Here is a 115,343-nt window from a genome sequence, read left to right on the forward strand (position 1 = left end):
CATAAAATCCGGGATAGGTTCGAATGACCTCCGCCCTGGTTTTTGCGGCCGGATCACCGCGATAGATGGCATCGATATCATCAACCAGCATTCTGCGTATTTCCGGTAATTTCTCAAAAAAATGTTCTTCAACACCACCGGTATCATTCTGAATGCATTCCTGGTTATGATCAAGAATTTTGCGGAATGCTTCTTTCTGTTGATCAAATTTCTCAACAATTTTTTCTTTATCCAGCAGCCGGTCGTAAGAAAACTCCGGGAACAGAAGCTGGAGAATATCCTCAAAAAAACGAATCACCATTTCCGGCGGCGGGCATTCCGATGCCTCAATATTCGCCATCAGCAGTTCATCATAAAAGGTATCTAAATCTTTCAAATCAAAAAGTGGATGAGTTTATATAATCTTCATAGCGAAGTTAATCATCTCCATAACACAAAACACTTTTTTGAAAGTTCAGCAAACCGGTATTCTTCTATTTTTTTACAGTTTATAAATTTCTCTAAAATTCAACTTTCAAAAAAACTTGTGAGTCCTTACCTTATCTAAACTTCAAACATGGCTGATGAATACGCTTCAACTGACCAAATTCACAACCTTTTTTCCGAATACCAAATCCGACGCGGTTTCCGAGGTCGGATTTTTTTTGGACATCAGCTTTCGCTTTTTTGTAACTGCTAATCCCAAGCCTATATGACCCCCGCAGCACCCGAAAAAAAACCGGCCATTCTTGCGCTCTCCGACGGCACCGTTGTTCACGGCCGCGCCATTGGAATTAAAGGAACCACAGGTGGAGAGCTCTGTTTTAACACAAGCATGTCCGGCTACCAGGAAATTTTTACCGACCCGAGCTACTATGGCCAGCTCATGATGATGACCTACCCGCACATCGGTAATTACGGCACCATGAGCCGCGACGATGAAGCCCGAAAAGTAATGATTGCCGGACTTATCGTCCGTGCTTTCTCGGACGATTACAGCAACCTAATGGCCGACGGAAGCCTCCAGGAATACCTCGAACGAAATAAAGTAGTAGGTATTTCTGATGTAGATACCCGGATGCTTGTAAAGCATATCCGAACCAAAGGCGTGATGAATGCCGTTATCAGTTCGGAAATTCTGGATGAGGACGAACTCGTAAAACGAGCCAAAGATTGGGACCCGATGGACGGGCTCGAACTGGCGACGAAAGTCACACGAAATGAAGCTCAGACCATTCCGTCAGACGGACCTTTCAAAATTGCCGCGTTTGATTATGGAATCAAACAAAATATCATCAACAATTTTAACCAGCGTGGATGTACACTCCGGATTTTTCCGGCCGAAACTGAGGTGGATGAACTTAAAGAATGGAATGCCGACGGCTACTTTTTCAGTAATGGCCCCGGCGATCCGAACGCCTCATCATCGTACGCTCTGCCTATTGTAAAGTACGCGAAAGAAAGCGGAAAACCCGTATTTGGTATTTGTCTCGGCCACCAGTTAATGGCACTCGCAGAGGGAATTCCCGTGAAAAAAATGTTTGTGGGCCATCGTGGTGCCAATCATCCGGTAAAAAATCTTGAGACCGGCTTGGTTGAGATCACAACTCAAAACCACGGGTTTGCCGTTGATGAAAAATCACTGGACGATTCCAAGGTTGAAGTAACCCACATCAACCTGAATGACAAAACCATTGAAGGATTGAAATTCAAAACCTACCCGGGAATGTCGGTACAATATCACCCCGAAGCTTCGCCCGGCCCACACGATTCATCCTATCTATTTGACCAGTTTTTAGAGATGGTAAAAGAAACCAAAGGGGAACCGGCTTAACGATGTTTATAACACGAGCCAATAAAAATCTCACCTTCTCAGACATCTCAATTTTATTTCTGTTTTCAAAGAATTGCTCTTTGGAGAAGAAACGTTTAACACTAAATAAAACCAACACATTCTCTGATGCCACGCCGTAACGACATCCACAAAATTCTAATTATTGGTTCCGGTCCTATTATTATCGGACAAGCTTGCGAATTTGATTATTCCGGAACCCAGGCATGCCGATCTTTGAAAGACGATGGGTACGAAGTTGTACTCATCAACTCGAACCCGGCCACCATTATGACAGATCCCATGATGGCCGACTCCATTTACCTGCAGCCGTTAACTACCGAATCCATCAAAGAAGTTGTAGCAAAGGAAAAGCCTGATGCCGTTCTGCCAACAATGGGTGGGCAAACCGGGCTGAACCTGGCGCGAGATCTTCAACACGAAAATTTCTGGACAGACAACGGCATCAAAGTGATTGGCGTAAATATGGACGCCGTAGACATCACTGAAGATCGTCAGTTGTTCCGTGATTTAATGGAAAAAATCGGCATTGACCAGTGCCGCAGCCGAACTGCAAACTCCCTTCTGGATGCGAAAGAAATTGTGGAAGAACTGGGCGGTTTGCCAATTGTTATTCGGCCTTCTTTTACGCTGGGCGGAACCGGCGGCGGAATTGTTTGGAATGAAGAAGAATTTGAACGAAAAGTACTCCGCGGGCTTGAAATGAGCCCGATTCACCAGGTGCTGATTGAAGAAAGCATCTTCGGCTGGAAAGAGTTTGAGCTGGAACTTCTCCGGGACGACAATGAAAATGTGGTCATTGTCTGTCCGGTTGAAAACCTGGATCCGTGCGGCGTTCACACGGGAGATTCTTTAACTGTGGCTCCACATCAAACATTGACGGATAAACAGTATCAAATTCTGCGGGACAACGCTATTAAAATGATGCGATCCATCGGTGACTTCGCCGGCGGATGTAACGTTCAGTTTGCTGTTGAACCGGGAAGTGACCGGGTTGTTGCGATTGAAATCAATCCGAGAGTAAGCCGGTCTTCTGCGCTGGCTTCGAAAGCTACGGGTTATCCCATTGCAAAAATTGCTACCAAACTTGCCGTGGGTTACACGCTGGATGAACTTCCAAATCCCATCACGCAAGTTTCATCCGCATGTTTTGAGCCTTCTATTGATTATGTTGTCGTGAAAATTCCACGATTCAACTTTGAAAAATTTCATAATGTAGATGAAGAGCTCACCACCCAGATGAAAGCTGTTGGCGAGGTAATGGCCATCGGCAGAACATTTCCTGAAGCCCTTAACAAAGCCTGGCAGTCTCTCGAAGTTGGGCGTGCCGGTTTGGGTGCAGACGGTTATGCCGAACCGGACCGAAAAGAGGTTCGCGAACGGCTGTTAAAACCTTATTGGGACCGCACTCTGAACATCCGGAATGCCTTTAAATTCGGAACTTCGGTTGAAGAGATTTCGGATATCACAAAAGTGGATCCCTGGTTTTTACAACAGATCCGGTATATGGTTAGCCTGGAGAATAAAACAGAAGGTCACACGCTGGAATCGTTCACAAAAGAAGATCTTCTTGAAGTAAAACGAGCCGGATTTTCCGATGTGCAGATCGCATGGCTTCTTAGCAAAACCGGAGATAAAATCACGGAAGAACAGGTTCGCCAAAAACGGCTTGAAATGGGCATCAAACCAAGTTTTAAACTGGTAGATACCTGTGCCGCCGAGTTCCCCGCTGAAACACCGTATTACTATTCTACTTACGACAGCGATAACGAAAGTGAAGTCTCCGACAAGAAAAAAGTGATGATTTTGGGCAGCGGCCCGAACCGTATCGGCCAGGGAATTGAGTTCGATTATTCTTGCGTTCACGCCGTACTTGCCGCCCAGGAAATGGGTTACGAAGCCATCATGGTGAATTGTAACCCTGAAACCGTCTCTACGGATTTCGACATTGCCGACAAGCTTTATTTTGAACCGGTTTTCTGGGAACGGGTTCTTGATATCTATGAGCACGAAAAACCCGAAGGCGTTATTCTTCAGGTGGGCGGACAAACGGCCCTCAAGCTTGGAAAGAAATTTGTAGAAGCCGGAATACACATCTTTGGAACTGAATTTGAAATGATCGATTTTGCCGAAGACCGGGGAGCATTTTCCAAGTTCCTTAAAAAGCTGGATATCCCTTTTCCTGAGTACGGAACCGCCCGAAATGTGGAGGATGCCATCGATATTGCAAGAGGCATCGGGTATCCTGTTTTGATTCGGCCGAGCTATGTTCTTGGCGGACAGGGAATGAGAATTGCCGTGAAAGAAGAAGAGATGAAAGGCTATGTAGAACGGATTCTACAAACCCATCCCGAAAACGATTTTCTAATCGACAAATATCTCGATAAAGCCATTGAGGTTGATGTGGATGCTGTTTTTGATGGCACGCAACTTCATATCGCCGGAATTATGCAGCACATTGAACCGGCCGGTGTTCACTCAGGTGATTCTACCGCTGTGCTCCCACCTTACTCGCTTAGCGAAGAAGTGATTAAGAAGATTGAGGAGTATCAGTACAAGATTGCCAAGAACATGAATATCGTTGGATTTCTGAATGTGCAGTATGCGGTGAAAGACGAGAAAGTCTATGTTCTGGAAGCCAATCCGCGATCTACCCGAACCATTCCTTTTTTGGCAAAAGCCACGCAGCGACCGGAGGCAAATATCGCCGTAAAAGTGATGCTGGGAGCTAAACTCACTGAGTTCGACCTGACATCAAAACTCAAAAACTGGGCGGTTAAAGAACCGGTGTTCCCATTCGACAAATTCCCTGAAGTAAAAAAAGAGCTTGGACCTGAAATGAAATCCACCGGCGAAAGTATCTACTTCATGGAGAATTTCAACGACGAACACTTCAAGAAGCCGTATGAGTTTAAGAATCTTTATTTGAGCAAATAAAATAACCCTGATTATTTGGAATTTACATTCAACAGGAATTTTATAAATCATAAAATCTCGTGAAACGACTTCAAGACTTACTGGATTACAATTTAGCCTGGGCTCAGGAGAAAAAATCTACAGAGCCCGATTTTTTCAAGAATCTGTCCAAACAGCAAACTCCAAATTTCTTATGGATTGGTTGTTCTGACAGCAGGGTGCCCGAAACACAGATTTCGCAGCAAAACCCCGGTGATATTTTTGTACACAGAAATATTGCAAACCTGGTTTTGCACTCAGACATGAATCTGCAATCTGTTCTGCAATATGCTGTAGAGGTACTGAAAGTTGGCCACGTAATTGTGTGCGGACATTATGGATGCGGTGGAATTAAAGCCGCACTTGAAGATCAAAAACTGGGGTTGATTGATAACTGGCTTCGAAATATAAAAGACCTGTACCAGCTTCATAAAGAAGAAATAGATTCGTTTGAAAAAGAAAGCGAAAGGGTTAACCGGCTGTCTGAACTCAACGTTGAGCAACAGGTGCGTTATGTTTGCGATAATCCTTTTGTACGGTCGGAATGGGCTTCTGGCAGAGATTTATGGGTACATGGATGGGTTTATGACCTGGAAACCGGCTTAATCAAAGACCTGGAAGTTACGGTTGGGAAGAAAGATTGTGTCTAACCTTTAACCTTTCTTCAATCAGAAATTCTTGTACTTAACGGCTGGCAAACACTTTGCAAGGCACGGATATCTTCATCAGTAAGTTCAATTCCCGGCCGTGCCTGACTGCCCATTAATTCGTACATCACCGATTCGGGATTTTGGACATGATCCATCCCGAGAGCGTGCCCGATTTCATGGGCTAAAACCAGCCGCAATTCATCCCTGTCGAGGAAATGAAAAATGTTAATATTCTTGCTGTCAGCCGTCCATTCATAGGCACCCTGTGTAAACTTTCTTACACCTGTGAACATTCGGTTGTATTCATCAACAAGCTTGTTTTTCCGCTCCACTTTATCATTTAGAAAATCGATTTTTTCATTTAACTCATTCGCCTGCCGTTTCAACGTGATTTCCCGCTGATCCAGATCTTGTTTCATCCGGTCAATTTCCTGCTTTCGGTTTTCATATTGATTGAGATCCTCTTCGTTAAATCCTCCCTCATTATTTTTTCGAACCACCCATTCATTCATCCCATCAATCCGTTGCTGTAAATTTTTGGAGTCTTCTTCGTAACGAGTCACACCCGCTTCATATTCGCGGTTCATCCTCTGATACTCATTTTCCAAAACAGTGATACTGAACTCCTCGTCTTCCAGGCGATCACGATGTTGTTTCTCCCTGTCTGAGAGTTGCTGCACCTCGGCGTAGACAAGATTTACGGCAATGTCTCCATTCTCGTCATAAACAACCACGGTCGTATCCGCAGCTTGCGACCATACTTCTGCCACATCCTGTATCAAACCGACCAATTCTTCGCGGGTTATATAAAAACGTTCATCTATATCCCCAACCCGGAATGTAAGTGCCTGAGAGCACGGAGCGGCAACACGGCTGGTATCTTCTCCAAACCGATTCGTTCCAACCATAAAAAGAATGACGGCTGCAATGAGGGCTAACATCCATTGAAGAGGTTTAGATTGTAGAATTTTTATCATCTGAATACAACATTTTCAGAAATATTGAGCCTAAATTAAATAACTGAGAAACCATTTGGCAGTAAATTTCAGGTTTAATTTCAGCCATTCTGAAGTAAAAGTTTTATTTATGATGATAAACTCAAATCCTGAAAAAAAATTTGCGTTCCCTGCGTTCATAGAATGATAGCATCGTTTCAAAAAACCTTTCATGAAAATATGTGAACGATTATCTCTCGCAGTAACTTTTAACCGCATCCATATCCTTAGCCAAAGCTTTCTTCATTACTCCTTTTATAAAAAAGTTCGAGAACCTGGCTGAAAGTTTATACGGTTTTGCATGCATTTCCAGGGTTAACTCAGTGTCTCCGTCAAGGTCCGTCAACGTAAAAACGGAATCCCAAACGGTTCCCTCAGTATTAGTGACTAAGCGAATGCGTTCATCTTCTTCGAACTCCGTCACTTCAAGTACGGTGGCCATTTTTCTGCCGTTAAATTCCCGTGTCTCTTTAAACCTCGTTCCAACCCCGGTTTTTTGATCTGATAAGAATTCAACATCCACAATATCCGGAACGGCTTTTGAAAAATTACGGATGTCGGAAATCGCCTTGAATACTGCTTCCACCGGAGCTTGTATTCTTCTGGTAACTGTTATTGTGCTCATTATTATTATTTATCTGCTGACCCAGCAGATAGACACCTCCATCTGAACAATAGCAAATCTGCCAAAAACAATCTCTACCATTTATTTAAATATTCAATTGTCCGGAGAAATGAGATCCATAGACAAATCTTAATAGTCCCGATTTTATTGTAGGCGAATTCACTGGCTTCGTGAGTTGAAAAGATGGTTTGTCAATAACTAACATGGAGCTCATAAAGCTACATTTCATGTCTTAACTTGTCATGAAGCTAATCTAACCATAGACTAATAGAGGCTGATTATTGGCAAAACAACACATCCAAAGAGTCTTAAAATGGATCTGAATTATGTATAAACCCTGTCCCTTCGGTTGTCCAGAACTACGCTGATTTTTCTTGCCGCCAGAAATAAAACTATTACAATAGCAACAACAGAGAAAAGAACATCATAAAAAACAACCGCAGAATCCTGTAACAGGATATCCATATCTGAAATTATACGAATCACCAGGAATAGAATAAAAAGTAATACCCCGAATATGACTCCACTGTAGTAATCTGGATAAGAAGGCTTTTTTATAAAATCACTTATCCATGCTGTAAATTTTACAAAAATCTTAGTCCAGTCAAAAAAAGCAGCATAAGCAATGAAATTAAATATAAAAATGATGTTTAAAATGAGAAGATTTAATAAATGGAAAATTAAAGCAAAACATATAAATAATTTAACCCACCTTGATTTCAGCACTGCAAAAAGAAATCCGATTTCAAAAATGATCGTAGCCCAATCCAGCAGTTCCCATATTAAATCCATTTTTAAGTAAAGAACATATGGCGCCAACATTGCTTGCCTTTCATTAGCGAAGAATTGGTTTAGAAAATGTCCCTCAGTTGCCTGGGTGGCGTGATCCAGCCATCCGCCTAAAATTTTAGGAACCCCTGCTGTAAACATCATAAATCCAATCATAAGAGCTAATAATGCCAGTGGCCAGCTTTCTACTTTTTTGGGTACTCTACCCATTACTGTATCTACAGAGAAAGCGGCGCCCCAATTACTGAAAGCCATCACAATAGGTGTTATTCCCAATAAAATATTGTGGTTTATTTTGCCAATACTAAAAGTAAAGCCACATATAATTAAAATGAAAATACCTGTCGCTATCGAGCTGATCTTCGTTTGATATCCCACCAATACCAGGCATAGTGAAATAAACAGGAGGCAGTGTATGAACCAGAACATGTCTTCCGGGGGGAATTTATCAAATAACATCATGGGACCCGGAGGAGGAGCAAATAGATCTGCTGGTAAAGATGATAAAAATGAATAGCTTTCAGTATCCGGCATCAGGAAGAAAAGGAAAAAAAGTGAAGATGCAATTCTGAAAAACCCCAGGCCTTGTGGCGATACTGAATAAGATTCAAAAATCCAGGACTCAAAACTGTTCTTACTCACCTTCAATGTATCCGCTTACTAATGAAAACCGTTTATATTCAATTGTTGAATCGACCTTGGTATCTCTATCGGATTTTGAATAGAAATTTTGTTGCCATACGACTTGAACATCCGTAACAGGTCCATCTGTAAATTTTGCAGCTTGAGCCATCAACCAATCCTTTGTTTCATTGCTAAATGAAATTTCTTTCTCTTCTGAATAGAAACTGGTTCTTAAAAAACCCGAAAGTTGAGAGATGGGTACTTCGGGTAGAAAAACATGGGGTTTTAATGATATAGCTTCATCTTTGTCTTCTTCATATAGCTCAAAAATGGTACTAGAAAATTCATAACCATCCTCATACACATAAATACTTTTAAACCCAGGAAACACAAATGCTGGCCATGGTTCGCTTTTATAAACACCAATAACACCGACCAATGCATACTGGAAAAGCAAAAAAATTATAAAAAATGTGAATAGTTTTCTTACATCGCTTTTCGTCATTTACAATGAAATAATTAAATAAAGTAAAACTTTAAATGAAAATGCTCGGGGAGGAACTCTTCTTAGTTGAAACGCTTATGCCTCATTGTTCAACAAGCTCAGAGATTTTGCTATTTTCCAAATTCTATTTTGAATACGTATTTGATGAATAGTATAAGAACATTGGATTCTTCAGCCGAAAAAACTAGACAAGCAAAAAGATATAAAAATCCTAAAAGATTATCCCAAAAAATGAGCCGAGTCAGACAGACTGAAGGCACATCTGCCAATTAAACTGCTTTTGCAGATAAAGGTCTATGTATGAGAAAAATGATAGTTGTAACAGATAATCTATTCATGCATATTAATTAATAAGAAGTATAAAATTCATCAAAGATTTCAAGACCGTTGTAGACGCCTTACGTAGAAGAAAGGCCAACTCTTTTGATTTTACATAACCCGGGTTGTCAAATGTCATTTAAAATGATGTTTCTAACGCTGGGGAATAATGTTTATCAGTTTTATTCAATCTATTCACAAGATATGATTCGATTTAAAAAAAATCTCAAGGGAAATTCGGCCTGTTTATTGTGCTTCTTGTAATTGTACCTTTAAGCGGCATTGCCCAACATCATTCTCCTATTGGAGTTAGTATTTACAGCGATTTTTTCCCGGGTTTTAAACTCCATAAAAATCGTTTTACCGGCAGTTCTGTGTACTCTCTCCAACTCTCCTTTTATGATCGGGATTATACACGAATGGAATATACTCTGCACTACTCCCGGGGCTACGATTCTTCTATTTCTCATTCCGTCGGCCTGTCAGCCGCTTATGTAATCGGATTGTCGAACCGGTTTTTATTGAAACCCGGTTTAGGACTGGACGGATACAAACTTACCGATCGTTCCTGTCACACCACATTTCGTTCAATTTTGAACAAAATTTTTGATATTTATGAACCGTGTGATGACGATATACATACATCATTCAATCCGTTTTTGGCGTTTGAAGCAAGGCTCTCCGAACACTTGTCGCTATTCATTCGCACCAGTTATAGATTGATGTTAAGCAGTACAGACTACGTGAAGGAAACCATCACTGAAACAGCTCCAAACGGAGAAGAAATTACACGCGACATTCATGGCACCGAACACTCTGTATATGGAGCCGGTTATGGTATCGGAATGGGACTCAGGATAAATTTTTAGTTATTGACCAATCTGAATCATTTTTATCATTATTTCAATAATCCCGCTTCCACTGCAGGTCAATTCCCTGGCGGGTGTCGTCTCCCTGGGTGATGATCAGTTCAAGATTGTCCTTCAACATAATTTCGAGCATAAACAACGTTTTTGGATTTGATCCGTCAATCTCGTTCAGAATTGCAAAAAACGTGGAGCGGTTCAGGTACCAACCGGTTTTAATAACAGTGTTGTTGGAGCCGGATCGGGAGTTATCAATCTGAACCACATCAATTCCCAGCCGTTGTGAGGCAAGCATTTCAACTCGGTCCAGAACTACCTGAAGGGCATAGTCAGCGGCGGACGGGCTGTTACTGCTGCCGGCAACCACCTGTTCCCATGATTCAAGTTCGTAAAAAGGCCTGCCAAAGAGAGTATAACTAAGAATATCCTGCAATTCCATCTGAGGCTGGCTTTCGAACCGAAATTCCGGCTCTTCAAGAGTTCCTTCTATCACATAAAAAATTTGTACTTCGGCAGCCTGTGGCGGCGAATAACTACTCCTGATTTGTAGCTCAGGATTATTCGCAGGTCCATAAAACGATACAAGTGCCTCTTCAAGCTCAAACTGTTTTCCCAAAGGACTGGCATAACCGTCCACACCTTCAAGCGTACCGAATATCTGCATGTCTTCATTCGGCTCTTTAACCAGATCTACCTGTCCTCCCAATTCTACTTCCATTTCCAGGTACTGCTGATTTCGAATAAAGAACTGCCGATCGAAACCAACGGTCATTTCCATATCCAAGGCCTCGTAAAAGCTGACAGATTCCTCTGTTTCACTCTCACCTTCAAGTTCTACTTCTTCGACGGAACTCTCGCCAAAATCCTGCAGGTAGTAAAATCCATTGAGGAAAGTAAGATTTCCATTTATGCGCGGCTCTTCTGCCGTGCCACTCAGTGATGCACTCAGATTTATAATTGCATTATAATCCGATGTATTGAGCAACCGGAATTGATTGGCAGAAATACTGATGTCCATTTCACCGGGCTCGAGGTTTTGGAGATTAACGGTTCCGTTTGCTCTTAATCTGCCGGGGCCGCTGGTAGCAGAAAAGCTTTGCAGCTCAACCCCTCCGGCCGTAAACAACATCGTTGATGAAACATCATTCAAAGTAATCCCCGCCGGTATAACCCGTAACGAACCTCGGGTAAGCTGCATTTGTCCGTCGGTCTGCAAATCATTCATCACCCCAGACAGAGTTACGGCGCCTTCCAATCTCCCGGAGATGTTTCTTACTCTGTCCCGGTTCACATAACTGTTTAAAAGTGCAAGATCAAAATTGTTTGTTGTTACGTCTATAAATAGTTCGTCTTCGCTGGTTGGCAAATCTACCTGGGCTTGTCTTAAATCTACCTGGAAAGGAAGATTAGCTTCAAAATCAAGAATTCTGAGCTGGTCTCTTACGATTGAACCGCTCAGATCCAGCCACTCATTTTCATGCCGGTAAGCAATATCAACGCCAACGGTATCAACCCTTATCCCGGAAAACAAACCGTTCGAAACCGTCAGCTCCCCATCTAAATCGGGGTTACCGGCAATACCGCCTAGTTCTGCGTCCATCTGCACAGTACCATTTGTGGATTCCGGCGCCCCTTCAGGAAGGAAGGATAACCAATAACTTAATTGCGATTCGTATACACGGAACCGGCCATTTACATCACGTTCAAAAAACTGGTCGTCAAATGTCAGTGGATCGCCCGGCAGGAAGGGAACTTTGAATGAACCCTCTGCAAGTTTTTTACTCTCATGCCAGCTCTCCAGCGAAGCCGTCAGCCACTCTTGCCTGACATCCATAGTAACTTTCAGCGAATCCATTTGTCCGGATGAAAGTTCGAGTTCGGTTAAATGCACTTCCGCAGAAACATCCAGGCTGTCCGGACTGTTATACAGATTCGCGGAACCATTTAAATATCCATCCAGGTAACTTTCCTTCAAAATCGTTTGTTGCAATACACCCACGTTCAGATTTTGAGCGTCCAACCCGCCTTCTTGTACCAGCGAATCCACCCTGGGAACCCATAATTTTAAAAATGCCTCTCCCTGATCGGTAGATATCGTGAGTGTATCAACACTGACCCTGCTGTTCTCAACGGTTGTCAGGAAGGGTTCTTCAAGTGACAATTCTCTTAGTTGAGTGCGAAATTCAAGCGTTTGAGTGAGTAGGGTTGACCTCGTAGAGTCGATTGTGAACTCCCCGCTATGAGCAAGTGAGCTTTCATTTCCATTGCTTAAGTTAATTTTGATATTGCCTGTTGTTCCAGTCTCACGTTTTTTTGCGTAGAGATACAGCTCCACATCCTGCACCGTTTTTTGGTAGACAGACGGCTCAGTAAGCGTCACGTTCAGGTCTAATTCAGGCTCATCAATAACATAAGATGTAAGCCGCCCCGATATTTCTTCGGCGTTGAACAGCGTATCCACAACCACATCTTCAAGTTCCAGCTCGCCGTTAAATTCGAGCATGCCATCGGCACTGCGTCCTAAATTTCCACTGATGGATCCCTGGGATTCCAGTCTTTCCATTTCGAACAGGGGAGCCAGCGGCATCAGGTCTTTTAATGAAGCGTTGAAGTTCAGACGATTGGCCCGGTTGGTGATATCAAACAGGTGCTGGTTAAATGAAAAGGATGCATCCGCAATGGGACTTTGCAGGGCTCCATCATCTACAATGATAAACTCATTTTCAATTCGAAAATCCGTATTCAACTCCCGGACTTCTTCCCCGTTTACAATACTTGAATCAAAATTAGCCTCTGCAAACATTCGCATTTGTTGGGGATCAAATGATGTGCCACGACCTTCAATACTCCCATTAATATAGGTTGGAAACTCTTCAAGGCCATTCAGTTCGGCGAGGTTCAGGCGGTTCATCACCAGATTAAATTCATACTCCGGAACCGATCTCCAATCGTATAATTCAATCTCCATATTTGCATTGCTTTCCTGGAGCTGGCCTGTAAGCTCACCAATAATTCTGTCTTGATTGAGGCTGCCGCTAAACGCCAACCTGGAAAATTCCTGTCCCTGGATTTCCCTGCCCGCAATAATGATATCTGCCGAGCTTGAAAAATTAGACGGATCAAAACCCTGTCCGGTAGCATCTATCCTGATATTCAGATTCCCTGCATACTCCTCATTTTGCAACCATACACCGGGATTAATTTGATCGGTGTTGACATGGAATTCCCAATCCGGAGTTGTACCAAATAGAGAATCTGCACTGGCAATAAGAGCAACCTGTTCATTTTGATATTGGATATTCCCGTCAACTTCAAGAGAACCCTCTTCCAAAGAAAAATGAGTTGTAAAATGGTCAAATTCATATGGTTGATAACCTGCCTGCCGGATATCAACCGAACCCTCCCAGTTCGAGTCAGAAAGTGAGCCGAATAAAACGATTCCGTTCCCCTGGAGATCTACCGACTCAATAACAGGAGAATTTTCGAGACCGGTAAGTACCGGGGCATTCAAGCCTTGAACCGTAATGCTTAACTCATTGAGCGCCATAGGTTCTTGCAAACTTAAAATGGCCTGAACCTGAAATTGGTTCAATCCATCTGCTGAAGCATCCAGGGTAAGACGCAGGTTGTCCAGTGTTCCGTCTGCACTCAGCTCAAGCTGTATATTTTGTTCGATGGGAACATTTGCAGCAAATTCCGAAATATCCTGCCAGGAGAGGGGAGAGAGTTCAATATTCTGCTGCAACTCGCCACCCTCTTCGTATTGACCCGAGCCGCGAAGCACAGACCGGCCGGTACTAATCACAATGGAATCAAGCGTGTATTGGTCTCCCTGCGCGGCACCGGCAAGATAAACGTCAACGGCTTCAGGAAAGCGGCTTTCACGAATGGCAAATCCCAAATCCCTGAGAGTTGCCGAAATACCAGACTCCAACATTCCGGCCGACAAATTTGCAAATGCCCGGTCAACATAAAGTACATCATCCGGCAAATATTGCTCGGACCGCACTTCGATGTTGGTTCCGGCGAGGGAAAAGTTCTCAACATACCAATAGAGAGGTTCCGTTTCTTGGGCAGGCTGATCGGCGGGTGGAATCAATCCTAAAACATTCCATGTTGAATCGGCATACTGTTCAACAAGTATCTCGGCGCCAAAAACCTCCACCGATTCAATGGTGTGAGGCGAGAACAGTACCGAGAAAAAATCATAATTTATATTTACCGAATCGATCTGGGCTACCTGGGTTGATGAGGTATCCTGCACACTCACGTCACGAATCATAAAGCCATTCAGCACATCACCCCGGATGGAGCCGATGGAGAGTGAACCCTGAAGCTGCTGATTTGCCTGCTCCACAGCTATCCCGCGAAGTTTATTAAACAGCCAGTCACTTTTAAGAATCAAGCGCCCACTGATTCCAAGAATCAGGATCGCCACGGCGGCGATGATCCAACCTTTATAGCTTCGCTTTGATTGTTCGTTTTCAGTGTTCATTAAAACGCTTGTCCGATACTAAAATGAATTCCGATGCGGTCCCATGCGGATCCGTAATCTGTCCCGTTGTAAATTCTTAAATCTTCATCCGTTGGGTTTAATTTGTAAGCAATATCCACCCTTACGGGACCAATAGGCGATTGATAGCGGATGCCACCTCCAGCACCAAACTGTATAGGCCTTTCGTGGATCGATTCGATATCCTGCCAAATCTGTCCGCCGTCCAGGAAAGCGGCTATTCCAAAATTCGGGATCAATCTCTGTAACGATTGTCTCAACTCAATATTAAAAAGGAATGAAGTTCTTCCTCCCACAGGAATGTACGAATCAAAATTTCCTTCCTGATCAAAAGCCGGGATGCTTGGCCCAAGTCTTTGCCGATCCCACCCGCGCACGGAGTTTGTACCCCCGGAGTAATACCGGATATTGGACGGGAGACTATCGGGCTGAGTATAAAAAATTACACCGCCGTTAATGCGATTCGCCAGGGTGAGAGAATTTGTGAGAGGAGTATACCTTCGTACATCCAGATTTACTTTCTGAAATTTAAAACTTGACTCTCCAAAGGTTCCTGAAAGCTCGATGGATGGCTGTACTACCCATCCTCTTTGATCACGGGTAAATCCTTCACTGTAATATGCGGAAAGTACAAAGGATGAAATATCATATGAACGAACCGTATCGGGCAGTTCCACCTGTTGATCCCTGGAAAGCTCTTCGTTCAGAGAATATTCATAGGTCAGTGAAGCTGTTTTATTCTGGTCAATCTGGTAAATCAGGCTGTTGTTCAAACCCATTTGAAACAGTTCATAAGCTTCTTCGAGGCGGTGAAGTCCAAAAAGGGAAGAAACATTTCGGCTTTTGGCATTGAAGATATAAGGAACCAGATAATCCGTAGCCAAACGCTGTTCGATGAAAGAAGCGCGTGCATTTGCACTGTACCGATGTCCTTTGCCATTAATATTTCGATGTTCCCACCGAACCTGTCCCCGAATAATCTCTTCCATTCCAACCCCGATGGAAGCCTGGATGGTTCTCGGCTCGTATTCACGTATCCTGATAAGTGCTGTGAGTGTGGAATCGTGAGGCTGCTCGGGCAGGGTAATGGTTGCAAAACGGAAAAGATGATGATTAAAAATATTTCGCTGGGCATCCCGGATTGTTTCACGGCCATACTGTTCGCCTTCATCCAAACCGGATTGCCGCAACAATATGCTTTTGGGAACTGATAAATCTCCCTCTACCTGGAATTCACTAAAAAATGCTTTCGAATTCGGAATGAGTTGAATATCCATAGAAACCTGGCTTGCAAGCGAATCAACTGATGTCTGAATATTTACATCGGGCCAGGCATAGCCCAGATTCTCCACAGTTTCCAAAAAGAGTCCCTCAACATCGGGCTGCCGGATCATTTCAAAGCGTCGTCCCTCCCGAAAATCATGCCTTGATACCGCACGCTCAAAATCTCTGGAATCCCTGATTTCCCGAACGGTTGTGCTGTCAGCATCAATACTTATTTCTGATGACACAATCCGAAGCGGTACTCCTTCACTAATCGTAAACCGAATTCTCTTTTGCCAGGGTTTATCATCGTCCGTAACCTCGTAATTCACTTCCACATTATGGAATCCACGACGTTCATAATAGCGCCGCAATCGAATACGATCTCGCCGAACTTCCAGTTCATCAAAATAATAGCCATCAAATCTTTTGAAAATCTTCTTGATAAATGAGGGACTTTCCGAAGCAATAATCTCCTTCAACACCATATCGCGATAGGTTTCGTTGCCATCAACCTCTACGCTCCATATTACCGGTTCTCTCTCATCTTCTTCCTGAAATGCATACACTCCTTCTACGGCAAATGCGAAACAGATCAGAAATAAAAGCGCGATATTTTTTAGTGCTATTGTATTGGTCTTGTTACGTGACAATCGTAGTTTCAGAGGTATATTTTTAAGGAAAAATAATGATAATGAGCGTGCTTGGTTCAACAAATCATCAATATTCAAATTTTTTAATGAACACCCGTGTTTGGCAAAGTACACCATTCACAACGCATTCATAATTGGCCTGTAGGTTTTACACAAATGATTGATCAATTTCTTCGATATATGCCAGAACGATATTCTCCAATTCCTGTTTTAATCTTGTTGATTTTATTTTTATTTGCCGGGTGCAGAAACAATGCCATCGACGATTTCAGCGACACCTCCTTCGAACTGATCAACCAAAATGGGGAAACGGTTCATTTTCCTGATGATTTTGAAGGAGCGCCCATGGTTATGGGATTTATTTATACCAATTGCCCCGACATTTGTTCATTCATAACAGCAAATGTTCGAAATGTTTACAGGCAAATGGAAAATCCCGATAATGTGCAGTTCATTCTCGTCACTTTTGACCCCCAAAGGGACACTCCCGAAGTGTTGAAAAAATATGCACAATCTTTTGAAATGGACCAGGAACCGTTCCAGTTCTTAACGGCCGATTCCAGCACCATCGCTTCTTTTATGGAACGAATGAGCGTGAGAACACAGGAATCGTATTCCGAAGAGCTTGACAACGGCGACCGAATCTATTTCCTTAATCACTCCGACAAAATACTGCTAATTGATGAAGACTCCCGACTAATTTTTGATTACGGTGGCAGCATGACTTCTCCCAACCTTATCATAGAAGACTTACAAAAATTATGAACAAAAAAAGTATCCTGATTCTATTAATACCTTTTCTGCTGGTATCGTTTCTATCCTGCGGGAATGAGGAAGAAAATCAACAATCCGAAAGTATTCAAACCGTTGAGTTGCCTGATGAAGGGATTGAAATTGAAAATATCTGGGCACGGCCTGGAAGCGAGAATGGTGTTTCTGCTGTCTATTTAACGATTCTGAACGGATCTTCTGAAATGGACTCAATCGTTTCAGTATCTTCGCCGGTTGCCAGAATGGTGGAAATCCACGAATCTTTTGAAGGAGATGATGGGATGATGGGAATGCGGCCGGCTGAAAATTTAAATATACCTGCCAGGGATGTTCTCCACCTGGAACCCGGCGGCCTTCATATTATGCTCATGAACCTGAATAACCAACTTGCAGAAGGAGATGAAGTGGAAATCTCTCTCGAGTTTTCAAATGCCGGCCAAATGACGATAACGGCACCCGTTCAATCCATACAGTAGAAATCGATTCTTTTGAGTCGAAGATCAGCTGAAATAAATAATGAGCGCTTCTCTAAAACCTCAATTCATTTCCAGATCGGCTTTTTCTGCGCTGAAACCTACTTCTTCTTCTTTCACTTCGCCCAAAGAAGATTCCATTTCCGAGCGGAGTTTTTGAATAGAAAGTCCGCTGGTAAGCGCGCCATTCTTGGCAACGGAAACACGGCCCGTCTCTTCGGATACGATTACAACAAAAACATTATTCGTCTCACTGATACCAACAGCCGCGCGATGGCGTGTTCCAAAAACAGATGAGATATTCGGGTTCTGTGAAATCGGCAGATAACAGCTTGCTGCAACAATTCGGTTATTCCGGATGATTACAGCACCGTCATGAAGAGGAGTATCTTTTTGGAAAATAGTTTGAAGAAGAGATGCATTCACGCGCGCATCCAGCTTTACCCCAACATCCACCAAATCCTGCAGAGACGAGGTTCTGGCAAAAACGATTAACGCGCCGGTTTTTGTCTGGGCCATATTCCGAACGGCTTCAATCACTTCCGAAATCATGTCTTCCGAACCGGTCCGCCCGAGAAATCGGTCGAACGATGTATTCTGGCCAAGATTGTACAACAGCTTTCTGATTTCGGGTTGAAAAATGATAAAAACCGCCAAAACCCCTACATCCAAAACACTGCGGAGTAAAAAGTTCAAGGTGGTAAAACCCAACAATCCAACAGCTGCATTCAACAGAATAATAAACAGCAACCCAAGCGCCGCCTGAATCGCAAATGTCCCGCGAATCCACCGGTACAGGTAGTACAAAACAAGGGCAATGACCAACGTTTCAAGCAGGTCTTTAATGCCAAACTCTATGAATCCAATCGGGATCAATCTTTCCTTTTTTATTTAATATATCGAGCAGTAAAACGAATTATTTTCTACTCACCACTCTTGTTTATCGCAAAGGGCTTCAAATATTTTAACGGAATCAACCGCTTCTTTTACATCATGAACCCTCAAAATATTTGCACCCTGCATCAGGCAATGGTAATGAACGGCCAATGTTCCGGCCAGTCGTTCCTCTGCTGGGCGATTTCCAAGCAACTTCCCAAGCATCGATTTGCGTGACGCGCCTACCAAAACCGGGCAATCTAATGTAATAAATTTTTTGAGTCCTTTTATGATATCCAAATTGTGCTGAAGTGTTTTTCCAAAGCCAATGCCGGGATCAACCACTATGGATGATACTCCGGCTTTCTTTAATTGTTCAATACCTTTTTTCAAGAAAGCAAAAATATCATCAAGAACATTCTCGTACTCTGGATTTTTTTGCATCGTCTGAGGATTTCCCTGCGAATGCATCAGCACATAACCGGCATTGTATACTGAACACAAGCTTGCCAGACGAGGCTCTTTTTGAAGTCCGCTAATATCGTTAATGATATGTGCGCCAAGCTTGAGAGACTCCTCAGCAACCCGATATTTGGTGGTATCAATCGAGAAAAACAAGTCAGGAAAATGATCCAGTGCCGGTTCCAGAACAGGCAAAACTCTGTCCATTTCTTCCGATTCGGATACCGGATTTGCTCCCGGCCGTGTGGATTCGCCACCAATGTCGATAATAGCCGCGCCCTCTTCCATCATCCGCCCGATTTCATCTACGGCATGCTGTGCTGAACTGTACTTGCCGCCGTCTGAGAAAGAGTCGGGAGTTACATTCACGATTCCCATTACGGCCGGAATATCCAGCGAGAGTGTAGAATTTCTAAGAAGTAAACTTAAATGTCTGCTGATGACCTACTCCGTTCTTTTTTGATACAGAAAACATGTTAAGAAATGGGACTGAAGAACAAGAAGGATAGCCTGCAAACGTAACTTCTGGAAGAAACCTTTCTGCGAAGAATAAATGGGAGGAGACTGAGATTCTCTTTAATCCCAGTCTTCTTGCAATAAGTCCAGTTTATCCTCTTTTTCGGCCCACTCATCGGCACCCGGAAATTCATCCTTGGTTTCGTTAATCACGTACTCATCCCATTTTTCAGCCAGACGCTCATTCAATTCTATATAGTGCTCCCATTGCTCGGGAACTTCATCATCGGGATAAATAGCTTCAACAGGACATTCCGGAACGCAGGCATCACAATCGATGCACTCAAGCGGATCGATAGTTAAAAAGTTTGGACCTTCACGAAAAGCATCCACGGGGCAAACAGCCGCACAATTCGTGTACTTACAGTTAATACAAGGCTCGGTTACTACGTATGCCATTTAATAAAGTGGTTAATATTTGTATTGAAAATAAATAAGTATTTAGTGTATTCGAAAATGAATTAAGATGCAATCCAAACAACACTCATCCGCATTATTTGTATAAATATATCCTTCCAGAGCGAAAAGATAAATATGGATTCAAGACTCCTTTTTTAATTCCTCAACAAGGCGTTTACTTCTTCCAAATTTCCATCGTTTTCGGCCGGATTGATTCCAAGAATTTTACACAGCAATTCGTATATATGAATGCTTTGGAAAGGTTGAGCAGTCTCTCCGGTTTTAAAGTCCGGCCCGCTGGCGATAAAAATTGTCCTCATTTCAGGAGCTTCATAATCAAACCCGTGAGTACCTCCCATGACTCCATTTTTTTCAAAAAAATCTCTCCTGGTGATGGTATAACCTACATCGGCAATCATGATGATTTCAGGAATCCGGTAATGATCAGAAAAGTGATAATGATCGGGCAGCTCATCCCTTAAATAAACCCGGTAGTTATTCTCGTGTTCTTTGAGTGTTGAATAGATTTTCGATGTTTCTCCTTCATTCGGCTGAATCAACGCAACGGGAGTCCAGTCAACCATTTTAACGTTTTCAAGATTGATGATTTCATCCAAAAAAATGACCTTTTCGGGAGAGAGTTCTGCCATTCCGTGATCGGACGTGATGATGACATTCAGCTTATCGGACAAGTTATGCTCATCTATCTTTTTTAACAGGTATCCCAGCAAGTCATCTGCGTGAAGAGACGCCTCATCCATTTGAGATGAATTCGGTCCGAAATCGTGGCCCACATGATCAATAAAACTAAAGTAGAGCGTGCCAAGATCGGCCTGTACAGAACCGTTCGGATCCAGCCAGGCTGTTATGCTGTCGATGCGGGATGAGTCTGGCACGGAGCCATCATATGCAACCCATTTTGTAGACCACGTACTGTCGATTGAGGCTTCCGAGCCCGGCCAGAAAAAGGTTGCTGAAGTTAAGCCCTGCTTTTCGGCGGTTATCCAGATGGGTTCGCCACCCCACCAACGCTCGTCATTTGGCGAATTGATAGGGCCATAACTGAACCTGGCGTCCAGCCTGGAGTCGGGAAAACTGTTGGCAATAATTCCATGATTTTCCACATACAAGCCTGTGACAATTGTGTAATGATTGGGAAATGTTTTGGTGGGAAAAACAGGAATCAGATAGTCTGCTTTTACTCCGTTTTTAATAAACCTGTCAAAATTCGGAGTGTTATTTCTATCGATGTATTCATTCATAAATCCATCAAAAGAGATGAGTAAAACAGGATTGATCTCTTTTGATGATGAACGGACTTGATTTTCGGATGGACCGCAACTGATCAGGACGGAAATTGCCGAAAGGCAGACAAATAGTGTTTGAATTCTTTTGTGAGCCAACTTCATTTCGATGTTTTGGAATAATAATTACAACTTGATGTCTCTGAATGTTACAACTCCTCCTGAAAGAAAAAAAGGACGATTGGCAAACCAAGCGTCCTTTTATCAAAATTTAATATAATCTGCATCTGAAATGAGGAATGATTTAAAATTATTGAATGCGTCATATGGAGCGCAATCCTGAGGGTGGGGGTCCCTCAAAATAAAGTCAAAGTATGTCTCGACTCCGTTTCAACCAAAAAGTGGTTAAAGCTGCGCTCAAAATGACGTGTGTTCTTACATTCCTATCCAATCATGTTTAGTTAAACATATACCGAATCCCCAATTGGGCACTCCATGTATTGCTAATATTAATATTTTGCCGGAAGCTCTCTGTGGGAGGAGCATCGGACCCGGAAGCATTGTTTACAGTAAATGTGGCATTTCCGCTGCCATCCGCCCCGCGATACTGCATAAGGTTGCTCTGAACCGGAGACTGCGTTACCCCCCATTCGTTGTTGATCAGGTTGCCAACATTCAGGATATCGAACGTAACCTGAATTTTATGAACCCCGCGAAAGATGTTTACATCCTGTGCAACACGGAAATCGAACCGGTGCAGCCAGGGAAGTGTGGCTCCGTTTCGCTCAGTTACTTCGCCGCGATGATCGCTGAGGTACGGGTCTTGCTCAATAAACGCATTCAGATCATTCCATTGTTCCTGGGCTGTTCTAACAACATTCCCCTCACCATCCGTGATATCTACCAGTTGGGCGTCTTCAAAACTTTCGGGAACATACATCAGGCGAACCCCATTACCGTCACCAAAGTTGCCGGAATAGGTGTAGCTGTACCGTCCCTGATCGCCACCAATATATAACAGTGAAAACCGTGTCAGGTTATTTCGGCTGATGGTTCTCGTGTCGTACGAAATTTGTGCGATGATTCGGTTTGGCTGATCAAATCGTGAGAAACCTGTTTCGGGGTCGTTACGGTCTTTCTGAGCTACATTCGGCCAGAGCGACTGAGCCTGTGAACCGCCAATCAAACCATAGTCCCGAGATCGGCTGAGCGTATAGTTAATGCTTGTGAACAATCCGAACTCAAAGGTTTTCTCAAGCCCAACATTTACAGACGCATACGAACCCGAGTTGATGTTGGTGAGGTAGTACACCTCTCTCAACGGAGTTCCTTCAGCGCCGGGAAGCTGTTGTGTGTACAGCGGGTAGCTGTTTCCACCAACGTCCACAGTTTGACCTGTGGGCTGGTGAGCCAGGTTTACGGCCAGAGGACTATTGAAATCTTTGGAATACATCAACTCAAGAGTCCCGATAAATCCGTATGGCAATCTTTGGTCTACAGCCAGGTTCGACCTCCAGACTTGGGGAAGTTTGAAATCGTCAGCCGTAATGTTGATCTGGTTTGGAATTTCGGCATCCAATGTTGCAGGATCGGGCCGATAATAATCAACATCTGCCTGGAAACCATTCCACACCGGAGCGCCATTTGTACCCCAGGAATCAGAATAATATCCACGCTGACCGCGGGTTACACCATTGGCATTCACCTGGTTGGAGATCCATACGAATGGAAGACGTCCGGAGAAAATACCGGTACCGCCACGAAGCTGTGTACTTCTTTCTCCGCCACTTACGTCCCAGTTAAAACCAACTCTTGGCGACCACAACGGATTAATTGTTGGAAATTCACTCACATCCGGGTTGATGTTATCTCCGCCGGTTGGATTTGGAATCGACAGGTTCATTCCTTCAACGGCCGGGTTTCGGGGAGCATCCACCGGATAGAACGGAAGATCCACACGCAACCCTGCAGTCAGTTTCAAATCGGGATTTACCTGGTACTCATCCTGAATGTAGAAACCGATCTGTGCAAAATTCACCTCATCCAAAGGAAGGGTTGTAGGGTTGTCTACATCGTAAGTATAACCAATGGCAAAGTGAGACGGACGTACATTCGGATCCTGGTTAATGACGGATGCTACAAAATCATCGTACGACTCATACCTGTACCACGAATTCCACACCGGGTTGAAGGCATTGGCAAACGTCATATGCTCAAAATTCACACCGCCGGTAATGGTATTCTTGCCTGCAAAATAGGTTAGCGTATTGGATACGCTAAACGTGTTGTTGTCTAAAAGATTACCCACTGTAAAAAGCTCATTACCCATCGACATGTAGTACTGTAGTGAACCTGACTCGTCCGGTTCCATCACTTCAATCATCGGGAAGGTTTGGCCGCCCGGAATGCTTCGCTGCGGATCGGTAACCCATGTATAGCCAACATTAAAGCTGTTTGCCAGGTTGTCTGTAAGCGTAGAGTTTACTTCGCCGACAATTGAGGTAATAATGTTGTCAACAGCGTAGTTTCCATTTCTGAAGGTGATGGCTTCCGGGCCGTACCGGTTGGTGTTGAAATATCGGTCGGATGACGGAAATCCACGAATACTGTTCCCGTTAATGCTAACATCCTGAAAACTGTCGTACCGGTTAAACCGTACCATAGCCCGGTGGCTGCTGTTGATATTAAAATCAAGGCGGGCATTTAAACGGAGAGCCTCATTGGCAAACGGAATACTCTCAAACCCGCCGGTGCTATAACCGTATAATTGGTCCATTTGTTGTTGAACGAATTCAGCCTGCTCAAGAGGAACACGCGTAATTTGACGACCATCAGGCGATTCCCCCGGTCGCAACGCACGCCGGCTGTCACCGGGATTGTCAGCTTCCTGCTGTTCAACAGAAACAAAAAAGAAGAGCTTGTCTTTGATGATAGGCCCACCGGCAGATGCCCCGATAATTCGGGTATAGGAATCTTCAATGGTAATTTCGTTACTGCCAATTTTGGTGCCTACTAAATCCTGGTTTCTGTAATAACTGTAAATACTTCCTTTATAAGTATTACTTCCACTTTTTGTGATGGCGTTTACGTTTGCACCTGTAAATCCGCCCTGTCTCACATCATAAGGAGCAAGGTTGATCTGAACTTCCTCAATGGCATCCAGGCTGACCGGGTTGCCACCGGCAAACTGGTCGGATCCCAAACCGAAATTATTGTTATACACATTACCGTCAATCGTGTAATTGTTGAAACGATTATCACGGCCGGCAAAACTCGTTCCGCTGCTTTGCGGCGTAAGCTGGGTCAGGTCGTTAATGCTTCGGTTAATGGTCGGAACATTTATGATCCGGTCGGAAGTAACGTTTGTAGCCGCACCCGTTCTCTCCCGGTTAAAAACACGGTCACCAACTCCAACTATGACCAATTCTTCAAGTTCTACAGATTCAGAGCTCAGTGTGCCACGCTGATTGTACGTTTCACCCAAACTGAGGTAAACATTTTCAACCACGTAAGAGCGGAATCCCACATAGGTAAAGGTGATAGTATATGGACCACCTACACGCATATTTGAGATTCTGTATGATCCATCGGGACGGCTTGATGTTCCGTACGATGTACCCGAAGGAGTATGAACCGCAATGACGGATGCGCCGGGAAGAGTTTCTCCCGTATCATCTACAACAACACCCGTTAAAGAAGCAGTTGTCACCCCTTGTGCTTGTAGCTGCCCATGCCCGACAACTAATAGAATTATTCCTGCATACAGCAGGTGCATGTATCTATTTAACATTGTGTGATTATTAAAGATTAGCAGTTAGTAAAACAAGATGAGATGTGTTCCCTCTCAGGCGAAAACTATCTACAGAATGTTAAATAAATATTACTTGATAAAGAATATGCCGAATCTTTTTTTCGACTTTTTTTGATTAAGATTTTCAACCAAAAAGACGAATGTAAATTAAATATTTGTAATCACTTGTGGGCTTTGTGCTTACAAAAATAAGCCCTTAAAAAATTAGCGTATTCCTCGCGTGAATTGCCTTATTTCGTACCTGAATTCAGCCTTTTTAAAACTCTCGAAAATAAAAAAGGGAGACCAAAATGGCCTCCCTTTTGTAAATCGTTGGCTACAATAAGTTTAGAAATTATAGCGTACGGAGAATTGCATTTGCCATCTGGAAGTAAAGTCGCTGACTTCGAATTTGTTATCATCCAGTTGCTCCTCCGGATCGAATGAAATTACCGGTTTGCCAATGTCTGAGCTTGAAAGACCGTATTCCGGATTTTCATTAATAAAATCCTGGTCAACATATTGTTGGAAGTAGATTGCCTGGTGATTGTTGTAGCTCACACCTTTTCTTACTCCCCACTCTGAGTTCAGCAGGTTGAGGGCATTAATGACACTTGCGCTCAATTCGATTGACTGACCACCGAAGGTTTCAATTTCCTGAGTTACTTTGAAGTCCAGGTAATTTGTCCAATCTTCACGGGCAGTATTACGTTCTACATGGCCTCCACGAGCATCTGAAAGTGAGCTTTCACTTTCAATCCATGCATCGAACTCATTCCAGTTATCACTGGCTAAAACAACTTCACCAGCAGATGCAGGAACATAAATCAGGTCGTTATCATACTGACCATCGCCGTTTGCATCTCCGCTGTAGATCCAGCTGTATGGAGTTCCTGATCGGCCATCATAAATAACCGATATAGTTGTCGCGAATCGATTTGCGTACGCAGCACGGTAAGAAAGAACACCAAGAATGCGGTGTCTTCTTTCGAAATCCGCAGTTCCTAATTCAGGAGCATTCACATCAACATTTTCGTTGTATACCCAGTTAGACCGGGCCTGGCTTGAGGTACCGTTATTTACATTTTTAGCTCGGTTCCAGGTATAGGCTGCTTTCGCATAAAGGCCCGAATCGAATCGTTTTTCAAGTTCACCAGTAATACTGTACTGATATCCTTTGTCGGTATTGCTTAGCAGAATGGCATCTGTGAAGTTAGCATCACGACGTGATGGATAACCAGACGCATTTCCATAGCGCTCGGTAAAAACAATATCCCCATAAATCGGACGGCCATACATTGAAGTGCCTTCTTGATTCAGATTAATATTAGAAAAAGCAACATCATTGATAGCGCTTGAATAAACACCTTCAAGAGTTGCAACAACACCCCACGGAAGTTCCTGATCTACAGCCAGGTTGACTTTCAAAGATTGAGGGTATTTAAAATCTTCATCAATAAGGTTTACCTCAGTAGTGTTGATCGGCTCTAATGCCGGGTGATCACCTGGGCGAGGCTGGTTGTCTGGGTCAGGAGAAAACAAGCCATCAAATCCACCCGAAACGTCCACTCGACCGTAATCTACACCTGTATTGCTGTATTGGTTGGAAATCCAAACGAACGGAGGAGTACCTGAAAAGATACCAACACCACCACGAATCTGTGTGGTTTTTGCACCGCCGCTTGCATCCCAGTTAAACCCTAACCGTGGAGACCAGAGTAGATTTCCTGACGCCACATTTGTTGTAGAATATCCCGGGAATGCAGATGGAACAAGTGGGTTATTGTTGGGAGTATCAGGCAAAATGGGAACATCTACTCTCAACCCGTATGTCACTTTCAGATCATTTGTTACAGACCATTTATCCTGCACATAGAGACCAAACTGCATGCCGGTAAAGTTGGCGGTTGGATTTCCATCTTCAAGCAGATAACTAAGTTCATAATCATAAGGAGAGCCACTTGCCAAATCTTCAATACTGCGGAATGTATAGGCACCAAATGCATTTCTCGCAAAAAGATTATCAAATGCAAAGATCTGATTACTTGTACCCAGCGTAAACTCATGTTCACCTGAGATGTAGGTAAAGTTATTGGTAATCTCAATGAGATCCTGGTCCAGACTGTTTGCCTGAGAATACTGCTCAACACCAGCGTTAATAGTACCAAAGCCACTTCTGTCGCTATCGTAAGGAATACTTACCGTTACACTTGGAAAACGCTGGGAAGGAACATCCCTTGAATCACGAATCCGAGTGTAAACCACACGAGCTTCGTTATATGCATTATTGCTGAGTGTACTTGTAAGTTCCGCAACAATGGAGTTTTGAGAACTGTTGAAGTCGTATTGGCGGTTACTGAATGTAAATGAACTTGTTCCACGGCTAATCCCTCGATTCGCAATAGCATCCACATAGTTGTAACGAAGGCTCAGCTTGTTACTTTGATTGATGTTCCAATCAAGTTTTGCAAGAAGCTTGTTGTTGTTGGTGTCGGTATCCAACGGAGAGCTATATCCCCCAGGATCATAACCATATTGATTCTGTAAAATACTGGAAATCTCATCAAAGGTAGAGCTCTCAAAATCAACTTCGTTTGGAGCACCACTATTTAAAATACCGCCTGTAATCGGGCTGGTTTCTCTTTTAAACTCTCCGTTTACAAAGAAGAACAGTTTGTCTTTAACAATGGGGCCGCCAATATTTAAACCGATATATCTTTCAGTAAAATCAGGATAATCATCTGAAGACTCTCCATCTATCTCAAAATTACCAATCAGGTTCTGATTTCGGGTTTGAAAATAAACGGAGCCTGTATAATCATTTGTTCCGCTTTTGGTAATTGCATTAATCTGGCCTCCTGTAAACCCACTATTTGTTACATCAAAAGGAGCGATATCCACATTAAATTCAGCAATGGCATCAATACTTAATGGAGAACCCACCCCTGCCTGAGATCCGGGAGTTGCATCACCAAGACCGAAGACATCATTTAAGGTAGCGCCGTCTACCAGAATATTGTTATAACGGTCATTTGCTCCACCAAAGCTGTTCCCGCCGGTTACCTGAGGTGTCAATCGCGTAAAATCGCCTAAAGAGCGTGCAACGCTCGGTGTACGTGCAATATCTTCACTTGAAATATTTGTGCTGGCACCTGTTCGGTCGGAGTTAAAAATCTGATCCGGTACAGCAACTACAGAAATTTGTCCCAATTCAAGAGAACCCTCTTCCAGTTGAAAGTTAAGGGAAATCCTCTCTCCAAGTTCGATATTGCTAACCTCTTTAATTTGTGGATTGAATCCAATGAAAGTAACTCTTACTTCGTATGGACCTCCAACACGAACGTTTCTGATGGTATAACCACCGTCAACACGGCTTGATGTACCATACTCACTGCCGGTTGGAAGATGGACGGCAATAATATTTGCCCCCGGCAAACCTTCACCGGTCTCGTCCGTAATCGTACCCTCAATAGATCCTGAAGTCGTTCCCTGTGCAAGTAGCGTCAAAGGGAGTAACAACATCAGGGATATAATCAATAGTATTTGACGTGTCATAGAGTATTTTTTTAGCTTAGATTTTATATGTTTTCATACTAAAATCAGTATAGGAAACATATGTTAACGAGCTGTTAACAGCGTTTAAAAAATAGTGATTTTTTTGATGGATTTGAATTTTTGGAGACAGGAATCTCAAAAGAAAATATGAAAGCGGTTTTAATTTTTAGCACACAATTGACAAGTCCTTTTAAGAACAAAAAAATGATCGATTTTAAGCATGATTTCCTGTACGGATAAACGTATTATAAACACGTACTAACGTTGATTGATCGGCGCCTATGTAGTACAGAAAAACAATAAGAGTAAACACCAGCTGTAACCGAATTTCGCCGTTTCGTTTGTATCGTCTGGCTGAGGTTTCCACCGACTCATTCAACACTCTGAATTTCCCTCTCTTCTTTAGCTCTCTTACGATCTTTTGATCCTCCATTACAATCAACGTTTCGTCAAATCCTCCAACCTTCTGAAAGAGCTCTTTTTTAACGAATAAACTTTGGTCGCCAAACCGGAAAAGCGTGATTGAAAAACGGGTAAACCAACCGTACAATCTCAGGGCCGGATGAGAATCATCGAACGAGAGCCGAAAACAGCCGCTCGTATATCCTCTCTTAATTGCCTTATTAATATAAACTGTAAATTCCGGTGGGGGAGTGGTATCCGCATGAAGAAAATAGAGCAGTGATCCTGTCGCCGCACCGGCACCTTCGTTCATCTGTGCGGCACGCCCCCTTCGATTGCAACGGACAATTTTTACGTCGTTCTTTTTAGCAACCTCAATCGTTTGGTCCGTACTGCCACCATCGGCAATAATGATCTCAAGAACAAAATTCCCGGAATTTTTTTCCAGATAACTGAGAAGATCATCCAGGCGTTCTTCTTCATTAAATGTAGGAATGATGATACTGAAATCAGGCTCATTCATCAAAATTGCTGTTTCGTAAATCTTCTTCTGTATCGATATCGTTCAGAGTGGGAAGTGCACTGTAGCTCAGGCTTTTATCCCGTAAAATCCTGATCGTTTCAGGATATACGCTTTCCGTACTCCATGGAATATTATCAAAAATTTGGGGAATGAATTTCTTTGAACCAATCAGATAATAACCGCCGTCTTCAGACGGACCGATCACCACCTCTTGTTGATCCAACCGGGCATATGCACTTTCAATAATTTCTGTAGTAATTCCGGGGCAATCACTCCCAATAATCAAGATCTTCTCAAATCCATCCTTAAATCCTTGTCTGAAAGCGGTGGCCATTCGCTCCCCCAGATTTCTACCTTTCTGTACTTTTTTCTCGAATGCCGGGCCTCCCAAACCATCTTCTTCATCCACAAAAGAAGAGTACCAAATCTGCTTTCTCGCTTCAACCTGCCTGGCTACTTCAAGAGTGTAATCTATCAGTTTTAAATAGGTTTGATAGGCTTTTTCATTTCCCACAGTTTTGGCAAGACGGGTTTTTACAGTGCCCTTCTCAGGATTTTTTATAAAGATGAGTAGAAGTTTTTTATCCTTCACAATACAATGATTTTCATTGATTAATTTCCTTAACGGCATTTTCAACAATTATAAAATGATAGCCCAATTATTAAACAAAAGTGAAACTTTTAAATGCTTAATCTGTTAAAATAAAGCTGGCAAACTTATAATAGAGCATCAACAATTATCCATGCGAAACACAAATTTTCTAAAAACGGTTTTTCTTTCAGGCTTACTCTTTGTGGCGGCGTCTTTTATCCACACGGTACAGGCCCAACACGCGCCGGGTAAAACCGAATTGGGGGTTGTTTTGGGAGAACCGACGGGAGTCAGCTTGCAGCTTTGGCAATCGGGTACTACAGCAATTGACGGAGCATTGGCATGGTCTTTCGGAAAACATGATAAGATTCATATACATGCCGATTATCTGATTCATAATCCCCTGGAGGTAGATCGAGGCTCCTTAACATTTTACTATGGAATTGGCGCGCGGGCCATTTTAACCGACGAAGCACGGTTTGGCGCCAGAATACCGGTAGGACTGCAATATATAATTCCCGACAGCCGTATTTCACTGTTCTTTGAAGTAGCCCCGATTTTTGATCTTATTCCCGCCACAGACTTTGATGTGAATGGAGGAATTGGCGTGCGGTACTTTTTATAGCTTATTGATGGCTGGTTGCCAGTTGTTCGTTGTAAACTGTTAAATCAACTAACAATTAGCCACAAAGCAACCTATTCTGCCCCTCGCTTAATCTTGTCGATCTCGATTTCCAAATCCTGCAGTTTGTCTTCTTTATCAGCAATATCGCTTTCTGCCTTGTCGATTCTCTCTTTCACATCATCAAGAAGAGAACTTCCACTGCTGCTGGGTTTGAAATAACTGAGTGATTCTTTCATCTGAATGAGCTCATTGCTCAACTTGTTGATCTGCTTTCTAAGCTTATCCGCTTCTTTTTGTTTGTTGCGGATGTCGGCAATATCATCCGTAGAAAAATTGTCGATATTTTCTTTGCCAACAACTTGCGCAGCAGATTTTGCAGCACGGAATCGGTCGTAAATTACATCGCAGGTTTCGCGATACTCTTTCCACATCCTGTTTTTATGTTTGATGGGAACGTAGCCTGCTTTCTTAAACTCTTCCTGAAGCGGCTTCGCCTGGTTGACAGCCTCAATCGGATTGTCGTGGGTCGTTAAAGCCTTCAGTTGATCCAGAATATCTTCTTTCTCTTTGAGATTATCTTTTCGCTCTTCTTTCACCTCTTTAAAGAAATCTCGGCGCCGGTCGTAAAAATGATCCATGGCTCCTTTGAATTTCTTCCAGATTTTACTGGATTTCTTTCTTGGAACGGGACCAATCTTTTTCCACTGATCCATCAGTTTCTGGTACTCGTTATGGATATTTTCCCAATCTTCCGAGTCCTGAATTTCTTCGGCTTTTTCAATCAGTTTCAGCTTCTGCTGGTAATTTTGATCTTCCTGCTTTCGAAGAACTTCAATATTATCGCTCTTCTTATCGTTAAATGCATCGGTGGCTGCCTTAAAACGATCCCACAACTCATTCTCATCTTTTTGTGGGAGGTTCCCAACTTTTTTCCACTGACGGTGAAGTTTGTTTACCTGGCGTGCCGCTTTGGCAATGTTATCTGTATCAACCAGCGCTTCGGCTTCGTCAATGAGCTTTTTCTTCTTGGAGAGAAATTTTTCAATGTCTTTGCGGTACTTTTTATCGTACTTAAACCGCATGGAATGAAACGTGTCCTGCGCCTCGTGAAAACGATCCCAGATATCCTGATTCTTTTCAGCCGGAACACGACCGATCCGGCGGAACTGCTTGGTAAAGTCGGCGAACTTTTTGTCAAGCTCTTTCCAGTCAGACTTTTCGTCTACTGTTTTCAGAAATTTCTCCATCTTTTCGAGAATCACCAGCTTGCCGGTCAGGTTGTCTTCTTCCTGTTGCTTTTTCTTCACCAACCGGTCAACCTTATGCTCATCAAACGTAGAAATATAGCCATTATACGCCTTTTCGAGCTTCTCCTGTTCATCCGCAGGAATGGGTTTTATGGAATCCCACTTACCTTTGATTTTTCCTACTTCGCGTGTGTGAGTCCACTTTTCTTCATCAACAATCTCTTTTAATTGCTGAAGCAGCTCTTTTTTCTTTTCAAGGTTTTGCTGACGAATTCTGCGCTGTTCTTCGTAATGAGTTTTTTTCTTCTCTTCAAACTGTTCTCTGAGCTCGTCAATTTTCTTGCGATACGGTTTGATATCAACCTCTTCGGGATCCGGCCCCTCTCCCCACTGCGTATCAATATTATCAAACTCCATGGAAGCGTAGGCCCAATCGCTCATTTCAGAGAGAGTCTTTGCTTTCTCAGCTAACTCTTTATAATAATTTTCTGTGGTTTGTTCCTCTTCTGACTCTTCCTCCTCAACAGCTTCTTCAGATTTCACATCTTCTTCCTGGGATTCAGAAACAGGTTCTTCTTTCGCTTCCTCTGTCTTGTTTTCTTCCTCTTCGGTTTCGTCTTCTGCGGCCGCATCTTCTTCGGGTTCTTCCTCAGCCGATTCTTCTGTTTCCGTTTCGGCTTCAACCGTGGCTTCTTCCGGCGACTCTTCGTTTAATTCGTCCTCCGCAGCTTCGGAAACCTCTTCTTTCTCTACGGATTCAGTTTCCTCTTCTTCTACCGCCTTCTGAACGGATTCTTTTAAATCCGAAAACTTCTGTTCTGCTTCGCTAATCATTTTTTCAAAATCTCCTATGGCCTCTGCTTCGGCCGCATCTTTTTTGAGGGCCTCGAGTTTTTCTTTTAACTCGTTGAGCTGTTCTTCAGTTTGAGCATCTGTTTCTTCGAAAAGTGATTCAAATTTCTCCCGAACGGAAGAAAAAGACTCTTGCAATTTTTCGATTTGCTGTTCTACGGTATCGGGGTCAACTTTGGCAAGGACTCTCTTGTCAAAAAATTTATTCTTTTTGAGATAAACTTCACCCTCATCAGTTACATAAGCGAAATTGTTTTCAAAAAGATAATCACTTTCAGTGTTATTTGATTTCGTTTCAGTCAAAACAGGATACTACGTTTGGTTGCGAAATTACGGCCCGAAGCCTTCTTGTAAGCTTTGAAGTTTAACGAAGATTCAAACTCGAAGCAAGATTTACCCCATATTCTTTAAAATTATAAACCTGTACATCGGTTGGCATTCCATCTCAACCAAAATTTCACTTTTATTTTTTTACCATTCCATAAAAAAAGCCCTGTGGCTGCAGGGCTTTTTGTTGATAAAAAATACTTTTTATTCGTCTCCATCTTTAATAATGTGCACATCCGATTGTGGATATGGAATATTAAGGCCTTCCTTGTCAAAGGTTTTATAAACCTCCTCATTCAGGCGAAAGAAAACTCCCCAATAATCTGAAGCATTTACCCATGCGCGGACAGCAAAATTTACCGAACTGTCTGCTAATTCTTTAACAGCTATGAATGGTTCAGGATCGTTTAATATTCGATCATCTCCATCCAATAATCTTCTGATCACTTCATAGGCTTTATCTACATCATCTCCATAGCCAATGCCAATCGTCCAGTCCACCCGCCGTCTTGGTTCGGTAGAATAATTTGTTAAAGAATTTGTAGATAGTGGCCCGTTAGGAATTAAAATTGTTTTGTTATCGGGTGTTTTGAGAATCGTCATAAAAATCTGAATCTCGTTAACAGTTCCTGAATGTCCCTGGGCTTCGATAAAATCTCCTTTTTTAAATGGTTTGAAGAGAAGTATCATCACCCCGCCGGCAAAGTTCTGAAGAGTTCCGGATAATGCCATACCAATCGCTAAACCGGCGGCTGCAAGAATTGCAACAAAAGAGGTCATCTCTACACCCAGCATGCCAAGCGCAGTGATATACACCATAATCTTCAACAATACCGATATAATACTCGCCAGAAATCCTTTAAGGGTTTCGTCTGTATTGCTTTTGTCCAGGCCTTTCTTAACAGCATTAACAAGTATTTTTACAATCCATAAACCAATTACAAGTGTTAGAATTGCAAATACTAATTTTGGGCCATATACATACACAATCCCGGTAAAATCTATATCGGCGGCTGATTCCATAGTCGTTTCTTCTTTTTTGATTAGTTAGTAGTTAGTGGTAGAAAAAAAAATAATCCGAAGCCGTAAAAACTAATAACAGCTTCGGATTAAAAAAGTGTTTTTTAATATTTACTCCAAATGGCTGCGTAACATCCAAGCGGTTTTGGAATGTACATTAAGCCGTTGGGTCAGCAAGTCTAACGTGGCTTCATCACCGGCATCGTCGCAAACAGGTACAACCTGGCGGGCTGTTCTTAAAACAGCTTCGTTATCGAGAGCCAGCTGCCGAACCATTTCCATTCCTTTGATGGAGTGATCCGTATCCTCCTCAATGCTCGTCAGTTCTTTAAATTCAAGAAATGACCCCGGAGAGCGATATCCCAGTGAACGAATTCGTTCTGCAATTTCATCTACGGCTTCGGCCAGCTCAGTATATTGTTCTTCGAACTGTTCATGAAGAGAATGAAAATGTGCACCGGTTACATTCCAGTGGTAATTGTGTGTCTTCAAATACAACATGTAGGTATCTGCCAATACTTTAGACAAACCATCGGCTATTTTCTTTCTCTGCTCTTTTGGGATTCCAATATTTACGTCCATTTTATCAATCTTGTTTTCGTCTAAAACTGTAGTACTCATTTTTTCTCCTTTATCATTTGTAAATAACTATAAAAAATACAAATCGAAGGAATATTTCATTCCCCAGACATGCTTTCTAAGAGTACTAGGAAATATAAGAAAAGATGGGCAAAGAAAGAGTTTCTCTACCCTGATCCGGGTAGAGAAGAAAGAAAAATTACTCGTAAGATTTTATTGCTTCATCCAGGGTTTTGTAGTGCTTGAACACGGTAATAAGCTTGGTTACCACAAGAAGACTTTCGATTTTGTTGTCGGCTCTGCAAATGCGAAGATCTCCATCGGCTTTTTTCATTGTGGTTAAGCCGCCAATCAACATTCCCAAACCTGAAGAATTCATAAATTTCACTTTCCCCAGATCAACAATCACGTTTATTTTGCCTTCATCCACAAGCGAATGCAAGAGGTCGCTGAATTCTTCTGTACTTGGCCCGCCCATTACGTTGCCTTTCAATTCTATAATCGCGCAACCGTACTTTTCGCTTACATTTGTCTTCATTTTTAAACCTCTGTTAAATTACGTTTTAAGATGCTTGGTCGGTCAAAGATAATTTATATAAATAATATTTAAAATAATTTTGAATTAATTGGCTTTCTTTTAGCTTTGAAAACAACTTGATTGGATTTTTAGTTTTTTAAATAGTTAATGATTTCAAAAGTATTTTCGGTTCAACAAAAAAATTGGATCCTAAATAGTCTTATTTGAGCTTTTGTTGCTGCTTTTCGGGCATATAAATATGTGAGTAAACGTTTTTTCAATAACTGAAAAAAATCTGTGCAAGCTTTTCCTGTCAGATTTAACAGAGAAGGGGTAAAACGACAGGTAAATTTTCGGGATGTGGGGATGGGGCAGTATTCTTTTCTCGGCGTTCTAAATTCTCTTTCAACAATAAATTTCGTTATTCCTGAACACACTATGGATTGCAAAATGGCCCGCCCGATTGTTACTACCATTCTATTCTTACTTCTTCAACCCGGGGGGTTATTGGGTCAAAGTGCCTCCTTCCAGTTTAAACATTTAACCCCGGCAGACGGCCTCGCTTCCACCACGGTTGTAGATATTACCCAGGATGCGTACGGTTTTATGTGGATAGGATCTCAAGATGGAATCAGCCGGTTTGATGGTGAATCTTTTAAACATTTCCGCCCCAACCCCGGCGATTCACTTTCTATTTCCAGCCTCGATGCACAATACCTCGTAGCTGATCGCAATGGGGGCATTTGGATTACGATTACCGATTTAGGACTGGATTATTACGATCCTGAAATCAACGGATTTCGGAAATATCGTACCAAAGACGGCCTGCCGGCAGGTCAGCGCTTCACAGAAGTAAGTGTAGATGGAGAAGGTGTGGTTTGGGCTGCTACAGATAGTTCCGTGTATCGCCTGGATGCCGAAACCGACCGTTTTCAACGCGAAGAGGCTCAATCCAGAATCGGCAGCATTTATCGCCTGAAGGCTCACGATAACGGCGAGCTGATCTATTTCCACCAGGCACCCACCGGCGAGCTTTATATTGGTCGCAGAAGTGAAACCGGCGAATATACCTACGAGCCGATGGGACGTCGCCTGAACCCGGGGGGCAACCATCCTTACAGAATGCATCTTTTTTCGGATACGGAGGGAACCGAATGGCTGGTCAACCAAAATCATGTGGCTAAGAAAACTGGTGAGGCAGAAGATTGGGAAATCATTAGCGTGCGGAATCGGGCATGTCTTGATAATCTAAGGGAAGCTCTTTTTGATAAAGATGGACTTCTTTGGGTAAAAAATACGGATGTTCTCTGTCGCATCGATCTTGACTCCGGGGAAGCAGATAGTTTCCGACACAACCCGGAGGACCCGACATCCATCCTGCCGGTTCGATCCGGTGAAGACAGCCGAATGTACATCGACCGACAGGGCATTCTTTGGGTCGCACGCTATGCTTCCGGTATCAGCCGAATCGATCTCTACGGAGGTGGTTTCAGGCTCTATAACATTTTCAACCAGCTTCCATCAAATGATGTGATTTCTGTAATGGAAGCAAGAGATGGTACATTTTGGGTGGGAACCCGGATGCTTGGCAACAGCCTACTTCGCCTCAATCAAAATGGAAACGTCATTGCCCGGTATGGAACCAACTATTTTGATGCGCCCCGTAACCGGTCTGTGGCTACCCAGCTAAGCCATCCCCATGTGCTTGCACTCGCCGAATCGCGGGACGGATCTATCTGGGCCGGCACTGGAAGTAGCACCACTATTTTTGGAGGATTGAACCGAATCCGTCCGGGTAGTTCTTCCATCACGCGCTTTAAACATGATGACGAAGATCCCTCATCTATCCCAAACAATAATATTCAGTCATTAGCTGTAGACGGCAGCGACCGTGTATGGTTTTTATCCTCAAGCAGGCAAATCCACTGGATGAATCCAAGAAACGAACGAATCCAGGAAGTGGAGTTACCTCAAACACAAACTGTTAATAAAAACAGAACCCAGTTTCTTTACACAGACTCTGTAGGGAACCTCTGGATCTTTAAGTCCGGAAGAAAAAATCCATTCTACCTTGATCATGAAACGATGGAAATCACTCCGGTAGAACTGGTTTTGGAAGACGGAACACCCGTTATTGATCTGATTGGTGAATACAGGTCCATTCATGAAGCAGATTCCACAACATACTGGATTGGAACCAACTCGGGTTTTGGCAAATTTGATCCCTCTACGGGAATTGTTTCTTCTTGGTATAATGAAACGAATTTAGAGTTACCTGCCAGTGAAATATCTGCCATTCAATCAGACACAGAAGGAAACATCTGGCTTTCCACGATTAACGGTATCGTGAAATTTAACCCGATAACCGAAGTGACCACAGACTTTGGTTATGATCACGGGCTCCAGGGGAATATTTTCAACTCTACAGTGAGTGATTTGGGATCAAACGGATTGATATACTTTGGCGGTGCCGGCGGTTTAAATGTTTTCGACCCAGAGAGCATCCGGCCCAATCCATTCCCACCTGATCTTGTCTTCAGCGATCTTTACCTAGATGGAAGCATTGTTGAACCAGCTATGGGGATGGCCATCGACAAACCTCTTTTAACGGCACAACAAATTACCATTCCACCTTCTGTAACAACGATAACCATTGAATTTTCCGCGCTCCATTTTGCCAGTCCGAACAGAAATCAGTACCGATACAGACTGGAAGGATTCGATACGGACTGGAGAAATGGAGGAACCATCAGCAGCGCCACATACACAAATCTCCCTCCGGGCGAATACAACTTCAGGCTAATGGCCAGTAACCGCGATGGAGTTTGGAGCAATGGGGATGACCAGATCAAAATTCTTCGGGTACTGCCTCCCTGGTACCGAACATGGTTTGCCTATGGCGTTTATTTTATTCTCTTTGCCGGAATGATGTTTATTGCAGACCGGGCACAACGGCGCCGGCTCACTCAAAAAGAACGGGAACGAACCCGTGAGCGGGAACTCCAGCATGCCAAAGAGATCGAAAAAGCGTACCGCGATCTTGAAAAAACCCACGCCAAACTTGAAACAGCCCACGAAAATCTCAAGGTTGCACAAGACCAACTTGTGCAACAGGAAAAACTGGCATCACTGGGACAATTGACCGCAGGGATTGCTCACGAAATTAAAAATCCGTTGAATTTTGTCAATAACTTTTCTGAAATAAGCCTCGAAATGGTAGAGGAGGCCAAAGAAGAAGTGTCGAAACTCCAGGAAAAAAGTGAAGCCAGGGAAGAACTTGAGTTTATTTTAAATGATATAGAAGGCAGCCTTGGAAAAATAAACGAACATGGAAAACGGGCTGACAGTATTGTTCAATCCATGTTGATGCACAGCCGTAGCGGCAGCAGCAAAATGGAACCGACCGACCTGAATAAACTTGTGAAAGAAGCCGCAAACCTTTCTTTCCATGGAATGAAGGCCACCGACAACTCCATTAATGTTGATCTCAATTTTGAGCTCAGCGATAATGTTGGGGAAATTCCGATAATTGCAGAAGATTTCAGCCGGGTGATCCTGAACATCTGCAACAATGCCTTCGATGCCATGCAAGACAAAGTAACCAGCCTTGATGGTAAAGAGAAGGAGGAATACCTGCCAAAACTTACCATTCGAACGGTTAAAAAAGGCGGAAAAGTAACCATCGACATCGAAGATAACGGACCGGGGATTCCAAAAGACATTAAAGCAAAAATTCTGCAACCATTCTTTACGACTAAGAAAGGCACTCAAGGCACCGGACTGGGTTTATCCATCACAAATGATATTGTGAAGGCTCATGGCGGCCAGATTAATATCGAATCCGAACCCGGTTCCACTTGTTTTATAATCACACTTTCAAAGTAATTTTGAATTGAAAGTCATCCGGCCGGGCCAGTCTTTTCAGCAAATATTATTTGAATCTTTCTAACTATTTTAAGAAACGCTTCTCTCTGCACTGCTGTTAGTCATCAATAAAAGGAAAACTATGAATTGGAAAAAAGTTATTGAGTTTGCCGAAGCAGGAAATCCGGAGCCCCCGCGCAGAGTGGAAAAAACGGAGGAAGAATGGCGAGAAAAACTGACGGAGCATCAATTCCGGATTACTCGAAAGCATGGCACAGAGCAACCTTTTTCTGGGGAATACTGCGAAGCTCATGAACCGGGATTGTATGCCTGTGTTTGCTGTGGCACCCATCTTTTTGATTCCACTGGAAAATTTGAGTCCAGATCTGGTTGGCCCAGTTTTACTGAGCCCGTGAATGAAAATGCAGTACAATACAAGGCGGATCGTTCACACGGAATGCATCGTATTGAAATTCTATGTAATGTGTGTGATGCTCACCTCGGCCACGTTTTTCCCGATGGCCCTGAGCCGACCGGATTACGATATTGTGTAAATTCCGCATCTTTGGAGTTAGTGAAATCTGCTGAAGAAGCATAGTGTTCTAAAGGAACATTTGAAGATTTAGCATTCGCTATTCCTCTGCAGATATAATCCTTCACATTTTAAACGGAGTGGGTATATTTCTTCACATTCTACGAAATAACTCACTCTGTTTATGATTCTCCCTGTTTCTTCATCTTCCGAAAAACACCCTTCCATTAAAGATACCGTTGTTATCGGCGGCGGACTGATGGGCAGTTCTGCGGCTTGGCATCTTTCAAATCAAGGTGAGAATGTAATCTTAATTGAACAGCAGGATTCCAATTATACTTTTGGATCCAGTTTTGGCGAGGCACGAATTGCAAGAAGCCTCGGCGTTAAAAACGATATCTTTTCTTACCTGCACAATCGGAGTGTTACGGAGACAAAAAAACTTGTTCAGTTCTTAAATGACAAAGAGGGAAATGATCGTCACAAGATGGAAGATATCTATACTACTTCGCCGGTCACATATATTTATTACAAATCCCGGGAGGAAACTGTACACAGCCTGATTGAAAACCAGGACGATCCAATTGAATATGCGACGTCCGTTGAAGAAGCTTCCAAAAAATTTGGAATGTCTTTACCCGATTCGGCTTTAGTCCTGCGTGAGTTCAAACAATACTCGGGGACAATGAATCCAAAGGAATTGATCGGAAAATTGCATGTTGGGATTCAGCATCATGGAAACGCAGTCTGGTATAATCAAAAAATAACTGCTTTACGCAGAAATAAAGATCTTTTTGAGATTGAAATGAAACACACCAAAACCGGCGAATCAAAAACAATTCTGTGCAAAAAAATGGTTTCTGCCGCCGGGCCCTATACCGGAAAATTGCTAAATGAAATTGCGCCCCGGTTTGATCAAATAATTACGCCAAAACGCGTATTTCTTGTTTTCCTGAAGATTGATCCGGCTAAATATGAAAGGCTTTCACCCGATCAAAAACAGAAAATAAAAGAGTTTTATCCTGTTTTGGATTTTACTTCAGATCTCGTGTTCTCAATGATCGAAAAAATAGATGGTGACGGCGTGCCAATCATTAAGATCGGCGGTCATTTAATCCGTAAAGATTTCACAAACCTGGATACCGTTTGGCAAAAAGATCTAACAAAAGAGGAGAAGAACTGGGGGTTACAAAGCACATTCAACTATTTACAACAATTGAATATCCCTGTCGGCAAAGCAGACCTGAACTGTCTGGATGGTTACTCTTGCGTCTATTCATTGACGGCATCCGAAATCCCTATTGTAACAAATATAGTCGCCGATGACAGTCAGCCAGATCCAAATCTTGTTGTGCTTGGCGGAATGTCCGGCGTGGGAGCAAAAGGGGCTATGACATACGGACTTATCGCCGCAAATCTTCTACTTCAAAAAGAGGAGGATTCATTGATGTATCAGCTCACTAAAAAAATGTTAAGAGAGTCTGGAGAGACTTCTGACACACCTGCTTCGTGGTTTATTAACTCATAAAACAATTGAAGGCAGAAAAAATAAAGGTGTAAAATAAAGAGGGGCAACAACATAGACTGCCGGTTTATGATTGAAAAATTCAGAATGAATTTTTGTTTTCAAAAAGCAAAAAAAAACATGTATATATGTGTGGGGACTTTCTGGTAGAATTCTTCAAAAAAAAGCTTTATTAAATTTTAATCTGGGGTGATAAGTGTGTCAGGGTCAAACTCCTTTATCAATGATTAAATGCATATCACTTTGATAGGGTGTTGTACATAAAAACTCAAAAAAATAGTGCTCATAAAAGATAGCGTGTGATAATAAGCACTATTTCACTATAGGTATTGCTGAAGTTCAACTCCAGGCAGAATCAAACTTCATGCAGGTCATTTCAGCTAATCAATAAATAGGGAAAACATGGAAAAAACTGTACCTCAATTTCTCTGGAATGGGATTGATTTGGAAGCCCTCCGCCTCGTAATGGACCAGCCGTGTGATGATGCCGTTGCCTCTGTATTTGAGTCAAAATCAATGCGGCATCTGGCAACAATATTAAAAGAAATGGCAGCGAATGACGACTTTGTTTCGGATGAGCTTCCTCCTGCTATGCACGATTTTGTAACACAGGAACTACAGATTGTTTTCTCGGACGAAGACATCAGGATGTTTAAACAGACACACACCATCTGGCAGGAACACGGTATGAAGTTTGTTTTCATCCTCTTTTTCAGGGCATTGCCGTATACCTACATGGCAGAAAAACCGGCAAATGTTTTGCGAATGACCAAGCTGCTTGAAACCCAAACAGAAAGACGCGTGATTGAAACGGCCCAATTTGTCTTTGATGTGATGGAGAAAAACTGGTGGAAACCTGATAAAAGAGGAATTCTGACCGCACTTAAAGTCCGAATCATGCATTCTGCTATGCGCCACATCATTCTGGATTCAGGAATGCAGGGAGAAACCTGGATTGATGACTGGGGCAAGCCAATCAGCCAGGAAGACCTGATAGCCACAAACCAGGTTTTTTCTCTTGAATTTTTTAAAGGCATGGCCATGATGGGCCAGCCACTAACCGCTGAGGAACAGAAAGCGTGGTTTCATACCTGGAAGACGATTGCAAAAATTATGGGGGTTCAGGAAAACCTTATTTGCGATACCGTTGAGGAAGCCTGGGACCTCCAGCACGCCATTTATGCTCACCTGTTTAATGACAAAACCCATTCAGGTATTGCACTTGCAAAAGCTTTGGTTGAGACGATGCATCAGTTTCATATGCCGGAAAAACTTGCCCTTTTCCTGATGAAGACGATGCTGGCCGATGATCAGTTTCCCGACTGTTTTGAACGCATGCTGGGACCAAGCTATGCAGAAGCTCATCCTGAACTATTCGTAAAACATGATTCACTGGCTGCAGAAGAAAAGCACAAAAAAGAGGTATTACAGAAGCAGTTGCACGCGCATGCCATGGATTACTATCAAACGATTAAGGAAAAAAAATCCTCCCTCAAAAAAACAGATGCTCAAATTGGATTTTTACTGTTCATTCTTAATTGGTTATTGAGTCTTTTTGGTGTGGATAACAATAAACTCCATCGGATTGATATTGAGTTAGAACTGCTCCACAACATCCTGCATGATGCTGAAACCGGCGAGCCGCTTGAAGAAATTGAAGAAGAATCCATTGTAGAGTTAATTACCATATTCGGCGGTATCATAGTTTCCATTTTGTCTGTCCATTTCCGCGAAGGCAAAGAATCGGGTTTTCGCATACCAAAAGATTTGCAGGAAAACTGGGCTCTAAAGGGATAAGCGTATGATGGATTTCGAATACAAAAAATCGATTATAAATTATTACGATGCCACCCAGCTCGATTACCGGATTTTGTGGTTCAGGGAAAAAAACCGGTCGGTTCACTTTGGCTATTACGACCAGGATATAAGCAACCACGGTGAAGCCCTTCTAAATATGAACAAAGTGATGGCGCAGAAATCAGGTGTTAAATCCGGTGACCTGATCCTGGACGCCGGCTGCGGACAAGGCGGCAGTTCTGTTTGGCTGGCTGAACATTTTGACGTGCATGTGACCGGAATAACCCTGGTCCCGCACCAGGTTTTAAAAGCACAAAAACACGCTGAAAAAAGTAAAATCAATCATCGCGTTTCTTTCTTTGAAAAAGACTACACAAATACCGGTTTTGAAGATGAATCATTTACACTGATCTGGGCCTGCGAAAGCCTGTGCCACGCGCTCAACAAGATCGATTTTTACAAAGAAGTATACCGCTTGCTAAAACCCGGCGGCCGGCTGATTTGTGCCGAATATTTCAGGTCAAACCGACCTTTGGCTCCTGAGGGAGAAAAACTGCTCCATGAATGGCTGAACGGCTGGTCCATCAAAGATATCGATACGGTAGAAGAGCATAAAAAAAATGCAACTCAATGCGGGTTTAAAGATATTCGGATTGAGGACATTACAGAATTTACCAAGCCATCTCTCGAATATCTTCATTCAATGTCGCGAAAGCTGTGGAATGTGGGCAGGATTTTGAGAAGAATCGGGCTTCGTAATCATATAAACCATGGAAATCATTACAGCTCTATTAAACAGTACGAAGCATTGAATAACGATTTGTGGCATTACGGTTTGCTCTCAATGAAAAAATAAGTATAGATGGCCAATCCGCAGAAACATACACTCCTGAAAGATTACAAGGTGTCTAAAACCCTTGTTCGTACGGATCATTACGAGATTTTTTCAGGCAAACGAGTTTCAGATGAAAAGGAGGTCATCCTGAAGCAATCTGTACTCCAGAATGGAGACCTTTCCGGGGTATCGAAATTAGGCCATGAGTACGAGATTATGAGAGATCTTGATCACTCCGGAATCCCCAAAGTGTATGACTTTTTGTTTGATGGAAATACGGCAATACTTGTTGAGGAATATATTGACGGCAGAGACCTGAAAAGTTTAACGTTCAAATCGAAATTGGGGTACAGCAAAGTACTGAACCTTGCCATTGATCTCGCAGGAATTCTCGATTATTTACATGAACATTCTGTCATTCATAAAGATCTTTCTCCGGGAAATATTATCCTTTCCGAAGACGGCTGTATAAAACTGCTGGATTTTGGCATTTCCTCCAATCTCTACTCTGAGGCCAATGAGATGCTGAATGTAGACAAAATTGAAGGCACTCTGAATTATATCTCTCCCGAACAAACCAGCCGAACTGTTTATACCGTCACGCACAGTTGCGATTTCTACTCCTTTGGAATCTTGCTCTACGAATTACTTGCGGGCAAACTTCCCTTCGACTCCATTGACCCGCTTGAGGTGATCCATTTCCATCTGTCCCGAAAACCTCTGCCTTTATCTACCATTTTACCCGATTTACCGAGCGGACTTGAACAAGTGGTTTTTAAGCTTTTGGAGAAAAACCCGGATGACCGGTATCACAGCGCAGCTGGAATCAAAACAGATTTGGAACTGATTAAAAAACACCATGAATCAGGCAAACCTCTAACGGATTTCAAAGCAGGTTTAAATGATATCACGGTTAAGTACAAACAGACCCAAAAACTGTATGGGCGCGAAAATGAAATTGAAGAACTAACAGGCTATTACGATAACCTTGACAAGGTAAAATCGATGATGGCGATGGTTTCCGGTTATTCGGGCGTTGGAAAATCAGCCCTGATCAGACAGGCAAAAATTCCAATTATTCAGAATCATGGCACATTCATCAGCGGCAAATTCGACCAGCTCAAAAAAGACATTCCGTATTACGCTTTTATTGAAGCTATCAAAGAGTTTATCAAGAACCTGTTGTCGGAGCCGGAAGATAAAATTGAAGCCTGGAAACACCGCATCATTTCTGTTTTGGGAGAAAATGCCGGATTGATTACCGAAGTCATTCCCCAACTATCACTTATAATCGGCGATCAACCGGCGGTGGCAAAATTACAACCGGCCGAACAGGAAGCGCGATTCAATATGGTGCTTCTCGATTTTATCTACTCATTCAGCACTTCAAAAAGTCCGCTGGTGATTTTTTTAGATGACCTCCAATGGTCCGACTGGTCATCGTTGAATCTGATGAAACGAATTCTTGAAAATCCCAGGGAAGACAGCATCATGCTGATCGGCGCATATCGGGATAATGAAATACACCAAGGCCACCCGTTGATGATTACGTTAAAACAAATCAGCGAATCGAAAGATGTGGTTAAGCTTATTCATCTCGAGCCGTTAACGCTGGAAACTACCATTCGGATTACGGCCGATTCTTTCGGGATGTCTGTAGAAATGGCTGAAGAACTTGGAACCCATGTGTTCAGCAAAACCAAAGGAAATCCGTTTTTTATACACAGTTTTCTGAAATCACTTTTTGACAAGAATCTTGTCCAATATGATCCGGCAACCAACTGGACATGGAATCGGGAAGAAATTGAAGAGCTGGAATACACAGCCAACGTTATTGATTTAATGACCAAAGGGCTGACCGGGCTTCCAAAATTCACCCAGAAAGTATTGCAATATGCAGCTGTTTTGGGAAATACATTCAGTTTAGCTGATCTCTCTGATATCATTGAAAAAAGTGAATCGGAGGTTTACGCTGCCCTCAAGCCGGCCATTAAAGAAGGATACATCCGTTCGATAGATCTGAATTACCGAACACTGGCATTGCGATCTTTTCATGAAAAAGCCGAAACTCTTCCAAATGAAATTGTACAATTTTCCTTCAGCCACGATAAGGTTCAACAGGCTGCATACAATTTAATTTCAGAGATAGAAAGGCCGTTTGTCCATCTTAAAACCGGTCGGCAACTCTTGCAAAACCGGGACGAGTCGCAGTTGCATGATGACATTTTTGAAGTGATGAACCACTTTGTTTTCAGTTCGGATTTGATTGAAGACAAAACGGAAAAGCTAAAAATCACAGAACTCTGCTTGATCGCCGGCAGAAAAACCAAAGATTCTAACTCGTACAGTCTTGGAGTGCGGTTTTTAACAATGGGCAAAGAGTTGCTCGGAAACAACAGCTGGGCTGATCATTACGAGCTGACATACAACATTTTAATAGAGTTGGGAGAGTGCGAATATTTAAATGACAATCCCACGGAGGCCGAAAAATACTTCGAAGAGTTACTGGATTATTCAAAAACCAGGTTCGAAAAATTAAAAGTCTATTACATCCATTCATCACTCTATTTGAAAATTGGAAATTCTTCAAAATCTCTTCGCCTGGGGCTTGAAGCTGCAAAATTATATAACATTCGCTTTCCGAAAAATAAGAAAGCCATCCAGGCGGCAACGGCTGTACAACTGGCAAAATATCTGTTCCTGTTTTCGACCAAATACAGGCGGCCCGAAAGTCTGTTCCATTTAAAAGATTGTACGGATGAGGAACTGATTGTCCTCAATAAATTCCTTATCGATTTATCGACAAGTGCTTACCAGCAGGATCAAAATTTGATGATGCTCGTAATCTTTAAGATCATCGACCAGTACATTGAGCATGGATTTACGGATGCCAGTTGCTGGGGATTTTCAGGCTTCTCGGTTGTGGTTTTGTCGGCATTAAAAATGCAAAAAAGAGGGTTTAACATTTGGGATATCACCCTTAAGCTGCACCAGCGAACAAAATCACCACTTATTAAATGGCGATTGAGTTATACCGTCCTGTGCTTTTATCACCACTGGCGTCATCCCATTCGGGATGCATACGATAAAATGCTGGACCTCATAAAAGCGTGTGTGCTGAACGGGGATCAAATTTTTACAAGCTATTCTGTAGCACTTTATCTGAGGGCAAGAATTAATGCGGGTGAAAACCTGAATGAGATATTGGAAAGTTCTGACGACCACATCGCCCTGACCAAAAATTCAAAGGGTGGCTTCGATTTTTTTGAATGCTTCTATCAAATGGCAAAAGCATTAAACGGCCAAACCTCTCAGGATAGTTGGGACGATGATTCGTTTAATGGGTCAGAAACTCAAAAAAGACTGGAAAAAGAAGGAAACAGAACAAAACTCGGTTTTTTCCATTCGGCCAAATGCAACTATTTGTATCTGAACGAAAACTACCGCGAAGCTCTGAAAGAGAGCGAAGTAGTCCTGAAATATGTAGATAATTTCGTTGGCGATGAACAGGAATTCTCCTATGCTTTTTATACTTCTCTTTCGATTTCTTCCTGCTACAAAAGTTTGAATGAAGGTGATAAGAGGAAATACCTAAAGGTGTTTAAGAGTCACCTGAAAGACATGAAAATGTGGGCCGAAGGGTGCCCTGAAAACTTTAGCCAGCATTATCATTTAATGAAGGCTGAACTCTTCTCAATCCAGAACAAGTTTGAACAAGCCCTGCAATCGTATGAAAAAACGATACAACTGGCCGGTGAAAATCGCTTCAGGCATATCGAAGGCATTGCAAATGAAAGAGCAGCAACGTTTTGTCTGGATGCCGGCCTTGAAAACCAAAGTCGTTTTTATGTTGAAGCGGCCTGGAATGCTTATCAACGTTGGGGGGCACATACAAAATGCAAAAAGCTGGAAAAAATGTATCCGGACTTTTTGCGGGATAAAGCCGTACAAGAAAACCCCGGAAAAAGCGGGGAGTCAACCACATCTACTTCCAGTACATCTGAACTGGACCTGGCAAGTGTTCTGAAAGCCTCTCAAAGTATTTCCAGCCAGGTAAAATATGATGACCTGCTGAATAACCTAATGCACATCACCATTGAAAACGCAGGCGCTGAAAGAGGGTGCCTGGTACTCGAGAGAGACCATCAGCTCTGTATAGAAGCCATTGGCATTTCGGGTTCAGACATCATTGAGATTTATCCCTCAATACCCCTCAGCGAAATGAAAATTATGCCCGAATCCATTTTAAATTATTGCTGGAGAACGGAAGAATCTGTAGTACTTGATAATGCTCAAACGGAGGAGCAATTTGGTTCTGATCCCTATTTCCGGGAAAACGAAGTTCTTTCGGTAATGTGTTTGCCCATTACAGCGGTTGGGAAAAGTATCGGCTTGCTGTATCTCGAAAATAGCCTGATCAAAGGAGTGTTTAACAAAAACAGGATTGAACTCATGCAAATGCTTTCCGGCCAGATAGGTATCTCTATCGAAAATGCCGAACTCTACAGCGATATGGAAATGCGGGTTGAACAGCGGACAGAAGAGTTGAAGAAAAAGAACAAGCAGATTGAAGAACAAAATGATACGCTGAAAGAAACCTTAGAAAAATTAAAGGCTACGCAAAACCAGCTGATCCATTCTGAGAAAATGGCTTCGCTTGGAGAACTCACGGCGGGCATCGCGCATGAAATCAAGAATCCGCTCAATTTTGTAACCAACTTTTCGGAACTGAGCAGGGAGCTTCTTGAGGAAATGAAAGAAGAGTTAGAGCAGGGAAATCCTGACGAGGCGATGCAGATTACTGAAGAGATTTTGAGCAGCCTCACGAAAATTAATGAACATGGAAAACGGGCCGACAGCATTGTAAAATCGATGCTGCAACACTCCCGAAAAGGCAGCGGAAAGATGGCTAAAAACGATCTCAACGCCATCATTAAAGAGTATGTAAACCTGGCCTTTCATGGAATGCGTGCGGGTTCTGAACCAATTAATGTTGATATCGATCTGGATCTGGATGATTCGATTGGGGAAATAAAGTTGATCGCAGAAGATTTCAGCCGGGTAATTTTGAATCTTTGCAATAATGCGTTTGACGCCATGCGAGAGAAGCTATCCGGAAATCATGATCAAAATTATAGGCCAAAACTCTCGATAAAAACATTTCAAAAAAACTCCAATATCTTCATCGAAATTCAGGACAACGGCCTTGGAATTCCAGACGATATCAAAGACAAAATCCTGCAGCCTTTTTTTACCACAAAGAAAGGAACCGCTGGTACCGGGCTTGGACTTTCCATTACCAATGACATCATCAAAGCTCATGGAGGTGTATTGGAAATTGAGACCCAACAAAATGAATTCACACGATTTACCATTCAATTAAACCTTAAAACAAACACGTATGAAGTTTCTAGTAGTAGATGACGAACAAGATGTAGAAATACTTTTTCGACAGCGATTCAGAAAAGAAGTTCGGCAGGGTCTTCTGGAACTTGAGTTTGCATTTTCCGGTCAGCAAGCCCTGAATATTTTACAGAGCAAGGAGCCACCGGATGTAGTCTATATATTTTCGGATATCAATATGCCGGGAATGTCGGGCCTGGAACTTCTGGAAAAAGTCAAAACCCGATTTCCGCAGATCCAGGTCAGTATGATTTCGGCATATGGTGATAATGAAAACTATAAAAAGGCGATTAATTCCGGAGCCAAAGAATTTTTCACCAAACCGATTGATTTTGGATCATTGAAGCAGGAAGTAAATCAAATACTGGAAGAAGGGTAAAACAAGCTTGTAAAAAGAATTCATTAATATTTGAATTGACAAATCGCCTGGAAATTGAGAAATACATCCAGATGAATATGCATGAACCCGGCTGTTAATTCCATTCACTTTTTAAACAGGGCAATCTATGATGACTCAGAATAAATACTTTAAATATGGAGAGATGGTATGCTGAAGAACAATCAAATACTACCTTTACACACACTATTGTCAGGATTTGTTCTCGCCATATTTTTTTTGATTCAACCCTCGCCTGTCCTTGCCCAAAGTGAAGACGCGCCAACTTCGCTGCTTTCCACAGAAGCTCCCACACTTCGCTTTGAACATCTGAAAGTCGGCGATGGTCTTGCGCAAGGAAGTGCCAACACCATTACGCAAGACAGCCGGGGATATATTTGGATTACCACACAAAGCGGCCTTCACCGATACGATGGCTACGAATTTAAAGTCTACAATTACACCGCCTTTGATTCCACTTCACTATCTGAAGGATGGGTATGGGCGGTCGAAGAATCCGATAACGGAGATCTTTGGGTCACAACAAATTCCGGCGGGCTCAATCGGATGGACAGGGCTACCGGAACTTTCAAACATTACGTGCACGATCCTGATGATTCAACAAGTATTTCAAGCGACTGGACCCAGTTTATTCATGAAGATAGTAATGGAGATTTATGGGTAACCACGCAAAGAGACGGACTGAACCGCATGCGTTCTGGTAATGACGGACATTTTGAGAAATTCCGGCACGATCACGATGATTCTTCAACAGTATCGAGTGATGTTCTAACAAGTATTGAAGAAGATTCCGAAGGAAATATCTGGATAGGAAGTGCAAATGGTTTAAATCGAATCAATCCTGAAACGGATGAAATTACCCGGTTTCTTTTCGAACCAGATGCGCCGGAACGCTACGGCACTCCTTATAATATAAATGACATCTATCACTCTCCGAATGAACCCGGAATCCACTGGCTCACTACCGGAAACGGATTGGTTCGGTTAAACAGCATAACGGGAGAGTCCGAACGCTTTCTTATTGAACCCAACAATGGTGATGATATAAATCCTCAAAATTTCATTCATGAAATTGTTCCGGACCCAAATCTGGATGGAGTTTTTTGGGTGGCCGGTCCGGGTACAGGCGTTGCCCGGTTTGATGTTCGTACTGAAGAATTCACGAAATACCGCCACGATCCGAGAGACCCCAACAGCCTTGCAGAAGATTATGCCCAATCCATTTTTGCTGATCGATCCGGTACCATTTGGGTTGGCTATGTCTCTGAAGGAATCAGCTCTTTCAACCCCGGGGCTGTAAATTTCTCTCATCTCCGCCACAATCCTGACGATCCCCAAAGCCTTTCGCCGGGTATCGTTTGGGGCATTTACGAAGACAGCTTTGGAACCCTTTGGGTTTCTACCGATGAAGGGCCGAATACTCGCTATTTAACCCAGTATAACCCCGCTGATGGAATTTTTAAATATCATCAATTCGATGCTAATAACGACAATACGCTTCTTCCCGGACTGAACTGGAAATTTACTGAAGATGAGGCGGGTGGCTTTTGGATTGCGGGGAATGTCGGGTTAAGCCGTTTAGACAGAGCTACAGGTCGGGTCACCAGATTCCGGCAGGAGGATGGACGCAGCAATAATATCTTTGATTTGCAACCCACCCAAAGTAACGGCAGGCAGTTGTGGGTTGGAAATGTTGGCGGTTTGGATCTTTTTGATACCGAAACAGAAGTTTTTACTAAAATAAATATTGCCCCGGAAGGCCATGAAAATGAACCGGTTGTAATTGATATCTATGAAGATTCTGAAAACCAGATTTTATGGCTTGGTACGGCTTCAGGCCTTGTCCGATATGACATGCTGGCAAAGACATCCGAAGCGTTCTCATACAATCCATCCGACACAACGACCATCAGCGATAATGTAGTTTTCGGGATTATTCCGGATTCCGATCCCAGTATTTTATGGCTGGCCACTCAGAGTTCCGGCCTCAACCGGTTCGATACCAAAACAAATATTGCCACACATTTTACAAAAGCAGATGGACTGGCAGACGATCATATCTACGGTTTGCTTAAAGATGAAAACGGAACTCTTTGGATGAGTTCAAATGGCGGAATCACCAATTTTGACCCGGAAACTTATACCATTCGAAACTACGGTCTTGATGACGGTTTGATTGCTCTCGAATACAATCAAAATGCCTATTTCAAAAACTCAAAAGGTGTTCTCTATTTTGGAAGCTCGAAGGGTGTAACGGCATTTGAACCGGAACAACTCAAGATCAACGAAACTCCTCCGCAAGTTACAATATCAGATTTCAGGCTTTTTAATCGCTCACTGCCTGTAGGCCCTGATTCCCCGCTAAAGCAAGACCTTTCAGAGACAGACTTAATTACCCTAAAACATAATCAAAACGAAATTACCATCGATTATGTAGCCCTGCATTTTGCCAACTCCAACAGAAACCGTTATCAATATCAACTGGAAGGATTTGATGAAGACTGGGTGGATGCCGGCACTCAGCGGTCGGCCACGTATACCAACCTCTCTCCGGGCGATTATACTTTTCGCGTTCAAGCCTCCAATTCCGATGGCATCTGGAATGAAGACGGAACCACCCTCAACCTGTCTATACTTCCGCCGTGGTATCGAACCTGGTGGGCTTATGGACTTTTTGCCTGCATGTTCGGCTTCGTGGTTTTTGGAGTAGACCGGGCGCAACGTAAACGTTTGAGTAAAAAAGAAAGCGAACGTGCAGCCCTGCGCGAAGCGGAACTTCGTGCCGAGGCCGAAAACAAACGCCGGGCCGATACGGAGCAGCTCAGTAAAATCGGGCAAACAATTACATCTACCCTTTCTGTCGATGAAATTATTGAAACCGTTTACGAAAATGTAAATGCATTGATGGATGCCGCAATCTTTGGAGTTGGCATCTACAATAAACCCAAAAACCGGCTCGACTTCCCCGCCACAAAAGAAAAGGGTAAAATGCTTCCCGCTTATTCTTACAAGTTGGATGAGGATTCGCGCCTTGCGGTTTGGTGTTTTAAAAACAAGAAAGAAATCATTATTGGAGACTTTGCCAACGAGTACACGAAATATGTGGAGGAATACAAACAACCCGTGGAAGGAGATTTTTCCGATTCGGTTATTTATCTGCCACTTATCCACCAGGGACAAGTGATTGGAGTCATCACCACGCAAAGTTTCAAGAAAAATGCATATACCGAATATCACATAAACCTCCTTCGAAACCTGGCTACCTATGCTGCTATCGCTTTGGATAACGCTTCAGCCTACCGGCAGTTAAATGCCACATTAAGCGAACTGAAAACAACACAAAACCAGCTTGTTCAACAGGAAAAACTGGCGTCACTCGGGCAACTTACTGCCGGGATTGCGCACGAGATCAAAAATCCGTTAAACTTCGTGAATAACTTCTCGGACCTGAGTCTTGAATTGGTAGAAGAAGCAAGAGACGAAGTAAAGGAAAATCTGACGGATGACACTCAAGAGCTGACAGCCATTTTAGACGACCTCGAAATCAATCTCCGGAAAATCTTTGAACATGGTACCCGGGCCGATAGTATTGTTAAATCCATGCTCCTGCATTCGCGGGGCGGAAGCGGCGAGATGGCAAGTACGGACCTGAACGCGTTGATAAAAGAATATGCGAACCTTGCATTTCACGGGATGCGGGCGAGTAAGGAGCCTATCAATGTAGATATTGAACTTGATCTGGGTGAAAATCTAGGAAATGTAAATTTAATCGCTGAAGATTTTAGCCGCGTCATTCTGAATCTCTGTAACAATGCCTTTGATGCAATGAGAGAAAAACTGGCCGCCGACAGCCTGCATTCTTCAGATAAACTTAAGGATAATTACGAGCCTAAATTATCTGTTCGTACACGGAAAAAGGATACAGATATCATCATCGAAATTGAAGACAACGGTCCCGGAATCCCGGATGAAATCAAAGACAAAATCCTGCAGCCCTTTTTTACTACCAAAAAAGGAACGGCCGGTACCGGTCTTGGGCTTTCCATCACGCATGATGTGATAAAAGCCCACGGCGGAGTTTTGGATGTGGAGTCGAAAGAAAATGAATTTACACGATTCGTTATTCACCTAAATAAATCATAAACACACACAGATATGAAATTTTTAGTTGTAGATGATGAACAAGATGTAGAAATACTTTTCCGGCAACGTTTTAGAAAAGAAATCCGGCAGGGACTTATTGAACTGGAATTTGCTTTTTCGGGGGAAGAAGCCTTAAACCGGGTACGAAGTACAAAACCGCCGGATGTAGTTTATATCTTTTCGGATATCAATATGCCGGGAATGTCGGGCCTTGACCTGCTGGATGAAGTAAAATCAGACTATCCTCATATTCATGTAAGTATGATTTCGGCATATGGTGACGATGAAAATTACAAAAAGGCAATCAACTCCGGCGCTAAAGAATTTTTTACCAAACCGATTGATTTTGATTCGCTGAAAAAAGAAGTGCATAAACTTCTGGAAGAAAAAGAAAATTGACAACCTGCTTCAAAATATACACTGACAATGCCCCTCTAAAGGGATAATCATGAATTTTAAAAAGCGATTCCCAAATTGATCAAAAATGTGTATTTACATTCATATTCGATTAGGCTGGTGCATGTAATCGCTAAAACATTTGTATAGGGGTATCTATAAAATCGAAGACCATGGGACAGGTATTCCTGATGAAATTTGAGGCAAGATTATGTAATTGTTTTTACCACCTTGGTACTATCATGAGAGTGACGTTCAATCAATTTTAATTTTAAAAGTTTCGAATGGCAGGAAGTTCTGAAATATCAAAAAAACTGGAGCAGCGCGAAGCAGAAATCGAAGTCATTAACAGCGTTCAGAAGGGCATTCTTGCAAAAAAGGAAATGCAGGAGATTTATGATTTGGTCGGTGAAAAAGTACGTTTCGTTTTTGATGCCCAGGTTGTTGGAATTGGTACATTTAATCATGAAACCAACACAGAATATATAAGCCACCTTTACGAAGAAGAACAACTTCATGATATTCCTCCCCGTCCCATAGACAATCTTCGAAAGCGCCTCATTGATACAGGAGAAGTAATACTGATCAATGAAAATGCCGATGATGCATGGAGAGAAATTACCGGTGAAGAACCAACCGTTGCCAAAGGTACAAAGCCTACAAAATCAGCTTTATACGTGCCTATGGCTGCAGGCGACACGGTTTTTGGCTACATCACTTTGCAGAATCTTGATCGTGAGCATGCTTTTAGTGATTCCGATGTCCGGTTACTAAGCACCATGGCAAATAGTATCAGCATGGCATTGGAGAATGCCCGGCTTTTTAATGAAGCTACAAGACTTTTAGCTGAAACCGAGCAGCGTGCTACCGAGCTTCAAACCGTTAACCGGATCAGCCAGGCGCTGGTATCTCAACTTGAGCTTGACGCTCTTATTAAACTCGTTGGCGAATTGATGAAGGAGACCTTCAAAGCAGACATTGTATACGTGGCGATGTATGATCGCAAAACGAATCTGATCCGGTTCCCTTATGAATATGGTGATAAGAATGAACCCCGCAAATTTGGTGATGGTTTTACAGAAAAGATTATTACGACCAACCAACCCCTCCTCATCAACAAAGACCTTGAGGAAACACGTGACCAGATGAAAGCCAAACAAATTGGGAAGGTTACATCATCCTTTCTCGGAGTACCTGTTCAAATTGGCGGCCAGACCAACGGCGTAATTAGTGTGCAAAGTACCGAAGAAGAGAACCGGTTTGATGAAAATGATCAGCGGCTTCTCTCAACCATCGCTGCAAATGTGAGTGTGGCGATGCAAAATGCGGATGCTTATCAAAAGCTGCGAAGCGCTTTGGATGATTTGAAAGCCGCCCAGGAACAGCTTGTACAACAGGAGAAACTGGCTTCGCTTGGCCAATTGACTGCCGGAATTGCCCATGAAATCAAAAATCCTCTGAACTTTGTAAATAACTTTTCTGAACTCAGTATCGAATTGATAAACGAAGCAAGGGAGGAATTGCAAAATATCACGATTCCGGAAGATAATTTTGTCCTAGATATTATGAGTGATATTGAAGGAAATCTCACAAAAATTCACGAACATGGAAGCCGTGCAGACGGTATTGTAAAATCGATGCTGCAACATTCGCGTGGCGGCAGTGGCAAGATTGAACCGACGGACATTAACGCACTCATTAAAGAATATGTAAACCTGGCGTTTCATGGGATGCGTGCGAGTAAAAACCCCATAAACGTGGATATTGAACTGAATTTGGATGAAAAAGCAAAAGAAATTCCTTTAATTGCTGAAGATTTTAGCCGGGTGATTTTAAACTTGTGCAACAACGCCTTCGACGCCATGCGGGAAAAATTATTTAACGTTGAAGGTGATTCTCCCGGGGATAATAAATATCTGCCACGTTTACGGGTAAACACAAAACATATCGACGGATACCTGGAAATTGAAATTGAAGATAATGGGCCGGGTATCCCCTCAGAAATTAAAGACAAAGTTTTACAGCCTTTCTTTACAACAAAGAAAGGAAAAGAGGGTACAGGTTTGGGGCTCTCAATAACGAATGATATTGTAAAAGGCCACGGGGGACAAATTGATGTTGAGAGCCAATCCGGTGCTTATACCAAATTTATTGTAACCATACCCTATCACAATCAATAAATGGATTTGATATGAAATTTTTAGTTGTAGATGACGAAAAAGACGTGGAGATGTTGTTCCGTCAGAAATTTCGAAAAGAGATTCGAAGGGGTGAGCTGGATTTTATATTTGCCTTTTCAGGAAAAGAGGCCCTTTCATATCTGAATGGAGCAAACCCGCCCGATGTGGTATACGTTTTTTCGGACATCAATATGCCGGGCATGACGGGTATTGAACTGCTCGAAACCATAAAAACAGATTTCCCGCATATAAATGTGAGCATGATTTCTGCCTACGGAGACGATGACAATTACCATAAGGCCATTGAGTCGGGCGCTAAAGAGTTCTTTACAAAGCCGATTGATTTTGAGTCGTTACGAACTGAAATTTACAACATGTTGAAAAAGCAAAAGGGGTAAGTATTATGATTAATTCTGGGCGAAAAATTCTTGTAGTGGATGATGAACCGGATTTGCAAATGCTGATGATGCAAAAGTTCAGGCATAAAGTTCGTTCAAAGGAGTACGAATTTATGTTCGCAGAGAATGGACGCGATGCACTGGATAAAATTTCAGAACACCATGAAATAGCACTGGTTTTGAGTGATATCAACATGCCTAAAATGGATGGCCTTACCCTTTTGGATGAGCTACAGGGTTTGCAGCGAAGCGACCTCAAAGCCATTATGGTTTCTGCATATGGCGATATGGAGAACATCCGCACGGCTATGAACCGCGGTGCTTATGATTTCGTAACCAAACCAATTGACTTTAACGACCTGGAAACAACCATCGAAAAAACACTGAAGGAAATCGCCCGGATCCAACAGAGCAAAGAGATGGAAGAACAGCTGAGTTCACTCAATTATGACCTGGACATGGCCGCCCGGATTCAGCAAAAAATTCTGAAGCAGGACTTTCCGGTTTACGAAGAAGACACCCGTTTCGACGTTTATGCACATATGATTGCGGCAAAACATGTTGGCGGCGATTTCTACGATTTCTTTAAAGTGGATGATGACAAGTTTGTTTTCTTCATCGGGGATGTTTCGGGTAAAGGAATGCCGGCTTCAATCTACATGGCCGTTTGCCGAACTATGCTGAAATCAATCGGATCGGAAGTTCTCGACCCTGCTGAGTGTATCACCAAAGTCAATAATATGCTGATACCGGAAAGTGATATCACTACTTTTGTTACGGTTTTTTATTGTGTGTTGGATCTCAAAACCGGCGAACTGAGCTACTGTAATGGCGGCCATAATTTGCCATATCTTGTCTCAAAAGAAGGCAAGGTAAAAGAGATGAACGATGTGGGCGGCTTGTTACTGGGTAAATTTGAAGGCGCAAATTATGATAAGACGACCATTCAGTTAGAACCCGGAGATACGATTGTTACATTTACCGACGGAGTAACGGAAGCCGAAAACGACAGTGGCGGGTTTTTTGATGAAGAGCGTGTAATCACTTATCTCGAAAATTCACCGGGCAAAAAACTCAACCCGATTGTAAAAGGGCTGTTCCTGGAAGTGATGAAATTTGCCGGCAGCGCCCCCCAATCGGATGATATCACCGTTCTTGCAACAACGTATGCCGGAAATTAGTGCAAGAGTTTTTTATCCATTCCAGGTTAATAAACTCCAGAATATCATGTTGAATACAGCACCTCTGCCATTCGATCCTGAATCATATTCAGGATGGCTTAATGTCCGATTCTACTCTGCCTGACTATCCTTCTATCTGATGTACTTCTTTCAGAATGGCAGCAGCGTCTTTATCGTTTTGTTGTGCAACCCTGTGTTGCAGATTCGTGATGATATCTGATTCTGCATTTTCAAAAGCCATCTCTTTGGCTTCATTTTCCGTGCCGGTTCTTACGAGGTCGTAAATATCATCCGCCCGGACAATACTGTAGAGTTTGTCATCATTAAAAGCGTGAGAGCGAAGGTCTTCGTACTTCTTGAAGAGATCCGGGAACTGGTGGCTGTCATCTGCCCTGTCAATGACTTCAACATCTTCGGGGCCTGTTGCACTTAACGGGGTTTTCGTGAGATAATAGAATTTTTGCTTGTAGATCATTTTTCAAGTTCGCTTGGAAGTTTATGATGGACTAAATATAAAAATTTTTTGGCGAGATTTTATTTATTCATCTCGAAATCGATCACTAAGCTATTTCAGATCTTTAGGAGAGACAATCCACTTCAAAGCTTTTTTCTCAAACTGAATATTTTTCCAGGAGTCTGTTTCAAACTCAAAACAGGCTATGGTTGCTGTTTTAATCGCTATAGTCAGGGAGCCCGCTGAAAGCTTATCAATTGTATCTTCCGTCATTGGATTATGTCCGACAGTCATCACAATTTCTGAAGAGTCATCGGCATTTCGTATGGCCTCGATGTAGGCTTTCGAACCTTTAAAATAGAGATTCTCGTCCCACTTGATCGTGCTTTCCGGAAGCTCCAGTTCTTGAATCACATTTAAAACCGTGGATTTGGCTCTCGCGGCTGGTGAACTAAAAATTTGGTCCGGTACAAGTTGTAACTCCTTCAGATATTCTCCCATCCGGGGAGCATCTTTCTCTCCGCGTTTGTTTAACGGCCTGTCAAAATCTTTTAGCCCAGGACTGTTCCAGGATGATTTTGCATGACGCATTAAAAGTACTTTTTTAGTTTTTGAACCCATCTTTATTAAGTAATTGGTTGTGATAAGAATTGTACTACTTAATTACTAAATAGGAAAGAGAATGTTTTGTAAATCTATGTCTTCAATACAGTTCGAGGCAAATAAAAACCTAATGCTATTCCGCGGGTTACCATAAACAGAACCATAGCCAGCCAAAGGCCGTGTTTGCCAAAATAATAGGTAGCGATATAGTAAGCCGGAAGAAACACAAAAAAAGTGGAGAGAATCATAGTGTTTCTCATCGCTTTTGTTTCGGTCGCCCCGATATAAATTCCATCAAAGATATAACAAAAGCTGGATACCACCGGAGCGAGGACAGTCCAGAAAAGCACGGTTTTTGCTACAGCGATTACATCCGTCTTATCCGTAAAAATAGCGAGAATCTGATTGCCGAAAAGCCCATATGCTACCGTACCCATCAAGCCGAGAAAAAGCCCCCACCCAATATTGTACCATACTGCTTTTGCCAATTGATCTTTTTCTAAACTGCCTTTAAATCGCCCTACAAGGCTTTCGGCTGCATAGGCAAATCCGTCAATGCCGTACGAAACAATAAACCATAATTGAAGCAGAATTGTATTTGCGGCGAGAATCAAATCACCTTGTTGAGCCGACACAGCTGTAAAGAATGAAAATGTAAAAATAAGGCAGAGTGTCCGGATAAAGATATCCCGGTTGACTGAAAAGTATTTTTTGAGCTCGTCTACATTCAACAAAAGCTTCTGTTTGTAGTGAGAGAGATACCTTTTATACCTAAACCAAAAAAGTGATGCTGCCAGCAGCAATGCCAGGTAAGTCGAAATCAATGTACCGTACGCCACTCCATCCACATGCATATCCAAACCATAGATAAAGGATACGTTAAAGATGATATTCAACAGGTTCAAAACAATGGTGATGATCATCGGGTACTTCGCATTCTGCATTCCCAAAAACCACCCGTTTATGCCATATAAAGCCAGTACGGCGGGTGCCGTATAAATGCGAATGTCAAAATAGACACGTGTGTATTCGGCAACTTCCCGCGTGCTGTCTATCATCCACAAACTAAACTTGGCAATAGGAACTTGAAACAGAACGATGACAAGCCCAATTGCCAGCGCAAGAAATTGAACTCTGGCGAGAATCATGACCATATTCACACGGTCTCGTCTGCCGTATTCCTGGGCGGTTAACCCGGTTGTACCCATTCTCAGGAATCCGAATCCCCAGAAGATAAAATTGAAAATAACACTTCCAACGGCTAATGCTCCCAGGTAATAAACTTCATCAAGATGACCAACAAGAGCGGTATCTACAACTCCCAAAAGCGGAACCGACAGGTTGCTGATGATGTTCGGAATAGCCAGGCGTAAGATGTTTCGGTTCAACCGGGAAGTTGTTTACTGCTGATTTTCTTCCTTAAAAGTTGCGGGTTTTTTGCCTTCAATCCAATTTTGAATTCGGCCTATGACCATCAGTATGATGATTACCATTAAAGTGAGAATAAATGAGAGAGTAAATTGGTTCAGGGCAACAGCCATACCAATACCCGAAACAAATAAAATGGAGGCAGCAGTGGTTAAGCCTTCAACCGTATTAATTTGATCTTTAAAGATAATAGTACCCGCGCCCAAAAAACTTATGCCGGTAATAATGGCTTCCATAATACGAATAGGATCGGTCTGAAGCGTGTCGGGTATGGTTGTCTCTGAAAATTGCTGAATCATAATATCCCCTAAAATCACAAAAAGAGTCGATGCGCCGGAGATAAGCATGTGCGTTCGAAATCCGGCTGGTTTTGAAGCCCATTCCCTTTCAAGTCCAATCAACCCTCCTAAAAAAATAGAGAAGGCTACTTTCCATACAACTCCCCATTGCGGATATAACTCCATAGCGTTCCTTTTTATATCTTCCTTTATTTATTTGATTCAACTCAAAAGTTGAAAAAATGATTCAATAAAACTCTCTCAAATGGAATTAAGTTACTGGCAAAGTAAGTGGAGAAAAGGGAAAACCGGTTTTCATATGGAAGAGGGATATCCCGGCCTCGCCACCCATTGGAAAAGTTTGGGATTGGATCATCCTGTAGTTCTTGTCCCTCTTTGTGGAAAAAGTAAAGATCTTCTCTTTCTCGCGGAACATTGTGAAAAAGTTGTAGGAGTTGAAATTTCTGAGCTTGCAGTTCATCAGTTTCTTAAAGAAAACAAACTTGAAGCCAATATAACCTCTTTTGCAAATTTTAGCATTTACAAAACCGGGAATATAGAAATCTGGCAGGGCGATTTTTTCAAACTGCCGGGCCATAAATTCCCGCCCTTTGACTTGGTTTATGACAAAGCCGCAATGATCGCGCTGCCACCCGACATGCGAAGAACGTATGTCTCCAAAGTTCTTGAGCTTGTTTCTGTTCATACTCAAATCCTTTTGCATCTTTTTGACTATCCACAGGAAGAAATGACAGGCCCTCCTTTTAGTGTACCGGTGACAGAAGTAAAAGATTATTTTGGAAAACACTTTACAATCGACATACTTGAAAGAAATGAACTGGGCATAAATTATTACAAAAAATTTCAAAATCGGGGACTTAACAGCTACTTCATTGAAATATTATCACTACTTTTACCTAAAGAAGGGTAATTGAGAAATTTGATTGTAAACTTTTGCTCCCAGTCGATTAGAAAGTTGCATATCATATTGTCTGCAATTATTTTGTCTCTTCTAAAATTCATTTACGATATCGCAAACCAATACATTTTTCTCACATGAATTTAAATACTCGAAACAACATCTTAACCATTGTTTTAGCTGTGCTCATTGTTATTCTCTCATGGTTTTTGTATCGATCTCTTGTAGAGCCATATCAGAGAGTTCTTGAAGAAGAAGCAATGGTAGAACGCGTACGACATCGTATGGAAGTAGTTCGGGATGTGCTTGTACAGTATAAAAATCGCAAAGGCGATTTTCCTCCAACCGACGGCGGCTTAGACAGTCTTGTTACTTTCCTTAAAACAGATTCTTTGATGGTAGCCCGCGGGGATACTCTTTTTGAATTTATGGCGCCGGATAGCTACAGCCCGGATTCTGTCATTTATTCACCACGCCCTCCACATGTGCGGTTTGAATACACCTTGAATGATACTCTTCGGCCACAAATCTACCTGCTGAAGAATCCTGAGTCTGAGGATGCCATTGGTGATTTGGAACGTACTACGTTATTGAACGCTCCAAACTGGAATTAGTATGGTTGATGGCGGTTCTTGTCTTGGCGTATGCTATACAGATAACCATCTTTTTTACTCTGTAAATACACCCGGACAAGACGCCCATCTGGCTCGCATCGGCAGCATCGATTTCAGTTTCGATATTGAAGAGACGATAATAACCGGCAATTCCTCGGGCTTTCCCGCCCTCCGCAATTCACTTGAGGAATTAAAGGAAGAATTTAACTGCAGTACTGCAAGAATTCTTGCTCCCGCTACAGAAGAATGCTGGACTATTGTTCCACGGGCAGTATATGAAGACGCTTCAGAACGGGAAGCTCATATCCAGCTGTTAATGCACGGCAGCGAACGACGTGAAATCCAGGCGATCTGGCATTCGGTTAGTAATGCTGATTATCGCCTTCTTTTGTTAAGAGATAATTCCAGTCTGCATGGGTTCAGCTACTTGCTGAACGCTTTCGGAACAGTTGATATCGTTACGGATTTCGAAATTGCAACAGACTGGCAGATGCATAACAACAGCGGCGGCACTTTTCTGATAGTCCACTGCCAGAAAAATTACATTTCCGTTACATCCTTTATTCTGGGAAAATTGAGAGGCTGTACTTACATCGAATATGATGATATGGCGGATCTGCCTTACCTCTGGAGTCTTTATGAAGGAAAACTATCCTGGCTGGGCGGTATTCACGATAAAACTTTCGTATATGGCTTTTACAGCAGCCCCATCACAGAGATTCTTCAATCTTACTGGTATCATCATGGAGAAATTGTAACGATGAATTCTCTTCGGGAAATGAATGTTGAAGCGGATGAAAAAACGTACGGCTTCAGATTGGAAGGCGCATTTCCCGCCATTCTAATGAGCTTAAACAAGGATTTGGAAAAAACCGAAATCCATGAGAATTATAACGGGTAAATTTAAAGGCAGAACCATCCCCGCCCCAAAAACCGGTCTGCTTCGTCCCACCTCCGACCGAGCCAAAGAAGCTCTCTTCTCCGTCATTGATGCCCGCACATATTTCGATAATACACGCATCCTCGATCTTTTTGCCGGATCCGGAAGTCTCGGAATCGAAGCTCTTTCTCGGGGAGCTGAATCGTGCCTGTTTGTGGATATAGAACCCGAGCACATCAAGCACATTGAAAAATTGGGCCGACAACTGGGTATTGAAGATCAAATTCGTACGCTTACGATAGAAGCAGAGGCCTTTCTACAGACAAATGCAGGCGGGTTTGATTTCATTTTCTGTGATCCACCATACGACTATTATGATATGGAAGGACTGCCAGACACTATCCTTTCCGGCGGTTGGCTGAACAAAGATGGCTGGTTTATTCTTGAACACGATAAAACTCATGATTTTGAACCGCATGAACATTGCGTTTATTCAAAAGCATATGGCCGCACCGTTGTTGCGATGTTCAAATCAAATAAGGACGAATTTTAGGATTTATCTTTGGTTCCGCAGTTAGTGGATAATAGTAGCTGTAGACTCATCATTTGATCGTCAGATTCAAAAACTTATTTTTTTTATGTGTTTTTGTTTTCAGGTTTTTGAACAACAAACCACCAACAATGCACAACATCCAATAAATTTAAAAAGATTGCTATCTTACTCTCTCGCTACTAATCATTCAAATGTTTATCTATGAACCACACAGCCATATATCCCGGTTCTTTTGATCCGCTTACAAACGGACATCTCGACATCCTCAAACGGGGCGTTCAAATGTTCGACAAAGTGATTGTAACCGTGGCCGTAAACAACAAGAAAAAGGCTGTATTTACAGGACAGGAGCGCGTTGAACTGATTAAAGAGGCCATAAAAGGCAAAGATTGGGCTGATAAAGTTGAGGTGGAACAATTTACCGGACTGTTGATTGATTATGCCCGGAAAAAAGAGGTCAATGTTCTTCTACGCGGCGTCCGCCAGATTTCTGATTTTGAATACGAATTCAGAATGGCGCTCACAAATCGCCGGCTCGCTCCCGAAATTGATACGCTTTTCCTGATGCCTGATGAGCAACTTACCTTTATTTCGGCCACTATTGTTAAAGAAGTTGCCGAATGGAATGGAGATTTGAGCAGCTTTGTGCCAGACCATGTGGCGAAGGCTTTGAGAGAGAAGTACGGTCATTGAGAATTAAAGACCTTCTGAAATAACGTGCGTTAAAGATAAAAAGACTCACATTAAGATAGCTCATCCAACAACCGCTTTACCTGTAAATCCCCAAATCCGTAGATGCTTTCCCTCTTGTTGAATTCTCTGAAGATGGTTCCAAAATCATCGGTTTTCAGCTCTTCTCGGATTTCAATCAGAGATTCTGTAGGTCTGCCATGATTGCCATTTGAAGGAATTCTATCGATGTGAGCCTGAATCGCCGGAAGGAGAAATGGAAGATCATTTTCCAATTCTTTGCCGATTTCCAACATCTCATCCGTTTTTTCCAACTGATACAGTTCCCAAAGTGCTGCAAGTTTCTCAATTTGGGTGAGCTTCCTCTTGTTTTCAAAAATGCCCAATAATTCAGCTTCGTTTAATCCTCCGAAGCCGAACCGGGTATGTATCTCCGGCCTGACAAGATAGATGGAATACTCCTTTGAAGGATCTCTCAGCAAGCTACACACAAACCAAAAATTCACCTGGCAAAACAGGTCATCTTCAAACCATAGATTAATTTCTGCACCGTGTGGAAGGTTAGAGATTTTTTCAAATTCAGATGCTGTTTTCGGATAGTAATCTTCTTTTGTAAATCCTTCATAGTTCTCCGAAATGAACCGAGAACGGGTTTCGAAAAGATTCTCCAAAGAATCTCCGTCTACAGGTCCATCCACCAAACATTCTCGAGCCACAATGATTTCACCCGGAATTTGTCTGGGAAATTGTTCTTTGAGAGCATCTCCATTTAAAATGTGGTATTGAGTGATCATAAAATTGAAAATGAATGAAGTCAAACTCAAAATATAATGGAATTCATATTAGAAAATGCTGAATTCCGTAAATCCTTTTGGTAACTTTCAGATTGGTAAATTTCGGAAAAATCTTAAAATCAATAAAATGATCTCAAAAAGAGCTCAAAACGTATCACCATCACAAACCATGAAAGTCTCGGGCAGGGCGAAAGAACTTGCACGGGAAGGAAAGTCTATCATCTCATTAAGCGCCGGCGAACCGGATTTTAAAACACCGGCTCACATTTGCAACGCGGCTATTGATGCCATCACCGAAGGATTTCACGGCTACACGATGAATACCGGTATGCCCGAATTACGGGAAGCGATCAGTGAAAAACTAAAACGGGAAAATCGCATTGACATCCCGCCATCACAAATTGTACTCTCAAACGGCGCAAAGCAGTCCGTAGGATTTACCCTGCTGGCAACGATTGATAAAGGAGATGAAGTGATTATTCCGGCTCCATATTGGGTTTCTTATCCCGAGATGGTGAAACTGGCTGAAGGCGATCCGGTAATTGTAAACACACAATTTTCCAATAATTACAAGCTGACAGCCGAGCAGCTTGAAGAAGCTCTGACCGATAAAACCAAAGCAATCATTCTGTGCTCGCCATCGAACCCAACGGGCTCATGCTACACCCGCAACGAGCTAAAAGAGCTGGCTTCTGTTTTGGATGAATATCCCGATGTGATCATTCTTTCGGATGAGATCTACGAATATATCGTTTTTGAGGGCGAGCATGTGAGCATACTAAATGCAGCTCCTCATCTCAAAGACCGCACTGTGGTGATCAATGGATTTTCGAAAGGGTTTGCCATGACCGGCTGGCGACTCGGTTATATGGCAGGGCCAAAACCCATTGCCGATGCCGTTGCAAAAATCCAAAGCCAGGAAACCTCGGCCCCATCTTCCATTTCCCAAAAAGCGGGACTTGCCGCATATACCGGCACCATGAAGCCCGTTGAGGATATGAAAGCAGCTTTTAAAAAACGTCGTGATTATATTGTACAGGCATTGCAGGCTATTGAAGGTGTTGAATGCTTTACGCCATCCGGCGCTTTTTATGTGTTTCCTGATGTTCACGTTTTCCTGGGCAAATCAACCCCGGACGGAAACGTAATTGAAACCACAACCGATCTGGCAATCTACCTGCTTGAAGAGTTTGGAGTGGCTACTGTACCCGGTGATGCATTTGGCGAACCGAGTGGGTTACGCCTCAGTTATGCCGCCTCCATGGACGATCTTGAGGAAGCGATGGTCAGAATCAGCAAGGGGTTGTCCTCTTTATCATAACGTTGCTATCTTTGTGGGTAACTTTTTTCTAAATACATCTGTCAGGATGGTAATAAAATAAGGTTTGGCACATTTTATGCTTAGAGTGTGACGTAACTACTCAATAAGACAATTTTTAATTATGCCAACATACGAATACAAACGTGAAGACGGATCCGTGTTTGAAATCACACAAAGCATCAACGACGATCCTCTTGAAACATGTCCAACCACAGGCCAGCCAGTAAAACGCATCATCTCCGGCGGCGGCGGTGTAGTCTACAAAGGCACAGGCTGGTACGTAACGGATTACAAGAACGGTGCTCACAAAAACATCAACAATTCTGAACCAAAAACTTCAGGAAAAACTGATTCAACAGAATCTAAAGCGAAAGACTCCAAAGATTCCAAGGAGTAACAGTGGAACAAAACGATTCCCTAAAATCAGACACACACCAGCAAGCCATCGACCAGTTTGTACTTCTCTGGGGTGAGATGGCTTCTGCCTGGGGAATCAACAAAACGATGGCTCAGATTCACGCACTGCTCTATGCCGAGAGCGAACCGCTGGATACGGATGCGATCATGAAACAGTTGTCGATCAGCCGGGGAAATGCCAACATGAATCTCCGGAATCTGCTGCATTGGCAACTGGTTCAAAAAGTACATTATAAGGGTGAGCGGCGTGATTTTTATACGGCCGAAAAAGATGTTTGGAATATCGTGGCCATCCTGATCCGGGAACGTCATCAGCGCGAAATTGAGCCGATTAAAGACAATCTCACAAAAACTCTCGAATTTTTTGAGGAGGACAGTTCTGATGAACAAACCGAAGCCGAATTCAAGGAAAGGCTCGAAAATTTTATCGAATTCCTGGAAATGTTCGATCGGTTCACAAAAGCCTTACTTCCATACATCAACAAGAAAAACCTGACGTTTCTGAAGCACCTTGTAAAACTGGCCGAAGCCCATCAATCACTGAAGGGAAACAAGCCGGTTAAAGAGTGATCTTATGAGCAAGAGCCATCGAAAAATTGGCGATGAGGGAGAAGATATTGCCGTTGCTTATCTTGAAGCGAAAGGCTGGCACATTATTGACCGAAACTATTTTTTTGAGAAAGCCGAAGTTGATATTGTAGCCACGGACGGAACCTTTATCATTTTTGTAGAAGTAAAATTGCGGTCGGGTATTTTTTTCGGAAGGCCGGAAGAATTTGTCACCCCCGGAAAAGAAAAAAACATTAAGAAAGCAGCCGAAGCCTGGGTTTACGAACGAAAAATGGAAACGGCTATGGTACGCTTTGATATTATCGCCATTGTTCAAAAAAAGGGCGGGGAATCGGAAATTTCTCATTTTGAAGACGCCTTCAGGTAGCTCTTTATTGACGGTTCTATCACCATATATTATATGTATTGAGAAATTGTAGGAATTAAAATGGCTGCCAGACAACGGTTTACTTTTATCGAATACCTCCGGAGTGCACTATCCATTTTGCTGTTTTTTGTACTTCTTTTGATTTTTACGCCGGTCATCTTCGTACTTTTAATTCTCTCTTTTGGCAGGCTGACCAATTTTGTCATAGAACGAATTGCCCCGGCCATTGCTATTCCCGTATTACGAGTTGCCGGAATCAATTTCAGGATCAAAAAATATGTAGATCCTATTCCCGCTCCGGCTGTTTATATCGTTAATCATAGTTCCACTCTCGACCTTCTTACCATTCTTGCCCTCGGGCTTCCAAAAGCCCGTTTTGTAGCCAAATGGCAACTTCAGTACAATCCCATTTTTTTCGTATTGGGTCATCTTACGGGCCAGGTTTTTATCCGCCGCGAACATTCTGACAAAGCCGTGGAAACCCTGAAAAAGAATGTGGATCGAATCAAAAAAAATAATTTATCTATCATGCTGGCCCCGGAAGGTTCGAGGAAACACCGCGGTATTATTGGCCCATTTAAAAAAGGCCCTTTCCGGATGGCTATGGATTTGGGATATCCCATTGTGCCGATCTATTTTGAAGGCAACCGGGAATTAAGTACCGAGGATTTTTTAATCACTAAATCGGGAACATGCACCGCCCATATTCATCCAGCTATCGATACATCCGGATGGTCGATGGAAAAACTGGACATTCATATTTATGATATTCGCAATCTTTACCTGAAATGGGCCGGTGTAGAAAATGATGAGATTGTGTAAAGCAATCGCTCATTATTATTTTATTGCATACATTTAAAGCTAATTATCATCCATATATTCTAGTACCGTCTACCCATTGATCTAATTTTTTAGGACATGAAAATCTCAATAAACGAGAATAGCACTGCTGAATTTTCTGAACGTATTCAACTCAAATCAAAGAAGGGGATAACAACTTCGAATGCCGATTTTTTTGCGGCAAACCTGGGCTCACATGTGGAAGAAAATGAGACCCGTTTCCTGCTTTGGCATCCTAAAATCAAGGAAACCAAACAAGTATTCATTGACTTTTACCTGCCGGATATTGACCTACTATTCGACAAGCCGGAACAGCATACCACGATGACTTACTATCGGTTTGAAACAACGTGTGTGGATGATTTTTCTCTTGTTGTTATGAATAATCTGCCGGTTGGAAATCGAAATCATTTTGGTGCTTTTTACCAATTTATTTTCATGTCTGATGAGGGTGAAGAAACCATTGTTCGCGACCCCATGGCGTGGTCTATGCCGTACGGAATTAATGCCCCGGCTGAGGTTTATGATGTCAATTCTGTACTTTCTGCAAGAAAGGATAAAGAGTATTTTGAAAATCTTCGCAACAGTTTCAAGACAGAAGAAACCAACAGGGTTCAGCCATCCACAAATTTACTCGAAATTCATACCGGAACCGCCACAATGGATGGCACACTCGGCTCTCTTGCCAATCGCTATAAACAGATTGCAACAGCGCTTGGAAATGGCGAACAACTCTCTCCTGATGAAAAAAACCTGATTGGGTTCGACGGTATCGAATTAATGCCTGTGGATCCTGTGATTGAACATCCGGAGAGCACTGCTTTCTGGAGTACAATCCAGACTCCTGAAGAAAATGGCACTGAAATTACACTTCACATCCGCAAACCGAATGTTACAAATTGGGGATATGACATTGTTATTTTCGGATCGGCAGCGGTCAATCCGTCTATTCTTTCAACAGGCCGCCCGCATGAACTTCTTGACTTGATTGAAACTCTTCACAATTTCCCAAATGGACCTAAAAAGGTAGTTCTGGATGTGGTTTACGGACACGCTGACAATCAGTCCGTAGACTTATTGCCGGAAGAGTTTTTTGCCGGTCCCGGTATTTATGGGCAAAATGTAAATATCAAACATCCATTGGTTCGAGCCGCCATTCTCGAAATGCAGCGACGTAAAATGAACTGGGGATTCGACGGCATTCGTGTAGACAGTGCTCACGATTTTAAATACTATGTTGCCGAGTTTGACGAGGTTCATTATGACGATGAATTTCTGAAAGAGATGAGCGAAGTGGAACAAACCGTTGCGGGAGTTTCTTACAAGCCCTGGATGATTTTTGAAGACGGCCGGCCATGGCCCCGAACTGATTGGGAGCTGGCCTGCACCTATCGCGTGGTTACCGAAAAGCAGAAACATCCGTATCAATGGTCACCCATGATTTTTGCCTATAATACGCCTTATAATTACACGTATTGGGTATCAAAGTGGTGGCGCCTGAAAGAACAGTTTGAGTACGGAGACAAATGGATTACCGGGTACGCCAATCACGATACCATGCGGCGGGGCATCCAGGCAAACCCGGAAACGGTTAACATAAATTTTCTTCTGGGTAACTCCCTGAAGATGGTGATGATCAATGCCTATAACAATCCGTCAACCACACTGTTGATGAATGCTTTTTTGCCCGGGGTTCCGATGGATTTTGTTCAGGCGCTCGGCAATACGCCGTGGAGCTTTTTCAGAAATACGGATGCTAAATTTGCGATTAAAGTCGCAGCTGAAGATGCTTATTTCACCGAGTGGCAAATCACAGATATTGAATATCGTAATTCACGCTTCTTTAAAAAGTTGAAGAATCTCGGTTTCCGAAACCTCGAAGATCTGCGACGTTTTGCCAAGGCACTTCTGAGTTTTGTGAGAGTCACCGATTACGATCCTGAAAATATTGTTGACCTCATCAATCAAACCAAACCATCTTTTAAACCGGCTGAATGGTCGTTGGAAAAACTGAATGAGTACGCTGAATCCTGGATGACCGACATTCACGAATATTGCAATGCCGATATGCAGGCAGATTACATGGATGTGAAAAAGTCGGACTTTAATTTAAGTACCCGGGAGTACCGGCTTAAAAATGGCTGGTTGAATAACAGTTTTACATCAGCCGACTTCTTAAAATACAGGGAGCCTGTTGAAGGAGCCGTTATTTATTATGGACATCGGAAGAACCCTGAAACCGGAAAAGAGTTGATTTTTATCGCGAATATGGAAGGTCAGTCTCGGCAAATAACTCCTGTAAACCTTGACCTCCCAATAAACAACCCGAACGAGTGGGAAGTGGCTTTAGCAACGCCATCTGTTCGGGCTCGGAAAATTGATCAGCCTATTCGTTTATCTATTTCTCAGGGAATTCTTTTTGAAAAAAAAGTATAGGATAAGATCGTTTCTTTTTAATAAAGTATATGCAAAAATCTATTTTTCTCTGTAGAAATATATTTTTTTATTGGAAGCGTCTTTACCACTCTTAATCTTCACATTATTCTCTTGATTGTACTGATAAACCGCTGTTCTCATTGAATTTACACTTTTATCATTTGTATATGAAACTTCAACAGCCTGTCCACCTGGTTCCAGCTTATCCAAAGCATCCATAAGTGGCTTGAATTTGGAAGATCGCCTCTTGCTTGATTTAATTTGGGTTCTTTTCACAAACTTTATATTCATAACTAAACAATAACTTTACTTTTTTTAAGAACTTATTTAAGACTCGACAATATTAGATCATCTATTTCTTGAAAGGAAAAAAGAAAATAATATTTTCCTAAACCTATTTCAATCGTTGAAAATTAAAATTACCTCCATAAATATTATTCATGAATTTTTGATAGAAAAGTTGTATAAAATCCTGACTAATTAGCTACACCCGAACATAGTTCGTAACGGGTTATTCATTATTCTTACAAACACATACATTTTAATTTTAAAATTATAATATGCTTGAAACTACAAGACATAATTATAGATTAATTACTATTCTGATTTCAACGCTTGGAGCAGGAATTCCACTTTGGACAACAAACAGACGCCAAATTGACTTTGCTGACACCGAATTCCTCCTTACATGGGTTGGTATTGGGTTGTTGGCCTCACTGGTTGTTCGTTTTGTGGTAAACTTAAAAATACGTGATATGATTGGCTGTTTCTCTATTGGGTATGTTATAGCCGTTGTGCTTCATTTTGTGAGCTCCATACTTGTAGATAATTATGTACAGGCAAGGTTTGAACTCTCTTTATTACTTGCAATTCTTGTAGGGGCTCTTTCGGGATGGCTTGGATCCCTGATGTGGATGGGACTCAGGAAGAGTAATGGGAAAAAAGCATAAAAAATGCACAATCTCAGTCTCTGAAATTGTGCATTTCCAGATATATTTAGTGCGGCTTAATCCTTCACACATCTTAGCGGAGCACCTCCTGATTTCGCTCCGACATCCATCACACTGTCAGAGTTTGTAATCCATATCATTTCTCCATTTTCGCTATCTGCCTCTTCATTTGACCAATAAATAACCGAGCTGCCTCTTCCATTCAGATTACCAGAAGTAGTGATTACACCAGCACCATGAATTCTCAATAATGAATCAAAAGCATCTGAGAGATTTCCATGAGCCATTCCATCATCACTTTTCGGCGCAGAAAGAAAATCTGCCCATTCATCGCTGCCTGGTATATGCCACTTACTACCAAACGCCATCCGACATGGATCATTTTCTATATCCCAGTCGCTGTTCTTTTCCTCACCAATTGGCCAGCCACCCCCAGGTATACGGCTACTCCCATCATGATAATATCCCTGCCTTTTGTTAAACTGAAAAAACCATCCAGCGCGGCCGTCATCAGAATCGACCTCATTTTTTACAGCACCGGTAGAGCCAAGATTTCTCTCAATCCAAATTTTATCAACTCCGCCTTTCCATTGCGATTCTACTAGCCTGTAAGAACGCTCTTCAAACTGAGAATCTCCGCTTGGCGTAACACCATCGAGAAATCCATGTGAAACGTATCCCGCTACAAGCTCTACAGTTTCCCCAAAGGCTGTTCCGGCTTTGTTGATCGCATATGCCCTCGCATAGTAGGTACTTCCTTGTGTGAGGCCAGTTAGTTTACTTGTAAATGAGCCAAGGCCCTCTCCATCAGAAGCGCAGTCGTCAGTGGTATTTGGAAACTCATCGCCAGTTGACCAGCATACGCCCCGTTCCGTCACTTCCAAACCGCCATCATCATGAACCGTACCATCAATGAAAACGGAAGTTATACGCATGTCGCTCCATTCATTGGTTTCTACTTCAGCTCTTCCGCCAAAAATTGCAATGATATTCATATCACCTGTTACTGTTACGGTTTCAGGATTATTGTCGCCGGAAAGATCTCCTCCCCATTCTTTGAATACTGCCAGTTCATCAGGATCTGCTGTTATTTCAATTTCATCTCCATAGGAGTAGGAATCTTTAGACGGTTCAATATTTATACTTCCATTCCCTTCAGTTGCGAGATCAACATCATATTGGGCTTCAGTAAAGATGGCGGCCACACTCTTGTTGCCGTCGATGGTTATTTCTATTGGATTGTCGTCTCCATCCAGATCGCCCTCCCAATGCTCAAACTTCCAGCCGGCATCCGGTTCGGCCGTAAGTTCTACTATTGTATTCTTTTCATACGTTTTGGCCTTTCCTGTCACTTCCTGGCTCACACTTCCCTCGCCATCAATGGTTACATCAAGGTCAAAACTGTTGTCGGCAAAAACAGCGGTTACCGTTTTGTCGCCATCCATTGTGATCTCTTTGGGATTCTCGTTTCCATCCAGATCTCCTTCCCAGCGGACAAATCTCCATCCGGATTCGGGATTGGCCGTAAGCTCTATGGTGGATTCATAAGGATAACTTGTTTTTGAAGCCTCATCCACCAATTGCTGATCTATACTTCCCTGACCGGTTATTTCAACGGTTAATTCATATTCGCCTCTCTCAAATACGGCTGTTACTTCTTTTTCGCCATCAATAGTAATTTCAGTAGGATTTTCTGTGCCCTCGATATCTCCTTCCCATCTGGCGAACTGCCAGCCTTCCGCCGGATTTGCCGTCACTTTCACTACCGTTTCGTATTGATAATCTTTGGCTGGCTCTTCTACTATTTCTTCGGTTACATTTCCCTCTCCCTGAGATGTTACTGTGAGCGGATAATCTTTTCTTTCAAATACAGCGGTTACACTTTTTGCTTCATCCATCGCAAGGGTCTGTGGATTTTCATTCCCGGAAAGATCATCCCGCCACTCTACAAACACCCAGCCATCATCCGCTACAGCGTTCAATTCCACTTCTGTACCGATTTCATAATCAGTTTTTTTTGACTGGATGATATCCTCTTCAACTCGACCACCGCCATCGATAGTGATTTCCAGCGGGTATTGAAGTTTTTCAAAAACAGCTGTGAAAACCATATCGCTTTCTATGGTCACTACAATTGGATTTTCTGTTCCGCTAATATCTCCTTCCCATGACGAAAATATCCAAGTATCATTTGCCGCTGCTCTCACCTCAATATCAGTTCCTTCATCATATTCGCCAGTAATAGGAGTTACACTACCCGCTTCAGAAGGCGTTACAGATCCTTCAATAGAATAACGGTTTGATGAATTACTTGAACAGGAAATGCTGAATATTATCGCAAAAATTGAAAGAAGGGCACCATACCCAAATCGTGTAGCGGTTCTCATAATAGTCTTTATCTGATTTTGTATTTACACATGGTTATCTATATAACTATGCGTATTGGAAATCAGGAAGGGACCATTTTTTTGCGTTTGAGCTCTCTTGGGGTTCTTGAAAATGTATCTTAAAAAGAAAAGCGCCGGCCCGGGAAAACCAGGCAGGCGCTATTGGACAATAAGATTTGTAAAGAATTAAATGAAATTACCGCCCGCGATAACCTCCTCTGTCACCACCACCGCCGGAAACTCCTCCGAAGTTGTACCGAAAATTAAGCCTGAATGAACGTGTGGACCATTGGTAATTACTGTCGGTGTAGGAGTTAGGATTGATGATTTCTCCATCGTACTGACGCGAATTCAACAGGTCGCGAATGCTTAAAGAAATTGTAGCTTTTCGATTGAAAAACTCTTTTGAAAGACCGGAACTTACAAACATACTGCCGTCTTCACGGCCCTGGGTTGTCTGCTGAGAACTTGAATAATGAAGCTGACTTTGCAAATTCCAGCTTTCCAAAAATCTCCATCTAAGCCGCAAACGACCGGTAGCTCTGCCTGTTGAACTGCTATATACTTCATCCTGGTATTCTCCTTCACGATCTGACTGGAAAATATTCAGGCTGCCAGAAAGCTGAAAATTACTGAACAACTCTTGGTCGGCAGAAAATTCAACACCCCACGCATCTTCCGTTGCGAGGTTAATAGGACGAGTGGTCGTTATTCCCTGGCCATCGATGGTGGAAACCCGCTCAATCACTTCGGTTCTGTGGCGGTAGTAAAGGCTTGTGAGAAGTGAACCGGAACTCCAGTAACGCAGGTAACCCACTTCATAAGAATTGCCAAATTCCGGTTTTAATTCGGGATTTCCGACCCTTCGATTCCTCGTATCTGAAATTTCTGTAAACGGAAGCAGCATTCGGGACCATGGCCTGTCTATCCGGCGGCTGTAACTGACCTGAAAAGAATTTTTCTCGTTCAATGTGTAGGACAGGAAAACACTCGGAAAAAGATTCAGATAATCCTGATCGCTTCCTTCCCCTGTGCGATCAAGTTCTGTTTGAATACGGGTATTTTCTGCCCGCACTCCAACCTGGTAACTAAAATCTCCGGTTTCGCCCGCAAGAGTTGTATAAAGTGCATTTACGTTTTCAAAGTAGGTGAAATTATCACTGATGCCCAGGTTATTATCGGGCACAACCCATTGTCCGTTTTGCTGTTCTTCAATAGTATAATCGTTATCCATCCAGTCAAAATTTAAACGCATTCCGGCTTCAAGCCTGCCGTTGCTGCCGAGCGGCCTTTCATAATCAGTATCAAAACGCATCTCCTGGTAGGTCTCATCAGAAAAAGTACGCTGATTAAGCGGACTCCCATCACCCTCTTCAATCAGTTGGATAAGGTTTGAATTCTGATCTTGTTTTCCGAATTCAAAATCCGCATCGGCTGTGAGCCTGTGATCGGAACCTTCAAACCGGTTTTCGTATTGCAGGCGTACATCAAAATCATTCTCACGATTTTCTTCTACATCTTCGCGATTGGTTCGTTTTAAAATATCCCAGCTATCAAACACATTCCGATACACGCCCGGACTTCCGGGATCGTAATCGGTATAAATCACATCCGATTCCTCTTGTTCATTTTCAAGGCTGATTCGGGTTGAAACCGTCAACATCTGGCTGGACGGAAGGTAGAAATCGGCCCCAAGATTAGCGCTTCCTTCTTTTTGGGTTTCGTCGGATTCACTGGTCTCGCGATAGGCGTACGTTGTATCCCCGCTGAAACTTTGAAATGTACTTCCTGAACCGGGATCTTGTTCGTATTCAACCTCGAAATTCCCAAACCAGTTGATATTATTCCTGTGATAATTCAGATTGGCTCCCAGCCCGTGATCCTGCGGATAACCGGTATTTGCCTGGATACTTCCATTGAGGCCAAACCGAACATCATCCACAAGTTTAATATTAATAATCCCGCCGGTTCCCTCGGCAGAATATCTGGCTGAAGGATTGGTGATAATTTCCACTTCCTCAATTACATTCGACGGAAGACTGCTCAGGGCTTCAGTACCATTCCGAACCAGGCTGGATGGCCGCCCGTTAATTAAAATCTGTACGCCGGAATTTCCTCTCAGGGATACATTCCCTTCATAATCTACCGTGATGGACGGTACGTTATCGAGCACATCGAGAGCAGATCCCCCAAGGCTTGTGATATCCTGACCCACACTGAAGGAGCGGCTGTCAAAATTCATTCTCATGTACGAACGCTCTCCCTCCACAATCACTTCGTCCATCATCGCTTCTTCCGTTTGAAGCGCAATAGTTCCGAGATCAAGCGTTTCTCCGGCTGATAAATCAAGGTTTACCCGATGCATTCGGTAGGAGACATATGAAATACGCAAAACATAAGTACCGGGATCAATACTAATTGAAAAACGACCATTGCTATCACTCGAAGTCCCTGTTAAAATTTCTGTTTCTGCCTGGTCGAAAACGGCTATCGTTGCATTGGGAATGGAACTGCCGTCAATGTCTTCAACGATTCCTGTAATTTCAGCTTGACTCTCTCCTGATGATTGGGCCAGGATTGTACTTGTGCACCACCCGTAAATCCCGAGGAATACAATAACGTAAATGGTTAATTTTTTCATCAATCTAATGTCTGTATTTCTGATTTTCTCCCAAATTAAAACTTGATATTGCACAAATTTTGTATCAAATCTGAAGCAATTCTGAAGAATAGATCTTGTTTTACATCTTTTTATGATTCTTTGCTTCAGAAAAAAATCGACCAGAAACCTGAGAAAAGGTTTAGTTTTTATTTCAAACGGATTTCAATTCGGTGCCAATTATCAGAATATGTGTATACAATTGATAAATGGTTTTGATCAACAATTCGTTTGATGATAGAAAGGCCAAGTCCAATAGATTCAGAACTTTGTTCCGCTTTTCTGAATCTTTCGAACAGTTGATCGGGGTTTACCTCCGGATCTTCTCCGGTATTGGCAATGACCAGTTTTCTCTCCTCTAAATGGATACGGATTTTTCCGTTTTCCACATTGTGGCGAATGGCATTTTGAAAAAGATTCGTCCATAAAATATCCGCCAAAACCGGGTGCATGTTGATGTGAACATCATCCTCAATTTCAGTTTCAACCGTTAAGTTATTTAGAGCAATAAATTCCCGGAAGGCCTCCAGGCTCTCTTTGATCACATCACTGAGGTTGATTGACTCATTATTTTCAAATTCATGATTTTCAATCTTGGTCAGCAGGGCTAACGATTCACTTAACCGGGATAATTTTTTAACCGACTTTTCGAGTGATTCCACATATTTATACTGCTCTTCCGTAAGCGGCGTTTCCGTCAACAACTCTAGTTTCCCCTTGGCAATAGCGAGCGGCGTTTGGAGTTCGTGAGAGGCATTTTCAGCAAATTCCTTCAAATTCTTATAATCGGATACGGCCTTCCGGGTCATCTCTTCAACAAACCGGTTCAAATCATTAAACTCTTTCACACCGGTTTTCTCAGCCGGTACATATTCTTTTTTCTGAAGCTTAAAGTTGGCAATTTTATTAAGAGTTTCACGAAATGGCTTGAACAATCTCCCGGATACCAGAAAGCCCACACCAATCGCACCAATTATTTGCATTCCCAAAATCCAAAGCAGAGTTTTGATGACAGCTTCCGTAATGTCATCAGGCTCAATCATAGCCCCGTACGTTGAGATGTAATACGAGCGCCCGTCTATATTTCGATAGGCAGAAACTTTTACATTTTGTTCACTCTGCTCAAGACGATCGGAATAGATAAGCGTATCACCAACCTCAATCCTCTCTTCAACAGGATATTCGAGCTGATGAACCACCAGATTCCGGTCTCCATCAACATTTCTGCGGGGATGAAATCTTCGTCCGTGCTCCAGAAGATAGGTTACACGATCAATCCGCTCCATGAACTCCCAAGTAAGTTCTCGGTCAATTTCATCTTTGATAATGAAATAGGAGATCACCCCGCCAATGCCCAAAACAATTACCGTAATGATCAGGTAGATCAAAATAAACCGTGTGATCAGTTTCATGCTCAGGATCCGTTCCCTTTAAATTTGTACCCGATACTGTACACGCTTTCGATATAATCATTTGCACCGGCTTCCACCAGTTTTTTCCTCAGGTTTTTGATATGCTGATACACAAAATCGAGGTTTTCAAGGTGATCTACATAATCACCCCACAAATGTTCGGCAATATTCTGTTTGGATAAAACCCGGTTTTTGTTGGATGCGAAATAGAGAAGAAGATCGTACTCTTTGGGCGTTACATCTACGAGGTCATCATTCACTAACACTTCGCGGGTTTTTGTGTTGATAGAAATTTCATTGGCCCGCACAATTTCGCTGCCGCCAAGATTATTACGCCGGTTTACGGCTTTGATTCGTGCCTGCAGCTCCGGCAACTGAAACGGTTTGGTGAGGTAATCGTCGGCACCCAGTTCGAGGCCGGTTACTTTATCATCCAAAGAATTTTTTGCGGAAATGATGATAGTGCCGGTTTCGGGATTTACCGATTTCAGCTCGCGCAAAACCTGAAGTCCGTCGCCTTTTGGAATCATGATATCAATGAGCACCACATCATAGGTGTAGGACATGATTTTGTCAAACGCCTCATCATAATCGACGGCCGTTTCACACCGGTACCCTTCTCTCTCCAAATACTTCAGGATATTCTCCAAAAGATCCCTGTTGTCTTCAACAATCAATAATTTCATAGCACTTAAAATATATGCTATAATTTTGAAGGAAAACTGAAGGGTATTTATATCTCAAAATTTGCTTCTTATATATTTTTTAAAGTTAATTGAAATAATTTTTTAGAATTCAAGACACTGTTCATCAGTTCAAAACGTTAGCTTATGAAGCTAATCGAAGAAATTCGTTTAAAAATCGGAAAGAATCGATTTGAGTTTTCAAAACATGCTGTTGATCAAAGTATCATGCGTGATATATCTGTTCAAGAAGTAAGAGAAGTTGTATTGGGAGAATCAAAGATTATTGAAAACTACCCGGAAGATAAGTATGGACCAAGTTGCCTTATATTTGGGTATACAACTACTAACAGGCCAATTCATATCCAATGTAGTTATCCATCGCGTGATATTCTGAAAATTATTACATTGTATGAACCTGATCCTGAAAAGTGGCTCAACTTTGAAAATCGTAAGTAATGAATCCCCAAAAAGAATCCCTTAGTAAACGTTTGGTAAATTACTCTTTAGAGTTCGAAGGGAAATTCTATATTATTGAAAATGTACCTGCTCGGGTAAATGAAGAGACGGGAGAACAGTACTTCTCTCCCGAAACTGTTGAGCATATTCGGAAAACAATTACGAGCCATTCCAAGCCTAAAAAAACAATCGAAACGCCCGTCTTTGATTATTCGGATTGATTAGGATAGAATACTCATTCAGAAGGCCTCCTTCTAACATGCCCGATGGGAGCTCTGCTACAGGTGATACGCAGCCCAAATCCGGCTACCCCTTGGTTATGTAAATTGTCCTCTCAACATATTTTACGTCGGGCTTTTTTCTCTGGTGTTCTTTTTAGATAACTGTTCCCTGTCATTCTCCTTTCCCAAACTCAATTGTCTTATTGCTCACCAGCGGTTTCGCCCAGAATCCGATACTCAAAATATATCCAAAAGTAATGTAGAGAAAGAACATGCCTGTCCGCAGACCGAAAGCGTCACCCAAAGAACCCACAATCAGCGGAACAACGGCACCGCCTACAATTCCCGAAACCAATATACCGGAAAATGTACCATGATGTTCGGCAACGGAATTGAGGGCCAGCGAAATAATAACCGACCACATGACCGCGGCAAAAAAGCCGACGGCAGGAAATGCCAGGAGGGCGACCTCACCGCTTCCAAAAAGTGCAGCGGAGAGGCTGATAATAGCACCAATGGTGAAAACGACGAGAACATTTCGGCTGTCCATCACTTTCAATAGCAAAAGGCCCAAAAATGTACCGGCCGTGAGCATTCCCCAAAACCAGGAAACCGTGCTGGCGCCTGTGGTTTGTGGATCATACCCATGATAGGTAGAGAGGAATTCAGAAATCCAGTTGGCTACTCCCTGTTCCGAACCCACGTAGGCAAAAATTCCCAGGAAAAAGAGCCAAACCATGGGATTTTTAATCAATTCTTTGTGTGTTTCCCAGGCGCCGACTTTTTCATCTTCCTTTCGCTCTACAACTTTAGGAAACGGCGAAACGGCAATTACTACTACCATTATGAGAGACAGAACTGCAAACAACCAATAGAGCGAAACCCAGGGCAATTCCGGAGGAACCACAGCTTCGAGAGAGGTTAAAAGGAAATTGCTGGTTTCGGCACTTCCGAGATTGAGGACGAGGTACGAATATGCCAGCGGACTCAAAAACGATGCTGCACCAAAAAAAAGCTGTCCCAGCACGGAATTGAATGCAAAATGCTCTTCACCGCCGGCTTCCCGGAGAAGCGGATTGATCGCAACCTGGAGCATCGCCATACCGGTCCCGATCAAAAACAGGGAGATAATGGCAACAAGATAATTGGGGAACAATGCAAAAAAGAGAGCCCCGATAAAAGAGACAAGAAAAGCGGCTACGATCACAATCTTGTCACTGTATTTTTCAATGAGCAGGCCAGATGGAATGGACATCACTCCATACGCAATAAAGAAGGCAAATGGCAGCAGGGCAACCATTGTGAGACTCAGGTTAAAATCCTCTATGATTTCAGGGACAAGCGGACCAATGATGTTTGTCAAAAAAGAGATGACAAAAAAGACGATCATGATCAGTACAACAAGGAAGTAATTTCGTTTCATAGCGAATCCCGGTTTAAAATGATTGGGTGAGGTTGAAAAACAGGCCTCCTCACATATCACAAATTATAGTTGTAGGTCCCGTATTAGATAAGACTCTAACTATACCTTTTACCCCCACTGAAATTTTAAAACGAAGTCTTCAATTCATTTTGTTTTGAAGAAATGAAGCGGACAAGCTCTTCTCTGCTTGCTGAGTTTTTTATCAGGGATTCTCGTTTCATGGCTTCCGATCTGGTTTCAAATCCCTCTTTGTAAACCAGCTTCCAGGGGATACCGGATTTGGTGTATTTACTTCGTCCCTGATTGTGTCTTTTGAGCCGATCCTCAAGGTTTGAGGTTTGGCCCACGTAATAGCGATCCACCACGGCACTGTATAACATATAAATGTGAAACATACCCTCCCTCAAAAAAAGAAAGGACAGCCCTGTTCAAGAACTGTCCCGTAGTTTTTTATTAAATGTGTGGGTGGTACAGGATTCGAACCTGTGACCCCCTGCTTGTAAGGCAGGTGCTCTAAACCAACTGAGCTAACCACCCCAATAAATCAAACTTTATATTCAAAATGAGTGTTTTCAAAACAAGAAGTCTTGGAAACATTCAACTCATTTTTGAATCAGACTTTAAATATAAGAACTATACTCATTCGATAAAACAGTTTATCCTCAATAAAATTTTCATTATTTATAAAGGTAGAGTTAACAGTGTTAACCTGCGTCTATTCCATTTAATCAACCTAAAATGAGATGAGTAAATCAACCAAGAAAAAAGAGGTCGTATTTATAGATGGCGGACGCACACCTTTTCTGCGCGCACAAACTGCTTTTAAGCGATTTTCTGCGTACGATTTGGGTCGACTGGCAATCGCCGGACTAATCAGCAAAACCAAACTTGATGGCAGCCACATCGGCCACATTTATTACGGGAATGTGATCCAGGATATCAACACAAGCAATGTAGCACGGGAATCTTCTATGGCCGCCGGTTTGCCTGATTCCATTCCGGCAACCACTCTTTCGATGGCGTGTATCTCATCAAACGTAGCACTCACAACAGCTAAAAACTCTATCCTTCAGGGACAAATAGGCGCGGCTATTGTGGGTGGTGTGGAGATCATGAGTGACATTCCGATCCGTTTCAGAAAGAAATTCCGGCAAAAGCTGCTGGAGACTCAAAAGTATAAATCGCCAACGGATTGGCTCAGGTTTTTTAAAGGATTGAATCCTTCGGATTTGTTGCCTGAAATTCCATCTATCTCGGAATTTTCAACCGGAGAAACAATGGGACAAAGCTGCGATAAAATGGCTGCCAAATACGGTGTAAAGCGCGAAGAACAGGATGCCTATGCCTTGCGGTCTCATCAACTGGCCTTTAAAGCAACGGAAGAAGGATTTCTAAAAGATGAGATTTTACCGGTTAGTGTTAATAATGCAGAAACCGTTGTGACTCAGGATAATGGAATACGGCCGGATTCTGACATGGAAAAACTCGGAAAACTGAACCCGGCCTTTATCAAACCCCATGGAACTGTAACCGCCGGCAACTCCTCTTTTTTAACGGATGGAGCTTCGGCGGGCCTTGTGATGGACAAAGACTTTGCTTTAAAAAACGGTTACGAGCCCAAAGCTGTGGTGAGAAGCTATACGTATGTAGCCCAGCGCCCGGACGATGAATTGTTAATTGGGCCTGCTTTTGCAATTCCAAAGGTTTTGGATGAGATGAACCTGACCCTGGATGATATTGATGTTTTTGAATTTCACGAGGCATTTGCCGGACAGATGCTGACGGTTTTGAAAGCTCTGGATAGTGAAGAGTTTGCCAAACAACGGCTCAACCGGAAAGAGAAAACAGGCAATATACCGTATGATAAACTGAACCGATGGGGTGGATCGCTTTCGATTGGCCACCCTTTTGCAGCGACTGGAGTTCGCCTCGTTACAACTGCAGCAAACCGGTTAATTCATGAAAATGGACGATATGCAATGATTGCTGCCTGTGCTGCCGGCGGACAAGGACACGCCATGATTATTGAACGATTTGAGGAGTGAGATTGCCACAGTCGCTTTGCTCCTTCGCAATGACAGGTTGGACGCCTTTTGCCTAAAAGATTGAAATCATGAACAAGAAAAAAGACATCTTACAAGTTGAAACGGTCGGGAATGTAGCCATCATTACCCTGGATACACCCGGCGAGAAAGTCAACAAATTGAATGAAAAGCTGATTGACGAATTTTCGGATTTTCTGGATAAACTTGAATCAGATAATTCTCTTGATGGCGCTCTTCTGATCAGTGAAAAGGAGAACAATTTTATAGCCGGTGCCGACATTGAAATGTTCAAGACGAGAGAAACCGCTGAGGAGTTGTCGGAATTAAGCTGGCGTGGTCATGAAGTTCTCCTGCGTATTGAGAATTTCCCAAAACCGATTGTTGTGGGAATTCACGGCTCATGCATGGGAGGCGGAACTGAACTCGCACTTGCCAGCCATTACCGGATCGTTTCTGATCACAACTCCACCAAAATCGGTCTGCCGGAAGTAAATCTTGGCCTGCTACCCGGAATGGGAGGAACCCAGCGTTTGCCGAGACTTATTGGCATTCAGAAAGCATTACCGTACCTGCTAACCGGTAAAAATATGTACAGCTATCAAGCGCGGAGAACCGGCTTTGCGGATGAAGTAGTTCATCAGTACGCAATAAAAGAAGCTGGAATTCAAGCGGTTAGAAAATTGAAGAACGGCAAGGTCAGTCATCCTGATAAACGATCCGTTCTCGAAAAAACCTTAGAAAGCAATGCGCTTGGACGGAGCATTATCTTTGACCAGGCACGAAAACGGACTCAAAGCGAAACAAAAGGCAATTATCCCGCACCGCCAAAAATTATCGACAGTGTTGAGTATGGATATAAAAACGGATTTGAAAAAGGATTAAAAAACGAGTCGAAACTCTTTGGAGAACTGGCCGTTACTCCCGAATCGCGGGCACTGGTTCAGCTTTTCTTTGCGATGAATGATTCAAAGAAAAATCCGTTGCAGAAGAAAAAAAGAGATATGAAGAGAGTTGGAGTCTTAGGCGCCGGATTGATGGGCAGCGGCATCACGGAGGTCAGCATAGAAGACGGATTGCACGTTTGGCTGAAGGATCAGAAAATTGAGAATGCGATGAAAGGCGAGAATACCATTCGCCAAAATCTCGACAAAAAAGTAAGCAAACATATCTTGTCGGGATTTGAAAGGGACGAAAAAATGAGCCTTGTTCATCCCACGGAAACCTACGATGCTTTTGACGATATCGATCTTGTTATCGAAGCTGTGTTTGAAAACCTGGATCTGAAAAAGAAAATCGTTAAGCAAGTGGAAGAAGTATGTGGTGAGGATGCCATTTTCGCATCGAATACTTCATCACTTCCCATTTCTGAAATTGCCACAGAAGCCAAACGGCCGGAGAATATTGTTGGAATGCACTACTTTTCGCCCGTCCAAAAAATGCCGTTGTTGGAAATCATCAAAACGGATAAAACAGCCGACTGGGTGGTTGCCACCGCTTTTGATATTGGCTTGAGACAGGGAAAAAATGTGATTGTCGTCAACGATGGCCCCGGGTTTTATACAACCCGAATTTTGGCTCCCTTTATCAATGAAGCATTGTTATTGCTCGAAGAAGGGGCAAAAATTGAAGACCTGGACAATGCCATGAAAGAATTTGGTTTCCCTGTCGGACCCGTTGCACTTCTGGATGAAGTGGGGATTGATGTTGGTGCTCATGTGGCCGATACACTCAGTAATAAGTTTGAAGAACGTGGTGCCAAAACCAGTAAAAAATCCAAACAGTTGGTGAACGATAATTACCTCGGCCGAAAAAACAAACGGGGTTTTTACAAGTACGAAGAGGGCTCGAAAAAGAAAAAAGAGGTAAATGAGGAAATTTACACATACTTCGGCGGGAAGAGTCGCAAATCAATCGACAGAAAAGAGATTCAGGATCGCCTTTCTTTAATGATGATCAATGAAGCCGTTTTATGCCTTCAGGAAAATATTCTCCAAAACCCTTCAGACGGTGACCTGGGAGCTATCCTCGGACTTGGATTTCCGCCATTCCTGGGAGGACCGTTTCGCTATATCGATAGAATTGGAGTTGAGACTTTTATCAATAAAATGGAATCCTACAGAACTGAGTTTGGAGATCGATTCAAACCGGCCGATGTTTTGACGGAGATGAAATCAAAAGGAATTCTTTTCCATCCTGAAGATTAAAAGGAAATTTTTTCGATACTTCGCAAATTTACCTGAAGCCATCACATCACTTACCATTCATATTCTTCTCATAGAGATTTCCTAAGTTTATAGAAAGGGAATGAAAAGAGGGAGGAAAAATGAGGCTAAAAAATCAGATAGCAGTAATTACGGGAGGTGCCGGAGCTATTGGCCGGGCAACCGCAAAACGTTTTTTGAACGAAGGAGCAAAAGGAATCCTCTTGGTAGATCTGGATTCAAATAAACTAAAAAATGTCATTAAATCCTTTGAATCTGACCGAATAAAATACTTCACCGCCGATGTTTCAAAAAGTGAAGATGTTGAAAAATACATCAGGAAAGCGATCCGCGAATTCGGTAAAATTGATATCCTTTTCCTGAATGCCGGAATTGAAGGAGTTGTACAACCGCTCACCGAATATCCTGAAGATGTGTATGACAAAGTGATGGCCGTAAATACGAAAAGTGTTTGGCTGGGAATGAAATACGCATTTCCGCACATGATAAAAAATGGTGGCGGCAGCATTATTATCAGTTCATCCGTAGCCGGATTGCAGGGAACTCCACAGGTGATGGCATATGTAACCAGCAAACATGCCGTTATCGGATCCATGCGTGTGGCGGCTCTTGAGGGCGCGCCGCACAATATTCGGGTAAATACCATTCATCCATCGCCGGTGGATAATCGAATGATGAGATCTCTGGAAGAAGGTTTTGCCCCGGGAGCAGCCGAAGAAGCTAAAAAAGGATTTGAAAAAACGATTCCGCTCGGACGGTATGCGTCAAATGATGAAATCGCAGACCTGGTTCTTTTCCTGGCTTCGGACGAGAGCCGATTTATCACCGGCGCTACCTATACGATCGATGGCGGATTAACGGTTTAAACAGCTTGCCAATGAGATTTAGATTTTCTACTTAAAAAGGTCATTGCGAGCGTAGCGCGGCAATCCCCAAATAAAATAAGGCTATATCGAAAAAAGTTTGGAGATCGCTTCACTCCGGTCGCGATGACAGTATGATGCTATGCTCGAGCATCTATTCCGCTTCCCGCTACTTCTCCGTTTCAAAACCGTAGTTTACCAAGCCGTCGTAACCGCCCACATTGTAGACATTTTCAAATCCCTGGATTTTCATTATTCTGGCGGCTTTACCGCTTCGGTTGCCCGACCGGCAATAAAGATAATAGGTCTTATCTCTGTCCAGTGATGCCAGTTGTTGTTGAAATTCGCCATTCAAATAATCATGCTGGAGGTCGGCTTCTTTCAAATGACCTTCGCTGTATTCTCCATGCGTGCGAACATCAATAATCACGCCCCGGTCTTTTTCCAATTTATTTTTGAATTCTTCCGGGCTGATATCAATTTCATGACTCATATTTACTTCTTGTATCGTTCTGTTAATATGTTGTTTAATTTTGGTAATGAACATTGATAAAATAAGGTCTGTTAAACTTAAAACATAGGATCTCTTAGATACTAAATACACATGGATTTGCGATCATAACCATCCATCTGACTATCTTTTTCTTCTGATCCTTTTTTAGCCGCCAATCACGTTGGTTTGAAGAGGATTAAATTTTCTCTTCTTTATTTTAACATCTTCTTTTTGATGATATTTGAGAGCATCATTCACATCAAAGAAGTAGGTATGTTCCCCCATTAATTCAACCACTCCGCTTTTTTTAAGCTTATCTCTGACCGGCCCAATAGCACTTGCAATATAAAGTGAAACTCCATGTTCATTTAATTCCCGGATCAATTCCGTGAGCATATGAACACCGGTCGAATCAATCGTATTGATAGCCGAAGCATCCAGAATAATCAGCTTCAGTCTATCGCCATGTTTTTCAATTTTCCGGTCGATCATTTCTTTAAAGTGATCAACATTGGCAAAATATATAGGCGCATCAAACCTGTAAATCATTACATCATCTGTAACCACAGCATCTCTGTAGCGATCAATGTTTCTGAATGTATTGGATTCTCCAAGCCGTCCAAGCTCCGCGCTGTGAGGTTTGGAACTGCTGTAAATTACAAGCGCCAATGAAATCAACACACCAAGACCGATGCCTTCCTCAATTCCCAAAGCAAGTGTAGCGACGAATGTAACCATCAGCATCACAAAATCTTTTCTGTCGGTTTTCCAGAGATGGATCATCTCCTTGTAATCAAACAGGCCAGCCACGGCAACCATAATAATTGCTGCCAAAACGGCGCTCGGCAAATAGTAAAAAAGTGGTGTTAAAAACAGTACTGTAAGAGCGATAATACCTGCACTGATCACCGCAGCCAGTGTTGTATTGGCACCGGATTGATCGTTCACCGCAGTTCGCGAAAATCCACCGGTTGTGGGAAACGACTGAAAAAATGATCCGCCAATGTTGGCCATGCCCAGCCCAATGAGTTCCTGGTTGGCGTCCACTTTATAACCATGTTTTTTGGCGATTGCTTTTGCAACGGCAATGGATTCCATATAACTGACAAGAGAAATAACCAGAATAATCGGGATCAAAAGCCTCATATCACTGAAACTCACAAATCCTGCATCAAAAGAAGGAAGGCCTTTGGGAACCTCGCCTACAATTTTAACGCCTTCATCAGCCAGTCCCAGCCCGAATGTTACAAGTGTTCCGGCAGCCACGACAAAGAGTGCAGAAGGAAATGTTTTTTTCCACTTTCTGATAAAGATGATTGCAGCAATAGCCCCGATTCCGATTGCAGTTGTGATGGACTCTATCTCTGATATCTGCTGAGACAAACCTGCAATTATTTCGTGAACATAGTTTGTCCGCGGCAGGTTTACTCCCAAAAGATTTTTGATTTGGCTGGCCCCGATAATAAGCGCCGCCGCCGAAGTAAATCCGCTTAAAACAGGATGAGACAGGAAATTAACCAGGAATCCCATCCTGAAAAGCCCCATCAAAAATTGGACAATTCCTACACCTAAAGCAGTTAAAACTGCCAGTTGTATAAACCGATCGCTTCCAACTTCGGTAATTTCGCCAACGCCGGCTATAATCAGCAGAGAGACCATTGCCACCGGTCCAACCGCGAGCTGCCGCGATGTACCGAAAAGGGCGTAGATCAGAAGAGGTATTATGGATGCATACAAGCCATAAACCGGCGGCATTCCTGCCAGAAGCGCGTACGCCATTCCCTGCGGAATCAGCATAATTCCAACAGTAATCCCTGCATTGAGGTCGCCTTTAAAAATTTGGCTGTTATATCCCTGAAAGGTTCTTAAAACCGGGAATATCTTACCGGCTTTTTTGATAAGTGTACTCATAATAAATAAACGGCCGATAGCTCAAACTATCGGCCGTTCCCCATTAAGCCGGTTGATGGCGTTTGTAATTTTCGAAATCATCATCAATAAGAACCACATCATATCCATTTTTCATGAGCAGTGCAGAGGCAACCGCCGAGCGTGCTCCAGCCTGGCAATGAACATAGATTTTCTTATCCGACGGAACTTCATCCATTCTGGGGAGCAAACGGGTATGAGCGATATTCATAGCTCCTTCAACATGCCCTTCATTAAACTCGGTAGCTTTTCGGACATCGAGAACAACTGAATCGTCATCAACATCTTCAAGTGCTTCAAAAGTTTCTGTTTGGACGTTTTCGAGTGGGCCTATTTTTTGCTCGCCGTACATCTCTACATCATGAGGGGTTACGTATCCTACAATTCTGTCGTACCCGATTCTGTAGAGGTCCCGGACGGCTTCATCCAACTGATGCTCTTCAACCACCAGGTAGATATCTTCATCTTCTGTGATATATGAACCGGCCACCGTATTGAACTGCTTGTTCAGGGTAGAAAGAAGAGAACCCGGGATATGATTCAATGAAAAATCCTCGCGGCTTCTTGTATCCAGCAGAACAGCATCGTCTTGTTTGCTGACTTTCTCCAGCTCCTTCAACGTAAGCCGTTTTGGTTTTGGGAGACCGCCGGTAATTGCCGGGCCCATCTTGTTATCTCGCTTCATTCTGGCGAAATAGAGAGGCGGTTCCGGCTGACCTTCCAGAATAAATTTCACAAAGTTGTCTTCTGAAGTCGCGGATTTTAAGGAATTATTATATCGGAGCTCGTAACCGACAGTTGATTCCGGAATCGCTCCGAGCGCCTTTCCACATGCACTGCCCGCTCCATGACCAGGCCATATTTGCATATACTCGGGGACCGACTTGAACTCTTCTACAGATTTGTAAAGGGTGCGGGCCGACGGTTCCATAACATTTTTTTGTCCTGCTGCGGATTCCAAAAGGTCCGGACGTCCGACATCTCCGACAAAGACAAAATCGCCCGTGGCAATGCCCATTGGCTCATCAGCGGCGGCTCCGTCTGTAATAAAATAACTTAAATGTTCCGGGGTGTGGCCGGGTGTATGCCATGCTTTGAACGTGATATTTCCAATCTTAAATGTATCACCATCCTTGAGAAGCTGGTAATCATAATCACTGTTTTTCAGCCATTCATATTTCCAGTCTTTGTCGCCTTCATCTGAGGCATAAACTTTTACGCCTCGCTCGGCAAATTCTCTCAATCCGGAAATATAATCGGCATGAATGTGTGTATCTGCTGCCGCAACAATGGTCAGGTTTTCATCAGAGGCTGCATCGATATATTGATCGATATCTCTCATTGGGTCAATAATCAGGGCGGTTCCATTGGCCTGACACCCGATGAGATATGAATATTGTGCTAATTTGTTATCAAAGAATTGCTTGAAATACATGTTGATTCTCCTTCGTGTTTATTTTTAAAAATCTTTAATGCGGTAATTTGTGTCGAACGGCACCGTACAGCCAGGTTCCCAATATGGCTGTGGCTATTGGTATTAACATAATGGTTAAACCTGTGCCTAACAGTGCAAATATGGGCCCGGGGCATGCTCCTAAAAGTGCCCATCCAAGGCCAAACATCGAACCCCCTATGATATATCTCTTCCATTGGGATGTATCTTTTGGCGGAATAGAAATCGGGTTTCCTTCAATATCCGGGATATTCAATCTTTTTATGATCTGTATTGAAATAATCCCTACAATAATTGCCGATCCGATAATTCCATACATATGAAAATCCTGGAACCGGAACATCTCCTGTATTCTGAACCATGATACTACTTCTGATTTCACCAAGATAAAACCAAAGTATACACCACCTAATAAATATCTTAAATTACTTAACATGATGCTTCTTTTTATGAGATGATGAATGGTAAAATGAAGTGTGTCATAATCAGCCCGCCGGCAAAAAATGATATGGTTGCAATCACGCTGGCAATCTGCAAATCAGATATTCCCGTAATGGCATGACCAGATGTGCAACCGCCTCCATACCGGGTTCCAAAACCCACAAGAAATCCGCCAACAGCCAAGACCATCAAACCTTCAAAGGTTCCAATATTCGCCCAGCTAAACAGATCGGCGGGTACTAATCCTTCAAAGGAAGTAATACCTAATGCCTTCAAATCGGCTACGGTTTGCGCAGAAATTGCAACCGGCTCCGGATTTGCCCACACATAACCTGCTAAAAATCCACCGAATATAATTCCGGCAAGGAAAATCATATTCCAGGTTCCTTCTTTTTTCCAATCATAATGGAAGAAATCCACATCTCCGGGAAAACAGGCTGCACAGACATGCCTGAAATTGGAAGAGATTCCGAATTTCTTTCCACCCAAAATCAAGAGGCCGGGTACGGTCAGCCCGATCAACGGACCAGCTATATACCAAGGCCAGGGTTCAATCAAAAAATCCATATTTATTCTTTTTTTGTTTTGTGTTATTTCAATCAAGATATGACAATTGTATGTACTTGTCAATACAAGTTGTATTTCTTTATTTAACCTGCAAAAAATGTTTCTTGAACTATCCTTTTAACTCATTGAGAAGCCTTTTGACATCATCTTTAAGAAGAATTCATCAAACACTTAACATGTAAATACAAGTATTGATGTTTTGATTATCATTGCGTAGCTTTCTGAAAAGAGATTAGAAAATGATGTTGAAAAAAGGAATACCACGACACTCACAAATTTCGCAATGGCTTCGTAATCAAATAGACAAGGGTGTTTATGAAGCTGACGAAAAATTGCCTTCAGAGAATGAACTAGCCAAAAAGTTTGATGTAAGCCGGGTAACCATTCGCCGGGCGCTGCAATCCCTCGAAAATGAATCTATTATTTACCGCTGCCAGGGACTCGGTTCTTTTGTGAGCGACGAGCGCGCCTCACATGACCTGGTGAAACTTACAGACTTTAATGAAGATATGGCCAAGGCCGGCCTGGAGCCTTCTTCAGTCGTTAAAAAATTCGAAACAGTAGACGCCCCGGATTGGCTCGTGTCACTTCTGAATATTGACGAAGGGAGTAAAGTGCTTCAAATCGACCGATTGAGACTTGGTGATGACGAACCGATAGCCTTCGACAGTACATGGCTTCCAATTTTGTATGGTCAGCTGCTGGATAAGAAGAAACTTACGGAGTCTACTATCTACAATCTGCTCGAAAAAAATTATGATATCCCGGTTATTCGGGGATGCTACCGGCTATCTGCAGAAATTGCTGACGAAAATCTTGCAGATGTGTTAAAGGTAGATGAGAATTCACCGTTGTTTGTAATTGACCGGCTTTCTTATACCATCGGCGAAAAACCGCTCTATTATCAAAAACGGTATTACCGAAACGACAAGGTTGTCTATGAAATGACTCTTGAAAGGACTCCCGGAAACCAATTCGGAAACATGCCTTTAAAAGAATTTATACCGGTTTTCAGCTCGATTGAAAAATCAAATGAGAATACTTAAAAATGCTTCAAGAGAAACCAACATGGGTAAAACTGATTATTTTATGCGGAATATGCATCCTCATTGTATCCATGATTGGCTTGCTTGTACAACAAATCACTTAAAAAACGGAGAAATAAAATGAAAAAGAACATGGGATCTGCTGACCGAACCGTCCGAATAATTGTTGCGGTAATAGTTGCAATACTCTATTTCACAGGCCAAATTAGCGGTACGGCAGCCATTATCTTAGGAATACTGGCAATTGTGTTTCTACTGACCAGCTTCATTGGTACGTGCCCGTTATACCTTCCTTTCGGACTTTCAACCCGGAAAGGAGCCAAATAGCGAAACCTATTTCTTCTTTGATATCTTTTGTAACGATTTTGTCGTCATTGGATTCGTATGAACCGGCTTACAATTCGGCTTCAATTAATTGCTCAACGGCTTAGAATACGGTATCTTTGAAGTCTGAAATTTTTTTAAACTCTATAATCAGATTATGACTTTTTCCCAGATATTTTTCATGATGGCACCTCCCGGCGGAGACGGTGGCGGAGCCATGATTAATTTGCTTTTTCTCGGTGCCATTTTCTTTGTGTTCTACTTCTTTATCATCCGGCCACAAACCAAACGCCAAAAAGAAATTCAGCAGAAAGTAAGTGACCTGAAAAAAGGCGATAAAGTTGTTACCGGTGGCGGACTCATCGGCGTCGTGAATTCCATTGATGAAGATACTGTTCTTTTGGAGATTGACAGCGGAGTAAAAGCCCGTTTCCAGAAGAGTTCAATCACCGATGTAAATCCCGGCAAGAACAAATAATTGACTCTTATCACCGTTCGTTAGCCGGTTTTTATTTCCCTGTAAACCAATTATTTACAGGCCCGATTGGAGTTATTCATCGAATAAACTGATTTTTATGTCAGAATTTTCATTCCATACTATTCCCGAAGCCATTGATGATATTCGGGAAGGAAAAATGATAATCGTAGTAGATGATGAAGATCGCGAAAACGAAGGCGATTTTCTCATGGCTGCGGATAAGGCAACCCCGGAAGCCATCAACATTATGGCCAAATATGGCCGGGGATTAATCTGCGTACCCATCACAAAAAATAAAGCCAGAGAACTGAACCTGGACTTTATGGTTACCGAAGGGGCCGATCCCGATGAAGCTGCATTTACCATTTCGGTGGATCACAAACGGAAAACCACCACCGGAATTTCTGCTCCCGATCGCGCCAATACAATCAAAGAGCTTATCAATCCCGAGGCCAACCCAGACGACTTCCGAAAGCCGGGACATATCTTTCCACTTGTAGCGGCTGATGGCGGTGTACTTCGTCGCGCAGGCCATACTGAGGCTGCAACAGATTTAGCCCGATTGGCCGGCTTACAACCCGCAGGCATTATCTGTGAGATCATGAAAGACGACGGGGAGATGGCACGCCTTCCTGATCTTATGAAGATGGCGGAAGAATTCGACATGAAGATCATCACCATCAAGGATTTGATTGCCTACCGGATGAAGCATGAATCCCTGGTTAAGGAAGATGTGGTTGTAGAAATGCCAACTATTTATGGTGATTTTAATCTGCACGTTTTTTCCGAAACTACTGGAAATGATGATCATCATCTTGCTTTTGTGAAAGGAACCTGGGAGCCATCCGAACCGGTTTTGGTTCGCGTTCACTCATCCACGCCACTTGCGGATATTTTTGGAAGTAAACGAAGCGACAAGACCGAGTTACTACACCAGGCTATGAAAATGGTGAACAATGCGGGAAAAGGCGTTGTTTTGTACATGGACCAGATGAACCGCGACTACGGAATCATCGAGCAACTCAAAGCGCTGAAACTACAGGAAGAGGGGCTGAATAAAAATGAGATTCAGAAAAAGCTAGGCATTCGCATGGATTACAGGGATTATGGAGTTGGCGCACAGATTTTGCACTCACTTGGCGTACGAAAATTGCGCCTGCTTACCAACAATCCCGTAAAACGCGTTGGTTTAAAAAGCTTTGGATTGGAAATGATTGAAGAAGTATCGATCCCACTACACCACAATCCCGATCATTCGGAAGAAAAGCTCGACAAACCACACACAAGAGAAGGCTTTCTGAAAAAACTGATGTTAGAGTGAGGGGGAATCATCCTTTTTTTCCGGGGAATCACTCTCCGAATTTGGATAATCCGTTTCTACAAATTCTTCCTCTGAACTGAAATAAAGCTGTCCGGTCTCAACCTCTTCAGGCGTTTTAACACTCTCTTCTACAGGCATAATTTTCTTGTGAAAGAGAATGAGGATAATGATAGACGTGCTTATGGCCACGTCAGCCACATTAAAAATGTATGGAAATACCGGTGTCTCGCCGATCATCAGGTCAAAATGAATAAAATCAACTACGTGCCCATCCAGCACACCGCCGTATCCTCCAACAATTCCCATAAAAATTCGATCGGTAATATTTCCAAGTGCACCTCCTAAAATCAATCCCATGCACATCAGGTACGGAAAGGTGGATTGTTTGAGATTGAAAAGCACGTATGTTAGAATACCAATCGTGGCAACAATGGCAATAGAACTGATAACCGGGGTAGAAAGCCAGTCCATACCCAAGGCCATTCCGGGATTTTTGGTAAAGTTAAATTGCAGCCATCCCTCTATTAGTTCAAACCGATGAAGTTCGGGAGTTGTGCGCACCCAATACTTCGAAATCTGGTCGAGAATGAGTACCACAACAATCGGCACAAAAAGGGTAACAATTTTTTTTCTTTTCTGAGACAAATCTCACTCAATTAACGCCGTTTCAGTTTTGCTTCAATGCTTAATTGAGTATGAGGTACAGCCTCCAGGCGTCCCTTGGCAATTTTTTTACCTGTCACCTTACACACGCCGTAAGTTTTGTTTTCGATGCGTTTGAGAGCTTCATCGAGATACCGAATAAATTTCTTTGTCCGGTTAAACAGCATATATGTTTTTTCTCTCTCCTGTGCGTCGGTACCGGCATCTGCCATATGAAAGGAGTATGCCGATTCATCCGAAGCATTTTCCATACTTTCGCGAAGCAAATTCTGGAGTGTAGTCAACTCCTGTTCGGCTTCGTCTCTTTTTTTGATGATGATTTCCCGGAAATATTCCAGCTCTTCATCATTGTATGGAGAAACTCTTTCATCGTTTTTGGATTCTTTTGCAGCTGCCATAACGCTAATTATTAATTGTTAATAGTTCGGCGTATCGATATTTCGGTTTCATTTCCTTCAATTTCCCAGGTTTTTATGAAATCCGATACTTCCAGTAAATTTGTATTAATTTCTTCGGCTAAAATCTCGGTTTTAATACCGTCTACATTTTTCTTTACCGCATCCGTCAGTTCAACAGAACCGGAAAAACCTACTACAATCCGGTCGGTCACTTCGAAGTCGGCTTCTTTACGCATGTTTTGTATACGGTTTACAAATTCGCGCGTTAAACCCTCCTGAATTAACGCCGGAGTTAACTCTGTATCGACAGCAACGGTAATTCCTTTTTCGGTCTCTACAGACCAGCCTTCCAAGCCGGTTCGCTGTATCTCAAGTTCATCAGATGATATTCGAACAGTCTCCCCGCCGTCCAGACTCAATTGAATCACACCGCTTTCTTCAAACTTAGTGATTTCTTCGTTACCAAGATGTTTAATTTTTTCGGCAACGGGTTTCATTTTGCTGCCGAGGCGCTTTCCAAGTACCGGAAAGTTCGGTTTAGCGGATTTACTAACGATTCCTGACTCGTCTTTAACGTATTCAATTGCTTTAACGTTAACTTCATCCAATATAATATCTTTAACCGATTCTACGACAGATTTCTCGTCTTCATCAATCGGCAAAATAATCCTTGAAAGAGGCTGGCGTACATTCACATCTATTTGATTTCGAACCCGGAGCACCACCGAACTGATGGTTCTGGCAATTTCCATTCTATGCTCGAGCTGCTTGTCGATCGCCGTTTCTTCTACAGCCGGGTAAAATGAAATATGCACCGATTCCTCATCTTTCTCAGCTACCTCATTCAGCCGTTGGAAAAGCCATTCGCCCATAAACGGTGCAATGGGCGACATGATTTTCGCCAAGCTCAGCAGACATTCAAACAATGTTTGATACGCTGCTGTTTTATCGAGGCTTTTCCCTTCTTTCCAGAACCGTCTGCGGTTTCTGCGAATATACCAGTTGCTGAGTTCCTCAACAAAATCCTCAATTTCTCTTGCCGCTTTGGTCGGTTCGTACTCATCAAAATATTCATCCACTTGTTTGATTGTGGAGTTCAACCTGGAAATAATCCAGCGATCCATCTCGGTTCGCTCAGAGCTTGGCAAAGAGGCTCCTGAATAGGAAAATCCATCAATGTTGGCATACAGGGCAAAGAAAGAGTATGTATTGATGATGGTATTGAAAAACTTTCTTTGAACCTCTTTGAGTCCTTCTTCGCTGAATTTCAGATTTTCCCACGGCGATGAATTACTCATCATATACCAGCGAACCGTATCGGCGCCGAACTTCTGGATGACTTCGGTGGGATCCACACTGTTGCCTTTGGTCTTGCTCATTTTTTCGCCGTTGGCGTCCAGAACCAGACCGTTAGATACAACATTCAGATACGCCGGCTTATCAAAAAGCATTGTTCCAAGAGCGTGCAGTGTATAAAACCAACCACGCGTCTGGTCAACGCCTTCAGCAATAAAGTCTGCCGGGAAGTTTTCTTTGAATTTCTTTTTGTCCTCAAACGGATAGTGCCATTGCGACCACGGCATGGAGCCGGAATCAAACCAAACATCCAACAAGTCCGGAATGCGTCTCATTGTTCCACCGTCGGGACCTTCCCATGTAAATTCATCGATATAAGGGCGGTGCAAATCCAACTCTTCGCCTTCCTCAATTCCTGCTTTTTTGCGAAGTTCTTCTACACTACCAATACACTCTATGTAGTCGGGGTTTTTGTCGCTGACCCAAATAGGAATTGGAGTTCCCCAATAACGCTGGCGTGAAACCGCCCAATCCACATTGTTCTCCAGCCATGTTCCAAATCGGCCCGTACCGGTGCTTTCCGGCTTCCAGTTTATCTTCTTATTGAAGTCTACCATCTTATCTTTGACGGCCGTTGTGCGAATAAACCACGATTCAACCGGGTACGACATCAGAGGAGTTCCCTTTCGCCAGTCAAATGGATAGTTGTGGAGATAGGTTTCGTGCCAATACATCCTGTTTTTGTCTTTGATGGCACGGGCAATCTCTTTATCGGCATCTTTAAACCACTGCCCCTTGAATTCCGGAACCTGGTCTGTAAAACGCCCATCTTCAGAAATCGGGTTGTAAAGAGGAATTCCGGCTTTCTGGCAGGTATCATAGTCATCCGCGCCAAATGCCGGGGCTGTATGAACAACGCCGGTACCTTCATCGGTGGTCACATAATCGGCCTCCAAGACACGCCACGCCTCTTTTTTATCAATCTCATTGAGGGCGTAATCAAAAATAGGATTGTATACCCATCCGATAAGATCTTTACCCTGGTATGATTCTACAATTTCATAATCATGTTTGATGGCATCATCCAGGCAATCTTTCGCCAGGATATAATATTCTGTATCACCATCATCAGAAACCTTGATTTTTACATATTCCAGTTTCGGATTTATAGCCAGAGCCATATTGGAGATAATTGTCCAGGGCGTTGTTGTCCAGGCCAGGAAAAATACATTTTGATCGGCTTCCAACGGAAACTTCACATATATGGATGGATCCTGTGTTTCTTCATACCCAAGACTCACCTCGTGTGATGAAAGCACGGTTCCGCTTCCCGGAGAATACCATTGAATTTTGTATCCCTTATAGACAAGTCCTTTATCGTAGAGCTGTTTAAATGCCCACCAAACGGATTCTATATAGTCATTTTCGAACGTGATATACGGATCATCCAAATCCACCCAGTAGCCAATTCGCGCCGTTAGTTCGTCCCAGAGGTCTTTATACTTCAATACGCTTTCCCGGCACATGGCGTTGTATTTGGCAAGGCCATATTCTTCCACCTGGGAACGCCCTTCCAGGCCGAGTTCTTTTTCTACTTCAATTTCCACCGGCAGGCCGTGCGTATCCCAGCCGCCTTTTCTCTCAACCCGAAAACCCTTTAGTGTCTTGTAACGGCAAAACAAGTCTTTGACTGTCCGGGCCAAAACATGATGGATGCCCGGTTTTCCATTGGCCGTTGGGGGACCCTCAAAAAAAGTGAACGGAATCCCGTCATCCCGGGAATCAAGGCTTTTTTTGAAAATTTGATGTTCTTCCCACCAATTTAAAATTTCAACTTCTGCCTTTGGGTAGGCAAGTTGTTTAATTTCTCTGAATTTTTTACCCATACTGAACGATTTCGCTCATCTTCAAAAAATTTGATGTAAGCCCTCAATATACGAAAAGCTACACAATCAAAATACTTTGCTATTTATAGATTTTTTACTCTTACGTTCGAAGGCATTGAAGATAGAATCAATCCCAAAGAAAATCAGATTAAATTTTGATGATACTGAACTCTGATTTTTGAAAAATCCTTATAGGAGTGAATTTATTCCAGATGGTTTTTAAGTGAGTTTAACCATCGTATTTTTACAGGAATTATAGAAGTTTAAATCTCTGAAAATGAATCGAAAAATAACCAAAGAAAATCCTTATAAAATCTGTTTTGTATGCCTTGGCAATATCTGCAGAAGCCCTACAGCCGAAGGTGTTTTTCAACATTTGGTAAATGAACGGGGACTGCAATCATATTTTTTTGTGGATTCAGCCGGTACTTCAGCCTATCACATCGGTGAACCCGCTAATAGTAAAAGCCAGTGGGTGGCCAATCAAAAAGGCGTTCAACTGCATTCCAAAGCCCGCAGATTTGAACGAGCGGACCTTGACGACTTTGACCTGGTTCTGGCTATGGATCATGAAAATCTTAGAAACATCCAACAGCTAAATGGAAAGATCCCTTCTTCGGAGAGAGTAAAACTCTTGCGTGAATATGATCCCAATCCTGAAGACAAAGCCGTACCCGACCCCTATTATGGCGGTATGGACGGATTTCAGCGGGTTTTTGATGTGATTAAACGAAGCAGCGAATCTCTTCTTGATGAGCTTGAAGAATGGATTGAGAAATAAATCAAAAAATGATACCCAAATCAATTCGAGAGGCTTTAGAAGATCAATTTAATATCGATATTACCTTGGAAAACTCCGTCTCCGGCGGGAGTATCAACCAGGCTCATAAACTGGAAACAAATCAGGGGACATTTTTTTTGAAATGGAACCAATCTGCCCCGGATAATTTTTTTGAAGCGGAAGCAAAAGGGCTGGAACTACTCAAATCAGCTGATTCCGGCCCTCGAATTCCTTCCGTAATCGCCTGGCAAAAACCGGTAGCGGAAACTCCCGGATTTCTCTTGCTGGAATTTATTCACGAAGGAGCTGGAAACTCTTCAGACTCTTTTCACTTTGGCGAGAAACTGGCAACTCTTCATTCCACACGATCTGAAAAGTTTGGACTGACGTATGACAATTACATCGGCAGTCTCCCTCAGCAAAATAAGCCGTACGACGATTGGAATACTTTTTTTGTTGAAAAACGTATCAACCCGCAATTAAAAATGGCTATTGATTCCGGAAAGCTATCCCAAGGCATACTTGCTAACTGGAAACGTTTAATCCATAGACTAGATGATCTGTTGCCACCTGCTAAACCCTGTTTAGTGCATGGCGATTTGTGGGGAGGAAATTATCTGTTTGATGAAAATGGAAATGCTGTTTTGATCGATCCGGCCGTTTACTATGGGCATCCTGAAATGGATCTGGCATTTAGTAAAATGTTCGGCGGTTTTTCGAATTCGTTTTATGATGGATACGAGTCTGTAAATCCCCTGCCGAAAAATTTTTCTGAACGAGTACCTGTTTACAACATGTATCCATTATTGGTGCACGTAAACCTTTTTAGCGGCCATTACACGTCTCAGTTCGAGCAGTTTATTCGAACATTTTGAATAGCGAGCAAAAAAAAGCCTTCCATTAAAAAAATGGAAGGCTTAAGCTTAACAATTTTACAATTACTTTTTCTTATCTCTTAGCCTTTTGATAGCATAAGCTCCACCGGCTACTGCCAAAACACCCAAACCACCATCAATAGGTGTTTGTGATGGTTTTCCCGGCGGCGGGGGTGGTGCTTGCGCCTGAGATAATTCAGGAAGCAGGATCAAAACCCCGATTACAATAATGATAGCTGTAAGTATAAAAATTCCTTTCTTCATAGCCTTAATAAATTAGAGCAGACTGATATTACTACTTAGTCCCAATCCTGCCAAATTAGATTTTTTAAATATATTCCACCGCAATATTATTAAATATTTCATCCTAATACTGTTAGTCTTTTTTAAACCCCTGATAAAAGTACACCAAAACAGGCTCTTCATTTCTCCCAAGGATAAAAAGAGGGCCCATCTGGCTTGGGATAAAAGCCATACTTCTAACGTCACCGGCCGCATAAAAACCACTTTCAGAGGATGGGATTATCTCGTATTCATCTTTGGCATTCATTCTAAGAAATACTCCGTGGCTTGCCAAGGGACCTAATTCAGGCCTTGTTCCATAGTTATTTCCAACTGCGAGAATGTCGGACTTTTCCTCCCCAAAAAAGTCTCCTACAAAAAAATCATAAACAGGTGCCATTTGCACCTCTGCCGGTAAGCTTTTCGATTCAAAGCGCCCGTTACCCATATTCATAAAAAGGGTGGAGGCAAATGTATGAGCTTCGTATTTGTAAGCATCTTCTATCTGATTTCTGCTCAGAATATCTTCAACTGTTGCTTTAGCCCAGGATTCATAATCCGGGAATTTATCTTCATATCCGGAAACCTGTCTCAAAAAAAGATCGCGCCCCGGAAACGGGACGCGTTTTCCATTCAACACATAAGTAATAAGCGGATCTCGCAATCCATTACCATTGAAATCTCCGTAGTAAACAATCGCCGGGTTTTCTTGAGAAGCTTTTAAAAAGTGGTTTAATCCAATATTGCCAGCCAAAAGATCCGGAAGCCCATCACTGTTGACGTCTGCAACTTCCAAAACATTCCACCATCCGGCAGTATGTTCCAAGCCTGCACTCTTTGTGATTTCCCGGAATGAACCGCTTCTGTTTTCGAAAACCCGAACAGGCATCCATTCACCAGCTATAACCAATTCGTTATTGCCATCGCCATTTGTATCAAACCAAACAACATCTGTTACTAATCCCGGCCTTACTAATCCCGGCGCAACATCTTCCGTCACTTCGGTAAATACGCCGCTATCGTTTCGCAACAGATAGCTTCGTGGCGGCATTGGATATTGTCCTGTCAACGTTCTGCCGCCCACAAAAAGATCGGCGTCTCCGTCGCCTTCAATATCCAGAACCGTTACAGCCCCTCCACTGGCGTTCATTTTTGGCAAGGAATTTTGAGCGTACCGAAAGGTTCCAAAACCATCATTAAGATAAAGACGATCCTGGTATTCGTGGCTATTCATTTGATCGAAATTTCCACCAGAGACTACATAGAGATCCGTTGTACCATTGCCATCAGCATCAAAGAAAAGAGCGTCTACATCTTCATAACCGGCATGAAATTGTAAGTGACGCTGAGTGGTAAGAAGAAACGTGCCATCGGTTTGTTGAAGATAAACTCTGGCCGCCTGTTCTTGTCCACCGCCAATAAAAAGATCCTGTAATCCGTCTCCATTAATATCACCGACAGCCGTAGCAGGCCCCAGGTTAGAAAGGGTGTAAGGCATTAACGGACTGAAAATCTTGTCGCGAAATACATTTCCCTGATGACCTTCAACAATACCAAGTGCTTCCGGATTGAGTTGCACAAATAGAGGTTCCGGTTTCGGCTCGTCATTTAAATTCTGAGCTCCGTTTTTACGAAGTACGAGTGTCTGATTTGCATTAACACTTTGAATAACCTGCCGGGTTTGATCGGGCCAAATGATTTCAATATCAACATTTTGAAGTGTACCTAATCCAAAATGAAGGATTGGATCCACGGAAGACTGAAACCCTCTTGTCTGGAAAACTTCACGATAAAAAATCTCGCCATCCGGGCCGGTTACTTTCACTTTGGAACCAATCCCATACCTGTTTGAGCCACTGCCTTCGAGAATCACTTTAAGGTAATTTGCATTCCCTGTTTCGCGGGCACGGTTTCGGAATACTGACGGTGAATCATTCCAATTATTCACGACCAGATCGAGATCGCCATCATTATCCAAATCAGCATAAGCCGCCCCTCCGGATACTGAATATTTGTTGATACCCCATTTACTGCTCACATCTTCAAATGAATAATCTCCAGCATTTCTAAATGCAAAATTGTGCATCTCAACAGACTTCATTTGCCTTGTGAGATTATATTTCAATTCGGGATCATCCGGCAGATCAACATCCGGAAATTGCTTCCAGAGTATGTTATTCAGGTAATCAAGGTCCGTATAAAACCGTGGAAAACCATTTGTGATGAACACATCTTTTTTTCCGTCATTATCAAAATCGGCCATAAGGGTTGCCCAGCTCCAGTCAGTTGCAGAAATGCCTGCAAGCTGGGCAACTTCTGTAAATAACCCCTCACCATTATTAATCTGAAGTGCATTACGCATGTTCTTGCGATGATAACCATTTGCCGCAAGGCGTTCATAAATGGAGTAATCGGGCGTCTTGAACATTGTTCTTCGTTCGTACTCAGCGGGCAGCATATCTGCTGTCAAAATATCCGGAGTGCCGTTGTTATCAATATCCGAAATATCGGAACCCATAGAAAAATAGGAGGTGACATTTGTTCGTACCAGAATTTCATCGGCAAAGGTTCCATCTCCCTGGTTGATATACATGTAATCCCGTTCCATGTAGTCATTGGTAACATAGATATCAGGCCATCCATCCATGTTGAGGTCTGAAACTGTAGCACTCAAACCAAAACCAATTGGATTCTGAAAAATTCCGGCTTCCTCACTGACGTTGGTAAACGTTCCATCACCATTATTTCGGTAAAGTTTATCTCCGGCATATCTATCTCTTTCATTTCTGATAGTTTTGATATCAAACCGGGTAAAATCCCTGGTATTGTAATTGACGATAAACAGGTCCAGAAGGCCATCCCTGTTGTAATCAAACAAAGCAGACTGTGTGCAATACCCGGGATCGTTTAACCCATATTCTGCGGCCATTTCGCGGAATTCCGGGAATCCCTGACTGTTAAATCCCTGGTGAATAAACAATTTATTTCTTCGCGCACTCTCCTCAATTTTTCCCGCTTTACACACATATAGATCTAGCAATCCGTCGCCGTTGATATCGCCCATGGTTACCCCTGCGGACCATCCCCCCGTATCACTTACACCCCCTTCTTGTGTAATATTTCTAAATCGAAAATTGCCCTGATTTAGATAAAGTGCATTTTCTCCCTGGTTGGCAGTAAAGTAAATATCCGTTAAACCATCACTGTTTACATCACCAACGGCTACACCACCTCCGTTATAAAAAAATTCGGATTCTAGGATATTATTTCCCGGCCCTTCAACCAATGTATTTTCGAACTCAATTCCTGTTTGATTAGGAGGAAGCTCTTCAAAAAGTGGCTGGACTGATTGTAAAACCTGGAGGATTAGAAAAAAAGAAATGGCATACAACATAGCACTAATTTATTCATCACATGATATAACCAATTTATGAAATTGAATGATGGGCTGTAGAACATTCTTGCTCATTTGAATGAAGAAAGGAATAAAAAAACCCGGCACAAAGGCCGGGTCTTACTATCGATTACACGAACATAATTCTATTGTGCAACATCCCACCACATGCGTGTTGTAAACCTGTCTGGTCCCTGTCGGCTGATGGCAGCCTGGTAACCTTCGGGGTTATTACTTGCTTCACTGGTTGGGTAAATTAATCGTCGCGGAATCTGGCCGTCAGATTGATTTCCCGGATAATCAACAGGTACCAATTCAGGATAACCGGTTCGTCTCCAGTTGGCATAGGTTTCATACCAATTCAGGAATGTTACCATCCAGTACTGTTCGCCAATCATTTCAAGCCCGTTGGCTGAATTATAGGGATTGGCTGCCAGATATGCATCAATATCAGCAGATGCGACTTCAACTGCAGGATCATAAATGGAATACAACTCCATCGCAGCGCGAACTCCGGCGTTGTAATGCTCTGCTGCACTACCCGTTGCCCAGCCTCGTTCTATGGCTTCAGCAACCATGAATTCAACCTCTGCATAAGTTTGAAATACCATGGGTGACTCATTCAGCACAAATCTTGGCTCCACACGACTGTAGTCGTCTTTGACATAATCAGGATCATAATTCGCGAGGGATGCCACGTCTAACCCATTTGGCAATCCTTGTGCAGGCCCACCATTAGCAACCCAGCTCAACTTCTCTAAACGTGGGTCATTATGCTCGGTCATCCAATCTACCAAGGTTTTACTCAAGAGAGAAGAATCGTCATTGGTGAAAGCTGTTCCGTTCCACAGGAATACTTCGCCAATTCCATTCTTATTAATCCCTTCTGGTCCGTCCGTATGCTGAACGTAGCTGATGTCTGCATTACTGGTCATTACGCCACCGGCAATAGCTTTTTGAACCCATTCCTGGGCGGCTGCCGGATCCACTTTAACCATTCGCAGACCGAGACGCAGCATCATAGAGTATGCATATCGTCGCCACTGTTCTATATCACCTCCATAGATCAAATCCTGATTACCCGGATTGGTAGCACTGCTGGTTAATAATCCAGCGGCTTCTTCCAGTTCATTCAGCATATCCATATAGATCTCTGATTGTGGATCGTAGGCCGGGAAGAAATCCCGTTCACTGAATCCTTTACCTGCATTGAAGTAAGGAATATCACCATAAATATCAGTAACGCGCTGAAAAGCTACTACTTTCCAAATGCGTGCAATGGCATGATAGTTCACAAACTCTTCCTGTCCTTCAACCGTTGGATCTGTAATATCTACCAACGTCACCAATTCTTTGATGTAGTTGGTAAAAGCCCTGTCCCAAAGTGCCGCAGAATATGCAGAATCATATGTATACTTGTCACCAGCCCAATAGCCAGCAGTGGTGGCTAAATGCTGGATCATGGTGGACTGATAAATCAACTGGGTACGCCAGTTTTCATATCGCTCACCCGATACTTGCAGTTGTGTGTAGGCCAGTATAAAGCCAGGGTCTATATCTTCTGCAACGGTCGGGTTTTCATTCAATTCATGTAAGTTGGTCGTATCGCAACCAGAGAGAAACAGCAAAACTGTTAAAGTAACGGCTGCCAAATAATTGAAATATTTCATTGGTTTTCTATCCTTAAAATTTAAGATTCACATTCAAACCAAAACTTCTGGTTTGGGGAACTCCAAACCATTCCAGTCCCTGGCCGTTACTTGTGTTGTAGGTGGACTCAGGATCCACATTATCTACTTTGCTGTGAATTAACCAGAGGTTACGTCCTACTAAAGAGACTGAGGCATCACTAAATGGCAGGTTGCTGAGATATCTTGCCGGAATTTGATAACCCACGGTTAAGCTTCTTAACTTCACAAAGTCAGCATCTTCAACAAAGTATTCCGAAATTTGTGACAGCCGGCCGTAGTAATTTTGTACAGTTATTTCTTCCGCATTTTCAGCAGTATTAGGAAGAATATTCCATGTCTGTGCATTGCCATCCTCATCAACACCATTGATTGTTAAGCCGGTTTCACGGCCTTCAAGAGTGGCTTTGTGCATACCGCTTGAGTATGCTGTGGAATTGGTTCCGGTAAAAATATCTCCACCAAATTTGAAGTCCACCAGGAATCCAAAATTGAAGTTTTTGTATGAGAAGTTATTCTGAATACCGCCACCCCATGGATGGATACCGCTGCCAAGGACTCGCATTTTAGGATCCCAAACAGGAAGCCCATCTGCATCATACACTTTCTGGCCGTTAATTCTCAGGTGCTCTCGTCCAACAATTACACTGTAGCCACCTTCAAAATACTCACCGTCTGCATCGGTAAAAGCAATACGGTGTTGAGAGGATGTATATTGATTTCGGGCATCCTGCACATTCAGAATACTGGCATCCTGATACAGCTGCTCTACCTTATTGTCGTTGTAGGAAAAGTTAACTGTTACATCCCAGTTAAAATTAATATTTCGAACAGGGTTTACATTAATGAGAAACTCATGACCGGTGTTTGATACTTCACCAACATTCACAGTAGCTCCCGAATAGCCGGAAGTACCTGAAATGGTGGCGTCAAGGATATCATCGGTCGTTTTCTTGTTATAGAATGCATAATCAATCCCTACACGATTATCGAATAACCGTATATCAAACCCAATTTCGTATTCTTCAAGTGTAAGTGGTACGAGGGCATTGTTAGGTACGTTATCTTGGGTAATTTGCCCTAAAGCTGCTCCATTATGTCCCTGGCCTACCAAACTATAATTCAAAGCCAGTTTATAGGGATCTGTACCACCGCCTACCTGTGCCCAGGATGCTCTGACACGTCCAAAGGTAATTGCTTCCGGAAGATCAAACGCATCTGAGAAGACAAAGCTGGCACCAATACTTGGATAAAGAATACTGTTTGAATCTATTGGCAGTGTGGAGAACCAGTCATTTCTTGCAGTAGCTGTTACATACACAAGATCTCTCCAGGAAAATTCTGCAGAACCGAACAGAGAGTTAATTCCATATTCGCTGAATTCGTACGTAATACTTTGTGCTCCACCGTTTGAAATGGTATGAAGGAATGGAATATTAAATTCAGCACCTCTTCCGTTCAACTGCTCGTAACTGTGTCTCATCCAGGTACCACCAAACAATCCACTGACGCCAAAATCGCCGAAGGTTTGATCTAAACCAACCATATATTCGAGATTGATTTCACGAACTCGTTGCTCAATCTCGTTCATAGCACCTTCTGTGATGTAAGCGGTGCCATAAGGTTCAATATTTGTTCGTCTGTTGGTATACCAGTCCATACCTGCTCGTCCCCGAACATACAACCACTCCGTAATATCAAAACGAAGGGTTCCAGAGCCCATAAACCGGTCACGTATGTTATCATTCACAAACTGATAAGTTGCCCAGTATGGATTTTGTGAGAAATTATTATTGGTATAGAGCATTTCTGTTCCATCTGCCAATGCACCCAATTTATCGGTAGGCCCTTTCAGGTCTAAAACATTGATACTTGGAGGTAATACCGCAAGCGTATAGTTAGCATTACCAGGGGCATCTGATAATCGGGCACGGTTTTTTACATCTTCACGTGTATACTGAAGTTTTGTATCTACGCTTAAACGGTCTGCCCATCGCCCATTTGAACTCAGCATTACAGTTTGTCGGTTCATGCCTGAGTTCGGTACAATTGACTCATTTCTTAAATCAGATAGTGATAACCGGAAAGACTGGTTGGTTGTACCACCTGTTAATGCAACTGTATTGGTATTTGTATAGCCGGTATTATAGAAGTTTTTGTAGTTATCATCGTTGGCTACATATGGTCTTTGAACACCATCAAACTGGTACACATTAGACCCGTCAAGTCTTGTTCCCCACGCAGAAGCACCATATTCAAAACCTTCGATAGCATCCCGTGGTGCGATTCCATCGGTTCCATGGCCATATTCATTTTGGAAATCGTAGGTGTTAATGAAAGACTCAACCGTAACGTTTGAGTTGATCTCTACCCCAATACCTTGACCCTGAGCACCGGAACCGTCTTTGGTTGTAATCAAAACAACACCATTAGAAGCTCGTGAGCCCCAAAGTGCAGCAGCCGTTCCTCCTTTCAAAACACTAATGCTTTCAATATCATCAGCATTTAAGCTTGTCAGACCGTCACCCCAGTCAGAGCCACCCCACATACTTGCAGAACCCAGTTGGGTGTTATCCATCGGGATACCGTCAATCACATAAAGAGGTTCATTATTCCCACTGAGAGAAGTATTACCACGAATAACAACACGGCTTGATCCGCCAACACCTGAACCGATATTGCTAACATTCACACCCGCAACACGGCCCTGAAGAGCGTCCCCAAGGTTTACTTCACGGGCCTGGGCTAATTCGGCTCCCTGGACCTGTGATACGGAATACCCGAGAGCTTTTCGTTCTCTCTCCATACCAAAGGCTGTTACCACAAGGTCATCAAGCAAAGCAGTAGACTGCTGCAGATTTACTGTAATATTCGCCCTGTTATTCAGAGCAACTACCTGTGGCTCATAACCAACAAATGAAAATCTTAATTCTACGTCGGATCCAGATACTGTGAGGCTAAACTCACCATCCGGATCGGTTACCGTACCCGTTTGGGTCCCAACTTCTACGATGTTTACACCTGGAATAGGCTCACCAGAATCAGCATCCAATACCTGACCGGTTACCTCAAATCCCTGCGCTAACGCAGAATCTGTAATACTAAAAGCCAAACAAAACACCAGACTGAGTAGTCCCAGTGCCCTGATCAACCTTTTAAGGAAGTTATTGTACGGACTGTGCATATATTTACCGTTTAATTATTGTTTTTATGAGTGTAAGGGCCCTCACGGGCTGTAGTTTTTTAGGAAAAAACTGTACAAGTGCCTTTCTATATGTCGTTCTTGTACCCGAGACTAATGACCTTTGCAGAATTTACAATTTCCTAATACTGCAATTATACACATCATACATTTAGAAACAATTTGGTACCGGTTCCAAATATCAAACCGGCTTCACTTTTATTGGATAGAGATTGTATATAGAAGTGAAAGACTATGTATCCGGAATCTGAGTATTCAATCTTCTAACTATGATTTTGATGTATATTAAACCGCTGGGGAAAAAGCTTTCTGTTTTTGGTCTGTGCGGAATTCTTGTTTTCATCTCGCTGGAAACAAGAAGGACCTTTGCTTTCCAAGGCAAGAACTTTTCTTCTCATTTTTCTCCGGAAACCTATGTCATTCACAAAACTCAAAGCGCTTTAACCATTGACGGAATCCTGGATGAAACCGCATGGAAACAGGCTAACTGGACAGATCCTTTCCTGGATATCCAGGGAGATCACCTGCCAACTCCCCGGTTTGAAACAAAAGCCAAAATGTTGTGGAATGCCGACTATTTGTATCTCGCGGCGCAATTAGAAGAACCCCACCTCTGGGCCACAATTGATGAACGCGATGCCGTCATTTTCATGGAGAATAATTTTGAAATTTTTATTGATCCCGATGGCGATACTCACCACTATTACGAGCTGGAAGTAAATGCTCTGGGTACGTTTTGGGATTTGATGCTCACCCAACCCTACCGAACCGGAGGAAAACCACTCAACGCCTGGGATATTAAAGGATTGGAAATCGGGCTTGATATCAGAGGAACGTTGAATGATCCTTCGGATACCGATGTGGGCTGGACGATAGAAATAGCTATTCCATTAACTGTTCTCAATCAAACCATTCGCGGAAATCAGCCTCGGGATGGCTCTCAATGGAGGCTGAATTTCTCGCGGGTTGAATGGCTGACCGATGTTGAGAATGGGAAATATATCAAACGGATAAATTCCGAAACGGGAAGACATTTCCCGGAAGACAACTGGGTATGGTCGCCCCAGGGCGTGATTGATATGCACCTTCCCGAACGATGGGGCATCGTTCAATTTTCCGAGGAACCTCCCAGAAGTGACGTTCTTTTTGTTCCTTCCGAAGAGATGGATGCGGAAAGGTTGCTGAGGGAATTGTACTACCGCCAGCGTGCTTATCGGGCCGAGCATGGCAAGTATGCAGAAAGTATTACGCAATTGAATGCAGCTCAGCTTTTTGAGGAGTTTGACTTTCAGCCGGATGTAAAAATCCAGGTTCTGGGAAACGCTTACATCATGCAACTGACTGTCCACAATCTTAATCACATCTTTTATATCCGCGAAGACAGCCGGACGTGGAAGGAGTTAAAGAATTGAACGTTTGGCAATCCCTCCATCAAAAACTACTTGAATTTTCCCTCAAAGGAATGACCTTCAAAAATTAAATACAATCAAAAAACATTATGAACAGAAAATCATTTCTTAAAAAATTTGGAACCGGGGCTGTTGCACTCACAACCTTGCAGGCGTTGCCATTTCAAACAGCAAAAGCTTTTCAGGGCCAAAAATGGACTTCTAAAAATTACGCCTGGGTTTCAAACCATAATGGAACGGACGATGAACTTCGAGCTCGTCTCGAGCTCATGAAAAACGCCGGGCTTGACGGTATTTTACCTTCCGGAAATTATGAAAAGTGGATTCGTTTGTCTGAAGAGTTTGAGCTGGATGTCCATGCCTGGTTTGTTACGCTTCAACGTGGTGGCGATCAGTGGTTGATCGAAAATCATCCCGAATGGTTTATGGTGAACCGAAATGGAGAATCATCCGTAACCAATCCCGCTTATGTGGATTACTACAAATGGCTTTGCCCGACCCGGCCGGAAGCACAGGAATATATTCTCGGCAAACTGGATGAAATTCTTAAGCTGTCTGAAATCAAAAGTGTTCACCTCGATTACATTCGTTATCCCGATGTGATTTTACCGATCCAGCTCCAGCCAGGATATGGAATTGTTCAGGATAAAGAATATCCTGAATATGATTATTGCTTTTGTGATGCGTGCCGAAGCAAATATGAGAAACTATACGGCGAAGACCCGATGGACCTTGAAAACCCAACCGAACACGAAACCTTTAGTCAGTTCCGCTATAACCAGGTGACTCATCTTGTGAATAAAATTGCTATGAAAGTGCACGATCATGGCGTGAAACTGACGGCCGCTGTTTTTCCCACTCCGGATATCGCGCGATCTCTTGTCCGCCAAAACTGGCCTGATTGGAATCTTGACGCCGTTTTCCCAATGCAGTACAATCACTTTTATCATAAACCTGTAGAGTGGATTGGTCACGCCGCAGCTGAGGCGAGGAAAGAATTACCGGCAACAACAGAAATGTACAGCGGGCTATTTGTCCCGGAAATGACTCCCGTGGAAGTCTCTCAAGCTTATGAGTTTGCGATGGAAAATGGCGCGAACGGAATTTGCATTTTTTCCGATCACAGTATGACTCAAGAACACTGGGATTTTCTTAGCCGGGTTTTGTTGAAGGGGTAACTAAGAAGACATGGCATTCTTCAAAAAATGCCATGTCTTACTAAAAATCATCAATTGGAAATAATCTGGAATACAGCGTTTCCGGAATCCAGCTTCCACTGGTTATCAAAAAAGCCTGCGCCGATCACGGAATTTTCTCCATCTTTCAGCATGGATGATTTAAAGATGAAGAAATCCGGGAATCCGCTTCCGCCGGCAAAATATTGGTTGGCCGCCGTGGCTTTCATTCCTTTTAACCCGGTTCCGCTGATAACCGCTACGCTTGCCACGTCGCTATCGGACCTTGGGTAGAGGAATAACGCACCTAAATCGTCGCCTTCAAATGTTTGATTTCCAACCTTGATCGCATTACGGGTAACCTGGATTGGGCTTTCCTCCAAAAGATCATCCCATGCTGAGTTTGTATCGCTGTTGCCGTAAAGAATTACTCCCCGGTCTTTATATTCTTCGGGATCAAAATCCCGATCAGGAATCATATCCACAGCACCGTTTCCGCGATAGTACCAGGTTTCGATATCATAGCGGGCCTTGTTGTAATTGGCTTGATCTTCCTCCCTGTTTCCCGCCGTCCCGTAAACGAACACCATATTGTGTTGAAATGCCTCTTTAAAACCGCCGGAACGATGGGGGCCTTTTTCTTTGGCGGACAGTTCGCCTGCTTCACCCCAAACAGATCCATTTCGGGTGAACGAAACAGTTTTGGAGCCCGGCACCGAAACTTCAAGCGTATCGCTTTCATCAAGTTTAATTTTAACGGTTTCGCCGTTCTCAAAAGAGCTCAGGTCGAATGTTAATCTTGCAATATTTTCAGTTGTACCGCCGATACTGTTTTCCTCTTTATTTCTTTTCAGATCAAACCGGCTTAACTCAAGCGACTTGAGCTGCTGATCAACTGAAGCCCATTTAAATTTGTGAGAAATTCCAGGGTTCGCAGTAATAAACTGAATATCGTCCGTTTCTTCTGATGGCTTAATAGTGTGATTTCTGAAAAATTCAAACATTGGGGGCCAGTCGACACTTTCATCTCCATACCAGTGAGACCCTCCGGGATATTCGTAATATGCAAAATCAGAATGAAATTTCCCTAATCCCTCCCGCATCGTTCGTGCAAATTCTACGGGTACTACCCGGTCCGCATCGCCATGAAGTATGTAAACGCCATGCGCTTTATAATTGGGAATCAAGCTCATCACATCTGCAGGATTGCTGGAACGCAACAACATTTTTTCCATCGGTGGGCGATCCTGGTCAGATGGAACAGTTCCATCATGGGATCCATACATTCGAAGCGAAGGATACCCAGCAGCGGGAGCAATTGCCGCCCAATTACCGGGATAGGTTGCACCCAGGTACCAGGTTCCGTGTCCTCCCATGGAGTGCCCCGTTAGATAAATTCGCTGAGGATCTGGCTTGAACTCTTCTTTCGCAATTTCAAAAACTTCAAGAGCATCCATTCGTCCCCAATCTTCCCAGTTAAAGCCACGCGGCCTTCGGTTTGTTGGCGTAACAAGCGTACCCCAGTCTTTGGCATCGTATGCACGCGCCTGGCCAATAGCCTCCACTCCGGCACCGTGTACAGACAAGAACAACGCACTATTCTCTTTATTGTCATTTTGCTGGGGAGCTACACCGTAGTACTGAACACTTCCATCGATATTGCTGATAAAAGTTCGGCTGTAATGTTGATCGGGCTGGCCTACGCTAACCTGGATTGTAGTTTCATCCACCTGCCTGCCTTTGAAAGTCAGTTCAAGTTCAACATCCACAGACTCAGAACCCGTACCTGCTTCTGAAGGATCGAATTCAAAGGGCACTTTACGTATTGTCAGCGGGGGAATGGACGGGATATCAGCCGTGATTTCTTTACCATTCAATCGACTCTTTATTGTCCCTCCTTCAAGAAATTCCTTGGTACTGTTTACCAGTCGAATAGCGCCCAGCAGTGGTTCCTTCTCACCCGCGATAATTGAAGGCAGGGTCAAATCCTCATCCAAAAAACCAACTTCCACTTTTGGCACAATATAATCTATAGCTATTCCACCCCACCGGGCACTTCTTAACAAAAGGTCGTTGTTGCCCTTTTTTACGATAAACGGCAGATAGACATTTCCATAGCCATAAATATCGCCTGCTCGCGGAACTCCGTTTACATATGCCATATTATGGCCAGCTGCATTGAGCCAAAAAACTAGGTCTTCGTCAGCACCGGAATAGATAGTGACATAGAGGTAACCCGAACGTAATTCCCCGCCAGAAAACCGCCCTTCCTCATTTATTTCAACTTTTTGCCACTGTAGCGTATCGCCTGACTCCGTGATATCCACGATTTTTCCTTCCGCAGGCGGTTCAAATTGGTTGTGAATCAACTGCCATTCTATAGGGTCGGTGTAAACTGCCGTCCGCGAATAGTTATGGCTCATCGGCAGAGCCAAGGCTTCTTTGAACTTTAAGGTACTCTGATTCTGACTAAAGGATGGGCAGGGCACAGTCCATAAGACGAGGAGAATCAGGAAGAAAAATAACCCGACCTGAATTTTTTTTGTTCTCATGTTGCCTTTGATTATTTCAAATTGAATGATAAAAAAGGGTGCCGTTCACTAAACCGGCACCCTCTTCAAGAGTTATTGTTGAGATCTTGCTGGTTAGTTAAAAGTTTCCAGTTCCAAAGTCGGGATTGTTTTCATCCCACCACACGCGTTCTTGGTTTAAAATCCTTCCTTTGTTATAATCACTACCGCTGAAAGTCCAACCCAGACTTTGCATAGCACTAAGAAAGTTAGACTTATTAATTTCATTATCTGGTTCATTAATAGGGAAACGTCTGGGAATTGGAAGCTCATTGCCACCGGTAGTTATCGTTTCCCACATCAGGATATTGCCATTCTTGCTTGGAAAGCCAGTTCTTCTCACCAAAGCAAATTGTTCCGTTGGATACCGGAAGAAATTGATGTATTGCTGGAAGTAAATCTTTTCGAGATTATCTATTCCGTTAAGAGCTACTTCATCCTGTGCAAGGTACTCGTCAATTTGACCGCCTTCCAGTCGCACTTCATCGTAATCGTAAATCTGTGCAACGCGGGCAATATCATCCACTGTTTCGATGGATGCACGAACTCCTTTTTCATACCATTCCTGGGCTGATCCTTGTCCGGTAACGTATCCTTTTTCAATGAATTCAGCTATGTAAAGAGCAATTTCTCCAGCAGATACAAGTGCATCTTTATAGTAGCCTGTTCCATTATCATACCCGGGATTAAAGAACCGTCTGTTGATATGAGATAGCTGATTATAGCCGTTTCCTTCTGCATCGGTATAGCTTCCGTACCATGGATATGTATTTGCCATAGCAGGGCTTGCCGGCCCCCCTCTGTACCGATCCCAACGGATAACAGGTTCTTCAGGATTAATCCAGCCGGGCAACGCTCTTTCTTCTGCCACAAAGGTATCTACCGCATCCTGATCGAAATCATTCGGCTCAAAATAGAAATGGGTTCTTGGGTCCTGCAGTTCCACAAGCTTGGTCATAAAATTGATCGCTGCGGAAGGGTTCCCGGCAAAGTCGTGGGCTTCGCCGGTATACTCGCCCGAAGGAGCCCATACAAACTCTTCATCCCGGGTTTCGATAATTCCGGCCGGACTGCCGAGTACATCATTTATGATTTCCTGTGCCCATTGCGGGTCTTTGTTTTCAACGCGAACTGCAATTCTCAATTTCAGTGAGTTTGCAACTCTCGCCCACTTTT

The 115,343-nt window shown here is 42.9% G+C and carries 89 protein-coding genes and 1 tRNA gene (2 of these 90 only partly in view); 44 read left to right on the forward strand and 46 right to left on the reverse strand.

Features of this window, described 5'->3' with window-relative positions; translation table 11 throughout:
- Positions 1-376, reverse strand: partial view of a serine O-acetyltransferase EpsC gene (gene epsC / locus L0B18_RS02195; RefSeq protein ID WP_234567510.1) — the beginning only. The gene continues 464 nt to the left of window position 1, outside the view; the window shows 376 of its 840 coding nt (coding positions 1-376); the start codon lies at positions 374-376; its stop codon lies off the left edge, out of view.
- Positions 377-691: 315 nt separating this feature from the next.
- Between epsC and carA the strand changes: the two genes are divergently transcribed.
- The 3 genes from carA to L0B18_RS02210 all read left to right on the forward strand — a co-directional run bounded on the left by carA (position 692) and on the right by L0B18_RS02210 (position 5,436).
- Positions 692-1,813: a glutamine-hydrolyzing carbamoyl-phosphate synthase small subunit gene (gene carA / locus L0B18_RS02200; RefSeq protein ID WP_234567511.1), complete on the forward strand. Its 1,122-nt coding sequence runs from the start codon at positions 692-694 to the stop codon at positions 1,811-1,813.
- A 126-nt stretch (positions 1,814-1,939) separates the two neighbouring features.
- On the forward strand, positions 1,940-4,768 hold the full coding sequence (gene carB / locus L0B18_RS02205; RefSeq protein WP_234567512.1) for a carbamoyl-phosphate synthase large subunit: 2,829 nt from the start codon (positions 1,940-1,942) through the stop codon (positions 4,766-4,768).
- A gap of 59 nt (positions 4,769-4,827) precedes the next feature.
- Complete coding sequence (locus L0B18_RS02210; RefSeq protein WP_234567513.1) at positions 4,828-5,436, forward strand: carbonic anhydrase; 609 nt, start codon at positions 4,828-4,830, stop codon at positions 5,434-5,436.
- A gap of 14 nt (positions 5,437-5,450) precedes the next feature.
- Here L0B18_RS02210 and L0B18_RS02215 read toward each other — a convergent pair whose 3' ends face one another.
- The 4 genes from L0B18_RS02215 to L0B18_RS02230 form a co-directional block, all read right to left on the reverse strand.
- Entirely contained in the window at positions 5,451-6,413 is a 963-nt protein-coding gene (locus tag L0B18_RS02215) for a matrixin family metalloprotease (protein ID WP_234567514.1), read from the reverse strand.
- Between the two features lie 208 nt (positions 6,414-6,621).
- Positions 6,622-7,056 carry an SRPBCC family protein gene (locus L0B18_RS02220; RefSeq protein ID WP_234567515.1) on the reverse strand — a complete coding sequence of 145 codons (435 nt, stop codon included), beginning with the start codon at positions 7,054-7,056 and terminating at the stop codon, positions 6,622-6,624.
- Between the two features lie 324 nt (positions 7,057-7,380).
- Positions 7,381-8,379: an HTTM domain-containing protein gene (locus tag L0B18_RS02225; RefSeq protein ID WP_234567516.1), complete on the reverse strand. Its 999-nt coding sequence runs from the start codon at positions 8,377-8,379 to the stop codon at positions 7,381-7,383.
- Between the two features lie 100 nt (positions 8,380-8,479).
- The gene (locus L0B18_RS02230; RefSeq protein ID WP_234567517.1) at positions 8,480-8,974 is read right to left on the reverse strand and encodes a hypothetical protein; all 495 of its coding nucleotides are present in this window, start codon (positions 8,972-8,974) and stop codon (positions 8,480-8,482) included.
- Between the two features lie 569 nt (positions 8,975-9,543).
- On the opposite strand from L0B18_RS02230, the gene L0B18_RS02235 reads away from it, so the two are divergent.
- A complete protein-coding gene (locus L0B18_RS02235) occupies positions 9,544-10,161 on the forward strand; it encodes a hypothetical protein (protein WP_234567518.1) in 618 nt (205 codons plus the stop codon).
- 34 nt (positions 10,162-10,195) lie between these two features.
- Here L0B18_RS02235 and L0B18_RS02240 read toward each other — a convergent pair whose 3' ends face one another.
- The gene (locus L0B18_RS02240; protein WP_234567519.1) at positions 10,196-14,653 is read right to left on the reverse strand and encodes a translocation/assembly module TamB domain-containing protein; all 4,458 of its coding nucleotides are present in this window, start codon (positions 14,651-14,653) and stop codon (positions 10,196-10,198) included.
- Positions 14,653-16,587 (reverse strand): BamA/TamA family outer membrane protein, encoded by a 1,935-nt coding sequence (locus L0B18_RS02245; protein ID WP_234567520.1) that lies wholly within the window; start codon positions 16,585-16,587, stop codon positions 14,653-14,655. Before L0B18_RS02245 ends, L0B18_RS02240 begins: the two co-directional genes overlap by 1 nt.
- A 156-nt stretch (positions 16,588-16,743) precedes the next feature.
- Between L0B18_RS02245 and L0B18_RS02250 the strand changes: the two genes are divergently transcribed.
- Positions 16,744-17,352, forward strand: a complete 609-nt coding sequence (locus L0B18_RS02250; RefSeq protein WP_234567522.1) for an SCO family protein — start codon at positions 16,744-16,746, stop codon at positions 17,350-17,352.
- Positions 17,349-17,834, forward strand: coding sequence for a copper chaperone PCu(A)C (locus L0B18_RS02255; protein WP_234567523.1), 486 nt, complete (start codon positions 17,349-17,351; stop codon positions 17,832-17,834). Before L0B18_RS02250 ends, L0B18_RS02255 begins: the two co-directional genes overlap by 4 nt.
- Positions 17,835-17,894: 60 nt before the next feature.
- Here L0B18_RS02255 and cdaA read toward each other — a convergent pair whose 3' ends face one another.
- The 8 genes from cdaA to L0B18_RS02295 all read right to left on the reverse strand — a co-directional run bounded on the left by cdaA (position 17,895) and on the right by L0B18_RS02295 (position 30,190).
- Positions 17,895-18,707 (reverse strand): diadenylate cyclase CdaA, encoded by an 813-nt coding sequence (gene cdaA / locus L0B18_RS02260; RefSeq protein WP_234567525.1) that lies wholly within the window; start codon positions 18,705-18,707, stop codon positions 17,895-17,897.
- A 51-nt stretch (positions 18,708-18,758) separates the two neighbouring features.
- Complete coding sequence (gene folP / locus L0B18_RS02265; RefSeq protein WP_234567526.1) at positions 18,759-19,547, reverse strand: dihydropteroate synthase; 789 nt, start codon at positions 19,545-19,547, stop codon at positions 18,759-18,761.
- Between the two features lie 198 nt (positions 19,548-19,745).
- Complete coding sequence (fdxA, locus tag L0B18_RS02270; protein WP_234567527.1) at positions 19,746-20,084, reverse strand: ferredoxin FdxA; 339 nt, start codon at positions 20,082-20,084, stop codon at positions 19,746-19,748.
- A gap of 155 nt (positions 20,085-20,239) precedes the next feature.
- Positions 20,240-21,493, reverse strand: a complete 1,254-nt coding sequence (locus L0B18_RS02275) for an alkaline phosphatase family protein (protein WP_234567528.1) — start codon at positions 21,491-21,493, stop codon at positions 20,240-20,242.
- 292 nt (positions 21,494-21,785) lie between these two features.
- Complete coding sequence (locus L0B18_RS02280; RefSeq protein ID WP_234567529.1) at positions 21,786-25,118, reverse strand: TonB-dependent receptor; 3,333 nt, start codon at positions 25,116-25,118, stop codon at positions 21,786-21,788.
- A 348-nt stretch (positions 25,119-25,466) separates the two neighbouring features.
- Positions 25,467-28,673, reverse strand: a complete 3,207-nt coding sequence (locus L0B18_RS02285) for a TonB-dependent receptor (protein WP_234567530.1) — start codon at positions 28,671-28,673, stop codon at positions 25,467-25,469.
- 214 nt (positions 28,674-28,887) lie between these two features.
- Positions 28,888-29,598, reverse strand: a complete 711-nt coding sequence (locus L0B18_RS02290; protein WP_234567531.1) for a TIGR04283 family arsenosugar biosynthesis glycosyltransferase — start codon at positions 29,596-29,598, stop codon at positions 28,888-28,890.
- Entirely contained in the window at positions 29,591-30,190 is a 600-nt protein-coding gene (locus L0B18_RS02295) for a TIGR04282 family arsenosugar biosynthesis glycosyltransferase (protein WP_234567532.1), read from the reverse strand. Before L0B18_RS02295 ends, L0B18_RS02290 begins: the two co-directional genes overlap by 8 nt.
- Before the next feature lie 151 nt (positions 30,191-30,341).
- Here L0B18_RS02295 and L0B18_RS02300 point away from each other — a divergent pair, with 151 nt between their 5' ends.
- Entirely contained in the window at positions 30,342-30,815 is a 474-nt protein-coding gene (locus L0B18_RS02300) for a hypothetical protein (RefSeq protein WP_234567533.1), read from the forward strand.
- A gap of 71 nt (positions 30,816-30,886) precedes the next feature.
- Here the strand turns inward: L0B18_RS02300 and L0B18_RS02305 are convergent, their stop codons facing one another.
- The 4 genes from L0B18_RS02305 to L0B18_RS02320 form a co-directional block, all read right to left on the reverse strand.
- Entirely contained in the window at positions 30,887-33,217 is a 2,331-nt protein-coding gene (locus L0B18_RS02305; protein WP_234567534.1) for a DUF349 domain-containing protein, read from the reverse strand.
- Positions 33,218-33,445: 228 nt separating this feature from the next.
- On the reverse strand, positions 33,446-34,264 hold the full coding sequence (locus tag L0B18_RS02310; protein WP_234567535.1) for a mechanosensitive ion channel family protein: 819 nt from the start codon (positions 34,262-34,264) through the stop codon (positions 33,446-33,448).
- 108 nt (positions 34,265-34,372) lie between these two features.
- A complete protein-coding gene (locus L0B18_RS02315; protein WP_304621992.1) occupies positions 34,373-34,882 on the reverse strand; it encodes a Dps family protein in 510 nt (169 codons plus the stop codon).
- A gap of 157 nt (positions 34,883-35,039) precedes the next feature.
- Positions 35,040-35,378 (reverse strand): STAS domain-containing protein, encoded by a 339-nt coding sequence (locus L0B18_RS02320; RefSeq protein WP_234567537.1) that lies wholly within the window; start codon positions 35,376-35,378, stop codon positions 35,040-35,042.
- 276 nt (positions 35,379-35,654) lie between these two features.
- Here L0B18_RS02320 and L0B18_RS02325 point away from each other — a divergent pair, with 276 nt between their 5' ends.
- The 12 genes from L0B18_RS02325 to L0B18_RS02380 all read left to right on the forward strand — a co-directional run bounded on the left by L0B18_RS02325 (position 35,655) and on the right by L0B18_RS02380 (position 58,008).
- The gene (locus tag L0B18_RS02325; RefSeq protein ID WP_234567538.1) at positions 35,655-39,242 is read left to right on the forward strand and encodes a sensor histidine kinase; all 3,588 of its coding nucleotides are present in this window, start codon (positions 35,655-35,657) and stop codon (positions 39,240-39,242) included.
- A gap of 121 nt (positions 39,243-39,363) precedes the next feature.
- On the forward strand, positions 39,364-39,819 hold the full coding sequence (gene msrB / locus L0B18_RS02330) for a peptide-methionine (R)-S-oxide reductase MsrB (RefSeq protein WP_234567539.1): 456 nt from the start codon (positions 39,364-39,366) through the stop codon (positions 39,817-39,819).
- A gap of 118 nt (positions 39,820-39,937) precedes the next feature.
- A complete protein-coding gene (locus L0B18_RS02335; protein ID WP_234567540.1) occupies positions 39,938-41,281 on the forward strand; it encodes an NAD(P)/FAD-dependent oxidoreductase in 1,344 nt (447 codons plus the stop codon).
- A 399-nt stretch (positions 41,282-41,680) separates the two neighbouring features.
- Positions 41,681-43,075: an oxygenase MpaB family protein gene (locus L0B18_RS02340; RefSeq protein WP_234567541.1), complete on the forward strand. Its 1,395-nt coding sequence runs from the start codon at positions 41,681-41,683 to the stop codon at positions 43,073-43,075.
- 4 nt (positions 43,076-43,079) lie between these two features.
- A complete protein-coding gene (locus L0B18_RS02345) occupies positions 43,080-43,931 on the forward strand; it encodes a methyltransferase domain-containing protein (RefSeq protein WP_234567542.1) in 852 nt (283 codons plus the stop codon).
- Between the two features lie 6 nt (positions 43,932-43,937).
- Positions 43,938-49,334: a trifunctional serine/threonine-protein kinase/ATP-binding protein/sensor histidine kinase gene (locus tag L0B18_RS02350; RefSeq protein WP_234567543.1), complete on the forward strand. Its 5,397-nt coding sequence runs from the start codon at positions 43,938-43,940 to the stop codon at positions 49,332-49,334.
- A complete protein-coding gene (locus L0B18_RS02355) occupies positions 49,312-49,692 on the forward strand; it encodes a response regulator (protein WP_234567544.1) in 381 nt (126 codons plus the stop codon). Before L0B18_RS02350 ends, L0B18_RS02355 begins: the two co-directional genes overlap by 23 nt.
- Positions 49,693-49,860: 168 nt before the next feature.
- Positions 49,861-53,853: a sensor histidine kinase gene (locus tag L0B18_RS02360; RefSeq protein WP_234567545.1), complete on the forward strand. Its 3,993-nt coding sequence runs from the start codon at positions 49,861-49,863 to the stop codon at positions 53,851-53,853.
- A gap of 12 nt (positions 53,854-53,865) precedes the next feature.
- Positions 53,866-54,252, forward strand: a complete 387-nt coding sequence (locus L0B18_RS02365) for a response regulator (protein ID WP_234567546.1) — start codon at positions 53,866-53,868, stop codon at positions 54,250-54,252.
- Between the two features lie 281 nt (positions 54,253-54,533).
- Positions 54,534-56,429, forward strand: a complete 1,896-nt coding sequence (locus L0B18_RS02370; protein WP_234567547.1) for a GAF domain-containing sensor histidine kinase — start codon at positions 54,534-54,536, stop codon at positions 56,427-56,429.
- Positions 56,430-56,440: 11 nt separating this feature from the next.
- Complete coding sequence (locus L0B18_RS02375) at positions 56,441-56,827, forward strand: response regulator (protein WP_234567549.1); 387 nt, start codon at positions 56,441-56,443, stop codon at positions 56,825-56,827.
- A gap of 5 nt (positions 56,828-56,832) precedes the next feature.
- Positions 56,833-58,008: a PP2C family protein-serine/threonine phosphatase gene (locus L0B18_RS02380; RefSeq protein WP_234567550.1), complete on the forward strand. Its 1,176-nt coding sequence runs from the start codon at positions 56,833-56,835 to the stop codon at positions 58,006-58,008.
- 124 nt (positions 58,009-58,132) lie between these two features.
- Here L0B18_RS02380 and L0B18_RS02385 read toward each other — a convergent pair whose 3' ends face one another.
- The 4 genes from L0B18_RS02385 to L0B18_RS02400 all read right to left on the reverse strand — a co-directional run bounded on the left by L0B18_RS02385 (position 58,133) and on the right by L0B18_RS02400 (position 60,957).
- Positions 58,133-58,483, reverse strand: a complete 351-nt coding sequence (locus L0B18_RS02385; protein ID WP_234567551.1) for a hypothetical protein — start codon at positions 58,481-58,483, stop codon at positions 58,133-58,135.
- A 90-nt stretch (positions 58,484-58,573) separates the two neighbouring features.
- Entirely contained in the window at positions 58,574-59,083 is a 510-nt protein-coding gene (locus L0B18_RS02390) for a SixA phosphatase family protein (protein WP_234567552.1), read from the reverse strand.
- A 74-nt stretch (positions 59,084-59,157) separates the two neighbouring features.
- Positions 59,158-60,453, reverse strand: a complete 1,296-nt coding sequence (locus tag L0B18_RS02395) for an MATE family efflux transporter (RefSeq protein ID WP_234567553.1) — start codon at positions 60,451-60,453, stop codon at positions 59,158-59,160.
- A gap of 12 nt (positions 60,454-60,465) precedes the next feature.
- Positions 60,466-60,957 (reverse strand): MgtC/SapB family protein, encoded by a 492-nt coding sequence (locus L0B18_RS02400; RefSeq protein ID WP_234567554.1) that lies wholly within the window; start codon positions 60,955-60,957, stop codon positions 60,466-60,468.
- 79 nt (positions 60,958-61,036) lie between these two features.
- Here L0B18_RS02400 and tmpT point away from each other — a divergent pair, with 79 nt between their 5' ends.
- From tmpT to coaD, 5 genes are all read left to right on the forward strand, one after another.
- A complete protein-coding gene (gene tmpT / locus L0B18_RS02405) occupies positions 61,037-61,702 on the forward strand; it encodes a thiopurine S-methyltransferase (RefSeq protein WP_234567555.1) in 666 nt (221 codons plus the stop codon).
- Between the two features lie 125 nt (positions 61,703-61,827).
- Entirely contained in the window at positions 61,828-62,304 is a 477-nt protein-coding gene (locus L0B18_RS02410) for a hypothetical protein (protein ID WP_234567556.1), read from the forward strand.
- 1 nt (position 62,305) lies between these two features.
- Positions 62,306-63,205, forward strand: a complete 900-nt coding sequence (locus L0B18_RS02415; protein ID WP_234567557.1) for a hypothetical protein — start codon at positions 62,306-62,308, stop codon at positions 63,203-63,205.
- Positions 63,186-63,737, forward strand: a complete 552-nt coding sequence (rsmD, locus tag L0B18_RS02420; RefSeq protein WP_234567559.1) for a 16S rRNA (guanine(966)-N(2))-methyltransferase RsmD — start codon at positions 63,186-63,188, stop codon at positions 63,735-63,737. The genes L0B18_RS02415 and rsmD overlap by 20 nt, the downstream gene beginning before the upstream one ends.
- 201 nt (positions 63,738-63,938) lie before the next feature.
- Entirely contained in the window at positions 63,939-64,430 is a 492-nt protein-coding gene (coaD, locus tag L0B18_RS02425; protein WP_234567560.1) for a pantetheine-phosphate adenylyltransferase, read from the forward strand.
- Positions 64,431-64,480: 50 nt separating this feature from the next.
- Here the strand turns inward: coaD and L0B18_RS02430 are convergent, their stop codons facing one another.
- The gene (locus L0B18_RS02430) at positions 64,481-65,221 is read right to left on the reverse strand and encodes a DUF1835 domain-containing protein (protein ID WP_234567561.1); all 741 of its coding nucleotides are present in this window, start codon (positions 65,219-65,221) and stop codon (positions 64,481-64,483) included.
- Positions 65,222-65,348: 127 nt separating this feature from the next.
- On the opposite strand from L0B18_RS02430, the gene L0B18_RS02435 reads away from it, so the two are divergent.
- The 6 genes from L0B18_RS02435 to gghA all read left to right on the forward strand — a co-directional run bounded on the left by L0B18_RS02435 (position 65,349) and on the right by gghA (position 71,172).
- A complete protein-coding gene (locus L0B18_RS02435; RefSeq protein WP_234567562.1) occupies positions 65,349-66,542 on the forward strand; it encodes a pyridoxal phosphate-dependent aminotransferase in 1,194 nt (397 codons plus the stop codon).
- A 121-nt stretch (positions 66,543-66,663) separates the two neighbouring features.
- Complete coding sequence (locus L0B18_RS02440) at positions 66,664-66,939, forward strand: FmdB family zinc ribbon protein (RefSeq protein ID WP_234567563.1); 276 nt, start codon at positions 66,664-66,666, stop codon at positions 66,937-66,939.
- A 2-nt stretch (positions 66,940-66,941) separates the two neighbouring features.
- Positions 66,942-67,529 carry a GbsR/MarR family transcriptional regulator gene (locus tag L0B18_RS02445; protein ID WP_234567564.1) on the forward strand — a complete coding sequence of 196 codons (588 nt, stop codon included), beginning with the start codon at positions 66,942-66,944 and terminating at the stop codon, positions 67,527-67,529.
- A 4-nt stretch (positions 67,530-67,533) separates the two neighbouring features.
- On the forward strand, positions 67,534-67,896 hold the full coding sequence (locus L0B18_RS02450) for a YraN family protein (RefSeq protein ID WP_234567565.1): 363 nt from the start codon (positions 67,534-67,536) through the stop codon (positions 67,894-67,896).
- A gap of 60 nt (positions 67,897-67,956) precedes the next feature.
- The gene (locus L0B18_RS02455; protein WP_234567566.1) at positions 67,957-68,718 is read left to right on the forward strand and encodes a lysophospholipid acyltransferase family protein; all 762 of its coding nucleotides are present in this window, start codon (positions 67,957-67,959) and stop codon (positions 68,716-68,718) included.
- A 96-nt stretch (positions 68,719-68,814) separates the two neighbouring features.
- Entirely contained in the window at positions 68,815-71,172 is a 2,358-nt protein-coding gene (gghA, locus tag L0B18_RS02460; RefSeq protein WP_234567567.1) for a glucosylglycerol hydrolase, read from the forward strand.
- 39 nt (positions 71,173-71,211) lie between these two features.
- On the opposite strand, the gene L0B18_RS02465 is transcribed toward gghA, so the two are convergent.
- Positions 71,212-71,463, reverse strand: a complete 252-nt coding sequence (locus tag L0B18_RS02465) for a hypothetical protein (protein ID WP_234567568.1) — start codon at positions 71,461-71,463, stop codon at positions 71,212-71,214.
- Positions 71,464-71,732: 269 nt separating this feature from the next.
- Between L0B18_RS02465 and L0B18_RS02470 the strand changes: the two genes are divergently transcribed.
- On the forward strand, positions 71,733-72,122 hold the full coding sequence (locus L0B18_RS02470) for a hypothetical protein (protein WP_234567570.1): 390 nt from the start codon (positions 71,733-71,735) through the stop codon (positions 72,120-72,122).
- Between the two features lie 56 nt (positions 72,123-72,178).
- Here the strand turns inward: L0B18_RS02470 and L0B18_RS02475 are convergent, their stop codons facing one another.
- The 4 genes from L0B18_RS02475 to L0B18_RS02490 form a co-directional block, all read right to left on the reverse strand.
- Positions 72,179-74,509 carry an InlB B-repeat-containing protein gene (locus tag L0B18_RS02475; RefSeq protein ID WP_234567571.1) on the reverse strand — a complete coding sequence of 777 codons (2,331 nt, stop codon included), beginning with the start codon at positions 74,507-74,509 and terminating at the stop codon, positions 72,179-72,181.
- Between the two features lie 196 nt (positions 74,510-74,705).
- The gene (locus L0B18_RS02480; RefSeq protein ID WP_234567572.1) at positions 74,706-77,150 is read right to left on the reverse strand and encodes an outer membrane beta-barrel family protein; all 2,445 of its coding nucleotides are present in this window, start codon (positions 77,148-77,150) and stop codon (positions 74,706-74,708) included.
- A 167-nt stretch (positions 77,151-77,317) separates the two neighbouring features.
- Entirely contained in the window at positions 77,318-78,580 is a 1,263-nt protein-coding gene (locus tag L0B18_RS02485) for a type IX secretion system histidine kinase PorY (protein ID WP_234567573.1), read from the reverse strand.
- Positions 78,581-78,582: 2 nt separating this feature from the next.
- Positions 78,583-79,266 carry a response regulator transcription factor gene (locus L0B18_RS02490; RefSeq protein WP_234567574.1) on the reverse strand — a complete coding sequence of 228 codons (684 nt, stop codon included), beginning with the start codon at positions 79,264-79,266 and terminating at the stop codon, positions 78,583-78,585.
- Between the two features lie 144 nt (positions 79,267-79,410).
- On the opposite strand from L0B18_RS02490, the gene L0B18_RS02495 reads away from it, so the two are divergent.
- Both L0B18_RS02495 and L0B18_RS02500 read left to right on the forward strand, forming a co-directional pair.
- Positions 79,411-79,722, forward strand: a complete 312-nt coding sequence (locus tag L0B18_RS02495) for a DUF4258 domain-containing protein (protein ID WP_234567575.1) — start codon at positions 79,411-79,413, stop codon at positions 79,720-79,722.
- The gene (locus L0B18_RS02500; RefSeq protein WP_234567576.1) at positions 79,722-79,943 is read left to right on the forward strand and encodes a hypothetical protein; all 222 of its coding nucleotides are present in this window, start codon (positions 79,722-79,724) and stop codon (positions 79,941-79,943) included. The genes L0B18_RS02495 and L0B18_RS02500 overlap by 1 nt, the downstream gene beginning before the upstream one ends.
- A gap of 172 nt (positions 79,944-80,115) precedes the next feature.
- Here L0B18_RS02500 and L0B18_RS02505 read toward each other — a convergent pair whose 3' ends face one another.
- The 3 genes from L0B18_RS02505 to L0B18_RS02515 all read right to left on the reverse strand — a co-directional run bounded on the left by L0B18_RS02505 (position 80,116) and on the right by L0B18_RS02515 (position 81,903).
- Positions 80,116-81,366, reverse strand: a complete 1,251-nt coding sequence (locus tag L0B18_RS02505) for a sugar MFS transporter (RefSeq protein WP_234567577.1) — start codon at positions 81,364-81,366, stop codon at positions 80,116-80,118.
- A 125-nt stretch (positions 81,367-81,491) separates the two neighbouring features.
- Positions 81,492-81,761, reverse strand: coding sequence for a GIY-YIG nuclease family protein (locus tag L0B18_RS02510; RefSeq protein ID WP_234567579.1), 270 nt, complete (start codon positions 81,759-81,761; stop codon positions 81,492-81,494).
- Positions 81,762-81,828: 67 nt separating this feature from the next.
- Positions 81,829-81,903 (reverse strand) — tRNA-Val (locus L0B18_RS02515).
- Between the two features lie 206 nt (positions 81,904-82,109).
- Between L0B18_RS02515 and L0B18_RS02520 the strand changes: the two genes are divergently transcribed.
- From L0B18_RS02520 to L0B18_RS02530, 3 genes are all read left to right on the forward strand, one after another.
- Complete coding sequence (locus tag L0B18_RS02520; protein WP_234567581.1) at positions 82,110-83,411, forward strand: thiolase family protein; 1,302 nt, start codon at positions 82,110-82,112, stop codon at positions 83,409-83,411.
- Between the two features lie 68 nt (positions 83,412-83,479).
- Entirely contained in the window at positions 83,480-85,615 is a 2,136-nt protein-coding gene (gene fadJ, locus L0B18_RS02525) for a fatty acid oxidation complex subunit alpha FadJ (protein ID WP_234567583.1), read from the forward strand.
- Positions 85,616-85,734: 119 nt separating this feature from the next.
- Positions 85,735-86,499 (forward strand): SDR family NAD(P)-dependent oxidoreductase, encoded by a 765-nt coding sequence (locus tag L0B18_RS02530; protein WP_234567584.1) that lies wholly within the window; start codon positions 85,735-85,737, stop codon positions 86,497-86,499.
- Between the two features lie 166 nt (positions 86,500-86,665).
- Here L0B18_RS02530 and L0B18_RS02535 read toward each other — a convergent pair whose 3' ends face one another.
- The 5 genes from L0B18_RS02535 to L0B18_RS02555 all read right to left on the reverse strand — a co-directional run bounded on the left by L0B18_RS02535 (position 86,666) and on the right by L0B18_RS02555 (position 91,379).
- Positions 86,666-86,989 (reverse strand): rhodanese-like domain-containing protein, encoded by a 324-nt coding sequence (locus tag L0B18_RS02535; protein ID WP_234567585.1) that lies wholly within the window; start codon positions 86,987-86,989, stop codon positions 86,666-86,668.
- A 165-nt stretch (positions 86,990-87,154) separates the two neighbouring features.
- Positions 87,155-88,900 carry a SulP family inorganic anion transporter gene (locus L0B18_RS02540; RefSeq protein ID WP_234567586.1) on the reverse strand — a complete coding sequence of 582 codons (1,746 nt, stop codon included), beginning with the start codon at positions 88,898-88,900 and terminating at the stop codon, positions 87,155-87,157.
- 43 nt (positions 88,901-88,943) lie between these two features.
- Positions 88,944-90,353: an MBL fold metallo-hydrolase gene (locus tag L0B18_RS02545; protein ID WP_234567587.1), complete on the reverse strand. Its 1,410-nt coding sequence runs from the start codon at positions 90,351-90,353 to the stop codon at positions 88,944-88,946.
- 34 nt (positions 90,354-90,387) lie between these two features.
- On the reverse strand, positions 90,388-90,807 hold the full coding sequence (locus L0B18_RS02550) for a DUF6691 family protein (protein ID WP_234567588.1): 420 nt from the start codon (positions 90,805-90,807) through the stop codon (positions 90,388-90,390).
- Between the two features lie 11 nt (positions 90,808-90,818).
- Complete coding sequence (locus tag L0B18_RS02555; protein WP_234567589.1) at positions 90,819-91,379, reverse strand: YeeE/YedE family protein; 561 nt, start codon at positions 91,377-91,379, stop codon at positions 90,819-90,821.
- 239 nt (positions 91,380-91,618) lie between these two features.
- Between L0B18_RS02555 and L0B18_RS02560 the strand changes: the two genes are divergently transcribed.
- The 4 genes from L0B18_RS02560 (at position 91,619) to ribB (ending at position 94,548) form a co-directional block, all read left to right on the forward strand.
- Positions 91,619-92,425: a GntR family transcriptional regulator gene (locus tag L0B18_RS02560; RefSeq protein ID WP_234567590.1), complete on the forward strand. Its 807-nt coding sequence runs from the start codon at positions 91,619-91,621 to the stop codon at positions 92,423-92,425.
- A gap of 120 nt (positions 92,426-92,545) precedes the next feature.
- Positions 92,546-92,752 (forward strand): YgaP family membrane protein, encoded by a 207-nt coding sequence (locus L0B18_RS02565; RefSeq protein WP_234567592.1) that lies wholly within the window; start codon positions 92,546-92,548, stop codon positions 92,750-92,752.
- Between the two features lie 178 nt (positions 92,753-92,930).
- Positions 92,931-93,227 (forward strand): preprotein translocase subunit YajC, encoded by a 297-nt coding sequence (gene yajC, locus L0B18_RS02570; protein WP_234567593.1) that lies wholly within the window; start codon positions 92,931-92,933, stop codon positions 93,225-93,227.
- Positions 93,228-93,324: 97 nt separating this feature from the next.
- Positions 93,325-94,548: a 3,4-dihydroxy-2-butanone-4-phosphate synthase gene (gene ribB / locus L0B18_RS02575; RefSeq protein WP_234567594.1), complete on the forward strand. Its 1,224-nt coding sequence runs from the start codon at positions 93,325-93,327 to the stop codon at positions 94,546-94,548.
- Here ribB and L0B18_RS02580 read toward each other — a convergent pair.
- The 3 genes from L0B18_RS02580 to ileS are packed head-to-tail and all read right to left on the reverse strand — an operon-like array spanning position 94,540 to position 98,791.
- On the reverse strand, positions 94,540-95,193 hold the full coding sequence (locus L0B18_RS02580) for a signal peptidase II (RefSeq protein ID WP_234567595.1): 654 nt from the start codon (positions 95,191-95,193) through the stop codon (positions 94,540-94,542). The genes ribB and L0B18_RS02580 overlap by 9 nt on opposite strands.
- Positions 95,194-95,204: 11 nt before the next feature.
- Positions 95,205-95,609, reverse strand: a complete 405-nt coding sequence (locus tag L0B18_RS02585) for a TraR/DksA family transcriptional regulator (protein WP_234567596.1) — start codon at positions 95,607-95,609, stop codon at positions 95,205-95,207.
- Between the two features lie 11 nt (positions 95,610-95,620).
- Positions 95,621-98,791: an isoleucine--tRNA ligase gene (gene ileS, locus L0B18_RS02590; protein ID WP_234567597.1), complete on the reverse strand. Its 3,171-nt coding sequence runs from the start codon at positions 98,789-98,791 to the stop codon at positions 95,621-95,623.
- Positions 98,792-99,068: 277 nt separating this feature from the next.
- On the opposite strand from ileS, the gene L0B18_RS02595 reads away from it, so the two are divergent.
- A complete protein-coding gene (locus L0B18_RS02595) occupies positions 99,069-99,572 on the forward strand; it encodes a low molecular weight protein-tyrosine-phosphatase (protein WP_234567598.1) in 504 nt (167 codons plus the stop codon).
- Positions 99,573-99,580: 8 nt separating this feature from the next.
- Positions 99,581-100,447: a fructosamine kinase family protein gene (locus L0B18_RS02600; protein WP_234567599.1), complete on the forward strand. Its 867-nt coding sequence runs from the start codon at positions 99,581-99,583 to the stop codon at positions 100,445-100,447.
- 63 nt (positions 100,448-100,510) lie between these two features.
- Here L0B18_RS02600 and L0B18_RS02605 read toward each other — a convergent pair whose 3' ends face one another.
- The 4 genes from L0B18_RS02605 to L0B18_RS02620 form a co-directional block, all read right to left on the reverse strand.
- A complete protein-coding gene (locus L0B18_RS02605) occupies positions 100,511-100,711 on the reverse strand; it encodes a PID-CTERM protein-sorting domain-containing protein (RefSeq protein ID WP_234567601.1) in 201 nt (66 codons plus the stop codon).
- Positions 100,712-100,823: 112 nt separating this feature from the next.
- Positions 100,824-104,123 carry a VCBS repeat-containing protein gene (locus L0B18_RS02610; protein ID WP_234567603.1) on the reverse strand — a complete coding sequence of 1,100 codons (3,300 nt, stop codon included), beginning with the start codon at positions 104,121-104,123 and terminating at the stop codon, positions 100,824-100,826.
- Between the two features lie 146 nt (positions 104,124-104,269).
- Positions 104,270-105,793, reverse strand: a complete 1,524-nt coding sequence (locus L0B18_RS02615) for a SusD/RagB family nutrient-binding outer membrane lipoprotein (RefSeq protein ID WP_234567604.1) — start codon at positions 105,791-105,793, stop codon at positions 104,270-104,272.
- A gap of 13 nt (positions 105,794-105,806) precedes the next feature.
- Positions 105,807-108,995: a SusC/RagA family TonB-linked outer membrane protein gene (locus L0B18_RS02620; protein WP_234567605.1), complete on the reverse strand. Its 3,189-nt coding sequence runs from the start codon at positions 108,993-108,995 to the stop codon at positions 105,807-105,809.
- A 296-nt stretch (positions 108,996-109,291) separates the two neighbouring features.
- On the opposite strand from L0B18_RS02620, the gene L0B18_RS02625 reads away from it, so the two are divergent.
- On the forward strand, positions 109,292-110,425 hold the full coding sequence (locus tag L0B18_RS02625) for a carbohydrate-binding family 9-like protein (protein ID WP_234571404.1): 1,134 nt from the start codon (positions 109,292-109,294) through the stop codon (positions 110,423-110,425).
- Between the two features lie 86 nt (positions 110,426-110,511).
- Positions 110,512-111,600, forward strand: coding sequence for a family 10 glycosylhydrolase (locus L0B18_RS02630; protein WP_234567606.1), 1,089 nt, complete (start codon positions 110,512-110,514; stop codon positions 111,598-111,600).
- Between the two features lie 50 nt (positions 111,601-111,650).
- On the opposite strand, the gene L0B18_RS02635 is transcribed toward L0B18_RS02630, so the two are convergent.
- Positions 111,651-114,149, reverse strand: a complete 2,499-nt coding sequence (locus L0B18_RS02635; protein ID WP_234567607.1) for a prolyl oligopeptidase family serine peptidase — start codon at positions 114,147-114,149, stop codon at positions 111,651-111,653.
- Positions 114,150-114,246: 97 nt separating this feature from the next.
- Positions 114,247-115,343: the 3' portion of a SusD/RagB family nutrient-binding outer membrane lipoprotein gene (locus tag L0B18_RS02640; protein WP_234567608.1), read on the reverse strand. It continues 619 nt past the right edge of the window; the window shows 1,097 of its 1,716 coding nt (coding positions 620-1,716); its start codon lies beyond the right edge, outside the window — the gene reads right to left on this strand; it ends in the stop codon at positions 114,247-114,249.

Origin of the sequence: Rhodohalobacter sp. 614A, from assembly GCF_021462415.1 — a bacterium.
Classification (GTDB): Bacteria; Bacteroidota; Rhodothermia; order Balneolales; family Balneolaceae; genus Rhodohalobacter.

Excerpts from the sequence above, each read along its gene's own strand:
- L0B18_RS02335 (WP_234567540.1), top strand. The coding sequence starts at position 39,938 with ATGATTCTCCCTGTTTCTTCATCTTCCGAAAAACACCCTTCCATTAAA.
- L0B18_RS02315 (WP_304621992.1), bottom strand. The coding sequence starts at position 34,882 with ATGAGTACTACAGTTTTAGACGAAAACAAGATTGATAAAATGGACGTA.
- L0B18_RS02485 (WP_234567573.1), bottom strand. The coding sequence starts at position 78,580 with ATGAAACTGATCACACGGTTTATTTTGATCTACCTGATCATTACGGTA.
- coaD (WP_234567560.1), top strand. The coding sequence starts at position 63,939 with ATGAACCACACAGCCATATATCCCGGTTCTTTTGATCCGCTTACAAAC.
- ileS (WP_234567597.1), bottom strand. The coding sequence starts at position 98,791 with ATGGGTAAAAAATTCAGAGAAATTAAACAACTTGCCTACCCAAAGGCA.
- fdxA (WP_234567527.1), bottom strand. The coding sequence starts at position 20,084 with ATGGCATACGTAGTAACCGAGCCTTGTATTAACTGTAAGTACACGAAT.
- L0B18_RS02380 (WP_234567550.1), top strand. The coding sequence starts at position 56,833 with ATGATTAATTCTGGGCGAAAAATTCTTGTAGTGGATGATGAACCGGAT.
- L0B18_RS02585 (WP_234567596.1), bottom strand. The coding sequence starts at position 95,609 with ATGGCAGCTGCAAAAGAATCCAAAAACGATGAAAGAGTTTCTCCATAC.
- L0B18_RS02360 (WP_234567545.1), top strand. The coding sequence starts at position 49,861 with ATGCTGAAGAACAATCAAATACTACCTTTACACACACTATTGTCAGGA.
- L0B18_RS02310 (WP_234567535.1), bottom strand. The coding sequence starts at position 34,264 with ATGGAATCAGCCGCCGATATAGATTTTACCGGGATTGTGTATGTATAT.
- msrB (WP_234567539.1), top strand. The coding sequence starts at position 39,364 with ATGAATTGGAAAAAAGTTATTGAGTTTGCCGAAGCAGGAAATCCGGAG.
- L0B18_RS02600 (WP_234567599.1), top strand. The coding sequence starts at position 99,581 with ATGATACCCAAATCAATTCGAGAGGCTTTAGAAGATCAATTTAATATC.
- L0B18_RS02545 (WP_234567587.1), bottom strand. The coding sequence starts at position 90,353 with ATGTATTTCAAGCAATTCTTTGATAACAAATTAGCACAATATTCATAT.
- L0B18_RS02605 (WP_234567601.1), bottom strand. The coding sequence starts at position 100,711 with ATGAAGAAAGGAATTTTTATACTTACAGCTATCATTATTGTAATCGGG.
- L0B18_RS02215 (WP_234567514.1), bottom strand. The coding sequence starts at position 6,413 with ATGATAAAAATTCTACAATCTAAACCTCTTCAATGGATGTTAGCCCTC.
- L0B18_RS02350 (WP_234567543.1), top strand. The coding sequence starts at position 43,938 with ATGGCCAATCCGCAGAAACATACACTCCTGAAAGATTACAAGGTGTCT.
- yajC (WP_234567593.1), top strand. The coding sequence starts at position 92,931 with ATGATGGCACCTCCCGGCGGAGACGGTGGCGGAGCCATGATTAATTTG.
- L0B18_RS02635 (WP_234567607.1), bottom strand. The coding sequence starts at position 114,149 with ATGAGAACAAAAAAAATTCAGGTCGGGTTATTTTTCTTCCTGATTCTC.
- L0B18_RS02610 (WP_234567603.1), bottom strand. The coding sequence starts at position 104,123 with ATGTTGTATGCCATTTCTTTTTTTCTAATCCTCCAGGTTTTACAATCA.
- L0B18_RS02255 (WP_234567523.1), top strand. The coding sequence starts at position 17,349 with ATGAACAAAAAAAGTATCCTGATTCTATTAATACCTTTTCTGCTGGTA.
- L0B18_RS02365 (WP_234567546.1), top strand. The coding sequence starts at position 53,866 with ATGAAATTTTTAGTTGTAGATGATGAACAAGATGTAGAAATACTTTTC.
- L0B18_RS02535 (WP_234567585.1), bottom strand. The coding sequence starts at position 86,989 with ATGAGTCATGAAATTGATATCAGCCCGGAAGAATTCAAAAATAAATTG.
- L0B18_RS02540 (WP_234567586.1), bottom strand. The coding sequence starts at position 88,900 with ATGAGTACACTTATCAAAAAAGCCGGTAAGATATTCCCGGTTTTAAGA.
- L0B18_RS02220 (WP_234567515.1), bottom strand. The coding sequence starts at position 7,056 with ATGAGCACAATAACAGTTACCAGAAGAATACAAGCTCCGGTGGAAGCA.
- L0B18_RS02480 (WP_234567572.1), bottom strand. The coding sequence starts at position 77,150 with ATGAAAAAATTAACCATTTACGTTATTGTATTCCTCGGGATTTACGGG.
- L0B18_RS02415 (WP_234567557.1), top strand. The coding sequence starts at position 62,306 with ATGGTTGATGGCGGTTCTTGTCTTGGCGTATGCTATACAGATAACCAT.
- L0B18_RS02500 (WP_234567576.1), top strand. The coding sequence starts at position 79,722 with ATGAATCCCCAAAAAGAATCCCTTAGTAAACGTTTGGTAAATTACTCT.
- L0B18_RS02410 (WP_234567556.1), top strand. The coding sequence starts at position 61,828 with ATGAATTTAAATACTCGAAACAACATCTTAACCATTGTTTTAGCTGTG.
- L0B18_RS02345 (WP_234567542.1), top strand. The coding sequence starts at position 43,080 with ATGATGGATTTCGAATACAAAAAATCGATTATAAATTATTACGATGCC.
- L0B18_RS02465 (WP_234567568.1), bottom strand. The coding sequence starts at position 71,463 with ATGAATATAAAGTTTGTGAAAAGAACCCAAATTAAATCAAGCAAGAGG.
- gghA (WP_234567567.1), top strand. The coding sequence starts at position 68,815 with ATGAAAATCTCAATAAACGAGAATAGCACTGCTGAATTTTCTGAACGT.
- L0B18_RS02565 (WP_234567592.1), top strand. The coding sequence starts at position 92,546 with ATGAAAAAGAACATGGGATCTGCTGACCGAACCGTCCGAATAATTGTT.
- L0B18_RS02455 (WP_234567566.1), top strand. The coding sequence starts at position 67,957 with ATGGCTGCCAGACAACGGTTTACTTTTATCGAATACCTCCGGAGTGCA.
- L0B18_RS02630 (WP_234567606.1), top strand. The coding sequence starts at position 110,512 with ATGAACAGAAAATCATTTCTTAAAAAATTTGGAACCGGGGCTGTTGCA.
- L0B18_RS02285 (WP_234567530.1), bottom strand. The coding sequence starts at position 28,673 with ATGACACGTCAAATACTATTGATTATATCCCTGATGTTGTTACTCCCT.
- tmpT (WP_234567555.1), top strand. The coding sequence starts at position 61,037 with ATGGAATTAAGTTACTGGCAAAGTAAGTGGAGAAAAGGGAAAACCGGT.
- L0B18_RS02510 (WP_234567579.1), bottom strand. The coding sequence starts at position 81,761 with ATGTTTCACATTTATATGTTATACAGTGCCGTGGTGGATCGCTATTAC.
- carA (WP_234567511.1), top strand. The coding sequence starts at position 692 with ATGACCCCCGCAGCACCCGAAAAAAAACCGGCCATTCTTGCGCTCTCC.
- L0B18_RS02290 (WP_234567531.1), bottom strand. The coding sequence starts at position 29,598 with ATGAATGAGCCTGATTTCAGTATCATCATTCCTACATTTAATGAAGAA.
- L0B18_RS02595 (WP_234567598.1), top strand. The coding sequence starts at position 99,069 with ATGAATCGAAAAATAACCAAAGAAAATCCTTATAAAATCTGTTTTGTA.
- L0B18_RS02275 (WP_234567528.1), bottom strand. The coding sequence starts at position 21,493 with ATGAAGTTGGCTCACAAAAGAATTCAAACACTATTTGTCTGCCTTTCG.
- rsmD (WP_234567559.1), top strand. The coding sequence starts at position 63,186 with ATGAGAATTATAACGGGTAAATTTAAAGGCAGAACCATCCCCGCCCCA.
- L0B18_RS02240 (WP_234567519.1), bottom strand. The coding sequence starts at position 14,653 with ATGAACACTGAAAACGAACAATCAAAGCGAAGCTATAAAGGTTGGATC.
- L0B18_RS02230 (WP_234567517.1), bottom strand. The coding sequence starts at position 8,974 with ATGACGAAAAGCGATGTAAGAAAACTATTCACATTTTTTATAATTTTT.
- fadJ (WP_234567583.1), top strand. The coding sequence starts at position 83,480 with ATGAACAAGAAAAAAGACATCTTACAAGTTGAAACGGTCGGGAATGTA.
- L0B18_RS02505 (WP_234567577.1), bottom strand. The coding sequence starts at position 81,366 with ATGAAACGAAATTACTTCCTTGTTGTACTGATCATGATCGTCTTTTTT.
- L0B18_RS02390 (WP_234567552.1), bottom strand. The coding sequence starts at position 59,083 with ATGGGTTCAAAAACTAAAAAAGTACTTTTAATGCGTCATGCAAAATCA.
- L0B18_RS02625 (WP_234571404.1), top strand. The coding sequence starts at position 109,292 with ATGTATATTAAACCGCTGGGGAAAAAGCTTTCTGTTTTTGGTCTGTGC.
- L0B18_RS02250 (WP_234567522.1), top strand. The coding sequence starts at position 16,744 with ATGATTGATCAATTTCTTCGATATATGCCAGAACGATATTCTCCAATT.
- L0B18_RS02550 (WP_234567588.1), bottom strand. The coding sequence starts at position 90,807 with ATGTTAAGTAATTTAAGATATTTATTAGGTGGTGTATACTTTGGTTTT.
- L0B18_RS02475 (WP_234567571.1), bottom strand. The coding sequence starts at position 74,509 with ATGAGAACCGCTACACGATTTGGGTATGGTGCCCTTCTTTCAATTTTT.
- L0B18_RS02495 (WP_234567575.1), top strand. The coding sequence starts at position 79,411 with ATGAAGCTAATCGAAGAAATTCGTTTAAAAATCGGAAAGAATCGATTT.
- L0B18_RS02320 (WP_234567537.1), bottom strand. The coding sequence starts at position 35,378 with ATGAAGACAAATGTAAGCGAAAAGTACGGTTGCGCGATTATAGAATTG.
- L0B18_RS02300 (WP_234567533.1), top strand. The coding sequence starts at position 30,342 with ATGCGAAACACAAATTTTCTAAAAACGGTTTTTCTTTCAGGCTTACTC.
- L0B18_RS02555 (WP_234567589.1), bottom strand. The coding sequence starts at position 91,379 with ATGGATTTTTTGATTGAACCCTGGCCTTGGTATATAGCTGGTCCGTTG.
- ribB (WP_234567594.1), top strand. The coding sequence starts at position 93,325 with ATGTCAGAATTTTCATTCCATACTATTCCCGAAGCCATTGATGATATT.
- L0B18_RS02430 (WP_234567561.1), bottom strand. The coding sequence starts at position 65,221 with ATGATCACTCAATACCACATTTTAAATGGAGATGCTCTCAAAGAACAA.
- carB (WP_234567512.1), top strand. The coding sequence starts at position 1,940 with ATGCCACGCCGTAACGACATCCACAAAATTCTAATTATTGGTTCCGGT.
- L0B18_RS02225 (WP_234567516.1), bottom strand. The coding sequence starts at position 8,379 with ATGCCGGATACTGAAAGCTATTCATTTTTATCATCTTTACCAGCAGAT.
- L0B18_RS02560 (WP_234567590.1), top strand. The coding sequence starts at position 91,619 with ATGATGTTGAAAAAAGGAATACCACGACACTCACAAATTTCGCAATGG.
- L0B18_RS02340 (WP_234567541.1), top strand. The coding sequence starts at position 41,681 with ATGGAAAAAACTGTACCTCAATTTCTCTGGAATGGGATTGATTTGGAA.
- L0B18_RS02530 (WP_234567584.1), top strand. The coding sequence starts at position 85,735 with ATGAGGCTAAAAAATCAGATAGCAGTAATTACGGGAGGTGCCGGAGCT.
- L0B18_RS02375 (WP_234567549.1), top strand. The coding sequence starts at position 56,441 with ATGAAATTTTTAGTTGTAGATGACGAAAAAGACGTGGAGATGTTGTTC.
- L0B18_RS02620 (WP_234567605.1), bottom strand. The coding sequence starts at position 108,995 with ATGCACAGTCCGTACAATAACTTCCTTAAAAGGTTGATCAGGGCACTG.
- L0B18_RS02615 (WP_234567604.1), bottom strand. The coding sequence starts at position 105,793 with ATGAAATATTTCAATTATTTGGCAGCCGTTACTTTAACAGTTTTGCTG.
- L0B18_RS02450 (WP_234567565.1), top strand. The coding sequence starts at position 67,534 with ATGAGCAAGAGCCATCGAAAAATTGGCGATGAGGGAGAAGATATTGCC.
- folP (WP_234567526.1), bottom strand. The coding sequence starts at position 19,547 with ATGGGAATCGTGAATGTAACTCCCGACTCTTTCTCAGACGGCGGCAAG.
- L0B18_RS02520 (WP_234567581.1), top strand. The coding sequence starts at position 82,110 with ATGAGTAAATCAACCAAGAAAAAAGAGGTCGTATTTATAGATGGCGGA.
- L0B18_RS02440 (WP_234567563.1), top strand. The coding sequence starts at position 66,664 with ATGCCAACATACGAATACAAACGTGAAGACGGATCCGTGTTTGAAATC.
- L0B18_RS02400 (WP_234567554.1), bottom strand. The coding sequence starts at position 60,957 with ATGGAGTTATATCCGCAATGGGGAGTTGTATGGAAAGTAGCCTTCTCT.
- L0B18_RS02435 (WP_234567562.1), top strand. The coding sequence starts at position 65,349 with ATGATCTCAAAAAGAGCTCAAAACGTATCACCATCACAAACCATGAAA.
- L0B18_RS02470 (WP_234567570.1), top strand. The coding sequence starts at position 71,733 with ATGCTTGAAACTACAAGACATAATTATAGATTAATTACTATTCTGATT.
- L0B18_RS02280 (WP_234567529.1), bottom strand. The coding sequence starts at position 25,118 with ATGTTAAATAGATACATGCACCTGCTGTATGCAGGAATAATTCTATTA.
- L0B18_RS02385 (WP_234567551.1), bottom strand. The coding sequence starts at position 58,483 with ATGATCTACAAGCAAAAATTCTATTATCTCACGAAAACCCCGTTAAGT.
- L0B18_RS02370 (WP_234567547.1), top strand. The coding sequence starts at position 54,534 with ATGGCAGGAAGTTCTGAAATATCAAAAAAACTGGAGCAGCGCGAAGCA.
- L0B18_RS02355 (WP_234567544.1), top strand. The coding sequence starts at position 49,312 with ATGAAGTTTCTAGTAGTAGATGACGAACAAGATGTAGAAATACTTTTT.
- L0B18_RS02490 (WP_234567574.1), bottom strand. The coding sequence starts at position 79,266 with ATGAAATTATTGATTGTTGAAGACAACAGGGATCTTTTGGAGAATATC.